The organism is Haladaptatus caseinilyticus (assembly GCF_026248685.1).
GTDB classification, from domain to species: domain Archaea; phylum Halobacteriota; class Halobacteria; order Halobacteriales; family Haladaptataceae; genus Haladaptatus; species Haladaptatus caseinilyticus.
This window is the reverse complement of the sequence record NZ_CP111036.1, coordinates 1,612,682-1,724,840: the sequence shown is the minus strand read 5'-3', so window position 1 is coordinate 1,724,840 and position 112,159 is coordinate 1,612,682. Positions and strand designations below refer to the sequence as shown.

Annotated in this window: 119 protein-coding genes and 1 pseudogene (2 of these 120 cut by a window edge); 52 read left to right on the top strand and 68 right to left on the bottom strand. The window is 59.6% G+C overall.

The window, feature by feature from the left end; genetic code table 11:
• Nucleotides 1–576: the beginning of an MFS transporter gene (locus tag OOF89_RS09385; protein ID WP_266075481.1), read on the bottom strand. 825 nt of this gene lie to the left of the window's left edge; only the first 576 of its 1,401 coding nucleotides appear in the window; its start codon is at nt 574–576; its stop codon lies off the left edge, out of view.
• A 482-nt stretch (nt 577–1,058) separates the two neighbouring features.
• Here OOF89_RS09385 and OOF89_RS09380 point away from each other — a divergent pair, with 482 nt between their 5' ends.
• A complete protein-coding gene (locus OOF89_RS09380) occupies nt 1,059–2,288 on the top strand; it encodes an HAD family hydrolase (protein ID WP_266075479.1) in 1,230 nt (409 codons plus the stop codon).
• 77 nt (nt 2,289–2,365) lie between these two features.
• The gene (locus OOF89_RS09375) at nt 2,366–2,509 is read left to right on the top strand and encodes a YHS domain-containing protein (RefSeq protein WP_266075477.1); all 144 of its coding nucleotides are present in this window, start codon (nt 2,366–2,368) and stop codon (nt 2,507–2,509) included.
• Between the two features lies 1 nt (nt 2,510).
• On the opposite strand, the gene OOF89_RS09370 is transcribed toward OOF89_RS09375, so the two are convergent.
• Entirely contained in the window at nt 2,511–3,146 is a 636-nt protein-coding gene (locus tag OOF89_RS09370) for a hypothetical protein (protein ID WP_266075475.1), read from the bottom strand.
• A 122-nt stretch (nt 3,147–3,268) separates the two neighbouring features.
• On the bottom strand, nt 3,269–3,535 hold the full coding sequence (locus OOF89_RS09365) for a MoaD/ThiS family protein (RefSeq protein WP_266075474.1): 267 nt from the start codon (nt 3,533–3,535) through the stop codon (nt 3,269–3,271).
• Nucleotides 3,536–3,635: 100 nt separating this feature from the next.
• On the opposite strand from OOF89_RS09365, the gene OOF89_RS09360 reads away from it, so the two are divergent.
• On the top strand, nt 3,636–4,550 hold the full coding sequence (locus tag OOF89_RS09360) for a dihydrodipicolinate synthase family protein (RefSeq protein ID WP_266075472.1): 915 nt from the start codon (nt 3,636–3,638) through the stop codon (nt 4,548–4,550).
• A gap of 67 nt (nt 4,551–4,617) precedes the next feature.
• On the top strand, nt 4,618–5,466 hold the full coding sequence (locus OOF89_RS09355) for a NosD domain-containing protein (protein WP_266075470.1): 849 nt from the start codon (nt 4,618–4,620) through the stop codon (nt 5,464–5,466).
• Between the two features lie 33 nt (nt 5,467–5,499).
• Here the strand turns inward: OOF89_RS09355 and OOF89_RS09350 are convergent, their stop codons facing one another.
• Nucleotides 5,500–6,603, bottom strand: coding sequence for a cellulase family glycosylhydrolase (locus OOF89_RS09350; protein WP_266075468.1), 1,104 nt, complete (start codon nt 6,601–6,603; stop codon nt 5,500–5,502).
• 223 nt (nt 6,604–6,826) lie between these two features.
• Here OOF89_RS09350 and OOF89_RS09345 point away from each other — a divergent pair, with 223 nt between their 5' ends.
• From OOF89_RS09345 to OOF89_RS09330, 4 genes are all read left to right on the top strand, one after another.
• Nucleotides 6,827–8,356: a DsbA family protein gene (locus tag OOF89_RS09345; RefSeq protein WP_266075466.1), complete on the top strand. Its 1,530-nt coding sequence runs from the start codon at nt 6,827–6,829 to the stop codon at nt 8,354–8,356.
• A 195-nt stretch (nt 8,357–8,551) separates the two neighbouring features.
• Nucleotides 8,552–8,677: a hypothetical protein gene (locus OOF89_RS09340; RefSeq protein ID WP_266075464.1), complete on the top strand. Its 126-nt coding sequence runs from the start codon at nt 8,552–8,554 to the stop codon at nt 8,675–8,677.
• 48 nt (nt 8,678–8,725) lie between these two features.
• On the top strand, nt 8,726–9,958 hold the full coding sequence (locus OOF89_RS09335) for a mandelate racemase/muconate lactonizing enzyme family protein (RefSeq protein ID WP_266075462.1): 1,233 nt from the start codon (nt 8,726–8,728) through the stop codon (nt 9,956–9,958).
• 429 nt (nt 9,959–10,387) lie between these two features.
• Nucleotides 10,388–12,004: a PQQ-binding-like beta-propeller repeat protein gene (locus OOF89_RS09330; RefSeq protein WP_266075460.1), complete on the top strand. Its 1,617-nt coding sequence runs from the start codon at nt 10,388–10,390 to the stop codon at nt 12,002–12,004.
• Nucleotides 12,005–12,203: 199 nt separating this feature from the next.
• Here OOF89_RS09330 and OOF89_RS09325 read toward each other — a convergent pair whose 3' ends face one another.
• Nucleotides 12,204–12,818 carry a ferritin family protein gene (locus OOF89_RS09325; protein WP_266075458.1) on the bottom strand — a complete coding sequence of 205 codons (615 nt, stop codon included), beginning with the start codon at nt 12,816–12,818 and terminating at the stop codon, nt 12,204–12,206.
• A 113-nt stretch (nt 12,819–12,931) separates the two neighbouring features.
• On the opposite strand from OOF89_RS09325, the gene OOF89_RS09320 reads away from it, so the two are divergent.
• Nucleotides 12,932–14,101, top strand: a complete 1,170-nt coding sequence (locus tag OOF89_RS09320) for an MBL fold metallo-hydrolase (protein WP_266075456.1) — start codon at nt 12,932–12,934, stop codon at nt 14,099–14,101.
• Between the two features lie 30 nt (nt 14,102–14,131).
• Here the strand turns inward: OOF89_RS09320 and OOF89_RS09315 are convergent, their stop codons facing one another.
• The 3 genes from OOF89_RS09315 to OOF89_RS09305 all read right to left on the bottom strand — a co-directional run bounded on the left by OOF89_RS09315 (nt 14,132) and on the right by OOF89_RS09305 (nt 15,849).
• Nucleotides 14,132–14,341 carry a hypothetical protein gene (locus tag OOF89_RS09315; protein WP_266075454.1) on the bottom strand — a complete coding sequence of 70 codons (210 nt, stop codon included), beginning with the start codon at nt 14,339–14,341 and terminating at the stop codon, nt 14,132–14,134.
• 47 nt (nt 14,342–14,388) lie between these two features.
• Nucleotides 14,389–15,180: a YihY/virulence factor BrkB family protein gene (locus tag OOF89_RS09310; RefSeq protein WP_266075452.1), complete on the bottom strand. Its 792-nt coding sequence runs from the start codon at nt 15,178–15,180 to the stop codon at nt 14,389–14,391.
• A gap of 105 nt (nt 15,181–15,285) precedes the next feature.
• Entirely contained in the window at nt 15,286–15,849 is a 564-nt protein-coding gene (locus tag OOF89_RS09305; protein ID WP_266075450.1) for a DUF7282 domain-containing protein, read from the bottom strand.
• A gap of 435 nt (nt 15,850–16,284) precedes the next feature.
• On the opposite strand from OOF89_RS09305, the gene OOF89_RS09300 reads away from it, so the two are divergent.
• Together OOF89_RS09300 and OOF89_RS09295 are read left to right on the top strand one after the other, a co-directional pair.
• Nucleotides 16,285–16,869 (top strand): flavin reductase family protein, encoded by a 585-nt coding sequence (locus tag OOF89_RS09300; protein ID WP_266075448.1) that lies wholly within the window; start codon nt 16,285–16,287, stop codon nt 16,867–16,869.
• Nucleotides 16,866–17,675 carry an aminoglycoside N(3)-acetyltransferase gene (locus OOF89_RS09295; RefSeq protein ID WP_303657558.1) on the top strand — a complete coding sequence of 270 codons (810 nt, stop codon included), beginning with the start codon at nt 16,866–16,868 and terminating at the stop codon, nt 17,673–17,675. The genes OOF89_RS09300 and OOF89_RS09295 overlap by 4 nt, the downstream gene beginning before the upstream one ends.
• Before the next feature lie 22 nt (nt 17,676–17,697).
• Here OOF89_RS09295 and OOF89_RS09290 read toward each other — a convergent pair whose 3' ends face one another.
• Nucleotides 17,698–18,033, bottom strand: coding sequence for a 2Fe-2S iron-sulfur cluster-binding protein (locus OOF89_RS09290; RefSeq protein ID WP_266075446.1), 336 nt, complete (start codon nt 18,031–18,033; stop codon nt 17,698–17,700).
• Between the two features lie 124 nt (nt 18,034–18,157).
• Here OOF89_RS09290 and OOF89_RS09285 point away from each other — a divergent pair, with 124 nt between their 5' ends.
• Nucleotides 18,158–19,525 (top strand): geranylgeranyl reductase family protein, encoded by a 1,368-nt coding sequence (locus OOF89_RS09285; protein ID WP_266075444.1) that lies wholly within the window; start codon nt 18,158–18,160, stop codon nt 19,523–19,525.
• A gap of 188 nt (nt 19,526–19,713) precedes the next feature.
• Here the strand turns inward: OOF89_RS09285 and OOF89_RS09280 are convergent, their stop codons facing one another.
• The 3 genes from OOF89_RS09280 to OOF89_RS09270 form a co-directional block, all read right to left on the bottom strand.
• Entirely contained in the window at nt 19,714–20,031 is a 318-nt protein-coding gene (locus tag OOF89_RS09280; protein ID WP_266075442.1) for a HalOD1 output domain-containing protein, read from the bottom strand.
• A gap of 128 nt (nt 20,032–20,159) precedes the next feature.
• Nucleotides 20,160–20,729, bottom strand: a complete 570-nt coding sequence (locus OOF89_RS09275) for a plastocyanin/azurin family copper-binding protein (RefSeq protein WP_266075440.1) — start codon at nt 20,727–20,729, stop codon at nt 20,160–20,162.
• Nucleotides 20,730–20,805: 76 nt separating this feature from the next.
• A complete protein-coding gene (locus OOF89_RS09270; RefSeq protein WP_266075438.1) occupies nt 20,806–22,089 on the bottom strand; it encodes an amidohydrolase in 1,284 nt (427 codons plus the stop codon).
• A gap of 242 nt (nt 22,090–22,331) precedes the next feature.
• On the opposite strand from OOF89_RS09270, the gene OOF89_RS09265 reads away from it, so the two are divergent.
• The 3 genes from OOF89_RS09265 (at nt 22,332) to OOF89_RS09255 (ending at nt 24,730) form a co-directional block, all read left to right on the top strand.
• Nucleotides 22,332–23,849: a Na+/H+ antiporter NhaC family protein gene (locus OOF89_RS09265; RefSeq protein WP_266079731.1), complete on the top strand. Its 1,518-nt coding sequence runs from the start codon at nt 22,332–22,334 to the stop codon at nt 23,847–23,849.
• Nucleotides 23,846–24,112: a DUF7513 family protein gene (locus OOF89_RS09260; protein ID WP_266075435.1), complete on the top strand. Its 267-nt coding sequence runs from the start codon at nt 23,846–23,848 to the stop codon at nt 24,110–24,112. The genes OOF89_RS09265 and OOF89_RS09260 overlap by 4 nt, the downstream gene beginning before the upstream one ends.
• 162 nt (nt 24,113–24,274) lie before the next feature.
• The gene (locus OOF89_RS09255) at nt 24,275–24,730 is read left to right on the top strand and encodes a twin-arginine translocation signal domain-containing protein (RefSeq protein ID WP_266075433.1); all 456 of its coding nucleotides are present in this window, start codon (nt 24,275–24,277) and stop codon (nt 24,728–24,730) included.
• A 120-nt stretch (nt 24,731–24,850) separates the two neighbouring features.
• Here the strand turns inward: OOF89_RS09255 and OOF89_RS09250 are convergent, their stop codons facing one another.
• Nucleotides 24,851–25,183 (bottom strand): uS10/mL48 family ribosomal protein, encoded by a 333-nt coding sequence (locus OOF89_RS09250; protein WP_266075431.1) that lies wholly within the window; start codon nt 25,181–25,183, stop codon nt 24,851–24,853.
• 188 nt (nt 25,184–25,371) lie between these two features.
• Between OOF89_RS09250 and OOF89_RS09245 the strand changes: the two genes are divergently transcribed.
• Nucleotides 25,372–25,800: a bis(5'-nucleosyl)-tetraphosphatase gene (locus OOF89_RS09245; RefSeq protein ID WP_266075429.1), complete on the top strand. Its 429-nt coding sequence runs from the start codon at nt 25,372–25,374 to the stop codon at nt 25,798–25,800.
• Nucleotides 25,801–25,821: 21 nt separating this feature from the next.
• Here the strand turns inward: OOF89_RS09245 and OOF89_RS09240 are convergent, their stop codons facing one another.
• Nucleotides 25,822–26,502, bottom strand: a complete 681-nt coding sequence (locus OOF89_RS09240; RefSeq protein ID WP_328517174.1) for a DUF7827 domain-containing protein — start codon at nt 26,500–26,502, stop codon at nt 25,822–25,824.
• Nucleotides 26,503–26,641: 139 nt separating this feature from the next.
• Between OOF89_RS09240 and OOF89_RS09235 the strand changes: the two genes are divergently transcribed.
• Nucleotides 26,642–27,682 carry a DUF5787 family protein gene (locus tag OOF89_RS09235; protein ID WP_266075427.1) on the top strand — a complete coding sequence of 347 codons (1,041 nt, stop codon included), beginning with the start codon at nt 26,642–26,644 and terminating at the stop codon, nt 27,680–27,682.
• Between the two features lie 35 nt (nt 27,683–27,717).
• Here OOF89_RS09235 and OOF89_RS09230 read toward each other — a convergent pair whose 3' ends face one another.
• Entirely contained in the window at nt 27,718–28,218 is a 501-nt protein-coding gene (locus OOF89_RS09230) for a DUF5797 family protein (protein ID WP_266075425.1), read from the bottom strand.
• A 212-nt stretch (nt 28,219–28,430) separates the two neighbouring features.
• Between OOF89_RS09230 and OOF89_RS09225 the strand changes: the two genes are divergently transcribed.
• Entirely contained in the window at nt 28,431–29,213 is a 783-nt protein-coding gene (locus OOF89_RS09225; protein WP_266075423.1) for an enoyl-CoA hydratase/isomerase family protein, read from the top strand.
• Between the two features lie 6 nt (nt 29,214–29,219).
• Here OOF89_RS09225 and OOF89_RS09220 read toward each other — a convergent pair whose 3' ends face one another.
• The gene (locus tag OOF89_RS09220) at nt 29,220–30,482 is read right to left on the bottom strand and encodes an MFS transporter (RefSeq protein WP_266079727.1); all 1,263 of its coding nucleotides are present in this window, start codon (nt 30,480–30,482) and stop codon (nt 29,220–29,222) included.
• A gap of 88 nt (nt 30,483–30,570) precedes the next feature.
• Here OOF89_RS09220 and OOF89_RS09215 point away from each other — a divergent pair, with 88 nt between their 5' ends.
• Nucleotides 30,571–30,828, top strand: coding sequence for a DUF5789 family protein (locus OOF89_RS09215; RefSeq protein WP_266075421.1), 258 nt, complete (start codon nt 30,571–30,573; stop codon nt 30,826–30,828).
• Between the two features lie 45 nt (nt 30,829–30,873).
• Entirely contained in the window at nt 30,874–31,185 is a 312-nt protein-coding gene (locus OOF89_RS09210) for a transcription factor S (RefSeq protein WP_227774008.1), read from the top strand.
• A 110-nt stretch (nt 31,186–31,295) separates the two neighbouring features.
• On the opposite strand, the pseudogene OOF89_RS09205 reads toward OOF89_RS09210, so the two are convergent.
• The 4 genes and pseudogenes from OOF89_RS09205 to OOF89_RS09190 form a co-directional block, all read right to left on the bottom strand.
• Nucleotides 31,296–31,888, bottom strand: a pseudogene (locus OOF89_RS09205) (class I SAM-dependent methyltransferase).
• A 93-nt stretch (nt 31,889–31,981) separates the two neighbouring features.
• Complete coding sequence (locus OOF89_RS09200) at nt 31,982–32,704, bottom strand: methyltransferase domain-containing protein (RefSeq protein WP_266075416.1); 723 nt, start codon at nt 32,702–32,704, stop codon at nt 31,982–31,984.
• Entirely contained in the window at nt 32,701–33,093 is a 393-nt protein-coding gene (locus OOF89_RS09195) for a nascent polypeptide-associated complex protein (protein WP_266079725.1), read from the bottom strand. Before OOF89_RS09195 ends, OOF89_RS09200 begins: the two co-directional genes overlap by 4 nt.
• A 307-nt stretch (nt 33,094–33,400) precedes the next feature.
• Nucleotides 33,401–33,892, bottom strand: a complete 492-nt coding sequence (locus OOF89_RS09190; protein WP_266075414.1) for a PUA domain-containing protein — start codon at nt 33,890–33,892, stop codon at nt 33,401–33,403.
• Nucleotides 33,893–34,033: 141 nt separating this feature from the next.
• On the opposite strand from OOF89_RS09190, the gene OOF89_RS09185 reads away from it, so the two are divergent.
• Nucleotides 34,034–34,210, top strand: a complete 177-nt coding sequence (locus OOF89_RS09185; RefSeq protein ID WP_266075412.1) for a hypothetical protein — start codon at nt 34,034–34,036, stop codon at nt 34,208–34,210.
• On the opposite strand, the gene OOF89_RS09180 is transcribed toward OOF89_RS09185, so the two are convergent.
• Genes OOF89_RS09180 through OOF89_RS09170 form a run of 3 tightly spaced genes read right to left on the bottom strand, consistent with a single transcriptional unit; the run spans nt 34,207 to nt 35,774 of the window.
• Nucleotides 34,207–34,704: a LabA-like NYN domain-containing protein gene (locus tag OOF89_RS09180; RefSeq protein WP_266075410.1), complete on the bottom strand. Its 498-nt coding sequence runs from the start codon at nt 34,702–34,704 to the stop codon at nt 34,207–34,209. The genes OOF89_RS09185 and OOF89_RS09180 overlap by 4 nt on opposite strands.
• A gap of 49 nt (nt 34,705–34,753) precedes the next feature.
• Nucleotides 34,754–35,395: a metallophosphoesterase family protein gene (locus OOF89_RS09175; protein ID WP_266075408.1), complete on the bottom strand. Its 642-nt coding sequence runs from the start codon at nt 35,393–35,395 to the stop codon at nt 34,754–34,756.
• A gap of 46 nt (nt 35,396–35,441) precedes the next feature.
• Nucleotides 35,442–35,774 carry a hypothetical protein gene (locus OOF89_RS09170; protein ID WP_266075407.1) on the bottom strand — a complete coding sequence of 111 codons (333 nt, stop codon included), beginning with the start codon at nt 35,772–35,774 and terminating at the stop codon, nt 35,442–35,444.
• Nucleotides 35,775–36,163: 389 nt separating this feature from the next.
• On the opposite strand from OOF89_RS09170, the gene dapA reads away from it, so the two are divergent.
• Genes dapA through OOF89_RS09140 form a run of 6 tightly spaced genes read left to right on the top strand, consistent with a single transcriptional unit; the run spans nt 36,164 to nt 41,807 of the window.
• On the top strand, nt 36,164–37,048 hold the full coding sequence (gene dapA, locus OOF89_RS09165) for a 4-hydroxy-tetrahydrodipicolinate synthase (protein ID WP_266075405.1): 885 nt from the start codon (nt 36,164–36,166) through the stop codon (nt 37,046–37,048).
• The gene (gene dapB, locus OOF89_RS09160) at nt 37,045–37,824 is read left to right on the top strand and encodes a 4-hydroxy-tetrahydrodipicolinate reductase (RefSeq protein ID WP_266075403.1); all 780 of its coding nucleotides are present in this window, start codon (nt 37,045–37,047) and stop codon (nt 37,822–37,824) included. Before dapA ends, dapB begins: the two co-directional genes overlap by 4 nt.
• The gene (locus tag OOF89_RS09155) at nt 37,821–38,645 is read left to right on the top strand and encodes a 2,3,4,5-tetrahydropyridine-2,6-dicarboxylate N-succinyltransferase (protein WP_266075401.1); all 825 of its coding nucleotides are present in this window, start codon (nt 37,821–37,823) and stop codon (nt 38,643–38,645) included. The genes dapB and OOF89_RS09155 overlap by 4 nt, the downstream gene beginning before the upstream one ends.
• A complete protein-coding gene (gene lysA / locus OOF89_RS09150) occupies nt 38,642–39,910 on the top strand; it encodes a diaminopimelate decarboxylase (RefSeq protein ID WP_266075399.1) in 1,269 nt (422 codons plus the stop codon). The genes OOF89_RS09155 and lysA overlap by 4 nt, the downstream gene beginning before the upstream one ends.
• Nucleotides 39,907–40,743 (top strand): diaminopimelate epimerase, encoded by an 837-nt coding sequence (dapF, locus tag OOF89_RS09145; protein ID WP_266075397.1) that lies wholly within the window; start codon nt 39,907–39,909, stop codon nt 40,741–40,743. Before lysA ends, dapF begins: the two co-directional genes overlap by 4 nt.
• The gene (locus OOF89_RS09140) at nt 40,740–41,807 is read left to right on the top strand and encodes a M20 family metallopeptidase (RefSeq protein ID WP_266075395.1); all 1,068 of its coding nucleotides are present in this window, start codon (nt 40,740–40,742) and stop codon (nt 41,805–41,807) included. The genes dapF and OOF89_RS09140 overlap by 4 nt, the downstream gene beginning before the upstream one ends.
• Here OOF89_RS09140 and OOF89_RS09135 read toward each other — a convergent pair.
• Nucleotides 41,776–42,141 (bottom strand): DUF5518 domain-containing protein, encoded by a 366-nt coding sequence (locus tag OOF89_RS09135; protein WP_266075393.1) that lies wholly within the window; start codon nt 42,139–42,141, stop codon nt 41,776–41,778. The genes OOF89_RS09140 and OOF89_RS09135 overlap by 32 nt on opposite strands.
• Before the next feature lie 90 nt (nt 42,142–42,231).
• A complete protein-coding gene (locus OOF89_RS09130; protein ID WP_266075391.1) occupies nt 42,232–42,444 on the bottom strand; it encodes a zinc ribbon domain-containing protein in 213 nt (70 codons plus the stop codon).
• Between the two features lie 76 nt (nt 42,445–42,520).
• Between OOF89_RS09130 and OOF89_RS09125 the strand changes: the two genes are divergently transcribed.
• Nucleotides 42,521–42,886 (top strand): hypothetical protein, encoded by a 366-nt coding sequence (locus OOF89_RS09125; protein WP_266075389.1) that lies wholly within the window; start codon nt 42,521–42,523, stop codon nt 42,884–42,886.
• Nucleotides 42,887–42,913: 27 nt separating this feature from the next.
• On the opposite strand, the gene purB is transcribed toward OOF89_RS09125, so the two are convergent.
• The gene (gene purB / locus OOF89_RS09120; protein ID WP_266075387.1) at nt 42,914–44,290 is read right to left on the bottom strand and encodes an adenylosuccinate lyase; all 1,377 of its coding nucleotides are present in this window, start codon (nt 44,288–44,290) and stop codon (nt 42,914–42,916) included.
• Nucleotides 44,291–44,457: 167 nt separating this feature from the next.
• On the opposite strand from purB, the gene purH reads away from it, so the two are divergent.
• Nucleotides 44,458–46,074: a bifunctional phosphoribosylaminoimidazolecarboxamide formyltransferase/IMP cyclohydrolase gene (purH, locus tag OOF89_RS09115; protein ID WP_266075385.1), complete on the top strand. Its 1,617-nt coding sequence runs from the start codon at nt 44,458–44,460 to the stop codon at nt 46,072–46,074.
• 49 nt (nt 46,075–46,123) lie between these two features.
• Here the strand turns inward: purH and OOF89_RS09110 are convergent, their stop codons facing one another.
• Nucleotides 46,124–46,456, bottom strand: a complete 333-nt coding sequence (locus tag OOF89_RS09110) for a hypothetical protein (RefSeq protein ID WP_266075383.1) — start codon at nt 46,454–46,456, stop codon at nt 46,124–46,126.
• A 100-nt stretch (nt 46,457–46,556) separates the two neighbouring features.
• Nucleotides 46,557–47,357, bottom strand: coding sequence for an alpha/beta fold hydrolase (locus OOF89_RS09105; protein ID WP_266075381.1), 801 nt, complete (start codon nt 47,355–47,357; stop codon nt 46,557–46,559).
• Between the two features lie 94 nt (nt 47,358–47,451).
• On the opposite strand from OOF89_RS09105, the gene OOF89_RS09100 reads away from it, so the two are divergent.
• Together OOF89_RS09100 and folP are read left to right on the top strand one after the other, a co-directional pair.
• Nucleotides 47,452–47,967 carry an SHOCT domain-containing protein gene (locus OOF89_RS09100; RefSeq protein WP_266075379.1) on the top strand — a complete coding sequence of 172 codons (516 nt, stop codon included), beginning with the start codon at nt 47,452–47,454 and terminating at the stop codon, nt 47,965–47,967.
• Nucleotides 47,968–48,047: 80 nt separating this feature from the next.
• The gene (folP, locus tag OOF89_RS09095; protein ID WP_266075377.1) at nt 48,048–50,492 is read left to right on the top strand and encodes a dihydropteroate synthase; all 2,445 of its coding nucleotides are present in this window, start codon (nt 48,048–48,050) and stop codon (nt 50,490–50,492) included.
• A 156-nt stretch (nt 50,493–50,648) separates the two neighbouring features.
• Here the strand turns inward: folP and OOF89_RS09090 are convergent, their stop codons facing one another.
• From OOF89_RS09090 to OOF89_RS09050, 9 genes are all read right to left on the bottom strand, one after another.
• Complete coding sequence (locus OOF89_RS09090; protein ID WP_266075375.1) at nt 50,649–51,596, bottom strand: peptidoglycan hydrolase; 948 nt, start codon at nt 51,594–51,596, stop codon at nt 50,649–50,651.
• 234 nt (nt 51,597–51,830) lie between these two features.
• Nucleotides 51,831–52,784 (bottom strand): peptidoglycan hydrolase, encoded by a 954-nt coding sequence (locus OOF89_RS09085; RefSeq protein WP_266075373.1) that lies wholly within the window; start codon nt 52,782–52,784, stop codon nt 51,831–51,833.
• A 108-nt stretch (nt 52,785–52,892) separates the two neighbouring features.
• Nucleotides 52,893–53,738, bottom strand: coding sequence for an ABC transporter permease (locus tag OOF89_RS09080; protein ID WP_266075371.1), 846 nt, complete (start codon nt 53,736–53,738; stop codon nt 52,893–52,895).
• On the bottom strand, nt 53,735–54,670 hold the full coding sequence (locus tag OOF89_RS09075) for an ABC transporter ATP-binding protein (RefSeq protein ID WP_266075369.1): 936 nt from the start codon (nt 54,668–54,670) through the stop codon (nt 53,735–53,737). Before OOF89_RS09075 ends, OOF89_RS09080 begins: the two co-directional genes overlap by 4 nt.
• An 85-nt stretch (nt 54,671–54,755) precedes the next feature.
• Complete coding sequence (locus tag OOF89_RS09070) at nt 54,756–55,832, bottom strand: glycosyltransferase family 4 protein (protein WP_266075367.1); 1,077 nt, start codon at nt 55,830–55,832, stop codon at nt 54,756–54,758.
• A 37-nt stretch (nt 55,833–55,869) separates the two neighbouring features.
• On the bottom strand, nt 55,870–56,469 hold the full coding sequence (locus OOF89_RS09065; protein ID WP_266075365.1) for a DUF7344 domain-containing protein: 600 nt from the start codon (nt 56,467–56,469) through the stop codon (nt 55,870–55,872).
• Nucleotides 56,470–56,733: 264 nt separating this feature from the next.
• Complete coding sequence (locus OOF89_RS09060) at nt 56,734–57,201, bottom strand: hypothetical protein (protein ID WP_266075363.1); 468 nt, start codon at nt 57,199–57,201, stop codon at nt 56,734–56,736.
• Nucleotides 57,202–57,293: 92 nt separating this feature from the next.
• Complete coding sequence (locus tag OOF89_RS09055; RefSeq protein ID WP_266075361.1) at nt 57,294–57,479, bottom strand: hypothetical protein; 186 nt, start codon at nt 57,477–57,479, stop codon at nt 57,294–57,296.
• A 2-nt stretch (nt 57,480–57,481) separates the two neighbouring features.
• On the bottom strand, nt 57,482–57,814 hold the full coding sequence (locus OOF89_RS09050) for a HalOD1 output domain-containing protein (protein WP_266075359.1): 333 nt from the start codon (nt 57,812–57,814) through the stop codon (nt 57,482–57,484).
• A 180-nt stretch (nt 57,815–57,994) separates the two neighbouring features.
• Here OOF89_RS09050 and OOF89_RS09045 point away from each other — a divergent pair, with 180 nt between their 5' ends.
• Complete coding sequence (locus tag OOF89_RS09045; RefSeq protein WP_266075357.1) at nt 57,995–59,800, top strand: S9 family peptidase; 1,806 nt, start codon at nt 57,995–57,997, stop codon at nt 59,798–59,800.
• Nucleotides 59,801–59,872: 72 nt separating this feature from the next.
• Here OOF89_RS09045 and OOF89_RS09040 read toward each other — a convergent pair whose 3' ends face one another.
• From OOF89_RS09040 to OOF89_RS09030, 3 genes are all read right to left on the bottom strand, one after another.
• On the bottom strand, nt 59,873–60,271 hold the full coding sequence (locus OOF89_RS09040) for a hypothetical protein (RefSeq protein WP_266075355.1): 399 nt from the start codon (nt 60,269–60,271) through the stop codon (nt 59,873–59,875).
• 158 nt (nt 60,272–60,429) lie between these two features.
• Nucleotides 60,430–60,876: an ester cyclase gene (locus OOF89_RS09035; protein WP_266075353.1), complete on the bottom strand. Its 447-nt coding sequence runs from the start codon at nt 60,874–60,876 to the stop codon at nt 60,430–60,432.
• Nucleotides 60,877–61,032: 156 nt separating this feature from the next.
• Nucleotides 61,033–61,524 (bottom strand): GNAT family N-acetyltransferase, encoded by a 492-nt coding sequence (locus tag OOF89_RS09030; protein WP_266075351.1) that lies wholly within the window; start codon nt 61,522–61,524, stop codon nt 61,033–61,035.
• A gap of 119 nt (nt 61,525–61,643) precedes the next feature.
• On the opposite strand from OOF89_RS09030, the gene OOF89_RS09025 reads away from it, so the two are divergent.
• The 5 genes from OOF89_RS09025 to OOF89_RS09005 all read left to right on the top strand — a co-directional run bounded on the left by OOF89_RS09025 (nt 61,644) and on the right by OOF89_RS09005 (nt 66,279).
• Nucleotides 61,644–62,591: an ABC transporter ATP-binding protein gene (locus OOF89_RS09025; RefSeq protein ID WP_266075350.1), complete on the top strand. Its 948-nt coding sequence runs from the start codon at nt 61,644–61,646 to the stop codon at nt 62,589–62,591.
• Nucleotides 62,588–63,427 carry an ABC transporter permease subunit gene (locus tag OOF89_RS09020; RefSeq protein WP_266075348.1) on the top strand — a complete coding sequence of 280 codons (840 nt, stop codon included), beginning with the start codon at nt 62,588–62,590 and terminating at the stop codon, nt 63,425–63,427. Before OOF89_RS09025 ends, OOF89_RS09020 begins: the two co-directional genes overlap by 4 nt.
• A 68-nt stretch (nt 63,428–63,495) precedes the next feature.
• Nucleotides 63,496–64,431 carry an ABC transporter ATP-binding protein gene (locus tag OOF89_RS09015; RefSeq protein ID WP_266075347.1) on the top strand — a complete coding sequence of 312 codons (936 nt, stop codon included), beginning with the start codon at nt 63,496–63,498 and terminating at the stop codon, nt 64,429–64,431.
• Nucleotides 64,428–65,261: an ABC transporter permease gene (locus tag OOF89_RS09010; protein WP_266075345.1), complete on the top strand. Its 834-nt coding sequence runs from the start codon at nt 64,428–64,430 to the stop codon at nt 65,259–65,261. Before OOF89_RS09015 ends, OOF89_RS09010 begins: the two co-directional genes overlap by 4 nt.
• 190 nt (nt 65,262–65,451) lie before the next feature.
• Entirely contained in the window at nt 65,452–66,279 is an 828-nt protein-coding gene (locus tag OOF89_RS09005) for an ABC transporter permease (RefSeq protein WP_266075343.1), read from the top strand.
• 15 nt (nt 66,280–66,294) lie between these two features.
• On the opposite strand, the gene OOF89_RS09000 is transcribed toward OOF89_RS09005, so the two are convergent.
• From OOF89_RS09000 to OOF89_RS08985, 4 genes are all read right to left on the bottom strand, one after another.
• On the bottom strand, nt 66,295–66,867 hold the full coding sequence (locus tag OOF89_RS09000; RefSeq protein ID WP_266075341.1) for a response regulator transcription factor: 573 nt from the start codon (nt 66,865–66,867) through the stop codon (nt 66,295–66,297).
• A 305-nt stretch (nt 66,868–67,172) separates the two neighbouring features.
• A complete protein-coding gene (locus tag OOF89_RS08995; protein ID WP_266075339.1) occupies nt 67,173–67,823 on the bottom strand; it encodes a helix-turn-helix domain-containing protein in 651 nt (216 codons plus the stop codon).
• A gap of 73 nt (nt 67,824–67,896) precedes the next feature.
• Complete coding sequence (locus tag OOF89_RS08990; protein ID WP_266075337.1) at nt 67,897–68,946, bottom strand: NAD(P)-dependent glycerol-1-phosphate dehydrogenase; 1,050 nt, start codon at nt 68,944–68,946, stop codon at nt 67,897–67,899.
• Nucleotides 68,947–69,141: 195 nt separating this feature from the next.
• Nucleotides 69,142–70,131, bottom strand: a complete 990-nt coding sequence (locus OOF89_RS08985; protein ID WP_266075335.1) for an NAD-dependent epimerase/dehydratase family protein — start codon at nt 70,129–70,131, stop codon at nt 69,142–69,144.
• A gap of 146 nt (nt 70,132–70,277) precedes the next feature.
• On the opposite strand from OOF89_RS08985, the gene OOF89_RS08980 reads away from it, so the two are divergent.
• Entirely contained in the window at nt 70,278–71,012 is a 735-nt protein-coding gene (locus tag OOF89_RS08980) for a GNAT family N-acetyltransferase (protein ID WP_266075333.1), read from the top strand.
• Between the two features lie 17 nt (nt 71,013–71,029).
• On the opposite strand, the gene gltB is transcribed toward OOF89_RS08980, so the two are convergent.
• The 5 genes from gltB to proS all read right to left on the bottom strand — a co-directional run bounded on the left by gltB (nt 71,030) and on the right by proS (nt 81,017).
• Nucleotides 71,030–75,538: a glutamate synthase large subunit gene (gltB, locus tag OOF89_RS08975; RefSeq protein WP_266075331.1), complete on the bottom strand. Its 4,509-nt coding sequence runs from the start codon at nt 75,536–75,538 to the stop codon at nt 71,030–71,032.
• 199 nt (nt 75,539–75,737) lie between these two features.
• A complete protein-coding gene (locus tag OOF89_RS08970; RefSeq protein ID WP_266075329.1) occupies nt 75,738–76,238 on the bottom strand; it encodes an Lrp/AsnC family transcriptional regulator in 501 nt (166 codons plus the stop codon).
• Nucleotides 76,239–76,448: 210 nt separating this feature from the next.
• Nucleotides 76,449–78,605 carry a polyphosphate kinase 1 gene (gene ppk1 / locus OOF89_RS08965; RefSeq protein WP_266075327.1) on the bottom strand — a complete coding sequence of 719 codons (2,157 nt, stop codon included), beginning with the start codon at nt 78,603–78,605 and terminating at the stop codon, nt 76,449–76,451.
• A 21-nt stretch (nt 78,606–78,626) separates the two neighbouring features.
• On the bottom strand, nt 78,627–79,316 hold the full coding sequence (locus OOF89_RS08960; protein ID WP_266075325.1) for a metallophosphoesterase: 690 nt from the start codon (nt 79,314–79,316) through the stop codon (nt 78,627–78,629).
• Between the two features lie 246 nt (nt 79,317–79,562).
• Entirely contained in the window at nt 79,563–81,017 is a 1,455-nt protein-coding gene (proS, locus tag OOF89_RS08955; protein WP_266075323.1) for a proline--tRNA ligase, read from the bottom strand.
• A 216-nt stretch (nt 81,018–81,233) separates the two neighbouring features.
• Here proS and OOF89_RS08950 point away from each other — a divergent pair, with 216 nt between their 5' ends.
• Nucleotides 81,234–81,377: a hypothetical protein gene (locus OOF89_RS08950; protein WP_266075321.1), complete on the top strand. Its 144-nt coding sequence runs from the start codon at nt 81,234–81,236 to the stop codon at nt 81,375–81,377.
• 19 nt (nt 81,378–81,396) lie between these two features.
• On the opposite strand, the gene OOF89_RS08945 is transcribed toward OOF89_RS08950, so the two are convergent.
• Nucleotides 81,397–81,873, bottom strand: a complete 477-nt coding sequence (locus OOF89_RS08945; RefSeq protein ID WP_266075319.1) for a hypothetical protein — start codon at nt 81,871–81,873, stop codon at nt 81,397–81,399.
• Nucleotides 81,874–82,177: 304 nt separating this feature from the next.
• Between OOF89_RS08945 and OOF89_RS08940 the strand changes: the two genes are divergently transcribed.
• Together OOF89_RS08940 and OOF89_RS08935 are read left to right on the top strand one after the other, a co-directional pair.
• Complete coding sequence (locus tag OOF89_RS08940) at nt 82,178–84,094, top strand: beta-CASP ribonuclease aCPSF1 (protein ID WP_266075317.1); 1,917 nt, start codon at nt 82,178–82,180, stop codon at nt 84,092–84,094.
• Nucleotides 84,095–84,171: 77 nt separating this feature from the next.
• Nucleotides 84,172–84,720 (top strand): NUDIX hydrolase, encoded by a 549-nt coding sequence (locus OOF89_RS08935; protein ID WP_266075315.1) that lies wholly within the window; start codon nt 84,172–84,174, stop codon nt 84,718–84,720.
• 32 nt (nt 84,721–84,752) lie between these two features.
• On the opposite strand, the gene mce is transcribed toward OOF89_RS08935, so the two are convergent.
• The 5 genes from mce to OOF89_RS08910 form a co-directional block, all read right to left on the bottom strand.
• Entirely contained in the window at nt 84,753–85,136 is a 384-nt protein-coding gene (gene mce, locus OOF89_RS08930) for a methylmalonyl-CoA epimerase (RefSeq protein WP_266075313.1), read from the bottom strand.
• A gap of 64 nt (nt 85,137–85,200) precedes the next feature.
• Nucleotides 85,201–86,472: a WD40/YVTN/BNR-like repeat-containing protein gene (locus OOF89_RS08925; protein WP_266075311.1), complete on the bottom strand. Its 1,272-nt coding sequence runs from the start codon at nt 86,470–86,472 to the stop codon at nt 85,201–85,203.
• A 75-nt stretch (nt 86,473–86,547) separates the two neighbouring features.
• On the bottom strand, nt 86,548–88,230 hold the full coding sequence (locus OOF89_RS08920; protein WP_266075310.1) for an acyl-CoA mutase large subunit family protein: 1,683 nt from the start codon (nt 88,228–88,230) through the stop codon (nt 86,548–86,550).
• Nucleotides 88,231–88,619: 389 nt separating this feature from the next.
• Nucleotides 88,620–89,219, bottom strand: a complete 600-nt coding sequence (locus OOF89_RS08915) for a GNAT family N-acetyltransferase (protein ID WP_266075308.1) — start codon at nt 89,217–89,219, stop codon at nt 88,620–88,622.
• Between the two features lie 89 nt (nt 89,220–89,308).
• Nucleotides 89,309–89,770 (bottom strand): MGMT family protein, encoded by a 462-nt coding sequence (locus OOF89_RS08910; protein WP_266075306.1) that lies wholly within the window; start codon nt 89,768–89,770, stop codon nt 89,309–89,311.
• Nucleotides 89,771–89,857: 87 nt separating this feature from the next.
• Between OOF89_RS08910 and trpC the strand changes: the two genes are divergently transcribed.
• The 6 genes from trpC (at nt 89,858) to OOF89_RS08880 (ending at nt 95,610) form a co-directional block, all read left to right on the top strand.
• Nucleotides 89,858–90,610, top strand: a complete 753-nt coding sequence (trpC, locus tag OOF89_RS08905; protein ID WP_266075304.1) for an indole-3-glycerol phosphate synthase — start codon at nt 89,858–89,860, stop codon at nt 90,608–90,610.
• The gene (gene trpB / locus OOF89_RS08900; protein WP_266075302.1) at nt 90,607–91,854 is read left to right on the top strand and encodes a tryptophan synthase subunit beta; all 1,248 of its coding nucleotides are present in this window, start codon (nt 90,607–90,609) and stop codon (nt 91,852–91,854) included. The genes trpC and trpB overlap by 4 nt, the downstream gene beginning before the upstream one ends.
• Nucleotides 91,851–92,669 (top strand): tryptophan synthase subunit alpha, encoded by an 819-nt coding sequence (trpA, locus tag OOF89_RS08895; protein WP_266075300.1) that lies wholly within the window; start codon nt 91,851–91,853, stop codon nt 92,667–92,669. Before trpB ends, trpA begins: the two co-directional genes overlap by 4 nt.
• A gap of 33 nt (nt 92,670–92,702) precedes the next feature.
• Nucleotides 92,703–93,497: a 2-amino-3,7-dideoxy-D-threo-hept-6-ulosonate synthase gene (locus OOF89_RS08890; protein WP_266075298.1), complete on the top strand. Its 795-nt coding sequence runs from the start codon at nt 92,703–92,705 to the stop codon at nt 93,495–93,497.
• A gap of 81 nt (nt 93,498–93,578) precedes the next feature.
• Entirely contained in the window at nt 93,579–94,367 is a 789-nt protein-coding gene (locus tag OOF89_RS08885; protein ID WP_266075296.1) for an SDR family NAD(P)-dependent oxidoreductase, read from the top strand.
• A 73-nt stretch (nt 94,368–94,440) separates the two neighbouring features.
• Nucleotides 94,441–95,610: a 3-dehydroquinate synthase II gene (locus tag OOF89_RS08880; protein ID WP_266075294.1), complete on the top strand. Its 1,170-nt coding sequence runs from the start codon at nt 94,441–94,443 to the stop codon at nt 95,608–95,610.
• Nucleotides 95,611–95,647: 37 nt separating this feature from the next.
• Here the strand turns inward: OOF89_RS08880 and OOF89_RS08875 are convergent, their stop codons facing one another.
• From OOF89_RS08875 to OOF89_RS08860, 4 genes are all read right to left on the bottom strand, one after another.
• Entirely contained in the window at nt 95,648–96,061 is a 414-nt protein-coding gene (locus OOF89_RS08875) for a DUF7575 domain-containing protein (protein ID WP_266075292.1), read from the bottom strand.
• Nucleotides 96,062–96,267: 206 nt separating this feature from the next.
• On the bottom strand, nt 96,268–96,939 hold the full coding sequence (locus OOF89_RS08870; RefSeq protein ID WP_266075290.1) for a type I 3-dehydroquinate dehydratase: 672 nt from the start codon (nt 96,937–96,939) through the stop codon (nt 96,268–96,270).
• 48 nt (nt 96,940–96,987) lie between these two features.
• Nucleotides 96,988–98,016: a DNA-methyltransferase gene (locus OOF89_RS08865; RefSeq protein WP_266075288.1), complete on the bottom strand. Its 1,029-nt coding sequence runs from the start codon at nt 98,014–98,016 to the stop codon at nt 96,988–96,990.
• A gap of 63 nt (nt 98,017–98,079) precedes the next feature.
• The gene (locus tag OOF89_RS08860) at nt 98,080–99,042 is read right to left on the bottom strand and encodes a transcription initiation factor IIB (RefSeq protein WP_266075287.1); all 963 of its coding nucleotides are present in this window, start codon (nt 99,040–99,042) and stop codon (nt 98,080–98,082) included.
• Between the two features lie 254 nt (nt 99,043–99,296).
• On the opposite strand from OOF89_RS08860, the gene OOF89_RS08855 reads away from it, so the two are divergent.
• Together OOF89_RS08855 and yjjX are read left to right on the top strand one after the other, a co-directional pair.
• Nucleotides 99,297–100,046, top strand: a complete 750-nt coding sequence (locus tag OOF89_RS08855) for a cobalamin-binding protein (RefSeq protein ID WP_266075286.1) — start codon at nt 99,297–99,299, stop codon at nt 100,044–100,046.
• Nucleotides 100,047–100,072: 26 nt separating this feature from the next.
• Complete coding sequence (gene yjjX, locus OOF89_RS08850) at nt 100,073–100,657, top strand: inosine/xanthosine triphosphatase (RefSeq protein WP_266075285.1); 585 nt, start codon at nt 100,073–100,075, stop codon at nt 100,655–100,657.
• Nucleotides 100,658–100,682: 25 nt separating this feature from the next.
• Here the strand turns inward: yjjX and OOF89_RS08845 are convergent, their stop codons facing one another.
• The gene (locus OOF89_RS08845; RefSeq protein WP_266075283.1) at nt 100,683–102,506 is read right to left on the bottom strand and encodes a flippase-like domain-containing protein; all 1,824 of its coding nucleotides are present in this window, start codon (nt 102,504–102,506) and stop codon (nt 100,683–100,685) included.
• 196 nt (nt 102,507–102,702) lie between these two features.
• Between OOF89_RS08845 and OOF89_RS08840 the strand changes: the two genes are divergently transcribed.
• Entirely contained in the window at nt 102,703–102,942 is a 240-nt protein-coding gene (locus tag OOF89_RS08840; RefSeq protein WP_266075281.1) for a DUF7123 family protein, read from the top strand.
• A gap of 182 nt (nt 102,943–103,124) precedes the next feature.
• Here the strand turns inward: OOF89_RS08840 and OOF89_RS08835 are convergent, their stop codons facing one another.
• From OOF89_RS08835 to pyk, 5 genes are all read right to left on the bottom strand, one after another.
• Nucleotides 103,125–103,739, bottom strand: coding sequence for a winged helix-turn-helix transcriptional regulator (locus tag OOF89_RS08835; protein ID WP_266075279.1), 615 nt, complete (start codon nt 103,737–103,739; stop codon nt 103,125–103,127).
• Nucleotides 103,740–103,816: 77 nt separating this feature from the next.
• Nucleotides 103,817–104,974, bottom strand: a complete 1,158-nt coding sequence (locus OOF89_RS08830) for an SPFH domain-containing protein (RefSeq protein WP_266075277.1) — start codon at nt 104,972–104,974, stop codon at nt 103,817–103,819.
• A 79-nt stretch (nt 104,975–105,053) separates the two neighbouring features.
• A complete protein-coding gene (locus tag OOF89_RS08825) occupies nt 105,054–105,587 on the bottom strand; it encodes an NfeD family protein (RefSeq protein WP_266075275.1) in 534 nt (177 codons plus the stop codon).
• A gap of 38 nt (nt 105,588–105,625) precedes the next feature.
• A complete protein-coding gene (locus OOF89_RS08820) occupies nt 105,626–105,802 on the bottom strand; it encodes a DUF7312 domain-containing protein (protein ID WP_266075273.1) in 177 nt (58 codons plus the stop codon).
• A gap of 35 nt (nt 105,803–105,837) precedes the next feature.
• Nucleotides 105,838–107,586, bottom strand: a complete 1,749-nt coding sequence (gene pyk, locus OOF89_RS08815) for a pyruvate kinase (RefSeq protein WP_266075271.1) — start codon at nt 107,584–107,586, stop codon at nt 105,838–105,840.
• Between the two features lie 115 nt (nt 107,587–107,701).
• On the opposite strand from pyk, the gene OOF89_RS08810 reads away from it, so the two are divergent.
• Nucleotides 107,702–107,986, top strand: a complete 285-nt coding sequence (locus OOF89_RS08810) for a GYD domain-containing protein (protein ID WP_266075269.1) — start codon at nt 107,702–107,704, stop codon at nt 107,984–107,986.
• Between the two features lie 18 nt (nt 107,987–108,004).
• Here OOF89_RS08810 and metG read toward each other — a convergent pair whose 3' ends face one another.
• Together metG and OOF89_RS08800 are read right to left on the bottom strand one after the other, a co-directional pair.
• Nucleotides 108,005–110,077, bottom strand: a complete 2,073-nt coding sequence (gene metG / locus OOF89_RS08805) for a methionine--tRNA ligase (RefSeq protein ID WP_266075267.1) — start codon at nt 110,075–110,077, stop codon at nt 108,005–108,007.
• A gap of 307 nt (nt 110,078–110,384) precedes the next feature.
• Nucleotides 110,385–110,930, bottom strand: a complete 546-nt coding sequence (locus OOF89_RS08800) for a YqaA family protein (RefSeq protein WP_266079723.1) — start codon at nt 110,928–110,930, stop codon at nt 110,385–110,387.
• 140 nt (nt 110,931–111,070) lie between these two features.
• Between OOF89_RS08800 and OOF89_RS08795 the strand changes: the two genes are divergently transcribed.
• Nucleotides 111,071–111,619, top strand: a complete 549-nt coding sequence (locus OOF89_RS08795) for an HVO_2922 family protein (protein ID WP_266075264.1) — start codon at nt 111,071–111,073, stop codon at nt 111,617–111,619.
• Here the strand turns inward: OOF89_RS08795 and mfnA are convergent, their stop codons facing one another.
• On the bottom strand, nt 111,620–112,159 hold the 3' portion of the coding sequence (gene mfnA / locus OOF89_RS08790) for a tyrosine decarboxylase MfnA (protein WP_266075262.1). Its footprint extends 513 nt past the window's final position; the window shows 540 of its 1,053 coding nt (coding positions 514–1,053); the start codon falls outside the window, past its right edge; its stop codon occupies nt 111,620–111,622.

The following is a 112,159-nucleotide window of genomic DNA, read 5'->3' as shown; positions in this document are numbered from 1 at the left end:
CAACTGCACGTCGGGTTTCGGAACAACCGTCCAGACGAGGACGAAGGTCACAGCCATCAGCACGGCGAAGAGGAGGAAGGGAACTCGAAACCCGAGTCGTTCCGCGAGAATCGCACCGAGAGGAATCCCGGCGATCTGTCCGGCGGCGAACCCGCTGAACACCCAACCGTTCGCCCAGCCACGCTGTTCGCGCGGGAAGTAGTCGCCGACGTAGGCGACCGCCGCGCCATTGAGGACGCCGCCAGCGATGCCAGCGAGTCCCCGCACCGCCAGCAAGGACACGAAATCCCACGCCAACCCGTGTGCTGCCAGTGAGACGGTTAGCAGGGCGGTTCCGACCAGCAAAATTCGATGGCGACCGACGTGGTCGGAAATCGGGCCGACGATAAGCGAGAATACCCCGACTGCGACGGCATAGGAGGTGATGAGCGTACCCAAGACGGCCTCGGGAGCCGAAAGTTGGTCGGCGATTCGCGGAAGGATGGGCGCGATGATGAGTGCTTGGCTGGCGACGACAAATACCAACAGCCAGAGAACGAAGATGACGAGATAGTCGGCTCTCCTTTCGTTAGTCATCGGTCTTCCCTCTGCTCGTCGGTGGTTGGGTTGCTAACACTCCGGGTCCCCCTCTGGTCGGGGGAAGAAACGGGCTGAAACGGCAAAAGGGCATCTGAAATGGAAGCGGGAAGTCACCGTAGCACTGACTCAACTCGTCGCAGGATCGCGGTGACGTACTGAATAAGATCGTTGTTCCGACGTAAGTACTCCCGACCTCGACGAAACCGCGACCGTTTCAGTCACGCCCTCCTCAGCCGATTTCCACGCCCTTCCCAGCCGATTCCTTCGTCGCATTGCTTCCCACCCATCCTCGCGCGATGGCGAAACCGCGGTTTCGCCATCGCGCACCATATCGTCCGTTCATATCCCGTGAACCCGTTCGTTGTCGGTTGGTTCCCGCGAAGTCGTGGCGGATGCGCCAGCAAGTCACCGAACGTGGTCCACACTCCCGAGCCGTTTCCGCCCCGAACTTTATCCCCCATCAAAAGCCATACTCCTGTATGGAACGCTACGACGCCCTCTATCGCCTCTACGACGAGTTCGACGCGAAAACTCTCAGAGCGTACCAAGATTTCGTGGACCTCTTTCCGCCGGTCGATTCCCGAGTCGCACTCGAACACTGGCAGTCCGCGAGCGAGGAGTTGGACGAGCGAAAGGACGAGATTCGCGGGGCGTTCGATGCGGGTGAAACCTACGCCACCATCGCCGCACACGCCACGCGCGACCAGTCGTTTACCGCGCTCGACCTCTACTCGAAATACGGACGCGCCGTGAACGCACTGGTACTGGACGTGGACGAAACCCTGCGCTCCGCCGGGGGAACGGACAATGAGATTCCACGGGAGACGCTCCACCTGCTGACGGAATTCCACGAAAAAGGGATGCCCATCGTCGTCTGTACCGGCCAAACGCTGGAAAACGTGAAGGGATTCGCCATTCAGGGCCTTGGAAATGAAATCGTCCATTCGGGCAATTTGAGTATCGTCTACGAGGCCGGAACCGGCGTATTCACACCGGGACACGGGGCGGAGACGAAACGCCTGCTGTACGAGGAGTTGGACGACGAGATTCGGGACACCTTCGATACGGTTCGCTCGCAAGTGCTCTCGTCGGCACCCGACGAACTCCGGCGGTGTACCCACCTGCAAGGAAACGAGTTCAACATCACGATGAAACCGAACTTCGAGACGGGCAGTTCGCGGGCGGTCGAAATCATCGACGACGCGTTAGTCTACCTGCTGGATTTGCTCGGTAAGACGGTAGTCGAAGCGGAGGACGGAAGCGATTGGGCGCGGGCGTACTACGCCGACAGCGACCCGGAAATCCGCGGCGTGCTCGAAGAGCAGGGCGGAACACCCGAAAGCGACGTAGCGGGGATTCCGGAGGACGTGCAGGACACCTTCGAACGAATCGACGTGGCCTACTACGAGGGTGATGCCGCCGAAATCGGGAGCCGGGAGTTGAACAAAGTAGTCGGCGTGAAGGGTGCGCTGGACGTGCTCGGCGTGGACGACCCCTTTACGCTCGTGATGGGCGACAGCAAGAGCGACCTCCGGGTGATGCAATGGGTAGACGAAACCGACTCGGGGATCGCCGCCGCGCCGGAACACTCCTCCCGCGACGTGTTGGACCACGTCGTCAAAACGGACGAGCTCATCTATGACCAAGGAAAGGCGGGTGACATCCTCCGAACCGTATACGCGCTGAATCGGCTAGCGCGATTAGGGTGATACTCCATCGAGAAATGGGAGGGTTGCTTGCCGATGCAGGCAGAGCGCGTTTTCAGTACGCCCGCGAATGGACTCACATGAACGAATGTCCAGTCTGCGGAACGGCGCTGTACGAGAACCGGGAGACCAAGTTCGTTACGCGTCACATCGGCGAGGAGTATCACTTCTGCTCCGCCGACCACCGCGAGCAGTTCGAAGAAGCGCCGGGCGAGTACGTCTAAATCAGCCGTACGAGTAGACGAAACTGGCGACCGAAAGCGGAATCGCCGCGAGCCAAAGTAAGCCACGCAGAACGACGAGTTTGAAGCCGTAATTCGGGTGGGATTCCCCGATCATATCGATACCGTAAACGGATTCGTTTCGCTGGACGAGATAGTTTTGTGGCAGTTCCTCACGCATAGTGACGTTGCCACCGTCGAAAACACGGGCGGTTTTATCGGAAACGTGGTCGTACGGTCTGGCGAGTTCGGCGGCTACGGTTCGGTTGCTAACCGATTTCGAGGAGAGAATCAGCGACCCGTTTTCGATGCTGTACGTCGGCTCTCGAAATCCGTCGGTGAACGCGACGAAACGGTAGTCGTTTTCGAGATAATCGAGCGAATCCGTCTCGCTACGGTTGAATCGCAACGGGTCGTCCCGCACTCGGTGTTCCAATCCGCAGGATCGGGAGAAAACGATGTAACATTCCTTGACTTGCGGATGGTTGCTCACATATCGATTTCGGTTATCGTCAGTTAGTTCGACGGCGCGATACTCGTAGCGGGGTTCATCGCCGTGCGGAAGCAACCACAGCGTGTTCGTGACGAACGCGATGGCGAGGAGGAAACAGACGAGACCGGTCGCTCGCCGCCCGTTCACGAAACCACCGTCCGCAACCCATACATGGCCGCGAATTGTCAATAGCGGGGATAAGTTTTCTGGTGAGAAACGGGATACGGAATAGAGAACGGAACCGAAGTAAGCGTGTCGAAACGGACGGCTCAGGCGTTCAATTGAACGCACACCGTGTCGCCCGATTCGACGGGACTGTGTGCCGAGAGGGGTTCGTGGTCGGATTCACGGAGGACGCGCGTGTCCGAGCGGAGGCCGAGTCCGTCCACGATACCGGCACTGACCTGTTGGCCGTACTGCTCGCCGAGGCGACTGACTACGTCCTCGACGGTTGCTTCTTCCGGCACCGCGACGCGGGCGTCGCGGGTTCCAGTTCGCGCGACCATCGGGCCGGTAAGCTTAACTGTGACGTTCATACTCACACTGATGTCCGCCTGCAACAAAAAGTTTACTCATACTCGAAAAAGTCCTGCCGGGACGAAACCGCTTATGGGGGCGGAGGATGAGCCTTCGAGTATGTCGCACGCACCGAAACCGGGGTCGGACGATCCGCTTTCCCTACACGGCGTCGTTCCACCCACGATTACGGCGTTTCACGACGACGAGACGGTCGATTACGAATCGACGGCTGCCCACGCCGAGTTCGTCGTTGAAGGGGGCGCACACGGCGTCTTCCCGCTCGGAACGAACGGCGAGTTTCCACTGCTGACGGGCGAAGAGCGTCGCGGCATCGTCGAGGCGGTCGTCGATGCCGTGGACGAGGTTCCCGTTATCGCTGGTGTCGGCGCTCCAAGCACGCACGAGACTGTAGCGCACGCGGAACACGCCGAGGCCGTCGGCGCGGACGGCCTCGTCGTCGTCACACCGTACTACTTCCCGCTCGACCACGACGCCGCAGTTTCGCACTATCGACGCGTCTGTGAGGCGGTAGATGTCCCGGTGTACGTCTATCACATTCCAAGCAAAACCGGCAACTCGTTGTCGCTCGACACGCTCTCCGATCTCGCCGAGATTCCGAACCTTGCAGGTCTCAAGGATTCGAGCAAGAACGTACCGTGGCTGGGACAGGCCATCGACGCACATCCGGAACTCACCTTCCTCGCAGGTTCCGATTCCCTGCTCTTCCCGGGGCTCGAAATCGGTTGTTCGGGGATGGTCAGTGCGGTCGCCAACGCCTTCCCCGAACTGGTCGTCGAACTCTACGACGCCTACGATTCGGGTGACGAGGACCGCGCACGCGAACTCCAAAGTCGGGTCTACGACGTTCGGGACGCGCTGAAAGGGGGGTCGTACATGGCCGGTGTGAAGACCGCCCTCGACGTTCGGGACCTCGACTTCTCGCCCGGACCGCTCCGTAGTCCGCTCCGGAAGATGAACGACTCGGACCGGGCGGAACTCGAGTCCGACCTTCGCGCGCTGGGTTTACTCTGACCCTACTCCCGAGTAAGACGCTCTTTCAGGAGATGCCTATAACAGGGAGGCGGTTGTGCAAGTGGCTATGGTTTCCTCGCGCGTCTTCGCGATTGGCCTGGTCGTCCTGTGTTTGGTAGGCGGTGTTGCCGACGCTCGACCACTTGCAGCATCTATCGGTAACTCGCCGACCGAATCAACGTTAGTGACACAATCAGCACCGACGGTCGGTTCGTGTACGAAAATTACGAAACCCGGTCACTACACGCTAGGGCGAGACATTCACAACGGCAAGACACGCATCTCGACTGGTTGTATCGAAATCCGGGCGAACGATGTCGTGTTCGATGGCAACGGGCACCTCCTCAGCGGGTTCGGCGTCAGCGATACCAGCGGCGTCCGCGTCGAAAATGCTTCGAACGTCACCGTCAGAAACGTCACGGTCAACGACTGGAATCGCGGCATATTTGTCACCAACTCGGAGGACGTAACGGTTCGTGGCGTGGATGCATCGAACAACGCGATCGGTATCGACGTGACCGACGCCGACGCTCGGCTGGTCGAAAATACGGTCAGGCGAGACCTCAAGGGCGTCGTTCTCGCCGACCCGTGGGACGACGAACTCGAACGAAACCGGATCGAAAACAACCTGGTCGTGAACGTCTATGCGCCACTCGCGGTCGTCGATGTGTTCGGCATCCAACTCACGCTCGGACCGCCACTCGACCGTGACCAAGATGGGAAGTACGAGGACGTGACCGGAGACGGTCACGCAGGGTTCCTGGACGCGGTGGCGTTTCCGATCGTCGTTGGAGCGGACACGGTTGGCATCGCGGACGTTCCGTCGGAACAGCGTACCGCCCTCGATTTCGACGGCGATGGAGGGTTGGACCACGGCGACGTGCTCGCGTACGCCGGACTCACGCCCGCCGCGTGAGTCCGACCGACCTCCTGAATTTCCGGTATCCGATTACGCCCGTCGTTTCGCCTTCTGCGCCCACTCCGGCCATTCCTTTCGCTGACGTCCGGAGAACGAACTATCACCTGACATCGATTTGATGGCACGGGCGTCTTCCATGCTCCATACCGACCCGTCCTCGTGGAAAACACCGTTTAAGATACCGCGCTTTCGTTGGCTAAGCATATAGGCCGGTTTGAGCATAAGCGACCAGAAGAAGTTGCCGACGCCGGACTCGCGGATTGGCGGGACGAGAGAAGCATACTGTGGGCCGCGCTTGGCCGGGGGGACGTTTTGCTGTCCCCATCCGAAGTCGGCGATTCGCTGCCATTCGGTGAGCCACACCGGCATCCCGGCGCTTCGTTGGAGTTTTTTGGCCTGTTCGAGCACGCCGCGGTAGATGTCCTGCGTGTTCGGATAGTTGTAGTGGAACTGCGCGATGTCGATCCCCCAATCGTAGTAGTCGGCCACGTTCGCCAAACTCGTCGCACCGACCGTCAATGGAACGCTTCCTCGAACGTCGCGGACGACGCGGAACATCTCGCGGGCGAATCGCTTCTTCCATGGCCGCCATCCCGGTTCGTTCATCACCTCGATGGCGAGCACTCGCTCGTCGTCGCCGTAACGATCCATCACCCACTTCGCGAACTGGGTGGGCCGCCCCCACCGGTCGGGATTTCGCATCACGCGTTTTCCGGGGGACCAGACGGACGTTCCCGTCCATGGGTCCGTATCGTAGAGGTTCTTCGGAACGGGCGGACGGCCGACGCCTTCGAAAATCCCGAGCATGACGCGAATGCCGTGTGATTCGGCCGTCCGCAGGAGATGGTCAACCGCTCGGCCGAACGAGTCTTGGTCCTTGTGCCAGGCTTCGTAGCTGAGCCACGTTCGGAGGGCGTTTAGATTCAGTCGAGCGGCAAAACCCATATCGCGTTGCGTGACACCACGTTCGTAGGTATGCCACATCTGAAACGAGTTCATCGCTCGGGATGGGAGATACATCGCACCTCGGATATCGACCGGCGGTTCTCGGGCATCGGCTACGCATCCTGCCAGCGAAACAGCGGATGCGACGCCGGTAGCGATGAACCCCCGTCTCGTACACCGACGAGTCATACAATCGCGGACAACGGCGATCCTCCTGAAAGTGATGGTTGTCCTACTGATATTTGGTTGAAACCGGACATGAGTTTTGTATTTGGCTGGAATTTTGTCCGAGTCGTAGAATCACCGAACTCAGGTCGGTAACTGTTTGAAACGGTATGCAACTGATTAGGAGGTGTTTAGCAACGTTCAACGATTCCTCGTTTTATATTATAAACTGCTTTCGAAGAGAATCGTGACGCGACAAAACCCTATCCGAAACGCGACGCAAAACACGACACGACGAACGTTTATGCGACTCATCGGCGGTACTGCACTTTTCGGACTTGCAAATACTGTAAATGCGAACCACACCACCGCAGACCCCGTCTCCGGTGCCCCAGTACCTGATACTCCGGGACAGTACACCTATGCCACGATGGGTCACGGTGGCAACCCGACCGCGACGCTGTACGGGAATTTCAAATGCCCGTATACGAAGGATTTCGTCCTCAACAACCTCGAAGATGTGATTCGGGAGTTCGTCGAACCGGGACGCCTCGACATTCGGTTTCGGGCGCTTGCCTACGAACCCCCGGGACACTCCTCCCATGGCTCCTCGTACTACTTTATTTCCGACAGCGACCCGCTCATCTCCGAATCCGCGATGGGTGCATGGACGGCCGAACCGAACGAGTACTGGGCCTTCTTCCGCAATATGTTCGAAAACCGGGTCTCCGGCAACGTCTCTTACAGCGACATGCGTGTCCGGATGAATCGATCCGACCTCGAAGAACGTGATACCGCCATCTCGTGGGCGAAAGAAGGCAGATACGAGGATCCAGTCTACCAGACGCGGTACGCTGCTGGCGACGACGGTGTGACGTACACGCCCACGTTCGAACTGAACGGCGATACGACACCCCCACATCACGACACCCACGACATTCTGAACTGGATAGAAAACCGTCTGCCGGACGACGGCGGCAGTGGTGGGTCCTCCGGATCGCTCGGCGAATTCGGGTCGATAACAGCGAAACAGGGCGACGAAAACGAATGGTTCGATGAGGGCTTAGCGGGGTCGTACGATTCGCCGACCGTCATCGCCAAATCGCTGACCTACGACGGCCATGACCCCGCCCACGTTCGATTACGAAACGTCGGCAGTAGCGGGTTCCAGTACCGAATCGAGGAGTGGGAGTACGAGGATGGACCACACACCAGCGAAACGTTCGGGTACGCCGTCTTCGAATCCGGGGCACATTCGCTCGGCGGCGCGACGGTCGAGGTAGGACACGTGACCACCGACGACTCCTTCCGGACCGTCTCGTTCGAGCAGGATTTCGCTTCGACGCCCGTCGTCTTCAGCCAGGCTCAATCGCGGAACGGACTCGACGCCGTGATAACGCGCCATCACGAGGTATCCCGGGATGGGATGGATATCTGTCTGAAAGAGCAGGACAGGTACGGGGCGCACACGGACGAATCGGTCGGCTATCTCGCAGTCGAGGAGGGATACGGAAGCGTCGGTGGAACGGACTTCGAGGCGGGACGGACGGGTGACGTCGTCACCCACCAGTGGCACGAAATTTCGTTCGACGGATCGCACGACAACCCGACGTTCATCGCGGACATCCAGACGTACAATGGCTACGACTCCTCGGAAATCCGGTATCGGAACCTCACGAGTTCGAGCGTCGAAGTTCGAATCGAAGAGGAGCGAAGCGCCGACGACGAAGTCGCCCATCGAGCCGAGTCGGTCGGATATTTGGTGTTTGACCGCTAAAATGTAAAAATTCGTGTGTGTTTTCGAAGGGGACGTCGATTAGACACCACTTAATCGACAGAAGCGGCGATCGAGCGGGCGACTCAGATTCTACGACGTTCGTCCGCCAACAGACAGGAACGGTCGCCCTATTTTCCCGTGTCAACAGTTAACTGGTCAATAGTAAGGACGACGGCGACCGAATCGATAGTCGAGATGCCAGAACAGCAGACCGCTCCACGGGTCGTCGGCTACTATCGTCGCGGTCGATACGAGCTCCGAACGGAAGATTCCGTCCACGCATGGATCAGTGCGGAGAAGCCAGTCGACGTACTGCAGTGACTAGCCGATACCATTCGAACTTTTACTCTGGGCTGAGTACCCGCTGGCATGGGACGCGATTACTCGACGCTCCACGACCCGAACGCGGAGTACACGATGCGGAATCTTTCCGCAGAAACGATGGGCACGACGGCGAATCGAAGTGGTACACGTGACGTCGAAATTACCGACGTACAGACGACGATGGTTGACGGGAACTTCCCGTGGACGCTCGTTCGCGTCTACACCGACGCTGGAATCGTCGGCACGGGTGAAGCCTACTGGGGCGCGGGAGTGCCCGAGCTCATCGAGCGGATGAAACCGTTCGTCGTCGGCGAAAACCCGCTCGACATCGACCGGCTGTTCGAACACCTCGTCCAGAAGATGTCCGGCGAGGGGTCCGTCGAAGGCGTCACGGTAACCGCAATTTCGGGCATCGAAATCGCCCTCCACGACCTCGCGGGAAAGATTCTCGACGTTCCAGCGTACCAACTGCTCGGCGGGAAGTACCGTGACGAGGTTCGCGTGTACTGTGACTGCCACACTGCTGACGAGGCAGACCCCGAGGCTTGCGCCGACGAGGCAGAGCGCGTTGTTGAGGAACTCGGCTACGACGCCCTGAAGTTCGACTTGGACGTTCCGTCCGGTCTCGAAAAGGACCGCGCGAACCGCCACCTCCGGCCCGGAGAGATCCGGCACAAAGCCGAGATCGTCGAGCGAGTTACCGAGCGCGTGAAAGACCGCGCCGACGTCGCCTTCGACTGCCACTGGACGTTTTCGGCCGGCAGCGCGAAACGCCTCGCAAAGTCCATCGAGGACTACGACGTGTGGTGGCTCGAAGATCCGGTTCCACCGGAGAATCTGAAAGTACAAGAAGAGGTCACGAAATCCACCAGCACGCCGATTACGGTGGGCGAAAACCGCTATCGCGTCACCGAGGAACGACGTCTCATCGAAAACCTCGCCGTGGACATCATCGCTCCCGACCTGCCGAAGGTGGGTGGCATGCGCGAAACCCGAAAAATCGCGGACGTCGCGAACCAGTATTACGTCCCGGTCGCGATGCACAACGTCTCCTCGCCCGTGGCGACGATGGCCAGTGCCCACGTCGGCACCGCGATTCCGAACTCGCTAGCGGTGGAGTACCACTCCTACCAACTCGGCTGGTGGGAAGACCTGGTGGAGGAGGACGTTATCGAGGACGGCTATATCGAAATTCCGGAGAAACCGGGACTCGGTATCACGCTCGACATGGACGTCGTGGAGGAAAAAATGGTCGAAGGCGAGACGTTGTTCGACTAAGCAAGGCGAAGTCGGACGAGCGAGGCGTTGCCTCACGCTGATTGACGAAGCTACGCTTGTCAGGCCAGCAAATCTTGGATTTGCGCTGTTCGATTCGGCACAGATGAATCGAGCTGGCGAATCCTTGGTTCGACTTATTTGACGAAGTGTAGTCGGGCCGGTGAATATCCGATTCGATCCATTTGTCGAGTGAGCAAACTGGCGAGGAACAAGACAGCCAACCGTTCGAGTATCTATATACGATCGGTGAATTACCGACGTGTGACAAACAGTAAGTGTGACCATATCCACGTTTCACATACCACTTGACAATCTTTCTATTTTCAGTGCTACTTGGTGAACACATTATTACGATACCAGTTTTCGAAAGAGGTTTTTAGGATTATTCTGGCATAAAACTTATCTAATGGCAATACATCCTGAATCTGCATGGATGGGACACATCGGCGAGAGTTCCTCAAAACAGTAGGTATCCTCGGCGCGGCGGCAACAGTCGGAACCGGATTCGCGCTTAGTGCGGCGGATACCAACGAGTCCGGCAGTAAGTGGCCAATGCGCCGCGGAAACGCCGGACGAACCGGGGCGACCACCGATAGTGGTCCCGGTTCGAATGTAACGACCGACTGGTCGTTCGACATGGGTGGTGGAATGTTCGGTAGCGAACCAGTGGTTGGCGAGGGGAGAGTTTATCTGGCCGTGACGACATCGCACACTCCCTCGACCAGTGAGGGGTACGTCGCCGCCTACGACCTGGCGGGCAACGAGCTCTGGAAACGGGATGGAATTTCTCGTCCGGGGACACCCACACTCGGTGATGGAACGCTCTACTTCGATACCTACGGTTCCGAAGACGCCGACTCGACCGGATTCTTCGCGCTCGACGGTGAGACCGGTGAGACGAAATGGCACAAGGCGGCGTCCGCGGGGTTCGGTGGGGCGTTGGTCGCCGACGGCGGATTGTACTGCAAGGTGATGGGAGACGCCTACAAAGTCGACTCGGAAACCGGTGACGTGATCTGGCAAACCGCAGATGTCGGCGGAGGCATTTGCTATACCGATGGAACCCTCTTCTACGGCGATCGCGTCGCACTTTCCGCCGATGACGGCTCCGTCCTGTGGGACGTGTCTGAAGATAAAGATGAGTTACAGACGGTTGCCGATGATCGAGTGTACAGCATCAAAACCGACAGAGATACGGGAACCGACATCCGGGCGCGGTCAACCGACGACGGGACGGTTATATGGACACATTCGCTCGAAATCGACGACTACTGGTGGGGCGCTCAGCTCACGGTCGCTGACGGACACGTTTTCTATCGACTCGACAATGCGGTACACGCACTTGACGCGAATACGGGCGAGAAAGTGTGGGCGTACGAAACGGACGCAGAACTCGCGAGTGATGTAACGGCCGCGGACGACGCGCTCTACGTCGGTGGGCGAACGGACCCCGACCCGGATACCGGTGATGCGCTCGTCATCGCCATCGATGCGGCGACAGGCGAATCCAAATGGAGTCACTCGTTCGGAGCGTGGGATTTCGATGATACCGGACCCGCTGCCGGGACGCCCGTCGTCGCCGACGGGAGAGTGTACACTGCCACGTTCCCAATGCGGTCGACCCTCGATTGGATGTACACTGAGTATGCCGACTTTCACGTGCTCGGATCGGACGAGTCGAGTGAGACGATGACGCAAACCACCCAGACGACGGATGAGGAGACGACTACGACGAACGAAGGAACGACCACGACAGATCACGAAACAACGGTAAAGACGACGACCGAAGAAGCAACGACGGCGAGCGGAACAACAGCGAGTGAAACGACCGAAAGTACCAGGACAACGACGGAAACGATGGCCACATCGACATCCATGACGGAGAGACCACAAACATCGGGGGCCACGACGGACTCGGCAGGCGGTGGGATACGAACTACCACGACCACCACGGACGGACAACCGGGATTCGGAATCGTTACCGCGGTCGGCGGACTCGCGGGTGTGGGGGCGTATCTCCGCAATCGCATCGAGAGAGACGACTGACGTTCACTCTCTCCCGTTTGCGGCCGCTCGACAACCGTCTTTTCGAACGTGACCAGCATCGACCGGAGCGAACGAAATATCTCCCCCGAACGAGCGACGAACCGATATTCCGCGAAGTACAGCGATTCCGAGAGGGGTGGCTCTGGCGGTTGACGGTTCTACGAGTGTGCGATTCGTTCGCACATCCCAAAACGAACCCTCAGCAGATCGGCTTCGGGTCGAGTCCCATTCCAGTTAACGTATCGGCGTAGTCCTCGTAGGCGATCTGAACTATTTCTTCAGCGGTCTCCCGCGCGTACTCCCAGTCCGCTTCACCGCCACAGCAGTCGGTAAGCAAGGAGACGCCGTCGCCGATGTTGTTCTGGGTATCCGAGCGCAAGTCACGAAAAACGTTTGCACGGCGCTCGTCGGCCTTGTTGACGAAGAAGTTCACGACCTGCAGCAAGGTCTTGTCGCCGACGAGCGAGCGTCCGACGAGGCCGCCCGCGCGAGAAACGTCGTCGTCCAGTTCGCGGAGACGTCCGTGCATCGGATCGATTTCGGCCGGTTCGAATGTGTCCAGTTCAGCGACCACGCGTTCGTAATGGTCCTCTTCCTGTTTTGCCAGTCGGTCGAACAGTTCCCGCTGCGACCTCCCGGCCCATTCGGAAAACGTTTCGGCCGCGGTGTGTTCGCTTCTCGCCACCGCGGTGAGCACAACCTCGGGTTCGAGATCAGCGCCGGTAAGCGCGACGAGGAGTTGTTGCGAGCCGAGGCGGTCGAGTTCGGTTGATTTGGCCGTTCGAACCGAATCGTCGAAATCGTCGGCGTTCATACGACCGGGACGACGACGGTGGGCATAACGTTTGGGCGAGATAACGGGGTAGTCAGAGGAGAGCGACGGAAAACGGGGCGATCGCTTTTGCCCACGAAACACGTAGTCAGCATATGGAAGATGCCCTCTCCGCTCGAAGCCTGTACGACCGACTGAACCGAGGTGAGTCGCTCACGATTCTCGACGTTCGTAACCGCGACGAGTTCGAGGCGTGGCATATCGACGCTCCCCGGACCGTCCAGACGCCCTACGCCGAATTCATGAGCGCGAAGGTAACGGACGAGATTCCGACGCTTGCCGACTCGCTTGCCCTCGAATCACCAGTCGTCGCGGTCTGTCCTCGCGGCGAAGCGAGCGAACGGGTCGCAGAGATGCTCCGAGACGCCGGCATCGACGCGAAGAATCTGGCCGACGGAATGAACGGGTGGGCGCGAGTGTACGTCGCACGCGAAATCGACGGCGGAAGTGGCCAGGATGACGCGACCATTCTCCAGTACGAGCGTCCGTCAAGCGGTTGTCTATCGTACCTCGTCATCTCCGATGGGGAGGCCGCCGTTATCGACCCGCTCCGGGAGTTTGCCGACCGATACGTCGAAGACACCCGAGCACAGGGAGCAGCGCTTCGATACGCCATCGACACACACGTCCACGCGGACCACGTGAGCGGCCTGCGTGAAGTCGCATCGGCGACTGACGCGGAAATGATCCTGCCCGATGGCGCGCGAGACAGAGGGCTCGCGTTAGAGGCAGCGTTCGTACAGGATGGCGACGAAATCGAGGTCGGAACGGCGGCGCTGACCGCGATTTACGCTCCAGGCCATACCAGCGAAATGATGCTGTTTCGGCTCGGAAATACGCTTTTCAGCGCCGATACGCTGTTTTTAGATAGCATCGGGCGGCCCGATCTGGAGGGAGGGACGAGCGACGAAGTCGCAAGCGACGGTTCGGACCGAGCGGTCGACCTGGCGAGTGATCTTTACGAAACACTTCACGAGCACGTTCTCTCGCTTCCGGATGGGACAGTCGTCGCACCGGGACACGTTCACGAGAAAACGCGGCGGAGGGGAGACGACACCTTCACCGCACGATTGCCGACAGTGCGTGATTCGATTCCGCTCCTCTCTGTCGGCCGTGACGAGTTCGTGGCACGAGTCGCCAGTGACCTCCCACCTCGGCCTGCCAACTACGAGGAGATCGTCATGGTGAATCTCGGACGGAAAACGGTCGAGGACGCCGCCGCGTTCGAACTCGAACTCGGGCCGAACAACTGTGCGGTGCAGTAACGGACGAAAAGGATGGTAGTGCCCGGGAAATCAGGCCCGGTCGGTCTCCTCGTTGACCTCGACGTGCCGGTCGTCCATTCGCTCGTCGCCCGCGTCCTCGTCTTCCGGAATCCCCTCCGCGTCCGACTGTTTCAGCTCCGTCGAATCCATCTCCTCGTCTACCCGGTCGAGTTCTTCATCGATCTCTTGCTTTCGTTCCCGTTGCATCTCCCGTTCTCTGTCGCGGTTATCTTCAGCCATCGTCTCAGCGGGGAATACATCGAAGCGCTACTTTTGTGTGGCGGCCATCAGTCCAGGAGTGCAGCATTTCGATCCGCGACGACGACGTTTACCACGGCCCCGACGAGCAGGAGGACGCCCGCGAAGTAGAGCCACGTAAGAAAGAGGATGACACCGGCGAGCGCCCCATAGACGGGGGCTTTGCTCGCAGCACCCGCATACGCCTGAAAGCCACCTTGCAGAATGATCCACCCGACGGCGGCGAAGACGGTACCGGGGAGTGCCTCGCGGAGCGTCATCGACACCGGCGGTAACACGTAGTACAGCGGGAGGAAAACGAGCATGAGGCCCAACAGGAGGGCAAGCGTCCCGGCGAAGTCGATGAGCGGAATCGACTCCAACGTCGCCGACCGAATCACGGCCCCGATAGCGATCATCAACGCGATACCGACGGCGACGGCGACCAGCGTGACGAGCCCCTTCTTTAGCTGTTCGACGATACCGGCCTCAGGGTCACGCTGATACACCTCCTCGAAGGCGAGCAACAGCCCCCGAAACAGTTTGAGCGCGCTCCAAAGTAGGACGACGACACTCAGGAGGGACGCGCTTGCCCGTGCCGACGAGTTCTGTAGCGCCTGTTCGAGGAAGGAAGCGCCCTGTTGCGATAGCAACCCCTGTGCCTGGTCGACGAGCGCGGTGGCGAACGCCTGTCCGCCGATGAGTGACCCGACGGTGATTGCGAGAAGCGCGAGCGGAAAGACCGACACGAAGGCGTAGTATGCGAAACTCGCCGCGAGAAACGTGATGTTGCGTTCGCGGACGACATCGATGACCGACCGGGCCGTCGTGGTGACGCTCATAGGGGAAAATTATCTTCACCCCTAATGTTTGATTCGGCTATCTGAATGACGAGTCGTACGTCGAATCGTATGAAGAAAAGGAACCGTCGGCCGAATGGTGTGATGTTATTCGATGATGATGCACGCCCACCCCGAGATGGCTTTGTCGCCGTTCAAGGCGGGGTGATCGCCATCGTCATCGCTGTCGTCGCCGTCACTGTCGGAGTCGCCGTCGCTCCAGTCAGCGTCGTCGTCGTTGCCGTTGCTATCGACGTAGAGGACAGCTTTCAGCTTCGTATCCTCACAGAACTCGTCGTTCAGCTTGATGGTGACATCCGCGTGGGTTCCGGCTTCGAGCTGCTCGGACTGCCCGACGACGTTGCCATTTTCGTCGTAGATAACGACGTATCCCTTCTCTTTCAGCGTGACTTTCTGTACGGTCACGGACTCGCCATCGGTAGATTGCTTGTCGAAGGCGATGCTCGCTTTTAGTATTTCATCCTTACAGTCGTCACCAGTCCTGCTATCGTTCGAGTCGTCGCTGGTTTTGTTGTCCGGGTTACCGCCACTGTCGGAATTACCGTCGCTCCAGTCGCTGTCGTCCGATGATTGCGCAACAGTGTCGCTCACTGCGGTTGCGTTAGCGCCATGATCCGTGGCCACCGCAACGCCGGCCACGGCAGAGGTCAACAACACAGCTACAAGCAGCACGCTTTTGATTTTGTGTTCTATTGTAGAGTTTCACTCCATGTGAGTGCGTACCCGGCCGTAGATAGATATCTGATATTCGTGCCGAAGTTACAGTCAAACATCGTGTCAGATTGTAGATGGCGTGGCGTCAGATTGCTACCCGCCTCGGATACAAGTCGATAAACTGTAGGAGGTAATTTACTATAACTCGTATAGCATTATAAATATATTTATAAATGCGAGGATAAATACGGCATTCACAAACATATTTTGAGAGATGTTTTCGTGACAATTTCCCGAGTGCCAGTAAAGATATGATTGATGGCGTCTCTCCCTCTGCGATAATCCGACAATTAATATCATATACGGAAGAGATACACCGGCAGATTCGTCTGCACCCGGAACGACCTTGCCGTCCCACACCCATCACTTCGCATGGAACTCGACCCGAACGAAGTACAGTCGCTCTATCGAACGCTGGCGGGTGCCGTCGTTCCACGCCCGATTGCCTGGGTAAGCACTCGAAGTCCCGATGGAGTGGACAACCTCGCGCCGTACAGTTTTTTCAACGTCGTGAGCGTTGCGCCGCCGGTCGTAATGTTCGCGCCGGTAGACGGCCAAGATGGATTGAAAGACACTCCCGCAAACATCCGCGAAACCGAGGCGTTCGTCGTAAACGTCGTTACCGAACCGCTGGCGGAGGCGATGAACCGGACGAGCGCGACGCTTCCTCACGGGGAAAGCGAGTTCGACCACGCCGGACTCGCCCGAGCGGAGTCGACGACGGTGGACGCACCGCGCGTCGCAGAGACGCCAGTCGCGTTCGAATGTTCCCTGTACGAGATGGTGGATATCGGCGCATCGACGATGGTACTCGGCGAGGTCGAGTGGGTTCACATCGACGATTCCGTGACGACCGACGGAAAACTCGACGTGAAGAAAATCGATGCTGTCGGTCGTCTTTCAGGAAATTTATATGCGAACACGAAGGAACGATTTTCCATGGAGCGCCCTCCGTGACGGAACGAGAAACCATCGAGCAGAGTGACGAACCGATTACGACGGAACGAATCGAAACGGATCTTCGGACCCTCGGGGTGTCGGTGGGTGGCACCGTACTGGTTCACTCGTCGCTTTCTGCCCTCGGATGGGTCAGTGGTGGTGCACCAGCGGTCGTGGACGCACTCCGATCAGTCATCAGCGAGGACGGAACCCTGGTGATGCCAACCCACACGGGGTTGTCCGACCCGGAGGGGTGGCAGAATCCGCCAGTCCCCGACGATTGGGAGGACGAAATCCGAGCGACGATGACACCCTATCGACCCGAAATAACGCCGACGCGCGGAATGGGCGCAATTCCGGAGACGTTCCGGAACTATCCCGACGTCGTTCGAAGCGAGCACCCACAGGTTTCGTTCGCAGCGTGGGGGAAGGACGCGGAACCCATCGTTGCCGACCACGAGTACGATTTCGGACTCGGCGAGAACTCCCCGCTTTCCGACGTGTACGACAGGAACGGGACGGTCCTCCTGTTGGGCGCAGGACACGACTCGAACACCTCACTTCATCTCGCCGAACACCGTGGCGACTACGAGAAAGAAACCGTCCCCGACGGTGCGCCAGTGATGAAGGACGGCGAGCGAAAATGGATTCAACTGACGGAACTCGGTCTCGAAGACGACGATTTCGAACGGGTCGGAGAGGCTTTCGAACGAGAACACCCCGAAGCAGTCGCTCGGGGACAGGTCGGCAACGCCGAGACGACGGCGATGAGCCAGCGGAAACTGGTCGATTTCGCTAGCGAGTGGTTCGGTAGCAATCGGTAGTCGTCTTCGTCGTCAGTCGTCGTCAGTCGTCGTCCGCAGTTGCCGTGTTCGAATCCATCGCGTCCGCATCAGCTTCGATGCTGGGTGGGTATTTGCCGCGGTCGAGTTTCAGGTCGCTCTGTGGACGGGCCATACAGGTAAGCGCGTACTTTTCGGCTTCCGCTTCGGTCAGTCCACGGGCTGCCGGTTGTGTGACTTCTCCCTCCACGATTTCCGCGGAACACGCGAGACACATGCCGACCCGGCAGGAGTATTCCTGTGCGATTCCCGCCTCGATACAGGCCTTGAGAATGGTCTCCTTGTCGGATACCTCGATAGTTTCGCCCGTCCCGACGAACTCGACGGTGTATTCGTTCATGTTCCGGGAATACGAACAAGCCTGACAAAACTCTTTATTCCCGCCCGTTCACATTTTACGTCGTTTTCGAAAGGACACAAAAGGGGATAAAGAGTTTTCTCGCTTCCCTCTCGTAGCGAAACGCATGACCGAGCAGTACGATATGGTCGTCGTCGGCGCAGGAACCTCGGGGTGTTACGCCGCGGCGACTGTTGCACGCGAGGGCTACGACGTCGTCGTCGTGGAGCGGAAGACGGAGAAAGAAGCGGGACACATCGCTTGCGGGGACGCGCTGAAAGGTGCGGACGCCTTCCCCGAGGCGATTCCGAAGGAGAAGATCCAACCCGCGTTCACGAACACGGATGTAGACCACGGTCGGTTCGAGATTCCGAAGGAAGACACCGTCCTCGAAATCCCGGTTCCCGGCGAACTCGCCGTCATCGACCGGTGGGAGTACGGACGGCGAATCATCAGCGGTGCGAAGGACGCCGGTGCGACGTTCCACTACGACACAGTCGTACAGGACGTGACACAGGACGACGATGGCCACGTCACAGGTGTTCGCGCAATACACGAGGGAGATGTCGTCGAGTACGAATCCGAACTGCTCATCGACGCCGCCGGAGCGCTTTCGCTTTTGCAGGACAAAACGGACTTCTCGGACGCGACGTTCGACACGAACGTCACCTACTCACAGTTCTGTTCCGCCTACCGTGAAGTGCTTCACGTCGAGGAACCGGTCGAATGGGACGACGCACTCGTGTTCAAACCGACAGACCGCGCCGCAGGCTATCTTTGGTATTTCCCCCGCACCAGTACGGAAATCAACGCCGGACTCGGCTTCCAGATGAACGAGGAGCCGATGAAACTGGTCGAAGACCTGAAGCGGGACCTTCGTAACCGACCCGAGTTCAAGGGTGCAACCGTCGAGGACAAACTCGGTGCTGCATTGCCGACCCGACGACCGTACGATTCCGCCGTCGCCCCGGGATTCATCGCGGTCGGTGACGCCGCAGGTCACGTCAATCCGACGACCGGCGGCGGCATCGCAGGTGCTGCCTACGCGGGGAAGTATGCGGGCGAGCAGGCCATCGAAGCCTTCGAATCCGGCGACGTGAGCGAGCAAAACCTGTGGCGGTACAACCAGCGTGTCATGGACCACTTCGGTGCACGATATGCCGGTCTCGATATCTACAACATCTTCACGACTGCCGTCGAAGTGGACGACCTGATGGGGATGCTCGGAGCATTGCCGACCGAGAAGCTCTCCGAGGCACTCTATTCCGGCAGTGCGAACATCGGGTGGAAGCTCAAGTTACAGACCGCTATCGACGCGAGGGACCACTGGCGGCTCATCTACGACTTGTACAAGACGAAGAAGTTGGCCGACGACATCATCGACCACTACGACCACTACCCGACCGACCCACGAGGTCTTCCATCGTGGCAGGAGGTTCGTGACGACTTGATGGACGACGTGTACGAAGCGACCGACGCGGCACCAAAATACTGATACGATCGTCGATTCGGCCGCAAATCCGACGTCACGATCGGTTTGTTACGGTGGAGAACTCGGTTTCTCGATGACCAGCGTCGTCTTACGAACGAAAGATAGTCATGCCATCCCATAGCACGCTGTTGCACACGAAAGGCAAGAATCGACGAAGTGTCTAGAAAAGAACAACTTGCTCGGATTTTCGCTCAGTCGAGTTCGCTGATAACGATTTGGCCGTAGCTGTGAACCGTTACTTGATAGTTGAGAATATCGAAGACGACTTTGCCACCCATTCGGGGTGTCCCGTCGTGTTTGTCGCTGAAAAGGGTATCTAACGCATCAGGGTCGATAGCATCGTATAGGGGCATTCCCATTTCCGCGGGGTCGTCCCCCGCTACTTCGGCGAGCGCCATTACTACTGCCGTGCTGAGTTTCTCGTCGTCCGCATAGCAGGAATGCTGGTTTGCTCGTGCTGTGCCCGTGATAATGCCGCCGTCATTACTGTCGTTGATGTTCCCGTTCATACTGTAGACCTCCAACACTGCAATACTGCTCGGTCTGTTCAGAGCCTTGCGACAGAGGGTAATAAAAATTGTCGTCTGCATTTGAAACGGTTGGAAATATACCATAATCGAGTCGACCATTACGTTATTCAGTCCAACCCGTAATCGCCACCGTACTTGAGGAAGAAGTACGTGACTGCCAACACAGCGAACAGGGCGGATACCGTCGCTACTGCCAGTGTTTTCGCCGCACCTGGTATCGACGGCAGGACACCGCCACTACCTCCGCCGCCACCGCTGCCAGCGCTCACTTCGATACTGCCGACCATCCCCGCGGACTCGTGTGGAATGCAGAAGTACTCGTAGACGCCCTCCACGTCGAGGGTCCGTTCGAACGACTCGCCGCCGCCGATTTCACCCTCCGGATAGGCGTCCCGTGCCGCCTGTTCGCTGTCGAACCCTCCGCTCGCGAAGTATGCGGCGTTCCCCGGGATTTCGTCCTCGTACGCCGTAACGGAATGTCCGACGGACCCCGTGTTTTCCCAGACGACGGTCGTCCCCGGCGCAACCGTGACGGCATCCGGGTCGAAGACGAGACTGTCGGTCATCTCGATGACTCGCTGTTCTTGCCCGGACCCGGTCCCTGCCGTGGACGCAACCGCAACTCCTCCGGCAAGACCCCGAATGAATCCCCGCCGTGTCGTTTCAGTTCCCCCCATAGATAGAGATTCGGCTGTTTCGAGGAAACCACTTTCGCCCGTACAGGGTTGGAAACCCACGAAGGGGAAAATCGACTTACGGACGCTTACTTGCGATCTCTCGGATCGAGGAGGACAATAGATCGACCGCGATCGGAAGACTGTCCTCGTCCACGTCGAACGTCGAGGTGTGGTGCCCACCGGGATGGTCGGTCCCGACGCCAACGTAGGCCGCGAGGCCGCCGTTTTGCTGTACCTCCTGCATGAGGAAGGTCGCGTCTTCGCTCCCGCCGAGCGTGTCCCGACGAATCGGGTTGTCCACGCCGCGGGTATCGGTCGAAACCTCATGGACGATTTCGACCAGATCCTCGTCGCTCTCGGCGCTCGGCGCTTCACCCTCCGAACTCAGTTCGACCGAACATCCATGCATCTCGGCGGCGTGTTCCAGTACGCGGTCCGCGCGCTCTTTCATGTAGTTCTTGAGGTGCGTCGTTTCGCCGCGCACTTCGCCCTCGATGTGGGCCTGTTCGGGGATGATGTTGGTTGCCGTGCCGCCGCCGACCTTCCCGGCGTTGATTCGGGTCGCACCGTCCTCGTGGCGAGGGATGGCGTAGAGGTTCTGAATAGCGGTTGCCATCGCCTGAACCGCGTTCTCACCGGCGTTCGGTTTCCCCCCCGCGTGGGCAGGTTCGCCGGTGAACTCGGCGAGGAAATGGTTGACGGCGAGGAATCCGTCGACACCGGCGACGACTTCGCCGGTCGGGTGGTCGAGACCGATATGAACCGCAAGCAAGTAATCCACGTCGTCCAAGTGACCGCTCTTGGCCATCGGCTTCCCACCGGCGACACGCTCCTCGCCGGGTTGGAAGAGTACCTTCAGCGTCCCCTCGAAGTCGCTATCCTTGATGGCTTCCAATACGCCGAGTCCGATGGTCGCGTGAGCGTCATGCCCGCACGCGTGCATCGCGCCCGCGTGCTCGGAGCGGAACCCTTCCGCCATGGGTACGTGATCCTCGTTCATGGATTCCTCGCGGAGGAGACCGTCGATGTCGACCCGGAGAGCGACGGTCGGCCCCTCACCCCGTTCGATGACGGCAACCGCACCGGTTTTCCCGCCCTGCAACCGTTCGAGGATGTCTTCACGGGCGCCGTCCTGTCTCGCCTGTTCGTACCATCGGCCGAGTTCGTCCCCGTCCGGAACGGCCATCCGTTCCTCTTCCGCGAGGACCTCGGGGCCGACGTAGAGTTCGTCTACGCCGATCGTTTCCAGTTCATCCACGATTCGACAGGTCGTGTAAAACTCACGCCACGCCGGTTCCGGATGGCGGTGGAGGTCCCGTCGGAGTTCGACAAGCCGATCACGATGGGTTTGCTGACTCATGGCAAGGGCGACGACCGGCGCAGGCTTAAACCCTCACGAGTGGGCAGGCGTTGCATCTTCCCTGCGGGTGTGGAAAAATCGGATATTTCGTGCGATATGCTTCAGCTTTCACGAACTGTCATCATGAAATAGCTATGATTTATAACACCGGACCCTCTTGGCTCACACTGATAGAGGTGAGTTAGATGGGTTCGTCAGAAGATAGACAGGATGAACCGGGTGAAGAAGTAGAAGAAGAGCTGATGGAAGCGGAACAAGCGCGGAGCGAACCGCGAATCGAATTCTACGGCGGAAAGTGGATGAGTACACTGCCTATCGCGTTGTTCATCGTCTGGGCGGTGTTTCAGAGCGGATTTCTCGGAATCGGAGACACGACGGGACTCGTTATCGGAATGCTCGTTTCACTCATCATCGGGATGCTGTTCGCTAAAGGGAACTGGAAAACCTACGCGAACACCATCTTCGAAGGGATGACCCAACGTGTGGCCGCCACGGCCATCGTCGCTTGGCTCTGGGCAGGCATGTTCGCACAGGTGCTCCAAGACGGTGGCTTCGTTCAGGGACTCGTTTGGGCCGCGGATACGCTAAGTATCGGCGCGACACTGTTTCCGGCGGCCACGTTCATACTCGCCGCACTGCTCGCGACTGGCATCGGAACCGGCTACGGGACGACCATCGCGTTTACCGGACTGTTCTTCCCGGCAGGCCTCCTGATCGGCGCGAACCCGGTGTTGATGTTCGGTGCGATTCTCTCGGGCGCAGTGTTCGGTGACAATCTCGCACCGGTGAGCGACACGACCATCGTGAGCGCGGTGACGCAGGATTCCGATATCGGCGGCGTCGTCGCATCACGCTTTAAATACGCCATCTTCGCGGCGATACTGGCACTCGCGGGCTACGTCGTTGCCGGATCGATGATGAGTGGGATCGACGTCTCCGGAGCGGCGGTTCTGGAGGGGAACCCGATCGGCCTCATCCACCTGGTTTCGATGCTCATCGTTATCGTAACGGCGATATCGGGCCGCCACATCGTCGAGGCGATCTCGTGGGGCCTCATCTTCGCGGTCTCCGCCAACTTGGTGTTCGGCCTCGCGAAGATACAGCAGATGCTGGTGTTCTACGCGCCGGAAAACGGCCCGTTCGCGCAGGAGTTGGCGTTTCTCCCGGTCGTAGAGGTCGTTTCGGCCAACGCGGAAAACGCCGGCACGGTAGACGGAAGCCTGTACGGCGGTGCATCGGGCTTTTTCCCGCTTATCGTACTGACCTTGCTCATCGTCGCGGGTGCGCAAATCATGATTCGCGGCGGTGGCTTCGAGGCGCTCCAAGACTGGTTGCTCGACAGTGTGGCGACCAACGTCAGACGTGCGGAGACGACGATGGTGATGGGAACGGCGAGCGTCAACGCGATGATCACCATCAACACCGCCGCCGAAATCGCCATCGCACCCTACGTCGCTCGTATCGGCCAGAAGTTCAACATCAACGGCTACCGCCGTGCGAACATTCTCGACGCGAACTCCTCCGCGATGGGCTACATCTTCCCGTGGGGAGGCGGCGTCCTCGTCGGCTATGCAACCATGGTCGGCTTGGTGGACCAGTTCGAGTGGTTCACACCGGCGATGCTGGTCAACCCCGCCGAAGTGTGGCCGTTCGTCTTCCACGGGTGGTTCCTGTTCGGCGTGTTCCTCCTCTCCGCACTGACCGGGTTCGGACTCGAATACGTTTCCGACCGCCGTGCTGAGGAGGTGGCACGAGTATGAGTCTCTTCGACAAATACACCGCAGGGTGGACGTTCCGTACGAACAAACCCGAGTTCGATACCGGGGAGAAGATCGAGGTCTACCTCACGGACTACAAAAACGGCACTGCCCTCGCGCGTGTCGGCGACACGCTCCTCCACGTCGAGGGCGCACCGCAGGACGCCCTCGACACTCGCGTCCGGCTCCGTGTCGAGGAGTTCGACGAGAGTGACCACGAAGGACGAGCCACGTTTCTCGAACCGATAGACGGCGAAACGGCCTGAGAACGCCCGGTTCGAAATTACCCCTATTTCGTTTTTCCCGGACCGACAGTTCCACTCGAAGAGCGTTACCGGTCGGTTACCCAGTAACAGTTAGCTCATATTACAGTTATTGCCGAAGGATGCGTCGTTTCTACCGTAGTACCCACACGGGGGGGACCACCGATGGAGACACGGACAACCGATACTTCGAATCGAACGGGTGGAAACGACATGCGTCGGGATTTCATGAAGAAAGGTGCGCTAACGGTCGGGGCAGTCGCACTCGGACTCTCGGCCGCGGGAACCAGCACCGCACAGAGCCGTGAAAACGTGCTCGTATACGCCGACGACTTCCGGCCAGGAGAGACCTTCCGCGTCATCGATCAACTTCCGGCATCGACCACCGTGAGATTGCTCACGCTGCCGGGCGGCGGGGATGCGGTGGAAACCACACAACTGGACGACTACATCGGATATACGGTTCGATACACTTCCGGGGGAAACGTCGTCGGTTCGACGACCGTTTTCACGCGAGACGGACTCAGCACCGGCGTCAGGTATCGGTTCACGAGGGACGCCTCGTTCTTCAGCCCACGGCTCAACCTCATCAGTACGACCGTCAGGCGCACCGATAGGTGAATGGGGGAGAAAACACGACCGATTACCGCACCGTATTTCGATCGCTACGCGTGAACACGAGCGAGAGAACCGTTCGGTATCGGCGGAGAAACGACGAAATTCGGGGATTTCGGGTCCGAGTTATGCTTTGCCCATTCCCTGAATCTGTTCGAGTTCTACCTCGACGCGGATTCCCGGCGGGAAATCCATCTCGGCGACTTGCCGTGAAACGCCGTTGTGACCCACGATTTCCACCTTTCGCGTGTACACGGTGTAATCCCAACTTCTGAACTGACGTCCCTCGTCACCGGAGAGCGTTTTGTACTGTGGGACACGGATGCGTTCCGGCGGTTCGGAGTGAGGGCCCCGCAGGTCCGCCCCTTTTCGTTCCGCCGTCGAGCGAATTTCCGACACGACTTTGTCCAGTACGGGACGGTTCCCGCTCTGGAGCAGTATTTTTGTGATGAAGGTCATGGCTGGCTCTGTAGAGTATAGAGAATCACAGTACGTAAAATTCCTGCTTCTCGTTCGAGCGGATGTTTCGGTTCGCTGTCTGGTTTTCCCCGACATGTCGTGATGGTCGAGACGGTGCGCAGAAGACACGCGAGAAGAACTGTACTGGTTCGACATTCCTTTAATGGCGAACCGCATAGATGAGCGCAATGGCAGTCAAAGCTACGAGCGCGGGTGCGATCCTCTTTCGGGATACCCGTGGTCGAAGGGAATACCTCCTCCTCAAAAGCCGTCCGGGCGATTGGGAGTTCCCCAAAGGCGGCGTGGAGGGCGACGAAGAGCTACAGCAAACGGCAATCAGGGAAGTAAAAGAGGAGGCCGGAATCGACGATTTTCGGCTCCTCGATGGCTTTCGCGACGACTACAGTTACGTCTTCGAAGCGAACGGAACGACGATCCACAAAACGGTGCATCTGTTCATCGCAAAATCGTACGAAGCCAGCGCGGAACTGTCGAACGAACACCGCGACCTGCAGTGGCGTGATTACGAACAGGCGATAAACACCATCACGCAGGACGGTCCACGGGACATCCTCCGTGATGCTCACGAGTTCCTCGACGAGAACGACGACCACTGAAAAACGTGGAGTTTTCGGACGTTATCGACGCCGCGCCAGCAGTGCGACTCCCGCGAGGGCGGTTACTGCGAGACCGATGCCGAAGCCGGGTTGGCCGTCGGACCCGGTCGTTTCGGTGGCCGTCGTTGTCGTCGTCCCGGACGATTCACCCTCGGTCGTTGTCGTCGTCCGATTCGACGAGCCGTCACCGTGGACGTTGATGCCGCCATAGGCGATTTCGGAGGCGTTCTCGCCGGTTCCCGAGTAAACCGTGAGGCCGTACATAAACGCTTTCAGCGAATCCGCGTTCGTCTCGTTCGTGACGGAGACGGTGTCGTCGTCGCCTCGTGCCGTCAGCGCCGATCCATCACCGCTTCCGGCTTTCGACGTGTCGAACTGCAAAACGACCTGCCCATCGCCGTCGCCGTCGGTGACGGATGCGTTTAGCGTGTAATCAGCCTGTCCACCGCCGATTCGGACGGTCATGGCGTCGAGACCATCGAGGCTGAAGTTCATCGTTGCTGTCTCGCCCTGTTGGACTTCGTAGATGGAGTGGTTGAACGAAACGGTTCCGTTACCATCGCCTTCCTGTTGGAAGAACAGAGGGGACTGTACAGCAGGGTTCTGGTCGGTGTTCGTCGCGGTTCCGGCGGTGCCTGCAACGGCAGTGCCTGCGAGGAGCGAGACGATCACCAAGGAGGTCAAAGCGTGTCGTATGTTCATAGCTGTTCGGTAATATTGCGGTAAAACCGCGTTCGCCCGTCTCGTGACGAGCGTGGCTGGAACTTTCATACCGGTAAACAAAAATTTTCTGCTATGAGTCAGTCGAATCGCTTACCAGCACGGGGGACGAGAAGTCGGTATGGCCGAGCCGGAGTTCACGTTCGAGTTGCGAACGTGTCGGTGGGTGGAACGAAACTGGCCACCAGCGGGCCGTGAATGTCCGGTGCTCGTCTCGCGACAGCTCGGGACGAAGCGTAGACGGTGGGATACAGTCGTCGTAGAGGTGGACAGTGACGCGTTCGCCCAACGTGCGAAGTTCGGTCGAACGCGACTCGAAAGCGACCATCTACACGTGATGCGGAACGCACCCGAAGAGTGGGCGTGGTATCAGGACGCCCTCCCCCACCCGGGCTATTCGTGGCGATACGTGCGTGAAACGATTCACGAGGCGGACGACCGGGGGATTTTGGACGTTCGAAAACGCGGACGACGGCTCGAAATCAGGCGCCGCTGGGACTATCCGGACTGGGTTCGTCGCATCGTCGCAATCGAAAACAAGCCCGATCTGGACGCCAGTGCCGCCCGCGATTTACGTCCTCAGATGGAACGAGACGTGGCGTTCGCGCTGGCCGACGAAGTGTGGGTTGCAACTCGTGCGACCGGTGACCGAGTCGAACCTGCACTGCTGGAATCCCTTCCCGTCGAGGCGGGCATTCTGACCTTCGACGAGGATGCGAGTTCGAAGGCGGAAACCGCCACAGTGGCGTGGTATCCCCGAACCCTGGACGTTGAGTCGCCGGGAACCAGAATCGTGGAGCGGCCGAGTGGCGGAGCATACGATCAATCGGCGGCCCGCTTCGATTACGTCGAGAGCGAAACGAAACAACAAAAGCGACTGGAAATCGCGGAGCGGGCGTACGAACGCGGCTGGCGGTCGTATACCCGAACCATGCGCCCCGACTGTCGGCACTTCGAACTGCGGCGCGAAAACGAGTTGCTGCTTCCCCACTGTTCGGCGAAGTCGTGTTCGCAAACCGCGAAACAGTGTTCCGGACGCTGTTCCGACTTCGAACCCGAACCACCCGCGTGGCGACGGAAAGGATGGCCAATCGAAGGCGGCCCTGGAAAGGCGATTCAGCGACTGCTCGACTCCCGCCGGGAGCGATTTCGACCGAAGTAATCCGACTGGGTGTCACTAGTCCGGGGTTCGACCGATTACCCGGACGCTTCGACGGTGATTTCCTCTCGTTTGACGGCGAGTTTGAACGTCGGGACGGTTCGGTAGACGACTTCGACGACGCCCTTTCGTTTCAAACTCTGGAGGGCGGAGCGCACGTCGTCCACGTCGGGATCGAGGTCGTACTCGTCGCGAAGTTTGTGGAGCACGGAGACGACGCTCTCGGATCGCTCGTCGTGATCGGCGAGAACGGTGAAAATACGCTGTTGAATTTCAGGCACGCGGACGACGCTGGGTGCATCCCCGTCCTCGTCAGCGACCATGCCTGGTTCCACGTCCACGAGGTCGTTCGCCTCGGTCGTCGCGCAGATGTAACTGTTTTCGTCGCGGTAGTAGTACTCCTTCAGTTCGCTCTCCAGATACTGGTGCACTTCGCTCCCGCTCTCCAATCCCCAGCGGTCCTGTAGTTCGCTGTTTTTCGTCGGTTGCAGTTCGACCAGGTCGGCGAGTCGCTCGCGGGCCTCCTCGGACAGCGTCATTATGGAAAGGGTATGGGGGCGTATTATTTCCCAGTTCCGGAGCAGTTTGGGCGACGACGATGATTGCGGGGTCGTGTGGAGGAATAACCGAACTCGTCTTTCCACACTCATCCGAACACTCGCGGGACCCACTATGGCGGACATCGATCCGTCTTTCGATCAAAATCCACATCTCCGCAATGATTAACCGAGTTCCGCGAGACGGTGAACGCATGCCCGAATGGGACACGGTACGACTCGAGTTCGACGACGACGACGACGTAGCGACGCTAACGGTTGACCGACCCGACCGACTCAACGCGTTGAACGTCGAGACGTTGCGCGCGCTCCGTGATGCGATTTCCGAGGCAGAATCCGAAGATGCCCGCGCGCTCGTACTGACCGGCGCTGGGGAGAAAGCGTTCATCGCGGGAGCCGACATCAGCCATATGCAGGACCTCTCGACGACGGAAGCACAGGAGTACGCGGAGCTCGGACATGACGTGGCAGACATGCTGGAGTCGTTCCCCGCGCCCGCCATCGCGGCGGTGAACGGCTACGCGTTCGGCGGCGGGTGTGAACTCGCGCTCGCCTGCGACCTCCGGGTGGCGAGCGAGAACGCCGTCATCGGCCAGACCGAAATCGACCTCGGCATTATTCCAGGATGGGGTGGGACCCAGCGACTCGCTCGCGTGGTGGGCGACGAACTGGCTCGCAGGCTCATCTTCTTCGGCGAGCGAATCGACGCACAGGATGCCCACGAAATGGGCTTGGTCGGCGAAGTCGTCGCGCACGACCAGATCGACGCCCACGTCGAAGAAATGGCGAGGGATTTGGCGAAACGACCGGCGTTCGCCCTTCAGGCTGCAAAGGAAGCACTGAACCAGACACACGAGGGAACCCAGTCGGCAGGCCTCCGCTACGAGCGCCGTCTCTGGAGTTCGCTGTTCGGTACGCACGACCAACGCGAAGGAATGGCCGCGTTCCTGGACGACCGGGAACCGGAATTCAAGTAGAAACCCTCAATCTTGCGGCGCCGGGCGCGATTCGGCGTCCGAATCCGCACCCACTGACATCGTTTCTTCGACCTGCGTGTAGACGAGGAGTGCGCCGAGCGCCGCCAGTATCGCCCCGAACTCGAACGGAATCGAGAAGCCATACCGAACGAGGAATCCGGACGCAAGCGGACCGATTGCGGTCCCCAGTCCGAACGCCATCGTCAGGATGGAGAGTTGAGTTCCGGACTGCCCCTCACGCGCGAGGTCACCGGCCAACGCGAGCGCAGGCGCGAACACCAGCGCGCCGGCGACACCCTGTACGAGACGGGCAACGAGCATCTGCGTCGAGGTACCGACGAACCCCTGTGCCAGCGTCGCTGGGACCAAAACGACCATTCCGACGATGATGAAGGGACGGCGGCCGAACCGGTCGCTCGCGCGGCCGACCGGAGCCTGAAGCGCGACCTGTGCGAGGACGAACGCGGCGAACTGAAGTCCGAACCACGTCTTCCCTTGGTCCAGCCGTTCGTTGATCGTCGGTTCGATCGTCGCCAGAAGTGCGATGCTTATCGCCAAAAACAGCGTCGTGAGTCCGAGCGTAAAGACGGGATCGAGACCACCACCTGAACTACGCAGCGAGAGGTCGAACTCCTCGCCGGCACTCGATTCGGTGCGCTTCGGGTCGCTCACCAGCAAGGTGACGAGCAAGTAGCTGACGAGCGCGCCGACTGCCGCGAAGTAGAACGCGGCGTCGAAGCCGGTCAGTTGGATACCTGCGATGGTGTACGGTCCACCATCCACGACCGACCCTGCCGCGATCGGTCCGAGGCCGAATCCCAACAGACGGAACGTGTTGAACACGCCCATATTCCCCCCACGGGTGTCACCCGTGGCGAGTTCGTTGACGAGCGCGATGGTACAGGGAATCGTAAAGGCGACGCCGACGCCCTGAAGTGCGCGAATGAGGACGAGCGACACATAGTTTCCGGCGAAGGCGTATGCGACGTTCGTCAGCGTCAGAATCGCCAGACCGAGCAGGATGAACAGCTTTCGTTTTCCGGTTCGGTCGGAGATCCTCCCGGCGAACGGCTGCGTGAAGCTGTTGAGAAAGCCGAACAACGAGAGCACGACTCCCGTGACCATCGCCTCCTCGAGACCGAACGTGTCGCCGGAAACCGCACCGCTCGCGATATACACCGGCAACACGACGATAAGGAACGAATTACCGACTGCGTCCGCCATTCGTGCCAGCGCCAGCGCTAATACCCGTCTGTCGGTACCGAACATTCGGTTCGAAATACCGTTCCCGCGGTGAAGACGATTGTGATGGAGGCCGTGATAACAGCTAAGACGATTCGCGTTGTTCTCTGTTGCCATGGCACATACTGTTAAGTTCAGCCATCTGGAGTCCGAACTCCAGCGGTTGTCCTATCCAGTGTCGCGCGACGAAGCCGCGGAAGCACTGGATGATGTAACCGTTCTGTTCGCGGAAGGACAAGAGAACCTCGGCGAACTCGTTGCACAGACGGAACAGGACGAGTACGAATCCGTCGAGGACATCGACGCGGAGATCAACAACGTCCTGCCGCGGGAGGCGGTGGGTGAGCCATACCAGTCCGAGGGCGAGGGCTAAGAAGCACGCCGTTTAAATGGGCGCGTCGGCTATCCCGGGACAACGATGGAGTTCTGTGACGAGTGCGGTTCCATGATGAAAGCCGACGATGGCCTTTGGGTCTGTGGTAGCTGTGGCTACGAGAAGCCGAAAGGCGACGCCAGCGATTACACGATCACCGAAGACCAGGAAGCCAGCGAGATAATAGAGAGCGGCGGCGGCACCAACGGGCTTCCGACGACGAGCGCGCAGTGTCCGAACTGCGACAACGACGAAGCCTACTGGTACATGCAACAGATTCGTTCGGCCGACGAGAGCGAAACCCGATTTTTCGTCTGCACCGAGTGCGAGCACAAGTGGCGCGAAGACGATCACTAAACACGACCTTTTACGACGGTCCGTTCTCGCCGCTACGAACTGTGGAGTCGCTGATTTCTGGTGACTGCGTCGGTTGCTGATTCGGAGGGGTTGGTTAGTTTACCCATCGCTCACTCCGCTCGCTCAGCGATGACGGCGTAGTGAAACGGCGGCAGTTCGACCGTTTCTTCGATCGAAAACCCGGCGTCTTCGAGCAGGGTCGTCGTTTCGTCGAGTGACATCCGAACGTCTGTCGGCGGGCCACGCGGCTCGCCGTCGAGCGTCGTTTCGGCTCGCGGTTGGTCGTGCCAGTTGATGACCGCAACTCGGCCGGTCGGTTCGAGAACCTGCCGAACGGTCGAAGGAACTGACGTTTTTCACCGACACCGTGTAGAACGTTCGCAACGAGCGCAAACGAGACGCTGGCAGGAAGCAGGAAGGGAAGGATCCGAGCGTCACCGCAAATCGTTTCGATTCGGCCGGTAAGGTCGCGATTTTCGGCGATCGCTTCGAGTTCTGCCAGTAGTTCGTCGTCCATATCGACCGCATATACCATCGCCGCACGTTCCGCAGCCGGGAGGACGAAATAGCCGTTGCCACAACCGACTTCCGCGACGGTTTCGCCCGACTCGACCCCGAGCGTTCGGAGCAGCTCGCTCGGAGCAGGCCAAAGCCGTTCCCACCAGTCCCAATCGGGCTGTCCTGTGTTCTGGAATCGGGTCATTGGGCTCCAATTCGGGTAGGAAATAGTTCAGCATTTCTGCTCGAAAAGGGAGTGCGAATCGAAACCTGAGACGGTCATCGAAATGAGGGACGATCACACGTTTCTTGCAAATAACAGATAGCCAGTGTGACCGACGCCGGTCGTCGTGGGCCGCGTCCCTCGGTCGTCGAAATCCATCTCACGTTGGATGGTTTCCATCGTCCGGATGTTGTCGAAGTTCGCTTCGCGAGCCGCCAGTTCGACATCGCGGGCGCTCTCGACGAACGGCGCGTACACGCCGAGCGAGCCACCATCGGCGAGTAGGTCGGGCGCATGCGCGACGACCTCCGCCGCGTCCGGTGTGTCGAGCGTGAGCACGTCGAACTCGCCGAGGTCGTCCATATTTTCGGTTATGTCGCCCGTTCGAACATCGACTCTGTCGGCGACATCCGCCATTTCGATGTTTTCGCGGGCGACCTCCGCAAAGTCGGTCTTGCGTTCGAACGTAACGACATCCGCGCCGATCCGGCCGAGATACCCGGCGAGAACGCCAGTTCCGGTTCCAGCGTCCAACACTCGGTCGCCAGCCGAAATGCCAGTCTCACCGACGATGAGTCCGATGTCTCTGGGGAGCATCGGCGCGCCCGTGCGCTCGAAATGGTGAAAGAGGTCCGGGCCGCGTAGTCGTCGAACCGTAAACTCCTCGTCCAAATGGGTCATCAAGGTGTCGCCCGGTTGCACGTCCTCGGGAACGGTGAGAACCCCGAGGTCGGTCTGGAGTTCCTCGCCGGGGTCACGGAGATACTCTCGGTCGCCGTGAACGAGCAGTATCGTCACTCCAGTCGCTCGACCGCCGCCGCGAGGTCGCCATCGACCGCTTCGAGTGCCTCGCGGGCTTTGTCTTCGCTTGCACCCGTTCGTTGGGCGACGATTTCCACGTCAGCATCCGGAATCTCGTCCGTGGACGATTCCGCATCGCCGGCCTCGACCGCACCGCTCGCGCTGCCCGACGCTTCGCGCGTTTCGGCGTCGCCGACGATCTGGTAGGTCTGCTGACCGCGGGCGTCCATCCGAGTTACTTCGGGGTCGCTGAAGACGAGTTCCTCGCCGTCGGCCGTCCGGATGACCACCTCTTCGGCATCGACGTCGTCCACGTCGATTCCCATTTGCTTCATCATCTGTTGCATCTTTCGGGGGTTGAGTCCGCCGCCGCCTCCTCCAAACATACCCGAATCGTCGGAACGGAGGGCAAAAAACGTGACGCAAACGCGGCGACTTATTTTCTCCCCCTCGTCGCGTTGGACAGTGGCCATAGCCTCCGAAACGACAGGTGAACGGCTCATCGAGGGAGTTCCGAGGCCGGGGCGAAAATGGCTGTAAAAGCGAACAGTATGCCGGGGGAAGGTTTCGGTCGGGTTCGAAGGCCGAAATCGGGGCTCGATTTGTGGCTCGCTATCGACGGAACGGTCCAATCGCAGTCACGGTCATTCCGCCGAGCGCGACGAAAACAGCGGGACTACGGGATGGAACGACCTATTCATCCGCACCGTCGCGCACTTTAACGGCCATTCCAGTGGTGAAATCGAGGATGGCGTCGGCGTCGAGTTCGGCGCGACCGACCGCGAGCAGATCACCGTTTTCGTGCGTAACGAGTACCTCGTCGCCGGCGCGAACGTCCTCGTCTACCGAGTCGACGAATTTGGCGAAGACGTTCTTGCCGTCGCGAACGAACGGTTCGCTCTCGTCACCGACGATGACGCGGCCTGCTGGTGCGTCGAGAGCCGCTGCGAGTCGGGAACCGCCTGCGAGTCCGAGCGTAAATCGCCCGTCAGTCGCGTAGGTGACGAGTCTGGTACCGTCGGCGTGAACCTGCTGCGGGCGGCCGGACGACGAGCGACGGATTTCCAACTCCTCGTTCTTCGGGAACAGTGCGGTTCCGGCGCCCGCTCCGAACTGATAATCGGCAGTGATTCGAAGCGCGGGAAGGTCGTCGGACTCCGCCGTTTCAGCTCCTGCGTCGGTCATTGGGCCGGATTCGTAGTGGGAGGGTGAAAGCCCTTCGACATCCTTCGAATGCCATATCAAAGCATACCAATGTCATTGGTTACCATGCTGCAGTCTATCGGTTTGAGAGTGATTTATTAGGAATGAGTCCGAAAGGCGCGTATGAACACCAAAGAACTACTCGGAATCGCGCTTCTGTTAGCCGGAAGCGTCCTGATCTTCGCCATCACGTCCATGGCGGGATCGCTCGTCGGGAACGCACTGGCTGGGCTCGCCACGGTTGCACTCGCGGCGGGTGCGCTCATGTACGGAACTGCCGAGGACGGCCGACCGGTTTAAAGCAGAAACGTATCAGCCCGTTCGCTCATATCGACGAACGTGTCGGCAGCGTCGATGAGTTCTTCCGCGGACGATTCTTGGAACCCCATCACTTCCACGCGCACACCCTCGTGGCGAAGATGCGTCGCGAGTTGTGCGAAGTCACCGTCGCCCGTACAGAGAACGACGGTGTCCACCTTCGGTGCGAGCGTAATCGCGTCGAGGCAGATGCCGACGTCCCAATCGGCTTTTTTCGATCCGTCGCCGAACGTTTTGATCGCCTTTATTTTCGTCTCGAACCCGATTTCCGTGAGCGCATCGAAAAACCGGTCCTCGTCGGGACTGTCCGCTTGAATGACGTACGCGATAGCACGTGTTAGCTCTCGATCTTGGGTTGCTTTAGAAAGGAGGGACGAGTAGTCGATATTACGGCTGTAAACACTTTGAGCCGTATGATAGAGGTTTTGCGCGTCGGCCAGCACCGTGACGCGCTGAGCGGGGTGAATCTCGGTCATACCTTGGTGTGATAACTACTCGCATAAAGAGGTTCCTGCTTAGCCGTCTTCAGTTTTCTTTCATCTCCGCCCACGTGAGAGAGAGGGAGTCGGGATCAAGTATGTAATATCGTTCCCACGTCGGTGCTAAACTGATGACGCGAGTATTACCGATGGTCGTTTCCGAGTGTTGGTGGTGGTGTCCGATAAGACAGAGGTCAGGGTCGAGCGCGGAGAGTAGGTCGTCTACATACTGGCATCCGACTTCGTACTCTTCGGAAACGGGCAACCCGTGCGGTGCTTCGTGGGTCATCAGTACATCGACGGATTCCAACGACATCGCGCGTTCGACGTCTTCGTGGGTGAAGTGACGGCGACGTTCGCCGACGAGATTCGCACGTGGACGGTCGTATTGAGTGGGCGCGTAGTTTCCCGACAACCCGGCGATGCGTAACCCGTCGAGCTCGACGGCGGTACTTGCCAGCAGGTTGGCGTTTCGCACCTCGGAGTTCGACACCAGACCGTTTCGAAGTGCCGAAATCGTATCGAAGTCCTCGTTGTTGCCCGCGATGAACCACGTCGGTTTCGGTAGATCGTAGTACTCCAAGTCACCGAGTTGCAGAGTTACGTCTTGGTCTGCTTCGCGGTAGGCCGCAAAGAGGGCGCGCCGGTTTTCGGGGTCGGCGGCGTGGGCATCTCCAAGGACGAGCATCGACCGTGGCTATTTCCGGAGACGTGATAAGACCGCCGGATTGTACTCACCCGTGAAGGAGGAGTGCGAGCGCGGCGAACAGCAGTAATCCGACGCCGTAAAAGATGAATTTGATGTCGCTGTCCATCCGTTTCGCCGATAAATCATTCGGATCGACGATAGTGCTCCGGGTACCTATCGAATCCGCATTGGTCATCCCCGTCCCCATTCGCACGGTCCCAGTCCCACCGAGCGCGAAGAGCAGGACGACCAATCCGAACCCGAACGTGGAGAGCAGAACCAGCCCCGACCGCGTCACGGCGTAGACGATAGCAACGGTGAGACCGGCGTAAGCGAACGTGTATCGCACGCCACACCGACCGATGAGGTTCCAATTCATACTTTGACATAAATTCCCATCGTATTTAAATGTGTACTCGAGCTGGAACGTAGCGTCACGGTTGGAGCGAACGAGAGCGTGACGAACCGAACGACTGCTGACAGATCGTTTCAGCCTTCGTTTAGACTCCCCCCGTCCGAGGAAACGATGGGAACCCGAGAGCCGCCGCAGACTCTGCCTGCGGCGTAAGGCATAAGTCCCCACGGAACAGCCATGTCGTATATGCCATGTGTAGTCGCTCACCCCCTGCTTTCGTTTGGGACGAGCGACCGCACAGTCGGAAAACGCACAAAACGCGCGGCATAAACGGTTCTCGGCGGGATTGGCACACCCGTCGTGGATCATCCTCGTTTTGCACCGCGCGATCACCGATTTCCGACTCAAAACCAATGACAAACACACCGTTCCGCGGGGTCTACCCCGCGATGACGACGCCCTTCACGGGAGACAGCATCGATTACGACCAACTTCGCAGCGACGCCCAACGTCTGGAACGGGCCGGCGTACACGGCCTCGTTCCCGTCGGTTCGACCGGCGAAAGCGCGACCCTGACCCACGACGAACACGCGGAAGTCGTGGAGGCAGTGGTCGAGGCCGTAGACGTCCCGGTCATCGCCGGAACCGGAAGCAACGCCACGCACGAAGCACTCGAACTCTCCCGACGCGCCGAAGACGCCGGGGCGGACGGACTCCTTCTCATTTCGCCGTACTACAACAATCCCGAACCGGCCGGGATGGAACGACATTACCGGACCATCGCCGACGAAGTTGACCTGCCACAAATCGTCTACAACGTCCCGTCCCGAACGGGACGAAACATCGACGTGGAGACGACGGTCTCGTTGGCAGAGCACGAAAACATCGCGGGCTACAAAGCTGCGAGCGGCGACCTCGGGCAGATAAGCGAAATCATCGAGCGAACCCGAGACGAGGCGTTTTCGGTGCTGTCGGGCGACGATGCGCTGACGCTTCCGATGCTGTCGCTCGGTGCGACGGGGACCATCAGCGTATCGGCGAACGTCGAACCCGAGCGGACCTGTGAGTTGGTCGAATCGGCACTCGACGGTAACTACGACAGAGCACGGGAACTCCAATACGACCTCGGGCCGCTGTTCCGCGCACTGTTCTCGGAGACGAACCCGATTCCGGTGAAGACGGCGATGGAACTTCGTGGCTATGGGCCGAGCGGACTGCGTCCGCCGCTGTCACCGCTCTCTGCGGAAAATCGCGACGAACTGGCCGGAGTCCTCGATCGTCTGGAGGAATCCGTATGATGCGGGAATCGTCCGAGACGCGCGTTCTCGTTTCCGGTGCAACCGGACGAATGGGACGACGGGTCATCGAGGAGGCAGACGCCCGCGACGACGCGGGCGTCGTCGCGGGCGTCAGCCGTGAACTGTCGGGAGAAATCGACGGACGCCCCATCGAACCCGCGAGCGAGTTCGAAAGTGCCCTCGCGGAGTACGACCCCGACGTACTCGTCGATTTTTCAGTTCCCGAAGCGAGTCAGGAATTCGTCGGCGACTGCGCGGAGGCGGACGTCGCCTGCGTCGTCGGGACGACGGGGTTCACGGAGGGCGGCGAGGCTGCCCTCCGCGAAGCGAGCGAGCGAGTGCCAGTCCTTCACGCGAGCAATTTCTCACGGGGGATTCAGGCGCTACTCCGAGCAGTCGGGAATGCGGTCCACGATTTGCCCGGATACGACGTCGAAGTCACGGAATCCCACCATCGACACAAGCGCGACGCCCCGAGCGGCACGGCGAACACGATCATCGACCGAATCGAATCCGCCGGGGAGTTCGACGGGCGAGTGCACGGGCGCGAGGGAGACGCGCTGCGCGAATCCGACGAAATCGGTGTCCATGCACGACGAGCAGGCGGAATCAGGGGCGAGCACGAAATCCTGCTGGCGAACGACCACGAGGAACTGCGACTGACCCATCGCGCGGGAAGCAGGGCGGTGTTCGCCGACGGCGCACTCGATGCGGCGGTCTGGTTGACCGGACGAACTCCGGGTCGGTACGATTTTAGCGAGGTAGTAGCAGAATGAGAAACGACATACGAGAGCTGTGGCAGCGATACGAATCGGGCGAACTGGATGCAGAAAGCGCTGAGGAGAGGGTGTACGAAACCCTCGATGGATTCCTCGACGCGCTGGAGGCGGGCGAAATTCGCGCCGCCGAAAAGCACGACGGTGCGTGGGAAGCGAACGAGTGGGTGAAGCGAGGGATCCTACTGAACTTCGGCATCCGGGATACGGCGGGACACGAGTACGGTGGTGTCACATACTACGACGTGCTTCCACTCAGGGAAACTACCGACCTTCCGGAGCGAGGAACCCGAAATACACCCGACGGAACCGTCCTCCGACGTGGAGCACATATCGGTTCGAGCTGTATTATGATGAGTCCGAGCTTCGTCAACATCGGCGCGTCGGTCGGTGACGGAACGCTCGTCGATTCCTGCAACACTGTCGGCTCCTGCGCGCAAATCGGCGCGAACGTCAAACTCGGTGCGAACACGCTCATCGGTGGTGTCCTCGAACCCGTCGAAAGCACCCCCGTCATCGTGGAGGACGATGTGACCCTCGGCGCTGGCTGTCGCGTTACCTCCGGGTTCGTCGTTGGCGAGGGAAGCATCGTCGGCGAGAACACGCTTCTCACGCCGCGGATTCCGGTCTACGACCTCGTTGACGAGGAAATATTGTACGGCCATCTGCCGTCGAACCGACGTGCGTTTACCCGATTCGTGGAATCCGGGCTTGGCGACCACGACCTCTTCGACGGCGGAGCGTTCAAGCCCGCCGTCGTCGCCCTCGATGTAGAAGACGACACGCTTGCGCAGGTCGAGCGTGAGGAGGCCCTCCGATGAGCGCGACGAGCGAATCGAGTGACGAGGGGAACGACCCCGACAACCCCGACGTACGGCGACTGGCGGATTGGCCGCCCGAGCGACTCGAATCACTCGCCGAGGAACACGGAACGCCCCTGTACGTCATCGACCTCGGTCGGGTACGTGAGAACTACCAGCGATTTGCATCGGCGTTCCCGAACGCCGACGTTCACTTCGCGGCAAAGGCGAACACTTCGCGGGCGGTTCTTCGAACGTTGGAAGCCGAAGGGTCGAGCGTCGAGTGTGCGTCGGCAGGCGAAACTGAGCGCGCGTTCGCCGCTGGGTTCGAAGGCGAGCACGTCCACTACACCGCCGTCAACCCGCCAGCCGAAGACCTCGACAGGGCGGTGGAACTCGCCGACGAGCACCCAGGACTGACGATTACGGTCGGGGCGGAGGACACCATCGACCGACTCGCGGAGCGCGGCTACGACGGACGACTCTGCCTTCGGGTCAATCCCGGCGTCGGTGCCGGACATCACGAGAAGGTACGAACCGGCGCGGATGCGAAGTTCGGTGTCCCGTACGACAGCGCCGCGGAACTGCTCGAAACCGCTGCGGACGAATTCGCTGTCGTGGGGATTCACGCCCACGCTGGAAGCGGAATTTCCGGCGACGATTTGAGCAACCATCGAGAACTCGTCTCACGGATGTGCAAGTTGGCACGCGACATCGATCTGTCGCTCGAATTCGTCGATGTCGGGGGTGGTTTCGGCGTTCCGTACCATCCCGATGAATCGCCGCTCGACCTCGATTCGGTCGCGGAGGCGACCCGGGAAGCGCTCGGTGACCTCGATGCAACGCTCGTGGTCGAGCCGGGTCGCTATCTCGTCGCGGATGCTGGCGTCCTCCTGACGCGAGTGAACACGGTCAAGGAAACCGCGGAGATCACCGTTCTCGGCGTCGATGCCGGAATGACGACGCTCGCCCGACCCGCACTCTACGACGCCTACCACCACGTCCGAAATCTCGCCGGGGATGCCCCCGAAATCGAGACGACCATCGCAGGACCCATCTGCGAGAGTTCGGACACCTTCGGCGAACACACGATTGCCAACCCCGATCGCGACGATGTGCTGGCAATCGGCAACGCAGGTGCCTACGGCTACGAGATGGCGAGCCAGTACAATTCCCGTCCGCGACCCGCGGTCGTCGTCGTGGACGGCGACCGCAGCGCGGTCGTCAACCGACGCGAAACGCTCGGCGACGTGACTGCGACCGAAGCGGAGGTGGTGTGGCAATGAACGTCTCGTTCGAGAAGTACCACGGCACCGGCAACGATTTCGTCATCGTGGATGCGAGCGTCTGCGTCCCGAATCGCGCAGGCTTCGCACGCGAAGCCTGCGACCGCGCCGACGGAATCGGCGCGGACGGCGTCCTCTTCCTCGCACTCGAACCGAACTACCGGCCACCGCGAGTCGTTATGACGCTCGTGCAACCCGACGGAAGCACGGCGGAGATGTGTGGTAACGGCGCACGCTGTGCCGCAGTGTGGGCCGCAGAACAGGCGGACACCGACGAGGTCATGATCGATACTCTCGCCGGAACGCGCTACGCGAGCATCGACGACGACGGCGCGACCATCGAGATGGGTGCGCCCGACTTTTCGCCGAATGGGGTTCCCCTCGCGCAGGATGAACCGCTCATACGGGAGGAAATCGGTGGCTACGAAGTGACGGCAGTCAACACTGGCGTCCCCCACGCTGTCGCCTTCGTGGACGACGTGGATTCGATCGATATCGAACAGGACGCCCCGGCGATTCGACACGCCGAGATGTTTCCCGAGGGCGCAAACGTCACCTTCGCGTCACCGCGCAACGGTGGGTTCGACCAACGGACATTCGAGCGCGGCGTCGAAGGCGAAACCCAATCCTGTGGAACCGGAGCGGTCGCAATCGCGGTGGTTGCCCGACGGCTCGGGATAACCGAGGAACGGGAGATATCCGTGTCACCACCGGGGGGCAACCTCGAAGTCGCGCTCGGCGAGCGGTACGCCACGCTCTCCGGCCCGGTCGAACCCGAGTTCGAGGGACGAGTTCGAATCTCCACGGCGGGGCGACTCGACTTGGAAGCATGAATGGATTCGACACGATCGAATTTTTGGAGCGAGCGGTACAGACCCCATCACACGAGTCGGTCACGGAGATGCGCGATTTTCTCACGGAAACGCTCGAATCGGCGGGTATTGATGCCGACGTGGACGATGCTGGCAACGTCATTGCGAAGCGAACAGCGACGAAAGACGGTCCACGCATCGTCTTGAACACGCACATCGACACGGTTCCGCCACACGTTCCGTTTTCGCGTGATGGCGACCGAGTCCGAGGCCGAGGGTCCTGTGACGCGAAGGGGCCGCTCGCCGCATGTCTTGCTGCTTTCCTCGCCGTCGAACCTGAGCGAGGACAGGTGACGCTCGCAATCACGCCGGACGAAGAAACCGATTCGACGGGGGCGGCGGCACTTTCCATCGATGCGGATGCCGTCATCGTCGGCGAGCCAACCGGACTCGACGTCTGTAACGCGGGAAGAGGGCGATTTCAGGGGACGGTGACACTACGGGGAGAGAACGCCCACGCCGCACAACCCGAGGCAGGCGTCAACGCCATCGCTGGCCTCGCACCCGTACTGGCCGCGCTGGAGACGTTCGACACCCGTAACCCACATCCCGAACTCGGGTTACCGACGCTCACCCCGACGACCGTCGAGGGCGGAACCGCGACGAATCAAATCCCCGCCGACTGCTCGTTCGTCATCGATCGACGGAGCGTTCCGCCGGAAGGCGCGGCGGAGTTTCGAGGGTCGCTCGAAACCCATCTTCGGGAGTCCGCGCCCGAAAGAGTTGGAGTGGACGTTTCGCTCGCTGAACGGGACACGCCGTTTTTGGAAGCGTTCGAGACGCCTGCTGATTCGGAACTCGTCCGAACGCTCCGAGACGCCTCCGGCGGCGAGGTACGACCGTTCGGCGCGGCGACGGAGGCGTCCTATTTTGCACAGATCGCACCGACCGTCGTGTTCGGACCGGGCGTACTCGCCGACGACGACGGAGCAGTTGCACACGGACCGCAGGAGTACGTGAACGAAAACGAAGTGACTGCGGCGGAAGATGCAGTCACTGAGACGTTACGTCGATTCCTCGGTTAGAATTCGTCATATACGCGCCGATGTAGCCACCGAGCGCGCTCAGTCCGGCAGTGTAGAGGATTGCGATCATGCCGATCACGAGGAGGAAAACGGTGAATCCACCCGGCGCGCTCCCAAAGAGGAAGATGCTCGCGAACAGGAACCCGATGAGAATCATCGGAATGGTCGCGATCGCACCCGAGATGGCACCGATTTTGACGCCGTCGCCGGTGTCGGCGTCGCTGAGATAGGCCGCGACGGCACCGCCGAGTACGGGTGAAAACGGAACGAAGGAGGTCACGAGCGTTACGGCCGCGCCGATGAGCGCGTGAACGAGCGTATCGTTGTTTCCCATACATCATCTATTGGACAGTAGAGAATATAACTATCGTTGGAGATGTCGTCGGGGATGCAAATCGAACAATCCCCGACGGAAGGGTGGTCATCAGCCGAAAAACACGTCTACAACGTCGCTTCCGCGATTACGAACGTCTTTGTACAGTTCGGAGTAGCCACAGTTGTCGCACGAGACGACGGTGAACTTCTTCGTCTGGATATCGAACATCTTGCTCAATCCGCCACCGGTCGTCGATATAGAGTCCGTGGAGGCTTGCGTGTGGCCGCATTTCGGACATCCGGAGGAGTCATCGGCGTTCATGTAGTCGAAGGTGTATCGCGTACCCGTAAATACTTCGTGGATGGCATTTATGATAACTCGCCTCACAGGAGCGAGTATGGCACCCTCCAGCACGTACGGACGCCGTCGTTCGCCTCCGCTCGGCATCAAAATACTCGGGATCCTCGCGGCAATTTCGGCGATTTTCGGCATCCTCGGCGGTCTCGGGACGATGGCCAGTTCGCCGCTCGGAATCGTCTTCGGCCCGCTCGGTATCATCCTTTCGATCGTGCAACTCGTGGTTGCGTGGGGGCTATTGACGCTGAAACCGTGGGCATGGACGCTAACGATGGTCGTGTTCGGTATCGACCTACTGGTTGGCTGCTTCAACCTGCTTCTCGGGAACATCGGAGCCATCTTCGGAATTGTGGTCGCCAGCCTCCTGCTGGTCTACGTCTACAACAAGCGCGACTACTACCGATAGAAGCGGTCGAATCGACGTTCGCGGTTCTCAGCAGTCCTCTGTGAGGTCGCTCGCGAGTCCCGTGTAGCCTGCCGGCGTGAGTTCGTGGAGTTCCTCGCGCACCTCCTCGTCCACGTCCAACTCGTCGAAGAGGTCACGGAAATCAGCAAGCGTGACGCGTTTTCCGCGGGTCAAGTCCTTCACACGCTCGTAGGCGTCTTCGTGGCCTTCCCGTCGGAGAATCGTTTGGACTGCCTCGCCGATGATTTCCGGCGTCGAGTCCAGTTCCTCGCGCATGACGTCCTCGTTGGGAACGACTTTCCCGAGGCCGTCCTGTGCTTTCGTGTAGCCGAGCAGGCAGTACGAAAAGGCGGCGCCGATGTTTCGCTTGACGGTCGAATCCGAGAGGTCACGCTGGAGGCGCGACGTGGTGATATAGTCTCCTAAAAACGTGAGGTCCGAGTTGGCTTTCGAGAGATTGCCCTCGCTGTTCTCGAAGTCGATCGGGTTGACCTTGTGGGGCATGGTCGAACTGCCGGTTTCACCCTCGGTTGCGACCTGCCCCAGGTAGCGGTCGCTGACGTAGAGCCACGCATCGCGGTTCAAATCGAGCAGGACGTTGTTCGCCCCGCGGAGCGCGTCGAACAGTTCCGCGAGGTCGTCACAGGGGTTGACCTGTGTAGCGAGCGCGGTGTGTTCGAGACCGAGATTCGTGACGAACTCCCGCGAGAACGCGCGCCACTCCACGTCGGGGTAGGCAGCGACGTGGGCGGCATACGTACCGCTCGCACCCGCGAGTTTGCCCGAAATAGATTCGATCGCGTCGTCGATGCGCCCCGTCGCGCGGCCGAGTCGGGCGGCGTAGACGGCCATTTCCTTGCCGAACGTGGTCGGCGTCGCCGGTTGCCCGTGGGTTCGGGCGAGCATCGGTACGTTGCGGTACTCGTGGGCCATTTCCGCGAGTTCGTCGCGGACCGCGGCGAGCTCCGGAAGCAAAACGTTCTCCACGGCGGGTTTGACCAGCAGACGGTGGGCGAGGTTGTTCACATCCTCGCTCGTCAACGCGAAGTGAACCCACGATGCGAGATTCTCCAGATCGTCCGGAAGTGAATGGCGGACGAAATACTCGACCGCCTTCACATCGTGATTCGTGGCGGAGTATCCGGCGTAACCTGCAGTTTCGAACGCTTTGATGATTTCCGCATCTCCCTCGTCGAACTCCTCGTACAGATCGCGGAGGAAATCGCGGTCGTCGGCCGCGATTCCGAACGGTGTCGCGTCGAGATCGGCCAGCGCGATGAGATACTCTACTTCGACTTGCACGCGGGCACGCATGAGCGCGGCCTCGCTCGCATACTCGCGGAGCGGCGCGGTGCGACCGGCATATCGGCCGTCGAGCGGCGAAACGGCGTAAAGGGAATCCATACCTGTGCCTGCCGGGGCGTTCGGCAAAAGCGTGTCGGTACGGTGGCGCACGGATATGCATATTGAACGGTCTATCACCAGCTGACTCGATGAATATATCCACGTACATGCATATATTTTGGCGAAAGACCGCAACTACTTTGCCCACGCCGGTCGGTCTTCCGACCATGACACAGATTGCGGGTATGGCCGGGAACCGTGGTCGAAACCTGATGCACATCGCCGACCTCACGCCGGGCGGCGCGGAGTTGGCTGTCGTCCTGACGAACAGCGCGGACGCACCTGTTTTGGAAGAAGCCGAGAAGCGCGACATCCCGACCGAAGTCGTCGAGTTGGACGACGACGAAGCCCGCGAGGCGCACGAACGACGGGTTCTCGATGCGTTATCCGAGTACGAGTTCGACCTCGTCTGTCTCGACGGCTACATGCGAATCCTGACCGGGGAGTTTCTGGAGGAGGCGCCGACGACGCTGAACGTCCATCCATCCTTGCTCCCTTCGTTCCCCGGCATGGATGCGTGGGGTGACGCCCTCGACGAAGGTGTACGCCTCACCGGATGTACGGTTCACGTCGTCACGGAGGCAGCGGACGAGGAGGGGAAAGTGGACCCGAAACGTGTCGACAGCGGTCCGATCGTCACACAGGAGCCGATTCCGGTCTACGAGGGGGATACGAAGGACGCGCTCTCAGAGCGCGTCCTGTATCAGGGCGAATTCAAGGCCTATCCGCGCGCAGTTCGCTGGTTTTCGGACGGGAAGGTCGAGGTCGATTACGATGCGAACGCGGTTCACGTCGCGGACGACACCGACGACGCGCTGCCGACTCGCCGAGTCGAAACTGCGGACCGAGCCGCTGACCTCCGATACGGCGAAAATCCGCATCAGGACGCCGCTCTGTACTCCGATGCGACCTGCGAGGAAGCTAGCGTCGTCCACGCGGACCAGTTGAACGAGGGCGCAAAGGCGCTGTCGTACAACAACTACAACGACGCCGACGGTGCGTTGAACCTCATCAAGGAGTTCGACCGACCCGCCTGCGCGGTCATCAAACACACCAATCCCGCCGGCTGTGCCACCGCCGATTCGCTGGCGGAAGCCTACGACCGTGCGCTTCGAACGGACGCGAAAAGCGCGTTCGGTGGCATCGTCGCCCTCAATCGGGAGTGCGACGACGCGACTGCGGAGCAAATCGTGGACTCGTTCAAGGAAGTCGTCGTCGCACCGGGATACACCGACGAGGCACTGGCGACCCTTTGCGAGAAGAAAAACCTGCGCGTGCTCGATGTCGGCGACCTCGGCGAGATCACGGAAACGCACACCGAAAAGGACCTCGTCGGGGGGCGACTCGTCCAGGAGCGAGATATGCAGGCCCCGACTCGCGACGACCTCGAAATCGTCACGGAGCGCGAACCGACCGGCGAGCAACTCGACGCCATGTCGTTCGCATGGCAGACCATCAAGCACGTCAAATCAAACGCTATCCTCTTCGCCAAAGGAACCGAGACGGTCGGCGTCGGCGCAGGGCAGGTCAGCCGCGTGGACGCAGTCGAAATCGCGAAAATGAAGACCGACCGCGATGCAGAGGGGAAGGACGCCGAGGGTGCGGTGATGGCGAGTGACGCCTTCTTCCCGTTCCCGGACGCCATCGAGGCAGCCGCAGAAGCGGGTATCGAGGCAGTTATTCAACCCGGCGGGTCGGTCAACGACGACGACGTTATCGAGGCCGCGAACGAGCACGACATGGCGATGGTGTTCACGGGGAGCCGGTGCTTCCGTCACGATTGAATGTACTAAAGGAGTGGTGGAAGCTCGAAATTAGCCGAAGCGGTCCGTTTCAGTCGTTGAGACCTTCGTTCGGGAAACACTCGGCGAGGTCGTGAATCATGTCGATGGTCTCGGTTTTCGTCTCGTCGTCCAATCCTTCCAGCGTCTCGATTTCGTCCAGCGCTTCCTTGAGCAGTGGGAGGCTGAGTCGCTGGTCCAAATGAGCGACGGGAAGGAAGAGGTCGTCGAACGACTCCGGTGGGATGTCTGACGTTGAGAGGAGGAAATAGTCGTCGATGTCCGCCATGTCGTCCATCGGGAAATCGCCCTCGCTATACGGCGTGTTAGGGGATTCCTTCGTCGCGCCACGAATCGAGGGGACGTGCAGTGTGTAGTCCGGCATTACGTCCCAATCGTCGGCCAAAGCATGGTTAATCTTTGTTGCCGATTGAAAGGAATGAGCAGTTCGACACGTACGGTTCAAAGATCCCTCGGCGTCGAACTCACAGCGACACCACGAATTCCGCGATTGTTCGGTTGAACTCGTCCGGTTCCTCCAACGTGGGGACGTGCCCACTCTCCTCGAACAGTTCGAACTCCGTATTTGGGAGACGGTCCGCCACGTCCTTGACGGCGGCGACAGTTCGCCACGTCTCGTCCGCGCCAGCGCAGACCAGCGTCGGAACGTCGATGCCGGGAAGAATATCACGATAATCGCGCATCGTATAATCGAAGATGATGGCAGTTTTGACCGGTGGCGGCGTACGAGAAACTTCGTCGAAAACCAATCGTCGAACATCCTCGGAGGGAGGTCGGTTGAACGTCTGCTGGATAAGACCTTCGACGAGGGCCAGATGGTCGGTTTGTACCAGTTCTAGCGTGTCGGTGAGCCGGTCGAGGTCGGCGTTGCCATGTTCGAAGCCGTCCCACTGAAACGGTGACGCCGACATGTCCACGACGACGAGTCCACGAATTCCGCCCTCCCCGAACTGATCGAGATACTCCCACGCGATGAGCGCACCCATCGACCATCCGACGAGAACGACACCGTCGAGGTTCCGTCGGTCGAGAAACGCCCGAAGGTCGCGGGCGTATTGCGGTACGGTGTGTCCGGCTTCCGTCTTCTCCGACCGCCCGTGGCCTCGGTAATCGAGCGCAATCGTTCGGAAGTCGTCCGAGAGGGCCGCTAACTGCGGCGCGAAAAATCGAACGCCGGTCGTTACCCCCGGCAAAAAGACGATCGGTGTTCCCTCTCCACGTTCCTCAAAATAGAGCGTGACTCCGTTGCACGGTTCGTAAGGCATCACGTGTGGTAAAGCCACTCAGCGTCAAAATCATCGCGGCCGCGTCTCTCGTCCGAAGACGGGTTAAAGTGCGACCACCACCAACACCCCCACGATGGGACTGCTCGGTGATTCCAAGGTCAAAGCCCTGCTCACGGGATTCCTCCTCTCGTTGGTCCTCCTCGTCGGCATCGGCGCGCTCGGACTGCTGGCCGCGCTCTCCGCGCTTGGTAATCCGGCGTACGCCAATACGCCCCTGCTTTGGGCTTTCCTCCACTCCGCTGCCCCCTACATCGTCGCGTTCCTACTGGACGGACTGGTCGCCGGATTGCTATTCGTGGGGTTGGTCGTGGCCGCCGCACGGAACGTCTCGATGCCGCGGAACGACCGCCTCGCTGGCATCGTTCGGCGGGCGGAGCGACTGCACCCACAGGCCAGTTCGCTTGGCCTGTCCGAACGCGTCGAACCGACGACCGAGGACCGGATGGACGAATTGAAAGAACGATACGTCGCGGGCGAAATCGACGAATCGGAGTTCGAGCGCAGGATGAAACGCCTCGTGGACGAGGACGTGAGCGACGAACAGGTCAGACAGGAGCGTCGACGAACCGAACACGAATACGAATACTGACCGGTGGAAAATGGGACGATGCGAACCGACGGTCTTCCGACTCCGACAATCTAAAGCGGACTGCTTCTGTCGTCACCACTATGGACTACCACGAGGCGGCGAACTTTCTTTTCGACCTGCGGCGGTTCCGCCCGAAACCGGGCACGGACTCCACCGCGGACCTCCTCGCACACCTCGGTGACCCCCACGACGGCGTGCAGTTCGTACAGGTAGCGGGGTCGAACGGAAAGGGAAGTACAGCCCGAATGTCGGAGCAAGTGCTCCGCGAGGCGGGATTGACGGTCGGCCTCTACACGTCACCGCATTTCGACGACGTGCGAGAACGAATCACGGTCGATGGCCGAAAAATCACGAAATCCGCGATGGTCGAATTCGTGGAGGACGCCCACGATTACGTCACCGACCGGGCGGTAGACGGCACCTCCCCGACGTTTTTCGAAACGATGACCGCGATGGCGGTGTGGTATTTCGGCCGCGAGGAAGTCGATGTCGCCATCCTCGAAGTCGGCATCGGCGGGCGCTACGACGCAACGAGCGTCGTCGACCCGATCGCCGCGGCGGTAACGAGCGTGACCCTCGAACACACAGGCATCATCGGGGAGACGGTCGAGGAAATCGCTCGTGACAAGGCACACGTCGCGCCTGTCGATGTACCGTTGGTTACTGGAGCGACCGGGGACGCGCTGGATGCGATCAGGGAGCAAGCGAACGACGTCGTTTTGGTTGGGAAAGAGGCCGACGCTGACGTGCAGGCGACATACGAAGGCCGGACGAATCACACCGAGGCCGCGATTTCGCTATCCGGGTCGGATTGGGGGGTCGAAACGACGATTCCACTGCTCGGCGAGTATCAGGCACAAAACGCCGGTATCGCGGCAGTACTGGCCCGACAAGTTGCCGACGTAAGCGAGAATGATCTCGCCAGCGGGCTTCGGAAGGGGTTCTGGCCCGGCCGATTCGAAGTGATGAGGACCGACCCGCTCGTCGTCCTCGACGGGGCGCACAACCCCGGTGCGTGTGAGGCGCTCGCCGAAACCGTCGCCGAGTTCGACTACGACGAGCTCCATCTCGTGTTCGGCGCGATGCACGACAAGGACGTTCAGTCGATGGCCGATGCGCTCCCGAAACCGGACCGCGTCGTCGCTACGCATCCGAACCTCGACCGTTCGGAGGACGAGGAAGTCGTTGCACGCGCGTTCGAAGAACGCGGTTCGAACGACGTAGTCCGGGTGAGTTCAGTCGAAAGTGCGCTCGAAAGCGCGCTCGAGGAAGCAGAGGCCGACGATTTGATTCTCGTCACGGGGTCGTTGTTCGCGGTGGCGGAGGCTCGATCGCGCTGGACGCGAGCCGAGATTCCGAAGCAGATCGGAAATCTGGAGGAAGCACGCGACGCCTTGGAGGGGACGCACGTCACGGAACCCGGTGTGTGGAGAATGCGGGAGAAAGCCGTTCACCGCGTGCTGAAAACGCGGGTACAGGTTCAGCAAGCCCAGCATATCAAAGAGGAGATGCTGAGCATCGGTGGTGAATGTGCACGGTCGGGGCTGAACGACCGCGATGACGGAAACATCGACGTGCTACTCATGGGAACGCTGGCACAGTACAAACAGCTCGCCGAGACGATAGAAGCGAAACCCTACGGCCTGTCGGTGTTCGCCGACGAGCTTCGGAAGACCCTCGGAATTCAACAGGCGGAGAACGAACGCGGCTACCCGTGGGAAGACCGGACGGCGGTAATGGGTATTCTCAACGTTACCCCGGACAGTTTCCACGACGGTGGTGAGTACGAAGCTCACGAGGATGCAATCGAACGGGCAAACGGGATGGTCGAATCAGGTGCGGATATCATCGATATCGGCGGCGAGAGCACCCGACCCGGAGCTGACGAAATCTCGAACGAGGAAGAAATCGAGCGTATCGTCCCGGTCATCGAGGCGATCCGGGATTTGGACGCGATGATTTCGGTCGATACGAGGAAAGCCGAGGTCGCTCGTGCCGCCCTCGATGCCGGTGCGGACATCATAAACGACGTGTCCGGCCTCGCGGACCCGGAAATGCGCTTCGTAGCGGCCGAGTACGACGCACCACTCGTGGTGATGCACAGCCTCGATGCACCCGTCGTTCCGGAGCACGAAGTGGAGTACGACGACGTGGTTGAGGACGTTATCGCGGAGCTCGAAGAGCGCGTTCTCCTCGCCGAGAAAGCCGGGTTAGACAGGGATCAAATCATCGTGGACCCCGGACTCGGCTTTGGCAAACACGCCACTGAGAACTTCGAACTGCTCGGTCGAACGGGCGAACTCCACGGGCTCGACTGTCCCGTTCTCATCGGACACTCCCACAAATCCATGTTCGACCTCATCGGCCGAAAGGCGGGCGAACGAGGCCCTGCGACGGTCGCCGGAACCACCATCGCCGCGGAACGTGGGGCCGACATCGTCCGAGTTCACGACGTGAAAGCGAACGTCGCCGCCGTCCGCGCCGTCGAAGCCATCGAAGCCCCCACAACTATCGACGAACCATAAAATCATAGCCAGGGGATCCGAAACATCCGGCATGAACGTTTACACCCTCGAATCGAGGGATCAGTACGGTTTTCGGACCGTCCCTGCGTGTTCGCTTTCTCCGGACGGGCTGTAAAAAACGAAGGAAGACGGTTATTTACGAAGCGCCGTTTTCGCTCAGTTGCCGATATCGACGAGCGCTTGCCACGTGTCGTGGCCGACGATACCGTCCACTGCGATGCCTGCACTGGACTGGAAGCTCTCGATGGCACTTTCGGTCTCCGGACCGTAGTAACCGTCCACGGAGATACTGTATCCTTCGTCGTAGCGCAGGTGGTGTTGTGCACCGTAGGTCGCCCAGTACGGATCGTTGCTCGAGCTTACGACCGGCACGTACAGTTCCTCCCACGTGTTCGGGCCGACGACACCATCGACGGAGAGACCGTTCGCACTCTGGAAGCTCTCGACCGTACTTTCGACTTCGGAGCCGTAGATACCGTCGTGGTAGTTCAGCGAGTAACCGTGTTCTTCGAGTAGGTATTGGATGGAGTAGACTGCTTCTGCTTGGTCGCCTCGGGAGTAAATCGGCCAACTGTAGCTACCGCCACCGCCGCCACCGATGCCAGAGTAGTCTTTCGGAATCGCGGTACCGGCAGTGACGTTCTCCCCGTCGGAACCGGGAATCGAGAGGTGACTTCCGTTCTGCTCGATAGTGAAGTGGAGGTGGGGACCGGATGAGTTCCCGGTGTTGCCCATGCCGCCGATCTTCTGGCCGCGGGAGACGCTCTCGCCCTGTACCACGTCGAAGCTGTTGAGGTGGCAGTACATCGTCTGGTAGCCGTTTTCGTGACCGAGCTTCAGATAGTTGCCACAGCCGCCGGATTCGTAGCTTCGAACGTCGACGACGCCGCCACGGGCCGCGTAAATCGGCTCGCCGATATTGCCGTTGGCGCCGATGTCAACCGCGTAATGTCCGGGGCGGGCACCGTACGGTGACGTGATGTAGCCCGTAATCGGCCAGTCGAAGTCGCTCGCCGCGCTGACGGTCGATGAGATGACTGGAAGCGAGACCGCAGACGCTCCAACGGTACGGAGCAAGTTTCGTCGCGTAAGTTTTTTCGTCATATTTTATCTGCAAATTATATCATAAATCAATAGATAAAAAAGTTTTCTAAGAGTTGTGGGAAATAATTATATTTAGTAAATAACAAATAAGAATTATAAATTGAGGAGCAAAATCGTACATTGGAGTTCAGTCTGCTCCGGGTGTCCGAAAGGACCGGCTTACTTTTGGACAAATCCCACTCCTCGATCGATACAACGTGTTCTACGAATCGATTTCATAGAACGACTGTTCTCTCAGTTGCCGATATCGACGAGCGCTTGCCACGTGTTCGGTCCAGCCATCCCGTCGACTGTGAGCCCTGCACTCGATTGGAAGCTCTCGATGGCGCTCTCGGTTTCAGGGCCGTAGTAGCCGTCCACGGAGATGTCGTACCCCTCGTCGTAGTACAGCTGATGCTGAACGGCATACGTCGGCCAGTAGGGATCGTCACTGGAACTCGTGACGTAGACGATGAGCTCACTCCACGTGTTCGGCCCGGTCATCCCATCGACGGTGAGACCGTTCGCGGACTGGAAGCTCTCGACCGTGCTCTCGGTTTCCGGACCGTAGCTTCCGTCGTGTGCGAGGTCATAGCCGTGGTGTTCGAGCAGGAACTGGATCGAGTATACCGACTCGCCGGTGTCTCCGCGGACGCGGGCGGGCCAGCTGTACGAACTGCCGTTACCGCCGCCGAGGCCGGGGTAGTCCTCCGGAATCGGGTTGTCCTTGTCCACCCAGTCACCGGGACTACCGGGAACGTAGACGTAGTCCCCGTACCGCTTGATGTCGAAGTGAAGGTGCGGTTCGTACCCGCCACTGCCACCGAGGTCGGCGATGTGCTGACCGCGGCTAACGTACTCCCCTTCGGACACTCTGAGGTCCGATTGGCAATGCGCGTAGCGCGTCTGGTAGCCACCTTCGTGGTCGATTTTCACGTGATAGCCGTACCCGCTGGCGTAGTCCGCGTACGCCACCGTTCCGGATTGTGCCGCGTAAACCGGCTGTCCGGTTTCCCAGTCGATATCGACGGCACGGTGGGTTCGCGTGCCACCGTCTCGGTCGTCGTAGTAGCCGGAGGTGACCTCACCGGTCGTTGGCCAGTAGAACTGGTCGGACGCCGCACTGGCGGTTGCGGCAATGGTCGGAACGGTGAGCGCAGTCGCGCCAACGGCTCGCAGGAAAGTTCGTCGTGTATTTTTCTCGTTCATTAATTTTCGCAAATTATAATGTATTCTGGTTAATAAAATACTTTTCTAATGCGGATAAATGGGAATATATGAAAGAAATAGTATATTTTTTGCCGATGGATGGTCGGGTCAGAGGTCAGCAGTACGGAATCTGAGGTATCCCAGACTGACCGGAACGACAGTCCACGCGACCAACAGCACGAGGCCGAACCAGTCGGCGAGGTAGAACGGAACGTCACCGGCAGGCCCGATACCGAGAACCGCATTAGGTGACTCAGGGAGCACCGCACCCATAGCGGTCGTGTAGGCGGCACTCGGGGTCAGTCCCGACAGGAACAACGCCCAGTTGGGGTACTCCTGAATCGGGACGAGACGGCCCTCAAGTAGGTACAGCGCGCCGAGCGGCACGACGTCCCAGAGGAGTTCGAGGACGACGAACAGTCCGACCGCCATCGCGGTTGCACGGGTTCCCGAGTCGGTCGTGGCCGAGAGTCCGACAACGAGGCTGATGTAGGCGACGGCGTACAGTACCGTCAGCAGGACGAACACCACGTAATCGACCGGCGTGAAGGTGGCATACTTGGCAAGCACCACTATTGCCGCCACGGCGAACCCGATGACGATGGGGAGCGCAAGGACGACGGCACGGCCGGCGACCTTCCCGAGAACCACGTCTCGACGAGTGTGTGGGTACGAGAGCAGGAGTTTCATGCTCCCGCTTTCGCGTTCGCCAGCGAGGGATTTCGCCGCGACGACGACCGCCGTGATGGAAACGAACAGGGTCGCGGGGGCGGCGAGGAAGAAGATCAATCCGAGTGCGGAGAGTTCTCCGGCTTCGCCCCCGAGTGCGGGGAGTTCGGCGTAGATGTACGCCATCCCTGCCGCGAAGAGGACGAACAGCGCCGAGAGCGCCCAGAGTGACTTCGATAGACGCGCGTCCTGGAAATCCTTGCGCGCGACGACGGCCCAGCTCATGCTGACACCGCCGTTTTGCCGGTCGTGTTATCGGCCGTGTAGGCCATGAACAGTTCCTCCAGCGAGGCTTCTTCGGTGCTGAAGTCTTCGACTGTTACGCCCCGTGCTTCGAGAGCGTTCAACACCGCCGATTTCGAGCGGGATTCGAGCGTCACGGCGACCGCCGTGTCCGCCGCAGTTGCCCGCGAAACGCCCTCGACTGCACGAACCGCATCGAGCGTTCGCTCGTCGATCGGCCGGTCGGTGGTGATCGAGAGCGTCTGCTCGGTGCTGACCGCGCTTCGCAGTCCCTCGATGGTGTCCACGGCGACGAGTTCGCCGCCCATCAGGATACCGACGCGGTCACAGACCGCTTCGACTTGCTCCAAGATGTGACTGGAGAAGAACACGGTCGCACCGCGGTCGCGTTCTTCCATGATTATCTCGCGCATCTCGCGGGCACCCTTCGGATCGAGTCCGGTCGATGGCTCGTCGAGGATGAGCAGATCCGGTTTCCCGACGAGTGCCATCCCGAGGACGAGCCGTTGTTTCATCCCTTTCGAGTAGCCGCCGGTTTTCCTGTCGGCGGCATCCGCGATGCCGACGCGCTCAAGGATCGCCTCCGGGTCGTCGTCCGCGCCCTTCGATCGAATCGCGAACTCGACGTGTTGTCGGCCCGTCAATCGGTCGTAGAGGTGGTAGCCGTCAGGCAGGACGCCGACGCGCTCGTGAACGTCGAGGCTCTCGCTCTGGGCGTCGAAGCCGAGAACGCTTGCGGTCCCCGACGTCGGGCGGACGAAATCGAGCAGGATATCGATAGTCGTGGATTTCCCCGCGCCGTTGGGACCGAGGAAGCCGAAGATTTCCCCATCCTTCACCACGAGGGTGACGTCCCGGAGTGCAGTTACATCTCCGAACCGTTTGGTTACACTGTTTAACTCAATAGCGACCATACAATTTATACGCACGATTACTATATAAACATGCACTGAGTGCTACTCTCAGCCGCTGTAACGTCTAAAAACGGGACGAACGAGGTTAGAAAAATCCGAACGAATCCCGAACGTCCCGGTAGCAATCGAGATACTGCTCCAACACGGGTCGATGACCGTATTTTTCGAACGCATCGTTCTCCGTGAGTTCCGGCAGGTCGGCGGCCGACCGAAGCGCGTCGGTGAGTTCCTGCTCGCTGGTCGTTCGGAACGTTCGTTCCTCGCGTTCGACCAGTTCGTGTGCACTCGATTCGACGTGGTACTCCATGACACCAGCACAACCGCATGCCAGCGCGCGAAGGAGATCGGTCGGGAACGCTTCCTTTCGGGCCGTTTGAACGTAGACGTTCGCCCCACGGAACACGGGAACTCGCTTTTCGGGGGGTTGTGCACCGGTGAATTCGACGCGGTCCTCGATGCGGAGGTCGGCGACCTGTCGTTCGTACTGCTTGCGCGTGGGACCATCCCCGATGACGACCGCATGCCATCCTCTGTCGCGTAGTTCGGCCAGCGCGAGCAGGAGACTCTCCAAGTTCGCATCTTCGTCGAGACGCCGGGAGTAGACGATATCCGCGCCATCGACCACCTGTGCGTTGTGGATTGCGTCCACGTCGATACTGTTCGGAATGACGCGCACGTCGTCGCTACTCGCACCGAGTTCCCGGATACGGGTTTTGACCGTCTCCGACGGCGTGATGACCTCGTCCGGTGCGCGAGCGGCCATTCGGAGCGATTTCGAGGCAGTGCCAGCACCGGCAGGCGGTACCTCGTACCAGTCCACGACGAGCGGAGCGCGTGCGAACTTGCTCGCCGTTTTCGCCGCCAGAACGTGCTTTGGAACCGCTGTGGCGTGAATCACGTCTGGCCTCATTCGTCGGAGTTCGCCGGGGAGCGAGAGCGCGAAGCGTCGCGATGGTGTCTTTCGGGGGGGATCAGTCGTCACTGCACGGTACGTCACGTCCGTCTGCTCGAACGACTCATGCTCACCGTCCCACCACTGGGCACAGAAAATAGTCACCTCGTAGCCACGGGTAGCGAGGAGTTCTGCAGTACGACGAAGTCGGCGAGTTGCCCCCGTTTCCTCGTGTTGAGCCGTCACCTCGGCGACGAACGCGACGCGCATACCTGCCGCCACGAAACGAGTTAGTAAAAGTCTTCTTTCATTGGAACCGACGACTATCGCCGAACTCTAACGCGAGGTCGGGTGTCGCACCCTGAAATCGTCTCTGCCAACTGTGTCGGTCGTAGAAATGCGCGAACGCCGTAATCCCGAACAGCATCAGCACGAACACCGCGATCTGAAAGCCGGAAAGCGGGATGATTCCGGCCCATCCGAGGACGACGAGTGCTGCACTGACTCCCGAGAGGGCGACGTACAGTTTGTGCCACGGGACCGTCGTCTGTGAATCCGTCGCAAGGTACAGCTCGAAGTTCTGTGCCCCATCAGTGAAGGACACCTGTTTCGACTCGCGATTGTAGGTGACGATACCGATGTTCTCCAGCTTCGGGAGATGCGTCTGGTACAGCGCGCTGTACACCGACTTTCGCTGCTCCGGGGATACCTGATCGACGTCGATGTTGTTCTCCCACGCCGCGATTCGCTCGGCGAGTTCCCCCAATTCGATGGGTCGCTCTTCCCGATTGAGATAGTACAGAACGTATCTGCGACGAAGATTTTTTACCGCATCGTACACCTCCTGCTTTGAGAACGCGCGTGATCGTGTCTGGTCGGGGCGCTCTCTGGTTCGTGTCGTGTTCATTCCTCTCCCCCCTGATACTATCCGCACGCCAACTATCCGCATAAATCAGCAACTCCGTTCAGTCCGTAGCCAATGATATCCATTCCGTATGAACGATCCCCCGACGGACAAACCGAGAATTACGCCGTCGATGGAAGGACACGACGATTACGCTGCGTACTGTACTGCGCCGTCGATTCAACCGAGCGTTACCATGATGTCCGGGATCAAAAATGTCGGCATTACATCTTCGTTACCGTCCGTTCGGAGCGCGTCGATGCGGGACTATCGGTCGCTCGAGTTACCCGAGTCGATACGTCGGTGACAGGCGGTTGCGTTCGGGTGGCGACGACTGAGAACCGGCGTCGCTTGGTGGTCGTCGTACACTCTGACGTAGGTGACGAGCGTTCCGGCTTTGCCCTGATTCGGCGGTGTCACGTCCGTCGTGCCGTTCACTGGGCCGTACTCGAAGTACGACGTTGCCACGCCGTCCGAAGCGAACCACGTCGTACCGACGGCGACACGCTCCGCCGATCCGTACACGGATACGGCAGAGCAGTTGTCGAATTCGACTCGAAGGTCCTCACCCGCGGTCCGATCAGGGGCGCTAGAGTGCTCGATTGTATCTGTCGGTGCGTTGGTTTCGGGCGTAGCGTGGCCGCCTTTCACGTCAGTAACGACTCCGCTTCCGGCGACGAGCAAGCAGACGACGACGACCGCTGCCGCTCGCCGTGCGTTGTTGACAACGTGCATAGCGACTGCCGGTCACACGCAGGGGATTTTGTTATGTGCCAGATACAGGGCAGTAACGGCAACTACGAAAGGCGAACGGTCGCGTTACCGACTCAGGAGTCGTCGGGACTGTCCCGTAAACGTGTGATTTCCACCATCACGTCCGGGGTGTCGCCGTTGGGACGACGGAACGTCCACGAACGGTCGAACCGGATTCCGTTCCGGGCACTTACTTCGATCAGTTCGCCGAGCTGTTTTTCGAACTCGTCCAACGAAAGGAGGTCTATTTCACTCGTCACAACTAACACCCGGAACCATCGGGAGTGAATCGACGTTGGTTGTCGTATACCTGGACAGTTCCCGTCGTATCGACGCGCACCGTACAGTCGTAAAACGGGAACTGTACCTGCCCGACACCGGGGTCGTCGTCGATACGAAACGAATCGATGAGCGCTTGGAGTGCGTCGCAGTCAACGGTTTCTTGCAGCGGTGGCATCTCTTCTATGGGCGTATCGGTAACGCTAGAAACGGCCTCGCTCACGGTAACGACGATACTATCCGTCTCCCCCTCGGCAAACGAGAATTGATGTATCAGATCCGAATTAGTGTTCGAGTTCCGAGATGTCACATCCATATTATATCACGTATCGTATATCAAATCAAGATATCGATTCTACAAAGTCTGTGGCTTTGTATCTCCGTTCTTTAAGTACAATGAAATATAATTTTTGTTACCAATGCGGCAGTTGATATCGGGTGCCGATAGCTACCGCTTACCAAAATGCTTTCACACCTGCATGGGAAGGAAATGGCAATGAGTACGTATGATTTCGAGCGGTATCTGAACGTTCGGAGTGCACACAGTGCCTCCTTCGGCCCGGACGGTGACAAACTGAGTTTCCTGCTGAATACGACCGGTGTCCCACAAGTGTGGCAGATGGACGAACCACGAACCTGGCCCACGCAACTCACGTTCGACGACGAACGCATCACGTTCGCCACGTGGTCACCGGAACGGGACGAACTCGCGTTCGGCATGGACGAAGGGGGGAACGAGCGTGAACAGTTCTTCCGCCTCGACGGGGACGGCGAAACCATCACCGCACTCACGGAAATGCCCGATGCGAAACATCGTTGGGGCGGCTGGAACTCGGACGGATCGCAGTTCGCGTTCACGTCGAACCGACGCGAGGACGCGGTTTTCGACGTGTACGTCCAAGATCGGGACGCAACTGGAGATGAAGCCGAGATGGTGTACGAGGGCGACGGCTGGCTGTCACTCGCTGGATGGAGCCCCGATGACAATCAACTCGTCGTAGTCGAAGCACAATCCTCGTTCGACCAGGACCTATATACTCTCGATATCGAATCTGGCGAACTCGAACACGTGACGCCCCACGAGGGGAACGTCCGTTATCAAGGCGTCAACTGGGGGCCGGACGGTGACGCACTCTATCTCGTCACGGACGAGGGAAGCGATACGATGTACCTCGCACGACTCGACCTCGACAGGGGCGACATCGAAACCGTAGCGGAGGGCGGTAACTGGAACGTCGATGGCGTCGCGTTGGACGAAGAGTCGGGGAGACTCGTCTACTCGCGCAACGAAGACGGATACACGGAACTCACGGTCGGGGAGTTGACCGGCGAAACGACCATCCGCGAGTTTCCGACGCCGAACCTACCTCGGGGGGTTGCTGGCGGCGTCAGCTTCGACCCTAACGCGGACCGATTCGCCATCACGGTCACCGGGAGCACGAACAACACCAACGTCTACGTCGTCGAAACCGAGACGGGTGAAGCGGAACGCTGGACCGCGGCATCGACCGCCGGAATCCCGCCGAAAACCTTCGTTTCCCCGAAACTCGTCCATTTCGAGAGTTTCGATGGGCGGAAAATTCCGGCGTTCTTCTCGATACCGGACGGGGCGAACGCCGGTGAAACGCCGGTCATCGTGGACATCCACGGCGGGCCCGAATCACAGCGCCGTCCCTCGTTTAGCCCGACCAAACAGTATTTTCTGAACCGTGGCTACGCCTACTTCGAGCCGAACGTCCGCGGATCGTCCGGCTACGGCAAGGAGTACACACATCTAGACGACGTGGAAAACCGGATGGATTCAGTCGCCGACATCGAAGCGGGCGTCGAGTGGTTGCACGACCAGCGTGTCGTGGATCCCGACCGAATCGTCGCCATGGGCGGCTCGTACGGAGGGTTCATGGTTCTCGCAGCGCTGACGGAGTATCCCGATCGATGGGCCGCCGGGGTGGACATCGTCGGTATCGCCAACTTCGTCACGTTCCTCGAAAACACGGGTGATTGGCGGCGAAAGCTCCGCGAAGCCGAATACGGGTCGCTGTCCGACGACCGCGAGTTTTTGGAATCGATCAGTCCGATCAACAACATTCGGAACATCGAAGCTCCACTGCTCGTCCTCCACGGTGCGAACGACCCTCGTGTGCCGGTTGGCGAAGCCGAACAAATCGTGGAGGAAGCGAAAACACAGGACGTCCCCGTCGAAAAACTGGTCTTCCCGGACGAGGGGCACGGTTTTTCGAAACTCGAAAACAGAATCGAGGCATACACCAAAACGGCGGAATTCTTGGAGAAGTACGTCTAAAACGAGGACGCACCCGTTCTATACAGCCGTCGAAGCGGGGTTGATGGGGGGAGCCGTCCTTCGAAGCATTCGTCAGAGGAGGTAGCCCGTCACCCCGAAAATACCGCCGTACAGGATGACCATTTCGAGGGGGAACGTGGACGCGTACGGGGGTGTGATAGGGCTCGCTCGGTGGATGATCGCCCAACCGAACACCGGTCCCCCGGTGAGATGTATCGCGGGAATCATACCAGCTCCGAAGTACGTGCTCAGCGCGGCGAGCGTGACGAGGACGGCGGCCATGACCGCAAACGGTCCGGAAATAGTACCGTCGTACGTCGGAAGTGACCGTTCGATGGACAGGTACGAATTCGTCGTGGCGACCTGTCGTGAAACGAAAAACGCCAGCATGACGCCGACGACAATGGCAGTCACCGACGCGTCCCTTCGTCCGAAGAGTTTCAGTTCCAGTGAAGCGGGGGAGTTCGACATGTATAACGATAGTTGTAGTGAAATGACAAAACTACTGAACAGGATTCATATTTACTGCTTGGACAGTAGTGTATGAACCATTTCGGGGTACATCCGGCGGAGTCACTACGGTCCCACCACTAGCTGTTCGGCTGTTTCGTTTCAAAAAACCGGTCGGGCTATGCCGACCGTTCGTCGGGCATGGCGTCCAGCTGTCGGAGCATGCCGAGTGCATCCCAGACGACGCGCATTTCGACGATCTTTCCATCACGAAGGTAGTTGAACTCCATTCCCTCGTTTTCGACCCGCTTTCCGGTCGGCTCGATTCCCATCAGTTCACCGTCGTGAGTTCCGCTCGCGGTCCAGTGGACCGCAACCCGGTCCCCCTCGGAGACCAAGTCGTGGATGGTGAACGAGATGTCCGGGAACGCGGACCGGTAGAGTTCCACCGTCCGTCTGTATCCATCGCGACCGCGAATCGGCTCGGGTTGTTCCGGTTCGTATGCGACGAAGTCGTCAGCGAGGAGTTCGTCGATGAGGTGGGATTTTTCCTCGTCGAAGCTCTCCTCGATGAACCGACGGACGATCTCTTCGTTTGCCTGTGGGCGACGCTCTGCTTCGGCCATCACTATCACCCATACCAATGTACGTCATGTGGTAGCATATATCTGTCTCGGCGTACTCCACCATCCTGAACGAAATTCACACCTTACCGAAATGAGTTTCGCTCGCCACTTCAATCGTGTAGCGAGGTTCGGGGGAGACGTGAATCGACGGACAGCTTACAGCACCTTCTCGTACACGTACTCCCCGGCATCGAATCCCGTAGCTTCGCGTTCTTCGACGCGCTCGAAACCGCGTGACTCGTAGAATCCCACCCCGACGTCGTTGTCCGCGAAGACGCTCAGTCGAACCCTCTCGACAGTACGAGCGCGCAACCGTTCTTCAACGCGGTCGAGGAGACGACCGCCCAACCCCGAACCCCACGCGTCGGGGACGACGTAGAGTCGAATCAGTTGGAAGATATCGTCCCCGTCACCGGGACCAGCGTGGGCGAATCCGACGATGTCGTCCCGTTCCGAGACGTAAAATTCGTGTTCGGAACGAGTCGCATCCTCACGGAGACCCTCCATATCGTACCACTGATCGATGGTTTCGTCCACGGTGCCGGCACCGATGATGTCGTCGTACACGGCATGCCACGACTCGCGAGCGACGCGTTGGATTGCCGTCGAGTCGGTCGGTTCGGCGGTTCGAATGGTGGATTCAGTCATGAAACTATTCCTCCGTCAACTGTCAAAAACATTTCTCGGAACGGGTGGCCGATATCTCCCATTGTCATAACTTGTCAATGAGCAGAAAACACATGTAGTCGGGCTTCGAACGCTCCGTCATGGCCGCCATCAGAACGAAGTCCCTCACCAAGCGGTTCGGCGATGTCGTCGCAGTTCGGGACGTGAGCTTAACAGTCGAGGAGGGCGAAATCTTCGGCTTTCTCGGTCCCAACGGCGCGGGGAAATCCACGACGATCAACATGTTGTTGGATTTCATGCGCCCGAGCGAAGGAACCGCGGAGGTCCTCGGACACGACGCACAGCAGGAACCGCGAACCATCCGGAATCGAATCGGGATCCTTCCGGAAGGATACGAGCTTTATGACCGCCTCACGGCGCGTGAACACCTCGAATTTGCGATCGGCGCGAAAAACGCGGACGAACGGCCGATGGACCTCATCTCCCGCGTCGGCCTCATGCAGGAGGACGCCGACCGAAAAGTCGGCGGCTATTCGAAGGGAATGAAACAACGGCTCGCGCTGGCGTCCGCGCTGGTCGGCGACCCAGACCTACTCATCTTGGACGAACCCTCCTCCGGCCTCGACCCGCACGGAATCGCGGAGATGCGCGAGCTCATCCGGACCGAAGCCGACCAGGGTACGGCCGTCTTCTTTTCGAGCCATATCCTCTCGGAGGTCGAGGCGGTCTGTGACCGCGTCGGCATCATGAACGACGGTCGATTGGTCGCCGAAAACACCGTCGAAGGGCTCCGCAACCTGTCCGGCACGAGTTCGCAGTTGCTACTGGCGGTCGAACGCGTACCCTCCGAACTGAACCTAACGAGCATCGGCGGCGTGTCCGATGTTTCCATCGAGGATACCACGCTCCGCGTGTCGTTCTCCGACCCCGGCAAGAAAGCGCGAGTGGTCAAGCGCGTGGATGCCGCGACGAACATTACCGATATCGAGTCCGAGGAGGCGTCGCTCGAAGAACTGTTCACCTCCTACACGAGGGGTGACGAATCCGCCGACGAGGCATCCGAAGCGCCCGCGGAGGTGTCGGCATGAGTTGGCTCTCGGTGGCGAAAAAGGACTTCATTGACTCCCGACGGTCCAAGGGTTTGTTGGGACTCGTATCGCTGTACGCCCTTCTGCTGGTGCTTATCGTCTACTTCGCGGGCGAGAGCCCACGAAGTGCGATGACGGACGTACTCCGGCTGGTTTCGGTGGTCGGTATTTTTATCATACCACTCAGCGCGCTCATCGTCGCGTATCTCTCCATCGCCGGTGAACGCGAATCAGGGAGCATCAAATACCTGCTCGGACTGCCGAACACGCGTCTCGATCTCGTCCTTGGAAAGTTCGTCGGTCGCTCCGTCGTCGTGAGCGTCGGTCTCCTGTTTGCGTTCGGCGTCGCTGGCGCACTGGGGATTGTCCTGCTCGACACGATCGATTTCGTCGTGTTCGCACAGTTCTTCCTGCTGATGCTGTTCTTCACGCTGACGTACATCGGTATCGCGGTGGGACTGTCGGCGACCTGTGCCTCGCGCTCCCGTGCGATGGCGAGTTCGGTCGGCGTGTTCTTCGTGTTTAACGTCCTCTGGCTGATTCCACAGATATCTCCGTCCGGCATCCTCCAGTACGTCGCCGAAGACAAACTCGGGATGAGCCTTGGCCCGGAAATCTACGAGTTCGTGTTCCTCGTCAGTCCCCCCTACGCGTTCCAACGCGCCGCTGGACTCATCTTCACTGAGCGACCGATATACTCGCCGCGATACATCCCGTGGGAGGCGAACGTTCCGTTCTACTTGGAGGAGTCGTTCATGTTCGTCATTCTCGCCATGTGGCTCGTCGTGCCGCTGGCTATCGGCTATCTATCGTTCGAACGTGCAGATCTGGGATAAATCAACCAGACTGGCGTGATTTATCATGCCAGTGAAGATTTAAATGGGCTGTAACACAATGGGTAGTTATGGCCGCCATCCAGACGAACGGTCTCACGAAACAGTTCGGCGAGGTGGTTGCGGTTTCCAACCTCGATTTGACCGTTAAAAAAGGCGAGATTTTCGGCTTCCTCGGCCCGAACGGGTCGGGTAAGTCCACCACCATCAACATGTTGATGGACTACATTCGCCCGACCACGGGGTCGGTAACAGTCCTCGGATACGATGCACAGGAAGAGACGCAAACGATTCACGAACGCATCGGCATCCTCCCCGACGCGTTCGACCTCTACGGACGACTGTCGGGCCGAAAGCACATCCAGTTCGCTATCGACTCCAAGAAAACAGGTGAGGACGCGGACGACATCTTGGAACGAGTCGGTCTCTCCGCTGAGGATGCAGACCGTCCCGCGGGCGACTACTCCAAAGGGATGCGTCAGCGAGTCACCCTCGGGATGGCACTCGTGGGCGATCCCGACCTGCTCATCCTCGACGAACCCTCCTCCGGCCTCGACCCGCACGGTGTCCGCGAGATGCGCGACATCATCCGTGCGGAGGCGGATCGAGGAACTGCCGTCTTCTTCTCTAGCCACATCTTAGACCAGGTCGAAGCCATCTGTGACCGCGTCGCCATCATGAACCAGGGCGAACTCGTCACGGTGGATACCATCGATGGGTTGCGAGAGACGAGCGGCACGAACGAGACGTTGGAACTAACTGTTAGCACCGTTCCAGAAGTGGACCTAACGACGATACCGGGCGTCACGGACGTTGTCGTCGACGGTAACCGAATTACGGTAACGTACTCCAAATCGAGCGCGAAAGCGAAAGTCATCAACTGTGTCGAGAAGGCCGGTGCGACCGTCACCGACATCGCAACGAAGGAGTCCTCCCTCGAAGACCTGTTCACTGCTTACACGACCGGTTCAGACGACCAGCGTATCGAATCGGAGGTGCGAGCATGAGTTTCGCCGTCGTCGCACGCAAGGATTTCGAAGACGCCGCACGGTCGAAAATGCTGTGGGCCATCACGACCCTGTTCGTGTTAGCAACTGCGGGTGGAATGTACGCTATAAGTTCGCTCAACGACGATTTTACCGCGAAACAGACGGTCGGATTCCTCAGTTCCCCCGCGACCCTCATCGTTCCGCTTGCGGCGCTCGTCATCGCATATCTCTCTATCGCGGGTGAGCGAGAATCGGGAAGCATCAAGCTGCTGCTCGGCCTGCCACACACTCGCCGAGACGTGGTTCTCGGTAAACTCATCGGTCGTGCAGGCGTCGTCGCGGTTGCAACCGTTATCGCGTTCATCGCGGGTGCAATCGTCCTCATCGTCCAATACGGTTCGTTCCCGGTAACGGACTTCCTCGTGCAAGGAGTCGTGACGCTCCTCTTCGGACTGGTGTTCGTGGGTATCGCCGTCGGATTCTCGTCCATGACTGCCACCCGTTCGCGGGCGATGGCGGGTGCAATTGGCCTGTACTTCCTCTTTCAACTCGTTTGGAACGTGGTTCCGATGGGTGCCTACTATCTGCTCGAAGGCGGTTTTCCGAGCCCGATGGGGAAACTTCCTGCATGGTACTTCCTGCTCAACCTGCTCAACCCAGTGAATGCTTATGCGATCGTGGCTCAGTTCTTGACGAACCCGAGCAGCCAGAACATGTACCAAACGCTCGTCGCGGGAGATGCACCGTTCTATCTCGACGGCTGGTTTGCACTGGTTATCCTCGGTGCGTGGCTCGTCGTGCCGCTGGCTATCGGCTACCAGTCATTCAAGCGCGCGGACCTCGGCTAACTGCGCGACTGCGTTTCGATACACGGCATAATTATTTTGCGCCAGTAGTAACAGATTCTAAGTACCAGAATCTTCAACTAGCGTGTATGAACGAATTTCGGATAGCTACCGCCGCGGCGGAGTCCGATACGCAGGGTCGGGACGGCCGAAAACCCGGACAAACGAGGGGACCCGATCGGGGAGCAAGAGCGTGAGTTGGGTCGTCGTTGCACGCAAGGATTTCGAGGATGCGATCCGCTCGAGGATGCTCTGGGCAGTTACAGCACTGTTCGTGTTCGTCACCGCTGGCTTCATTTTCCTCCACAAGTGGATCGATGGGGGGTACACACCCCAGAAGGCGATGGATATCATCAATTGGTCTTCGACGAGCGTCATCCCCCTCACCGCACTCGTCGTCACCTATCTCGCCATCGTCGGCGAACGTGATTCGGGAAGCATCAAACTGCTGCTCGGCCTACCACACAGTCGTCGAGACGTGGTGATTGGGAAATTCGTCGGTCGCTCGGGTGTCGTTGCCGTCGCGACCACCGCCGCATTCGGCGCATCCGCACTCGTATTGCTCATCGAATATGGGTCGTTCTCCGTGGTCGGATTTCTGGCACAGTCGGCGCTGGCACTCCTCTTTGCACTGGTATTCGTGAGTATTGCCCTCGGATTCTCGGCGGTGACCACCAGTCGTCCGCGGGCCGTTTCCGGTGCGTTCGGCCTCTTTTTCTTCTTCCAACTCGGGTGGAAACTGCCCTCGCTGGCCGTTTACTATCTACTGGAAGGGAGTATGCCGGCGGAGCCGTTTCCGAAATGGTACTTTCTCACGTGGATGCTGAACCCTGTCGAAGCGTACAAAATCGGGTCCCGATATCTGTCGATGCCCGACCAGCAAACCATCTATGCGTCCCTCGTCGCAGGTGACACGCCGTTCTATCTCGACGGTTGGTTCGCACTGGTCGTGCTCGCCGTTTGGCCCATCGTTCCAGTCTCGCTGGGTTACCTCCGATTCCGGACGGTGGACCTCTACTGATCGATCGCTGTGTCTTCATTCCGACGGGACGTAACTTTCCGTCAGTTCACCCTGCAAGTCGGTATTATCCAATTCGTCCAACGTGGTCGAGAGAGACGTTTTTAACGACTGAATTTTGGAGACGAGTTCTCGATACTCATCACGACTTTCGAGTTCCTCGCGTTCCATCCGTGTTTCGAGCGTGGCTCGCTTCGAGGAAAGGGTGAGCAACCTCTGAACGTCGGTTGAATACGTCGCTCGCTGTATCAGCGTCGAAACGATGCCGTGCAACTGGTCGGGGGAGTTTATCGGTTTCACGACGTAATCGTCGTAGCCCAGTTCGAGGACGTCGAAGTTGGGTTCGACGGCCGTAATCATGCCGACCCGGCAGTCGAGTTTCCGGTCACGGATGGTATTGAGAACGTCGTCACCGCTCGCACGCGGCATATCCCTATCGAGAAGTGCGATATCGAGCGTGTCGTCGAGGTACTCCATCGCTTCGACGCCATCGTATGCGGTGTAGACGTCGTACTCCTCGCCGAGCCATCGGGTGTAGAGGTCAGCTATCGGTCGCTCGTCGTCGGCAACCAGAATCGTATGATTGGTCACGAAATTACACTCCACTCGACGGACGGTCGTCCGTCGGTCGTCGATTCAAATCCGTTCGGGGGAATTCTTGGTTCGTGCTTGGCGTGTCCATCGGTATTGGTGGGGGTTCGGTAGTCAGCAGTTCGTCAGAGTATTCCGGAGAGAGACGAGGTCGTCGGACGCGCCGAGACCGCGGTTCTCAGCAGTGGCGGAAATACGTTCCCGTCCAACTGTTCACGCCAAGGTGTACTGACTGAAAATAGTTGAGGTCACATGTTTCCTACGAAACACGCTTAAATACTACACTTCGATTCGTCACCGTTCAACTATCCATCTAGTGAACGAAACGATCCAGCGATGAGATTCGCGAAGCCACGCCGAAGCCGACCACCGACCGCTTGCGGAGATATTTTCAGTTCGTCGGCCAGTTCTTCCAGCGTAATATCCCGTGGCCGTTCGAAATATCCTTCTTCGTAGGCCGTGATGAGGGTTTCTTGCTGTGCAGGCGTGAGGTCGCCCAACTGCTGAACCGCCATCTCCTGTAAGGAATAGACACGGTGAATTTCAATGGGAACGTCTTCCCGGCGGCAGAAGGACTGAAACACGGACATCTGTTCCTGTCCCGGGAATCGAAGATGGAACGTCCACCCATCCACCGTTCCGTTTGCCTCCATCACCGTTGCATCGGCTTCTTCGATCCCTTGTACGAATCCGGAAATTTCGTCGTTCCAAACGGCGCGAAACAGCGTCCCATCGGAGAAGGAATCGAGTTTCGTGAGGTCTTGTATCACCGGTTCGGCACGGACGGCGGCCTCGAACTGACGAACGTTGTCGCCCCATGCCCAGAAGAAGGGAAACACGGCAGTTCCGGTGGGGATAATCCGCTCAAGTTCGATCTGCAGCTGCGAACCGTCACGCAGTGCACGACCGAGCGCGAACTCGTCTGCGGGTATGGAGATCTCCACGATAGTACTCATATAATCAGTGCCACACCCGCACCCTTTCACGGGAGAACCTTGAAAGTTACTGCTGGCGTGATCTTTTACTCATTCAGACGATTCCGGTCGCAGTTACGGCCTCGATTGCCGCAGCTTCGTTCATACCGCTTCCCAAAATCGTGTAGCGATCGCGAATTTCGTGGGCCGTGGTGAGCGCTTCGACGACGGTTTCGGCGTCGATCCCGAGCTCGTCCGCAGTTGTCGGTGCACCGATAGTTTCCAGCGCGTCTCGGATTCCCCGCCAGTTTCCCCCGTGAAGATATTCGGTAATAATGGAACCGACGCCGACTTGGTGACCGTGAAGGGCGGCGTCGGGCGCGATTCGGTCGAGTTGGTGCGAAAAGAGGTGTTCTGCCCCACTGGCCGGGCGCGACGAATCGGCGATACTCATGGCGACCCCGGAGGAGACGAGCGCCTTGGTGACGACCCAGGCCGACTCTTCCAGCCCGGGTTTGATCGAATCGGCGTTATCGACCAGCATTTCGGCAGTCATCTCCGCGAGCGCGGCGGAGTAGCCGGAGTATTCGACGTTCTGCAGTCGATTCGCGAGTCGCCAATCCTTGACCGCAGTGTAGTTACTGATGATGTCGGCACACCCCGCCGTCGTAAGTCGCCATGGGGCGTCCGCGAGGATTTCCGTGTCCGCGACGACGGCGAGTGGTGGTTCCGCGGCGACGCTGTGTCGGGTGTCCTTCTCGGGAATCGACCCGCGACCGCTGACGATACCGTCGTGACTCGCCGCAGTTGGAATAGAGACGAAGCCCCGCTTGATTTCGTCGCTCGCCATCTTCGCGATATCGATCGCTTTTCCACCGCCCACGCCGACGAGATAGCCTGCGTTCACTTCGCGAGCGGTTTCGATGACGCGCTGGACGGAGTCGAAACTCGCTTCCTCGATGACGGTCGTTTCGACATCGATACCTGCCTCCTCGAACTGTGCTTCGACGCGTTTTCCCGCCACGTCGTTCGGTGTCGGACTGGTGACGATGAGGGGAACGCCATGGAGATGCAGTTCGGAGATAGCGTCCACCGTCTCCGAAAGAACACCGTGGCCCACAACCACGTTCCGCGGGAGACGGATCCACGTAGATTTCTCGAACATACCACCAATTCGTTATGCGGCCGTGAAACAGTTTACTCTCCATCGGAGAGGGACGCGGTGTGATTTTACAAGAACCGTGATTGCAGGAGGGTACGGTTATCGCGGTGGTAGTCACGTGTCGGCGGCAACCGCAACATCGGCAAAGAACGAATCCATCGGAACACAACATCATCCTTCGAACCGACGTTCAAGAGATCATATCGTGTCGAGAACACCCAGCACTCGCTCCTCCGACTCCCGACCGGGGTCGTGGTCGCTGCCATCGCGGTCGCTTTCCAGATGCTCTTCGGCGGTTCGGGCCATCGCTTCGTTTACCGGGGTCGATTCCCAACCAAGCGAAGCAAGCTTGTTCGTGTCGAGAACGTGTGGGTAGTCCCGATAGAGGATGTAATCGTCCACCGAGAGGCCGCCGGTCGATAGTTCGCGGTCGCTGGCGTGGACGAGTTCCACGTCGGTCTCGAACGCGTCCGCGATGAGGGAAATCATCTCATCCATCGTGACGAGCTGCTCGTCGCCGACGTTGTACGACTCGCCAGGGTCACCCTCCTCGGCTACGACCCGTAGTGCGCTCGCAACGTCCTCGACGTAGGCACGGTGCCAGAGGTTCTGTCCGTCGCCGGGAACGAGCAGGCGGTCGTAGCGATTCACCCGGTCAAGCCAGAAGTCGAGACGCTCGGTATAGTCGTACGGACCGTAAACGATGCAGGGGCGGACGCTCATCGCGTTCACGCCACGTTCTGCAGCTTCGAAGATCGCGCGGTCGCCCTCCGCTTTCCGTGCTCCGTACGAGTCGTGGGAGTCGTCCATCGCCTGTTCGGGCGTGCAGTCACGGAGTTCGGTTTCGTTTTCGCGCTTGGGAATCACTTCGGCTTCGTAGGCGCTCCCGCTCGAGATGTAGACGTAACCGTCCACGTCGGCAAATATTTCGGTAGCGGCGCGAACCTCGCGGGGTTCGTACGCCACACAGTCGATGACGATGTCGGGAACCACTTCCGCTCGCGCCGCTTCGAGGGCGGAGTCGTTCGTTCGGTCCCCCTCGAAGTGGGAGACACCGTCAGTGTCCGCGAAGGGGTTGTCGTGGTTGCCGCGATTGAAGATGGTCACGTCGTAACCGTTGTCGAGCAGGTCGGTGACGAGGTGCCGACCGATGAATCGGGTGCCACCGATGACGAGTGCGCTGTCCATGCCTGGGTGGTTTCGAGTCGTGGCGCAAAATGCTACCGAAGGCGGAAGGATGGAGACACGGAACGAGGTCGTTCTCGTCGGTTTGTCGGACAAGAAATTGCGATGGCCGGTAGAATGTTTATCCCTCATGCCACAGTAGTCCAAGTATGCAGGTACGCGAAGCGAGAACGGAAGACATCGCCGGAATGCAAGACGTGGCAGAGCGGTCGCTTTCGGCAACCTACTCGAAGTTTTTGGACGAAGAGGTCATCGAACACGCGATATCGGAGTGGTACTCGGACGAGAACCTGGAATCGGAGTTCCAAAGCCGTGGGATGTTGTTCCTCGTCGCACTCGAGGACGGCGACGTGGTCGGGTTTACGCAGAGTGACATGCTTCCCGACGTTCCGGAGGGCAACATCCTCTGGTTGCACGTCGATCCGGACCACCGTGGAAAGGGGGTCGGAACGGCACTCCTCGGGCGCACGCAGGAGGAACTCAGGGAGAAGGAGGTCGAGACCTTGATGGGACTGGTCCTCGCCGACAACGAGGAAGGGAACGAGTTCTACCGGGACCACGGGTTCACCAAGGTCAGCGAACGAACCGCCGAAATCGGCGACCGAACGTACACCGAAAACGTCTATGCGGAAACCGACGAGACGGTGTTGGAACCCCGCGAGTACGAGGACAGAACGCTGTACATCAACCGTGCGGAGAGCAGTCGTGGGTCGAAAGCACCCTTCTTCGCCGTCTTCAGCGACGAGGACGCGGAGGAACGCTACGGCTACTTCTGTTCGAACTGCGAATCCTTCGACAACTCGATGGACAGCATGGAGCGGATCCAGTGCAACAACTGCGATAACAAGCGAAAAGCGGCGCGGTGGGACGCGGCGTACCTCTGAGACCGCGCACCCTTGGTTCAGTCGTCCGAAACGATTTCGATCCGCGAGGGTTCTCCGGACGTCGGAACCGCACTGGGTGGCGTCGTCCGAACGTCTTCCTGCCCGGCCTCGATGGCCTGCCGATAGGCGTCGGGCATGACTTTCACGAAGGTTTCTTTCGCCGACTTCCAGCGTTCCAGCAGTGACCGCGCAACCTCGCTGTCGGTCGCCGTGGCGTGATTTTCCACCAAGCGGCGAAGCACCGCTTCGTCGCGGTCCTCCAGTTCGGACGAAAGCGATACCGTTTCGCCGTTGATACGCTCCCGGATCCCACTGTTATCGCGGACGTAGGCAACGCCGCCGGTCATGCCTGCGGCGAAGTTCTCGCCGATCTCACCGAGCACCGCCACCACACCGCCGGTCATGTACTCGCAACCGTGATCGCCGACGCCCTCGACGACCGCTTTGGCGCCGCTGTTTCGAACCGCGAATCGCTCGCCAGCGACGCCGTTAACGTAGGCTTCACCCTCGGTTGCACCGTAGAGCGCGACGTTTCCGACGACGACGTTTCCGGCGTCGTACCCGGCATCATCAGGGGTTTGTAAGACGATACGACCGCCCGAGAGGCCCTTTCCGACGTAGTCGTTCGCCGTTCCGGTCAGAAACAGATCGACGCCCGATTGAGCGAACGCGCCGAAACTCTGTCCGGCGGTACCGTCGAACCGGCACGTGATCGTTCCGTCCGGGAGGCCGGATTCCCCGTGAACTGCCGAAACCCGACCGGAGAGCATGGAACCAACTGCCCGGTCCCGGTTCGAAATCGATCCCTCGATTTCGACCGTATCGTCGCCCTCGATTGCCGACCGAGCGGCGGTCAACAGGATGTGGTCGATATGGTCATCCAGCGCGTGGTCCTGGTCTCGGGTCTTGGTTCGATTGTCGTCAGCACCCTCACCATCGGCCGGGTCGGCCAACACCGCGGAGAGGTCGAGGCGGCGCGCTTTCGGGTGGTCCGTCTCGCGTTGACGGAGCAACTCGACGCGGCCGACCATCTCCTCGACGGTTCGGACGCCGAGTTCGGCCATGATTTCCCGCAGTTCAGTCGCGATGAACGTCATGTAGTTGATGACGTGGTCGGGTTCGCCGGGGAACCGTGCGCGGAGGTCTTCGTCCTGCGTGGCGATGCCGACCGGACAGGTGTTCTTGTGACACTGCCGGGCCATCACACACCCGCTGGTGACGAGGCTGGCGGTCCCGAACGAGAACTCCTCCGCGCCCAACAGGGCCGCGACGGCGACGTCGCGACCCGTTTTCAGCCCACCATCGACGCTGACTCGGATACGGGAGCGAAGCCCCGTCCGTCTAAGCATCTGGTTCGCCTCCGCCAGGCCGAGTTCCCACGGCAGTCCGGCGTTTTTGATGGACGTTCGCGGACTCGCACCGGTTCCACCGGAGTGACCTGAAATGTGAACCACGTCCGCGTTCGCCTTGGCGACGCCCGCGGCAATCGTCCCGATACCGGCCTCCGAGACGAGTTTGACGTTGATGTCGGACCCGTCACTGGCCGTCTTCAGGTCGTAGATGAGTTGTTTCAGGTCTTCGATGCTGTAGATGTCGTGCTGTGGCGGCGGCGAGATGAGCCCTACACCGGGCGTGGCGTGACGAACGTGTGCTATCGCTTCGTTCACCTTCCCACCGGGAAGATGACCACCTTCGCCGGGTTTCGACCCTTGCGCCATCTTGATTTGTAGTTCGTCGGCGGACTGGAGATACCTGCTCGTGACGCCGAACCGACCGCTCGCGACCTGCTTTACCGAACATTCACGCTCGGTATCGAATCGCTCCGGCGGTTCGCCACCTTCACCCGTATTCGATTTGCCGCCGATTCGATTCATCGCGATGGCGTTGTTCTCGTGGGCTTCCGGCGACAGCGACCCGAGGCTCATCGCGGCAGTCGAAAATCGCTCCACGATTTTCTCCACCGGTTCGACCGTCTCGATCGGGATCGACTCGCGCACGGTGGTGTCGAAATCTATCAGTCCACGCAGCGTCTGGAGTCGCTCGTTCTGGTCGTTGATTTCGGCCGCGAACGATCGGTATTCCTCCTCGCTCCCTTGTCTGACGGCGCGCTGAAGCGCGCCGACCGTCTTCGGGTTCCACTGATGGTGAATCCCGTTCGAGCGGTGTTCGTACTCACCCTGCCGGGCGAGTTTCGGTTCGTCGTTTCCGTCGAACGCTGCCTCGTGACGGGCGAGCAGGTCGGACTCGATCTCCTCGATGCCGATGCCCTCGGTACGATTTTCGGTGCCCGTGAAGTATTCGTCTACGACATCACCGTTCAGCCCAACCGCCTCGAAAATCTGGGCACCGCGGTAACTCTCGACGGTCGAGATTCCCATCTTCGCCATCGTTTTCAGCAGTCCCGTCTCCAGCGCGGTACCGTAGGCGTCGAGGGCTGCAGCCTCGTCCGCACCCTCCGGTCCGGCCACCAAATCAGCGATGGTCTCGTACGCGAGATACGGATTGACGGCACCCGCGCCGTACCCGACGAGCGTCGCCAAGTGATGGACGGTTCTGGGATCGCCGGACTCGACCACCAGTCCGGTTTTGGTTCGCAGACCCTCACGGACGAGATGGTGGTGAACCGCACCCGTCGCCAGCAAGGAGGGGATCGGAACCCGGTTTTCGTCGGTGTTGCGGTCGGAGAGAACGACGATTTCGGCACCCGTCTCGACCGCATTTCGGACCTCGGAACGGACGTGTTCGATGGCGTTCCGCAGACCGATCCCCGGATCGAAGGTGATGTCCACCACCTCGACCGCGAGGTCGGTCTCGTGCATTGCGGACAGTTCCCCATCGGACACCACCGGCGAATCGAGGACGAGTTGTCGGGCGTGGTCCGCAGATTCGCCGAGGAGATTTCGCTGGCGGCCGAGTCGAGTTTCGAGGCTCGTCACCAGTTCCTCGCGGATGTAATCTATCGGCGGGTTCGTCACCTGTGCGAACAGCTGTTTGAAATACGAGAACAGCGGACGGTCGAAGTCGGAAAGCACCGAAAGGGGCGTATCGTCGCCCATCGAACCGACCGGGTCTTTCCCCTGCCGAGCCATCGGTTCGATGAGTTCGGTCAGTTCGTCGTCCGTGTAACCCCACACCGCTTGTTGAGCGCGGAGTGGCACGCTGGTGCCCGCGGTTTTTTGCGAACTGCTCGAAGTCGCGAGTTCAGTTTCGGGCAGTCGTAGTTGCTCATTTTCCACCCACTCGGCGTACTTCTCGTCGGTCAGGTCCGCGAAGACTTCTTCGTCGGAGACGACACCGCCAGCCGCTGGATCCGCGAGAAACAGTTGTCCCGGTTGGAGTCGGCCGCGCTCCACGATTTCGTCCTCGGGAACGTCGAGTGCACCCGCTTCGCTCGCCATGACGAGACGGTCGTCGGCGGTCACGTCGTAGCGACAGGGACGCAGTCCGTTTCGGTCGAGCACTGCGCCGATTCGCTCCCCGTCGGTTGCGGCGACGAGCGCGGGGCCGTCCCACGGTTCGACGAGCGAGGCGTGAAAATCGTACCATGCTTGTCGGTCCCCGTCGGTTCGTGAGCGCCACGCCTCAGGAACGAGCATCCTGAGTGCGTGTGGAAGGCTTCGTCCGTCCTGCAAAAGCAGTTCGAGGACGTTGTCGAGGCTGGCCGTATCGCTCTGGTCATCCCGCGTCACGGGCGTGATTCGGGAGACATCCGATCCCAGTCGGTCGCTTTCGAGGTCGCTTTCGCGAGCGGTCATCCAGTTGACGTTCCCACGAATAGTGTTGATTTCCCCGTTGTGGATGGTTCTGCGATAGGGGTGTGCGAGATGCCATGCGCCGAGCGTATTGGTCGAAAATCGGGCGTGAACCATGGCGAGGGTGGATTTGAATCGAGCGTCGGTCAGGTCCGGATAGTAGTCCGAAAGTTGTTCGCAGGTCAGTAGTCCTTTGTAAACGAGCGTTTTGCGATCGAGCGAGCAAACGTAGAATCGCTCACCGTCGTCCGTTTCCGGACTTCCGATTTCCCGTTCGAGGACGCGTCGGGCAACGTAGAGCGTTCGGTCGAAATCATCCGTCGACAGGTCGGTCTCAGGTTCGACGAAACATTGGACGACAGCGGGTTCGGAGTCGAGGGCCGTCTCGCCGAGTTCGGCATTCTCGGTCGGGACCGTGCGCCAGTGGAAGACCGACAGGCCTTCCGATTCGAGAACGTCCTCGACGGTTCGTTGCAAGGACTGGCGCGTAGCGTTCTCGCGAGGGAGAAACAACTGCCCGACTGCGTAGGTTTCGGGTAGTTCGGAGTCGAGAATCGCCGCAAAAAACTCGTCCGGCCGTCGGACGAGGATACCAGCACCGTCTCCGGTGTTCGGTTCTGCACCCGTCGTTCCACGATGTTCGAGATTTGCGAGAAGTGAAAGGCCGTCGGAGACGGTTTCGTGGTCGGCGGTGGCGTCAGCGTCGAGGTTAAGTACGACGCCGACGCCGCAGTTCGACCGGTGGTCGGTCGGGTCGGCGAGGTTCATCGTCATGTGCGATCGCATGACAAAGATGCATAAGAGGTTTCTCCTGAAGGACTAAGGGAACATCATTGTCAATATGTGTTCCTTATATATTTGTCGAACAGAACATTTTTGGGCAAGAATCGAAATAATTTGGAAATAGATGAGGTAGTAGCCAACATACACCATGTTTTTCCAATAAAACGAGTACGAACGGTCACCCCGATCGTTATTCGCTGTCGATGAGCTGCTGTAAGTCGTCGTCGTCGTAGTTGACCAGCAATCTCGATTCGTCTTTGAACGTCTGTAGCACGACCTGTGTCGAGGAGTGTTCGACGCCTTCGGTGTGGATGATGTCGTCGATGTACTCCTGTAGATGGTCGTGATCTCGCAGGTGAGCAACGACGGTAAACGATTTATCCCCGAGCATGAAGTAAACGGTCTGTACCCCCGAAATTTCGCAGAGATCGTCTCCAATTCCCTCGTATCCCGGTCCGTAGTCGCTCCGAATTTCCGTGATAGCGGTGAGTTCGAGGCCCAGTTCACGAGCGTCGAGTTTCGAGACCGTTCCTGAAAGAATCCCTTGTTTTCGATATTTATCGAGTCGGTAGTAGACGGTCGAGGTACTGATACCCAGTTCCTCACTCACTTCGTCCACATCGATATCACCCTCCCGGTCGAGCCAGCGCAGGATTTTGAAGTCCTTTCCATCGAGATTGACTTCGGCCATACCTAACCGATCGTAGTCAGGTTTCTAAAACTTTGCTAAGATTTCGTGGCTTGGATAAATTTATATGCGACAAATTTCAATACGTGTCGAAATCGTGATTGTTCCACCACATCGTATAAAAGTGCTTGAAATTTATGAATAATGAGGCAAATATTTTCCTTTTTCAAATCTACTCGAAGCCAGACAGGAACGATCCGAGACGCATATCATCTACTCATCTACATGTTGTACACGTTTTATGAGGGTTCGATGCGTGTCCCGGGATCGTTCGTCCCCCGGTTGGCGCTGCCGATAGGTACCATCCGAATTCATCTCCCAGCATTTTCGATTGTCGTTACGCATCACGTCGAGAATCGTTTGGAGTTCCGAGCGGAGGTCCGGGTCGGTAACGGGGGCGATGGTCTCGACCCGGTCGTCCAAGTTCCGCGTCATCCAGTCGGCAGAGCCGATGAAATAGCGTGGGTCGCCATCGTTTCCGAAGTAATAGATTCGGGAATGCTCGAGGAAACGGCCGACGATGCTGTACACGTTCACCGTCTCGCTGACCGCTTTCACTCCGGGTCGGAGGCGACAGATATCTCGAACGATGAGGTCGATATCCACACCTGCCATTCCTGCCCGATAGAGCTCTTCGACCATTTTCGGATCCTCGAGCGCGTTCATTTTCACGATGATTCTCGCGTCCTTCCCCTCACGGGCGAGTTCGGCCTCATTGCGAATTAGCCACGTAAATTGCTCGCGCATGTTGCCAGGTGCAATGAGGAGCGATCTATAATCCTCGTGATGGGTGTGTCCGGTGAAGAAGTTAAACAGGTCAGTCAGATCCTGACCGATTTCCCGGTCGGCCGTAAACAATCCGAGGTCGGTGTACGTCTTCGCGGTTTCGGAGTGATAGTTTCCGGTCGCAATATGTGAATATAACCGCACTCCATCCGCCTCCTCACGGACGACGAGTGCAGTCTTGCTATGGGTTTTGTAACCGAGGGTTCCGTATGCAACGTGAATCCCCTCCTCTTCGAGACGCTTGCCCCAATCCAAGTTGTTCTGCTCGTCGAATCGCGCTTTCAGTTCGACCATCACGGCGACCTGTTTGCCGTTTCGTGCCGCTTCGATGAGGCTCTGGACGACCTTCGAATCGCTGGCAGTACGATAGAGTGAGAGTTTGATAGCCAGCACATTCGGGTCCGTGGCGGCCTGTTCTAAGAACTTCTGGACGGTTTCATCGAACGAGTGATAGGGAAGATGGACGAGCACATCGTCCGACCGAATCTCCTCGAAGATGTCGAGTTCGTCATCCGTCGGCGACAGCCGGGGATGTGGTTGTGGCGTCCACGTGTCGAGTTTCAACCCCGGTTCGTCCAGCTCGACGAGCGGCATGAAATCGTCGAATCCGAGTGGAGTCGGTCGCTCGAACACTTCACGTTCGTCGACGCCGAGCTGTTCCACCAGCAGTTCGCGAACTCGATCCGGCATGTCCGCCTCGATTTCGAGCCGGACGACCGTCGCGAATCGGCGTTCGCGCAACACCGATTCGATCATGTCGATGAGATCTTCCGCGACCTCCTCGTTTTTCGCGACTTCCGCGTTTCGCGTCACTCGAAACGTGGAGTGGTGGATTATCTCGGTGTTCGGAAAGAGCAAATCGAGGTTCGCGGCGACGACTTCCTCCAGAGGAACGAGCGTCGTGTCGGTCCCGATTTGCACCAAGCGTGGTCGGTTGCCCGGAATTTTCACCCGCGAAAAAACCGGTTCGTCGTCGTTCGACTCCCGAGTCAACACCGCGAGCGATAGACTGAGGTTGGAAATGAACGGGAACGGATGTGCTGGGTCGAACGTGAGCGGCGTCAGCGTCGGGAGAACCGAACTCTGGAAATACTCCCGAAGTTCCTGCCGCTCGCCGGGAGCAAGGTCGTCGTGCGGAACGATATCGATTCCTTCGTCTGCGAGTGCGTCGTGAATCTCGTCAGCGTAAACCGCCGACTGTGTGGTGAACATTTCGCGTGCAATGCCGAGGACTTCCTCCCACTGTTCTACTGGCGTTCGGCCGACTGGTGTCGTTTCGGTTACGTTTGCGGCCATCTGCTGTTTCAGTCCGCCGACACGCTTGCGGAAGAACTCGTCCATGTTCGTCGTGAAGATAGCGAGAAACTTCACGCGCTCGAGCAGTGGGTTTCGCTCGTCGAGTGCCTCGTGGAGCACACGTTTTTGAAATTCCAGTTGGCTCAGTTCGCGATTTAAATAATATTCCGAGTCGGAGAGGTCGATATCCTTCGGTAGTTGCTCGTTTTTCCCTCGATTCTCGCTCTCGTCGCGGTTCTGTCGATTCTCGCTGTACCCGTCATCTGCTGGAAGCTCGTGTTCTGACATACTACGTCACGGAGGGCGGACTCACGAGGACTGGGGTGTGACGATGGAATCGTCGCTTCGTTCCTTCCCGGTGCCGACTGAGGGTTGGACGACGAATTCGTCGTGCCGGTAATCGTAGGCAGTAAGCGACCCACCGTAGACGCATCCGGTGTCGAGGCCGACTGTCAGCGTGCGCTCGATTGGCTGTTCGAGCACCGTGTGCCCGAAGAAAACCCGTCGAGGCCCGTCGTACCGTTCGAACCAGAACGGACGGTCGTAACTGCCATCGGGTCGCAGGGAGCGCGTCGTCTGGAGGTCGTCGATAGAATGGTCTGAAAGTGATTTTCGCGGATCGACACCGCCGTGAACGACGAGCGAATCGTCCCACGAAATCGCCACGGGGAGCGACGCCACGTACTCGCGTTCGGCCGGGCCGAATTCGGAAAGGACGGTGTCACCTCGAAGGAGCTTTTCCTCGTTGTTTCCCCGAACCGAGAGCAGGTTGTCGTTCGACCGAACCAGTTCGAGAACCCCGAGACTGTCCGGGCCTTTTCGAATCAGGTCGCCGACGAACACCACGAGGTCGTCGTCACCGACCGAGAGCGTATCGAGAAGCGCTTCCAGTTCGGTCCGACAGCCGTGAACGTCACCGACGACGTAGATGTCTTTCCATTCCTCCGCGTCGATTCGGCGGTGCGGCACTTCGTCGGCGAATATCGGATTCGAGGCCATTGTATGTACGGAAGCCGTGGTTAGCAAGGTGAACGACTTCGTCGGTGACAGAAACCCGCTCGGCGACATAAACTATTTATAATATTCGTCAGTAACGGTCTGATCGATATATACCGGTACATAGCCGTAATCTGGAAGAAAATCCGACCAAGAAATCGTCGCTACAACGAACATCGGTACGCTCGATACCGTTGGTCACACACCGGTCTCAAAAATCGATGTCGAACGGCAGTTATTCCGTAATCGCTAGTACGATTTGGCGAAGTACGCCGTCTCCTCGGCCACATCGCCACAAATCGCACACTCGTCGCCGATCGGTTTCTCGTCACGGTCGAGGGGAACCATCACGATTTCCGCCGAAATCGGCTCTTTGATAGCTTCCTCACACTCCTCGTCGCCACACCACGGCGCTTTCACGTAACCGCCATGTTGGCCGATGGTCCCGAGAATGTCCTCACGGGAGTCGGCTTCACGAATGTTGTCTTCGAGGTTCTCCTCGGCCGCCTCGTACATCTTGTCGTACACGACGGTGAAGTGGTCCGCCATCGCGTCTGCGATCCCGACGCGATCCTCCACGACCGATTCGCCGTCGGGGCGATGAACGACGGTCACTTCGTCGTCTTCGACCTCGTGGGGGCCGATTTCGAAGCGGACCGGGACACCTTTCAGTTCCCACTCGTTGAACTTGAAGCCGGGGTTGCGCTCGTCGCGGTCGTCCAATTCGACGCGGACGCCAGCGGCTTCGAGGTCGTTCGCGATGCCTTCGGCGTAGGAGAGAACCTCCTCGCGGTTCTCTTCCTGCCAGATCGGGACGATAACGACCTGTTCGGGGGCAAGCGCGGGTGGGCAGACGAACCCTTGCTCGTCGCTGTGGGTCATGATGAGCGCGCCGAGTGCACGCCACGACAGTCCCCACGAGGTGGTGTGTGCAGGGCTTTCGTCCTCGTTCTCGTCGGTAAACGTGAGGTCGTATGCCTCCGCGAATCCCTGTCCGAGATAGTGGCTCGTACCACCCTGCACCGATTTTCCGTCGGGCATCAGCGCCTCCACCGTCGTCGTGGTATGTGCACCGGGGAACTTGTCGTGTTCCGGTTTTCGGCCGCGAATGACCGGGATTCCCAGCACGTCCTCGTAGAGCCGTTCGTACTGAGAGAGGCGAGTCATCGTCTCGTCCCATGCTTCGTCTTCAGTTTCGTGGGCGGTGTGTCCCTCCTGCCAGAGGAACTCCTTGGTGCGGAAGAACGGCTTCGTGTCGGTCGCCTCCCATCGAATCACGCTACACCATTGGTTGAGTCGCAGTGGCAGATCGCGATGGCTACGCACCCACTGGCTCATGAACGGCGTGATGATGCTCTCGCTCGTCGGCCGGAAGGCGAGTCGCTCTTCGAGTTCGTCGTGCCCACCGTGTGTTACCCACGCCACCTCGGGGTCGAACCCTTCCACGATGTCGCTCTCGCGTTCGAGGTAGCTCTCGGGGATGAGTGCGGGGAAGTAGGCGTTCTGTGCACCCGTGTCTTTGAACCACGCGTCGAGGTGGTTCTGGACTCCCTCCCAGAGGGCGTACCCGCGGGGGCGAGTGACGATGAACCCACCCATGGGGGCGTAATCCGCGAGCCCTGCCTTCTGTACCACTTCGGCGTACCAGTCGCCGGGACTGTGTGACTTCGACTCGGTGATGCCGAGTTCCTGGTCGTTGCTCATACTCGGAGGTCAGCCACGAGAATAATAAACCCGCGGTGTTCGTCGCGGGTAAACTCCGGGGAGAACCGATTACGGCGACAGCGTGAACGTTTCGCTACCGGTCGTGCCGTTACCGTCGTCCAAGTAGTAGTCGATGGTTACGTCGGTGTCGGAACGAAAGACCAGTGGACCATTGAGTGGTATCGACTGGCCGGAATCGGCGTCATCTGTTATACGGTGTCGTATCTCCTCTCCAATCTGTTCGCCGGAGACGCCCCCTGGTGGGTTGTCGTAACGACCATCGGTGCACTCTCCCTGGGATACATGGGATTCGACATCACACGCGGCGGGCGTCGTTTCGATGTCAGCACGGACAGCTGACTCGACTCCTGTAACTCGACTACTCGACCGAAAACGGGCTTTCCGTCTCCGTCCACTTCCATCCGGGGAGTCGAGTCTGAAATCCGGCGGCGAGGGCGGCGTCCAAGTCATCGACACCGGCAACCTCATCCGCCGCGTGGTGGTGTACGTCGGCGAAATGAAACGTTGCCTCCCCGAGCAAGCGAAGCGGTTGGTTACCCGCGATCATGCCTGCGAGTTCCCTGCCGAGGAGTTCATCCACGACGAATCCGGGATAGTCGTTTTCAACGTCCAGCTCACGGAGGATGGCGACCAATCCGGCGACGTTCACCGCGAGGTCACCAGTAGCGAACAATACATCCACTTCGTCGCGGTACTCGGCTTCACCGACTTCGGCGACGGTCGTATCGAACGCTTTGCCAAGTTCCTCACGGACGAGGTTGATGAGCGTCACGACCTCCGCTCGGCTACGCACCCACTCGCGCTCGTCGGCAACGCGGGACGGGGAGAGGTTCATACGACACACATCGGGAAGAACGGATTTAGCAGTTTTGAGAAGGCTTTTATAATCGCACCGTTTACTGAGTGATAAGCGGGTTTTCCTGAGTCCCCTATGAGCAGTTGGCTTTCGGAGACCGGGACCATACTATGCGCATCAGTGCGCGCGACATCAAAATCCCGCAAAAATAAGCGAGACAATCTATGCTGTGCTGTATAAGTCGTAGTGATTACGGTGTTCGAACGCACCGTTTACGACAACATCCGAGATATCGGACAAACAGCATTCGCTCTCACGACGGACGAAGCGGACTGTTTTCACCATGAGTAAAGTAGAGCAACAACTCGAAGACCTCAAAGCAACGATTACGAGCGAACTGCCGAGCGACATTTCGGTGTCGGACGTAAAATACGAAGGACCCGAACTCGTCGTCTACACGCGCGATCCGAAAAAGTTCGCGCAGAACGGAGACCTGATTCGGAAACTAGCGAGCCAACTTCGAAAGCGAATTACGGTTCGCCCCGACCCGGACGTACTTTCACGACCCAACACTGCCCGACAGGATATCCTCGAAGTGATCCCGGACGAAGCGGGCGTCACTGACCTCGATTTCCACGTCGATACCGGCGAAGTCGTTATCGAAGCCGAAAAGCCGGGAATGGTCATCGGCAAACACGGCAGTACGCTCCGGCAAATCACGCAGGAAGTCGGCTGGACGCCCGAAGTCGTTCGGACGCCGCCGATCGAATCCTCGACGGTGTCGAACGTTCGAAACTTCCTGAAACAGGAACGCGAAGACCGGCGCGACATTTTGGAGAAGGTCGGTCGGCAGATTCACCGCGAGGAGATGAGCAACGAGGAGTGGGTTCGTATCACCACACTCGGCTGCTGTCGTGAAGTCGGTCGCGCGAGTTTCATTCTCTCGACACCGGAGACGCGAATTCTCATCGACTGTGGAGACAAACCCGGTTCCGACGACGTGCCGTACCTCCAAGTCGAGGAAGCGCTCGGCGCGGGTGCGAGCACCATCGACGCGGTGGTGCTCACCCACGCTCACTTGGACCACAGCGCCCTCCTTCCCCTCCTGTTCAAATACGGCTACGACGGCCCGATTTACACGACCGAACCGAGCAGAGACCTGATGGGGCTGCTCCAACTCGATTACCTCGACGTGGCCGCAAAGGAAGGCCGCGTTCCCCCGTACGAAAGCGAGATGGTTCGGGAAGCGATCAAACACACCATCCCGCTCGAATATGGCGACGTGACGGACATCGCACCAGACGTGAAACTCACGTTCCATAACGCTGGCCACATTCTGGGGTCGTCGGTCACGCATTTCCACATCGGAGATGGGCTGTACAACGTCGCGTTCTCGGGTGACATTCACTACGAGGACACTCGCCTGTTTAACGGCGCGGTCAATGACTTCCCACGCGTGGAAACCCTCGTCCTCGAATCGACCTACGGTGGACGAAACGACTACCAGACCGACCAAGCGGACTCCGAGGAGCGACTCAAGGAGGTCATCAACGAGACGTACGAGAAAGGCGGCAAAGTCGTCATCCCCGCGTTCGCGGTGGGGCGCTCACAGGAGATGATGCTCGTCATCGAAGAAGCGATGCGAAACGGCGACATTCCGACCATGCCGGTACATCTGGACGGAATGATTTGGGAGGCGACTGCCATTCACACGACGTACCCCGAGTATCTCCGTGACGACCTTCGCGACCGGATCTTCCACGACGACGAGAACCCGTTCCTCGCGCCACAGTTCAACCACATCGACGGCGGCGAGGACGAGCGACAGGACGTCGCCGACGGCGACCCGGCGATCATCCTCTCCACCTCCGGGATGGTCACCGGCGGCCCCATCATGTCGTGGCTCGAACATCTCGGCGGCGACCCGGACAACACGATGGTCTTCGTCGGCTACCAGGCACAGGGGACGCTCGGTCGGCGCATCCAGACAGGATGGGACGAGATTCCACTCAACGGACGTGGCGGGCGCAACAAGACGCTCAGCCTCGAAATGGACGTCGAGACGGTCGATGGCTTCTCCGGTCACGCCGACCGCGCCGGTCTGATGAACTTCGTGAAGACGATGAACCCGCGCCCCGAGAAGGTGCTCTGTGTCCACGGTGACGAGAGTTCGACCCAAGACCTCTCCTCATCGCTCTACCACGAGTTCAACATCCGAACCTTCGCGCCGAAGAACCTGGAAACGTTCCGGTTCAAGTAGTATCGCCGTCGCTTCACTGGAATTCATTCCGCTTCGAGCGATACCCTGATGTGAGTACGGCTTTTTGATTCGGTGCCATGTCGCTGGCCGAGCGGATGCGAGTTGAGATAGACGACCGAGCCGAACGGTTGCGAAACCGATACGGCGACGTTTCGGTTTGCGAGACGACCGTCGAAAACGATCCCGAATTTTTCGCCCACGGCCGCGAGCTCGCCGAAGACGGTTGGCTCGGCGATGCAGGTGCATTCGTAACCGATGGCGACGGACGGGCATTGTTCATTCGCCATCCGAACGCCCCCGAAACGTGGGGCGTTCCGGGCGGCGGCCACGAACCGGGTGAGAGCCACACGGAAACGGCACTCCGGGAAGTTCGAGAGGAGACGGGTATCGAATGCGAGATAACCGGCGTCTGGTGCGCCCGACGTAAAACGATCGTGTTGGAGACAGATCGGGAACAGCGACTGCACGCGCTAACTGTTCACTTCGACGCACGGGCGATGGAAACGGCGGGAACATCGACCGACGACGAAGAGGTTCTGGAGGCGAAGTGGTTCACGAATCCACCCGAACCCGTATTCGACTTCCTCGAACCGAAAGTCGAAGCTTGGGCTCACAGCGAGGAGTGACCTTCCGCATTCCCCTTCCCTTTCGTCGGCCTTCAATGCTCGACGAACTCGATGAGCACGCCACCCGTCGATTTCGGATGCAAAAAGGCAACGTCGTGCCCCCACGCGCCGAGGCGAGGTTCGTCATCGATGAGTTCGACGCCGTGTTCGCGGGCCGTTTCGAGCGCGTCCTCGATGTCGTCGGTTCGAAGCGCGACGTGGTGAATTCCGGCTCCGCGGCTGTCCAGATAGCGGGAGATGGTTCCCTTCTCCATCGGCTCCAGCAGTTCGAAGTAGCTCTCGCCGAATTCGAGGAAGACGACGCGCAGGCCGTCGAACTCCTCCTCGTGGGCGACTGGTGCGTCGAAAAGATCGGCGTAGAGGGTCGCCAGTTCGCTCGCGTCGTCTGTTGCGATACCGAGATGGTCGATGTGCATGATCGGAACTCATCGGGAGGGGGTATAGTTTCGGTGAATCGTGACGAGCGGCGCTGGCGACGATCTACCGGTCGCTGGGGTTTCCCCGCGACTCAGGCAGGACCCGCTCGACTATCGTCCCTCCGGCCCCGACGGCTATCCCGCGATTGGCGCCGACGGTGACCCCTCGAAACTCGTTCGCTGTCGTCACGATTCGCTCCCACTCCGCCGTCGAATCGGCCCTTGCGCGTTCGTAGACGACTCCGTTCGCTCCACAGACGACTACCCGATCATCATTCCGTGCGAGCCCCCGGAGGGGGTCGTCTCCGAGTCGGGTCGGCGTCCAGTTTCCATCGGCGTACCTGTGGAGAACGCCGTCGTCGTCGGTAACGGCGCAGTCACCACGGGCGATCGCCGCGATATCCGTGAGGGTTCCGTTTACACCACCGACGCCGATTTCCCGGAACGTCTCTCCGCCGTCGGTCGTTTCGAACACTGAATCGTTCGTATCACAGCAGTAGCCGACGGACCGGTCCACGAACGTCACGGCACAGAGGCTCGACCCGCTTCCGGGTTTCGTGGGCCCGACCCATGCGAGGTCGCTATCCCGATAGCGACCTCGTAGCACGTGACCGGAACCGTTGACGAGCAGTATCGTCGCGTCGTCATCCGTTCCGGAGACGGCGATATCCGCCCAGTTGTCGGTGATTCCCGAGGGGGCCGAGTAATCCGTGTGTCGGGCGGTTTCCGAATCGAGACGACCGAGGGAACCGCTGTTACCGGCGAACCAGACGCTCCCTCCGTCCGCCGTCGTGTCCGCGCCGCGGAGGGTATTTCCGTCCGCGCCCGGACCGTCCGAAAGGAGGACCTGCCACTCGGAGTCCGACGTTGTATCGTCGGCGAGCACGACCCCGTCTTCACCGACCGCATAGGCACCCTCAGCCGTGGCGACGGCGTCGAACAGCGTTCTGTCGGTCGGTGTCTCGGCTGTCGCCCAATGCGGTTTTTTCGCTGGCGTCGTTTCGGTCGGTTCGTCGGAATCCTTCGCGGCGACTGCCTCATCGGACGTATCCACACCTGCAGTGGCCTCCGGATTCGGCTTCGAATTCGAAGTGACGTCCGATGTCCCAGTTCCGTCGGCGCTCGATTCGACACCGGAAACGTCCGCACCGCGGAAATAGAGGATGAGTGGCGGGAGAACGTAGACGGCGACGGCGACGACCGCGAACCCTCGATGCGCGAACGTGAGCATCCCGAACGCGGTCAATCCCGCCGTCGCAAGCGCGTGTATCCACGTCTTCGTGTAGCGCCGATAGAACGGAACGAATCCGCGACGAGAAGAGGTGAGGGAGGTCATTGCCTAGTCGTTGTACTGGAGACGGGTGAGGCTTTTCGCCACGACGAAAGTGAATTCGGTGCGGTAATCGAATCCCTAAACCGCAGTTCCGGGGCGGTATTCGCCGAATACGTCCCGGAGGACGTTGCAGATTTCGCCGACCGTGGCGTAGGCCTTCACGGCGTCGATGATGTACGGCATCAGGTTGTCGTCGCCTTCCGCAGCAGTGCGGAGTGCGGAAAGTACCTCCTCGACGCGTTCGTCGTCACGTTCCGCTCGAACCTCGTTCAGGCTCTCGATTTGGCGGCGTTCGTCCTCTTCGGTGACCTCCTGGATGTCCATCTCGGGTTCTTCGTCCACCTCGAACTCGTTGACGCCGACGATGATCCGCTCGCCAGCCTCGACTTCCTGCTGGCGGTCGTAGGCAACGTCCTGAATCTGGCGCTGCACCCACTGGCTTTCGATTGCCGAAGGCATTCCGCCCTTCTCGTCGATGGTATCGAGGAGGTCGAAGGCTTCCGCTTCCAGGTCGTCCGTGAGTGCCTCGACGTAGTAGCTTCCGGCGAGCGGATCGATCGTGTCCGCGGCCCCGCTTTCGTGGGCGAGGATTTGCTGGGTTCGGAGCGCGGTTCGCACGCTCTTTTCGGTCGGGAGCGCGAGCGCTTCGTCCTTCCCGTTCGTATGAAGGCTCTGCGTGCCGCCGAGAACGGCGGCCAACGCTTGATACGCGACGCGAACCACGTTGTTGTCGATCTGCTGGGCGGTCAGGGTAGAACCTGCCGTCTGCGTGTGGAACTTGAGCTGTTTCGATTTCGGGTTCTCCGCGCCGAATCGCTCCTCCATGATGGTGGCCCACATTCGTCGGGCCGCACGGAACTTCGCGACTTCCTCCAGTATGTCGTTGTGGGCGTTGAAGAAGAAGGAGAGTTGGGGCGCGAACTCGTCCACGTCCAGTCCGGCGTCGAGTGCGGCCTCGACGTACGCGATACCATCGCCGAGTGTGAACGCCAGTTCTTGCGCCGCCGTCGCACCGGCCTCACGGACGTGATACCCCGAAATCGAGATGGTGTTGAACTTCGGCGTCTCCTCGGCGCAGAACTCGAAGATATCCGTGATGACCCGCATCGATGGTTCCGGCGGGTAGATGTACGTGTTTCGCGCGATGTACTCCTTCAGCAGGTCGTTCTGAATCGTGCCGCGAAGTCGTTCGCGGGGGACGCCCTGCTCGTCGCCAACCGCGATGTACATCGCCAGCAGGACGGATGCGGGTGCGTTGATCGTCATCGACGTGCTCACCTCGTCCAATGGAATCCCGTCGAAGACGGTTTCCATGTCGGCCAGCGTGTCGATGGCCACGCCCGACTTTCCGACTTCGCCCGCCGACATCTCGTCGTCGGAGGTGTAGCCCATCTGGGTCGGGAGGTCGAACGCCATCGAGAGACCGCTCTGGCCGTTGTCGAGCAGGTAGTGATAGCGTTCGTTCGTCTCGTCCGCCGTTCCGAAGCCGGCGTACTGGCGCATGGTCCACAGTCGCCCGCGGTACATCGTCGGGTAGACGCCGCGCGTGTAGGGATCCTCGCCCGGGAAGCCGAGGTCCTCCTCGTACTCCAGATCGGCCACGTCGTTTGGCGTGTAGAGACGGTCTACCGACTGCCCGTCCGTATCGGTCGTGAACTCGTCCTTTCGTTCACCGAATCGGTCGATTGTCGGGGAGAGCGTCTCGTCCTCCCAGTCGTCTTTCCCCCGGCGGATTTCTTCGAGGTCGTCCGCGTCGAACATTGTCTGGATTGTTGCGGGGCTGAGCCTTAAGAGTTGACGGACGACTTCGGCCAGCACGGGAATTTTCCGCGGTATTGCCAGCTACCGTCGACTCCGAACCCCACGCGCCGGGGTAGCTCATATCGATTCGCGCACTCTGGATGTTCCATGTGGCGCGCGCTGGCATCGGCCCGAGGAGGGCAGTCGTCCGAGGGTCGGTGCTGACAGCGCGCGAGGGACGACCGAAGGGAAGTCGGTTGGGGAGGGGGTGGTCTACGCGGTAGCGGCCGTGGGGAAAACGAAAGGGACCACCGTCCTCCATTCAGACGGCAGGAGTTTCCAAAGCTGCGTCACCGTAGCAGCGGGACCAGTGGAAAAGAACTCCAAACCCACACCATAGTCACGTCGAACTACTGTCGCCCGGTGTCGTATTTGTATGTCGCCTCGTCAGGGTCGATACCGAACTCCTCTGCCATGTCGTCGGCATCGTCCGTGTCCGACGGTGTAGTCTCCTGCGGTCTGGCGCTTTTGAACCGCTCGCGCAGGCGGTCGGGCATCTCGAACTCACCGACTGAGAGCATCATCGGGATAGCGTCCGGTTCGGTCCGCTCGCGCTTCGCGCCGAGTCGCTCCCGAAGTTTTCCGGGCAAATCGTCGACCTCGATGGCTTCGAATCCGAACTGCGCGAGGAAATCGGGGACACCGACGAGGGCGTACACCGCCTCGAAACCGTCGTCCCCAGCTTTGTCGATGAGGCGTTCGATGACGTGCGCGCCGACCCCCTGTTCGCGCCACGCTTTTACGACACCGATGCTGGTCAGCTCACAGATTTCCGGTGCATCGTCGGGTTTGTGGATTCGAATCCGACCGAACCCGGCTTTTTCGCCTGACTCTTCGTCGATGGCGATGACGTAGTCGCGGGACCGAAAGGCGGTTTCGTCTAACCCCATCGCCTCGATGTTGTCGAGCAGCCAGACTTCCTCCCTGTTTTTGGCATCCCGGACGTACATGCGGGAAGATACGTTGGCAGTCGTCAAAAAGTCATCCACCGCGATAGCAAGGAACGTTCGAGGTGAAACGGGACGGTGGGGCGAATCGATTACAGTCCTTCCAACGACCGCAGTTTCTGCTCTACGTCCGGTGGTGCCGCACTTGGACCGTCACGAACCCGGTGGTCGGGAACGAGGAGGGGCGCTGGGTTGCTGTCCAAGGCAGTCCGAACGAGATCCAAATCCGCGTCCTCGGTGTGGTCGAGGTCGGAGGTCATTCGGGTCAGCGTTTCGACGTTTACCTGCTCGCCGTAGGGGATTTTTCGCACCGCTTCGAGGACGTTTCGTTGGTCGGTCGGGAGCGTCAGAGCGACCTGCACGTCGTCGAAATTATCCTCCACGCCTTCCAAATACGCGATGATTCGGTCTAGGACCGCGTGGTCTTCCTCGGTATCGTCGTCGGCCTCGCGAGGGAACGTGACCCGCAAAATGCGACCGCTTGCGACCCCCATCTGCACGAACCGCTCCAGATAGGGCGACTCCTGCGCGTAGATACCGGCATTCTCGTCCATATCGGGGAGAACGCACCTCGGAAACATCAACATTCGTGTCCAACGGACGCAAGCCTTATGTACAAACTAGTCCGTTGATGTACGATAATGAACGCAGGAGACGAACTCGCACCCGCGGTGCAGTCCATACTTCGGGATGCGAGAAACCGAGACACACCCGACGAGCACGTGTCCGTAGATGCTCGCTCGCTTCCGGAGGCGATCGCACACGCGGAGGCGGACGGGCGGGTGCCAGTCATCGCGGAAATAAAGCCGACAAGTCCGACGACGGACGGGAACCGATCAGATGATCCGGTAGAACTAGCCGAAGGAATGGTTGAGGGGGGTGCAACTGCTCTCTCAGTGCTGACCGAACCGACGCATTTCGGCGGTTCGGCGGAGACCCTCCGCCGGGTTCGCGAGGCGGTGGACGTTCCCGTACTCCGCAAGGATTTCATCGTGGAGGAGGCACAATTCGACACGGTGGCTGCCGACCTCGTTTTGCTCATTGCCCGATTCGTGGACGACCTCGAACGACTGGTCACGTCGGCCCGTGACCGCGGTTTTCAGGTGCTCGTGGAAGTCCACACGAGTGACGAACTGAAAATCGCGGTGGACGCCGGCGCGGACATCGTCGGCGTGAACAATCGTGACCTCACCGAACTGACGGTGGATCTGGACACCTTCGAAACGGTCGCACCCGACGTGCCGAACGACGTGACCCTCGTCGCCGAAAGTGGGATCACGACGCCCGACGATGCACGGCGGATGCGCGAGGCAGGCGCAGACGCTCTCCTCGTCGGGAGTGCGATCATGGACGGGGATGTAGCCGAAAATACACGGAGGCTGGTTTCCGCATGAGCGCGAACGGGAGCGATACCGAAAACGACGCAAAATTCGGCGAATATGGCGGCCAGTACGTACCGGAAGTGCTCATGCCCGCTATCGAAGAACTCCAGTCGGCGTACGAGCGATACGTCTTGGAAAACGAGGACGACTTCATGGACGAATTCCGTCGCCATCTCCGTGATTTCGGTGGCCGACCGACCCCCTTGCAGTACGCGGATGCACTCAGCGAACGATACGATCGCGACATCTACCTGAAGCGCGAGGATCTGGTTCACGGTGGAGCACACAAGTTGAACAACGCGCTCGGGCAGGTCTTGCTGGCGAAGTACATGGGCAAGGACCGAATCGTCGCGGAAACTGGCGCGGGCCAGCACGGCACCGCGACCGCGATGGCCGCGACGTACCTCGGCATCGACTGCGAGGTGTACATGGGGCGAACCGACATCAACCGTCAGCGCCCGAACGTCTTCCGGATGCGAACCCACGACGCGGACGTGAATCCCGTGGATGTCGGCTCCGGAACGCTGAAAGAAGCCATCAACGAGACGATGCGCGACTGGGCGACCAACGTGGAGGACACCCACTACGTCATCGGGAGCGTCGTCGGGCCCCATCCCTTCCCACGAATGGTGAGGGATTTTCAGGCGGTCATCAGTGAGGAAGCGAGGGAGCAGATTCAGGAGCAAGCGGGAAGACTGCCCGACAGCGTCGTCGCCTGCGCGGGTGGCGGGTCGAACACGATGGGCGCGTTTCACGAATTCGTCGGAGATGAGGACGTCTCGCTGTTCGCAGTCGAAGCGGGCGGGTCCGGCCTGACGATCGACGAAGACGAAGGCCTCGCCCCGCATTCAGCCTCGCTTTCGACGGGCGAGAACGGCGTACTTCACGGTGCGCGGACGAAACTGCTTCAGAGCGAGGACGGACAAATCCTCGAATCCCACAGCGTGAGCGCGGGACTCGATTACTCCGGCGTCGGGCCGGAGCTCGCACATCTCGCCGAAACGGGTCGCGTAACACCAGTCAGCGTCGGAGACGATGCCGCACTCGAGGCGTTCCACCGTCTTTCGAAACTGGAAGGGATCATCCCTGCACTGGAGTCGAGCCACGCGATCGCATATCTGGAAGCGGCGGAGGAATTGGGCGACCTCGTCGTCGTCAACGTCTCCGGACGGGGGGACAAGGATCTCGATACGGTCATCGAGGAGAGCGAGAAACGCGGCATCGATGCCGCGCCGAGTATGGAGGTATTCGAATGAGCGACCGACGATCAGCCCTCGGACCCGCGTTCCGCGACGAACCGGCACTGGTTCCCTACGTCGTCGCTGGTGACCCGAACCAGGAGGCGACGAAGGAGTACGTCAACGCACTCGCACGAGGCGGGGCCGACGTCATCGAACTCGGATTGCCGTTCTCGGAACCGATTGCGGACGGGCCGACGATCCAGAACGCCATTCAGCGCGCGCTTTCCGGCGGAATGACGCCCGAGCGCTACCTCGACCTCGTCGCCGAGCTGGACGTGGACGTACCGATCGTCTGTATGACTTACTACAACCTCATCTATCAGTACGGTGATTCGGAGGGCGTCGAGGCGTTCGTTGCCGCCGCGGGAGATGCTGGCATATCCGGTCTTATCGTCCCCGACCTCCCGGTCGAGGAAAGCGACCCGCTCAGAGAGGCCTGCGACGAACACGGCCTCGACCTCGTGTTCATCGTCGCACCGACGACCACGGACGAGCGTGAAGCGAAAATCCTTGCGCAAGCGTCCGGATTCGTCTACGTACAGGCCCGAATGGGAACGACTGGTGCTCAGGCGAACGTGAGCAGCGCAACCCACGACAGTCTCGGGCGCCTCGCCGAAACCGACCTGCCGAAGGCGGTCGGTTTCGGCGTGAGCGAGGGAGATCACGCGAAGGAGATCGTTGCGGGAGGCGCTGACGGCGTCGTCGTCGGGAGTGCCCTCGTGGATATCATCGCCTCCGGGGAGAACGTCGCGGAGCGACTCGAATCGAAAGCCACGGAACTTAAATCTGGGGCACTCAGCGGCGAAGAGGAAGTGCCGCAACCGGAATGAATTTCAAACTAGCTTGCCACATATTCACATACAATGAACACGGGAATTTCAGCACGACTCGACCGCATCGGACGTGACGGGCGGTTCGTCATCGTTCCGATGGACCATGGGATTACATTGGGTGCAGTACGCGGCCTGAAAAACATCGAAGCCACGATCGACGCGGTAACACGTGGGGGGGCGGACGCCGTTCTCACACAGAAAGGGATCGCACCACGCGTCCATCCGGACAAAAACGGCGCGGGGTACATCGTCCATCTGAACGCTTCGACGACCATCGGCCCGGACGCGAACGACAAACGAATGACCGGTACCGTCGAGGAAGCCATTCGCGTCGGGGCCGACGCCGTTTCGTTCCATATCAACGTCGGGAGCGACCACGAACCCGACCAGATCACCGACCTCGCGGAGGTGTGCAGCAAGGCGGACAAGTTCGGTATGCCCGTTCTCGCCATGTCCTACGCCCGCGGACCGGGCGTAGACGAACACGATGCAGAGAGCCTCGGCCACGCAGTTCGGCTTGCGGAAGAGGTCGGTGCGGACGTGGTGAAAACGGCCTACAGCGGGGACAGCGAAAGTTTCGAACACGTCGTCGAATCGACGCGCCTCCCGGTGGTTATCGCAGGGGGCGCTCCCGGAGGCGACGAAGCAACCCTCGACGCGGTTCGCGGTGCGATGGATGCGGGCGCGGCGGGCGTCTCGATCGGCCGCTCCGTCTTCCAACACGAGAATCCGGAAGCGATTGCACGCGCGGTTTCCAGCGTCGTTCACGATGATCTGTCCGCCGAAGACGCGCTCGATGAAGTCGGGCTACTGGCCAACGCGTAACTGTTGACGTTCGTCTCGGCGACTCGTTCTCGAACTCCGTTGGCCAAATCAATTACCTACCACTCCGCCCGACCCTTTTCTATGGGTTCGCCGACATACGACTACAGTGACGAGACGGTCATCGTAACGGGCGGCAGTTCCGGTATCGGGAGGGCAATTGCCACACGGTACGGCGCCGCGGGCGCGACGGTTATCGTCGCCGATGTGCGCGAAAACCCGAAGGACGTGGGTGAGACGATTCCGACACACGAGCGAATCATCGAGCAGGGTGGCGAGGCAGAATTCGTCGAAACGGACGTCTCAGACCCAGACGAAATAGAATCGGTCGTGGCGGCAGCCCACGAGTTCGGGGGCGTGGATGTGATGGTCAACAACGCTGGACTGTTCGTCGAGGGTGACTTCGTCGATGTTTCGCCCGAGGACTTCGACCGAATATTCGCCGTCAACACGAAGGGTGTTTTCTTCGGGACACAGGCCGCCGCAAGCGACATGTTGGAACGGGGCGAGCCCGGAAACATCCTCAATACGGCGTCCATCTCCTCGAACGTCGCCCAACATGGACAGGTGCAGTACGATGCGACGAAGGGTGCAGTGCGAATGATTACACGCGGTACCGCGCTCGAGCTTGCCGAACACGGGATTCGGGTAAACGCCGTTGCCCCCGGCCAAATCGCGACCGAGTTCGTTGACGGGCTCGCCGAGCAAATGAAAGAAGACGCCCGAACCGGCGGGTTTTTGAAACCGATACCCCTCGGTAGGCCGGGATATCCCGAAGATATCGCAGGTGCGGCACTGTTCCTCACGAGCGAGGCCGCTGGATACGTGACCGGCGAACTCCTCCATGTGGATGGTGGATGGCAGATCTGTTGAGAAATAAACAATCGAGGGCGGAGACATCGCCGTATCCGCCACGTTCAAGCCACCACGATTCGACCGTGAAAATATGACACGCTCCGTGTGGCTCAAAGCCGATTCCGAGGTCGGCGACTGGGACGACCGTCGTAAACGAATCACCGCCGGACTGGAAGCCGGTGTAGACTGGGTTCTCGTCGACGAACGCGACGTAGAGCGCGTACGAAAGCTCGGCGAAGTCGACGTCGCGGCGTTTCGTACCGACGGCGACGTCCACGTCATCGACGTCGAAGAGGAGTTCGCGCCCGAACCGGACGCCAGAATCGTGGGCAAGGATGGCGAAGGTGACGGCACGGTTGACCTCCCATCGGATTTCTCGGGGTCGGCCGACCTTTCAACGCTCCGCCGTGAAGACGAAGCCGAGGGAGCGTTCGTCCGTATCCTGAGCGAGGAGTACGAGGCGTTCGCCGAAGCCGCGGCAGAAGCAGCCGACTACACCATCGTCGTCGGCGAGGACTGGACCATCATCCCGCTCGAAAACCTCATCGCCCGAATCGGCGAGGAGACGGAACTCGTGGCCGGAGTCACGAGCGCGGACGAAGCCCGAACCGCGTTCGAGACGCTGGAACTGGGAGCCGACGCCGTCCTGCTCGACAGCGATAATCCGGACGAGATTCGCGCAACCGTTGACGTTCGGGACGCCGCGGAGCGCGAAACGCTCGATTTGGAGTGGGGCGAAGTACTGACCATCGAACAGACGGGAAGCGCGGACCGCGTCTGTGTCGATACAGGGTCGTTGATGGAACACGACGAGGGGATGCTCATCGGTTCGATGTCGCGGGGTCTCTTTTTCGTCCACGCGGAAACCGCGGAGTCACCCTACGTCGCTTCGCGGCCCTTCCGGGTGAACGCGGGAGCGGTCCACGCCTACGTTCGTGTTCCCGACGGCGGGACGAAGTACCTCTCGGAACTCACGAGCGGTGACGAGGTCCAACTCGTCGATACCGATGGCAACACCCGCGAAGCAGTGGTCGGGCGGGTGAAAATCGAAAAGCGTCCGATGTTCCGCGTCGAGGTCGAAACGGCGGAGGGCGACCGGGTAGAGACCCTGCTCCAGAATGCGGAGACGATCAAAGTCCCCACGCGAGACGGCCGAAAAGCGGTCACCGACCTCGAAGTTGGCGACGAACTGAAACTCTATTTGGAGGGCGGTGCGCGCCACTTCGGCGAGAGCATCGAAGAGAGCATCATCGAACAGTAGTCCGAACAGCCAAACGCAACCGGCCGACGGTTGGTTGCTATGCGGACGTCTCTTTGTCTATCGGGTTCGTACACCAGTGACAGAACTCAAGGTCGTCGTCTACGCTTCGATTGCAGTGTGGACAGCGAAGTTCTCCGTCGCCGGAGGATCCGGTCGTCGGTGCGCGGTTACCACGCAAAGCCGTCCAGTAGGCATCCAAGATGTTACACAATTGGACGACGAGAATCGGAAGGACGACGCTCGTTTTGAGTCCCTGTACTGCCTGCGAATAGGCCGTAAAACCACCGGTTTCGACCGCCTGAAACGTCTCGGGAGGGATGAACACCATCGCGGTGACGAGGGCGAATCCGAACCAGAGAAGCGCGCGAAGCCACTGGCGGAGGTAGGCGTGCCCCAAACCGGGATAGATGAACGCCAGTCCGGCCGCAAGCCACGGACGCCGTTGTGTCATTTTCCGAGGGTTGTTGGCGAGCGGTGTTAAATCCTTGCAATACGGCTTTCTTGCAAGGTAGCTATTCCGTGGTGCTTTTCTGACATTTTCGAAGAACGATTCGCTGCTGGATTTTTCCGGCGAACGTGACCCCCGGCGTTTGCCAAGTCCGGGCCGACTACATTCCAATCGCAACAAACGACGGTACGAAGCCCCACGCAAACTCATCACGACAGCTCTTGCACGAGGTGGGACAAGGTTGCCAAATCGTATTGCCCGGGTGCAGTGGCATCAGCCGAATCCAGTGGAGCGTAGCCGATTTTTGACCCATAAACCGGCGCGACAGCCCGCGAATGGCGACCGATTTCACCCATTGCTATGGTCGCGACCCGACGTCCGTCTTCCGTGAGTCGGTCCGTCACCGAGAACAGATCGAGCACATCGGAGCGGGAGTTGGCGGTCACCGCCAGTTTTCCCACATCGGCGTGGTCGGTCGCCCGTTCGAGCAGTTCGTACATTCGCTTTTTGGGGGGTGTCGTTTCGAAGTCGTGAATCGAGGCCACGACTGCCGCGTCGTGTTGGCGGGCCTGCTCAATCACTCGCTTTCCGTCGCCCGAAAGGAGCGTCTCCAGTTCGAGGTCGATTGCGGCCACGGCGTCGTTTTGTACGGCGGTTTCGAGCGCGTCCAGTCTGGTCTCGCCACCGGTCGCCTTGCCTCCTTCCCACGAAGCGCGGTTCGTGGCGAGAATCGGTAGTTCGCCGTCGTAGGCCGCGAGTTGGTCGAGCGGGTCGGTCGCCAAGTCCATCCGAAACTCCACCATATCGGCGTGATCACGGACCCGGGGTTCATCCCCGAGGGTTGCCGTGCTCGCCATAAGGGCGAACGAATCGAACTCCATGGCGGATGGTCACCCCGACAGCACAAAAGGCTACTCGGATCGGATCGACTACTCGCGATACGGTTCGTGCGTGGCGAAAAATCTGGTTCCGTCACGGGTTACGTCTATCACTTCGTAGAACTGGATGTCCCGTTCTTGCGCCGTTTTGACCGGAAAGTCGTAGTTTTCGGAGTCGTACGCAAGCGATCCATCGTGCTCGCCGACGAACTCGCGGTGGTCGTCGAGTCGCGTGCGGAGTATCTCGGTGGACAGTTCGTCCACCGTCTCGACCCGCTCCTCGAACAGGTCCATGAAGTCGGGTTCGAGTTCGTAGCCGACGGAGTTTCGCCCTGCAACCATCGCGGCGAGCGAGGTCGTACCGGTGCCCCAAAATGGGTCGAGGACGGTGTCACCGTAGACGGAGAACATCGAGATGAGTCGATACGGCAGTTCGAAGGGAAACGCCGCCGACCGTTCGCGCAGGTCGCCGTGATCCAACTCTTGTCCCTCGCCGCGAACCTCGGTCCAAAGGTCCGAAAACCACTCGTTTCTTTCCTCCCAGAAGTACGCGGCCTCGTATCGTCGATTGGCACCGGGTTCGAACTGCCGCGAATCGCCGTTTCGAAAGACGAGGAGATACTCGTGTTCGAGAGCGGTGTAGGCGTTCGGCGGCAGCATCCCCGACCCCATGAACTTCGTCAGACGGTTCGAGGGTTTGCGCCAGAGGATGTCCGGAAGCGGTCGGAACCCCCGATTTCGCATTTTGTGGAGCACCTGCGAGTGATTCGGAAAGAGCTGAAACGTCCCATCGACCTTCCGAGTCGCATCGCCGACGTTTATCACCGCAATCCCACCGGGTTTCAACACGCGGGTGACTTCGGCCCAGACGGCGTCGAGTTCGTCGTGCATCAACTCGAACGCGGTGTCGCCGTCCTCGCGCGCCAGCGCATCCCCGATGTCCGAATTCAGCCGCGAAAACAAGTCGTCCCACATCTCGATCATCGGGTACGGCGGCGAGGTAACGACGAGGTCGATCGAATCGTCGGGAAGATGACTCTCACTGGCGTTCCCGACGTGAATCTCGTGCTCTGTTTCCATAGCAGTCGCTATGTGGACATATCGGCGCACCGCAAAACATCTTTTCAAATCGTTCGGGAGAAATTACAGCGCGACGGTGCCTTCTTCAGCTTCGAGTAGTTCGTGGTAGCGGTTACGAATCGTAACTTCGCTGATGTCGGCGACGTCGCTGACTTCCGCCTGCGTCGTTTTTTCGTTGGTCAGGAGGGCGGCGGCGTACACCGCGGCGGCCGCGAGGCCGACCGGCGACTTGCCGCTGTGGACGCCCTGTTCTTTCGCGTTCTTCAGGAGTTCGCGGGCGCGGTGTTCCGCTTCGTCCGAGAGGTCGAGACCGGACGCGAATCGCGGGACGTAGCTCTCGGGGTCGGCAGGCCGAACTTCCAGTTTGAGTTCGCGCACCACGTATCGGTAGGTCCGCGCCACTTCGCTTTTTTCCACGCGGCTCACGTCCGTGATTTCGTCCAAACTGCGCGGAACACCGGCCTGTCGCGCCGCGGCGTAGACACAGGCCGTCGAGACGCCCTCGATGGAACGTCCCGGCAGGAGGTCCTCGTTCAGCGCGCGCCGATAGATGACGCTCGCCATCTCGCGCACGTTGTTTGGCAGACCGAGTGCGGAGGCCATCCGGTCGATTTCGCCGAGCGCCTGCTTGAGGTTGCGCTCCTTGCTGTCGCGGGTGCGGAACCGCTCGTTCCACTTGCGAAGTCGCTGCATCTTCTCGCGCTGGCGAGAGCCGAGTGAATTCCCGTAGGCGTCCTTGTTCCGCCAGTCGATGTTGGTCGACAGTCCCTTGTCGTGCATCGTGTTCGTCGTCGGCGCACCGACGCGGGACTTCTCGTTTTTCTCCTTGGCGTCGAAGGCACGCCACTCCGGTCCACGGTCGACATTGTCTTCATCGACGACCAGTCCACAGTCCTCACAAAGGGTTTCGCCGTGACCCGAATCGGCGACGAGTTTGCCACCGCATTCCGGACAGCTTTGACCCTCGTTTCGTTGCTCTTCTACTTCGGATTCGTCGGTTCTCGTTCTGATTGACGTTTTTGGCATGTGAAACACTCCTCCCTGGGGAGGGCGCGTCGGCTACCGGGCAGGGAAAAACCTGAAAAACCCGGGGCCGCTACTCTTAACCTGCCGTTAGGACGAAACATACTTAAAGAATTCGTTTTTGGACGACGGGGAGTTCGTGAAACAGTCACACGGGGCGTGAAATAGCCATCCAGCGTCAGGCGAGCGAAATATTTAAGCCCCCATTTCCGCACGGTAAGACAACATTTACTCCAGTTCGAAACAAGGGGATACCGATGACAGCAGACCGCATCGTCTCACTCGCGCCGAGTGCGAGCGAAACGCTTCGTGAACTCGATGCAACGGAGCGAGTCGTCGGCGTCACGCATCATTGCCCGGTCGATGCTCCGGTAGTCGGCGGTTGGTTGAATCCGGATTTCGAAGCGATCGAAGCGCACGACCCCACCCTCGTACTCACTGCTGACCCGCTACAGGTGGACGTTCGTGACGAGTTGCAGAAACGAGGCCATCGAGTCGTCCACGTGGAACCACGAACATTGGGTGACGTGATAGAGTCGTTCGCCACGCTCGGACACGCGATCGGTCGTCCACAGGAGGGAGCCAACCTCGCCCGGCGTGCGCGAAGTCGCATCGAGCATGTTCGACGACTGGTCGCGGACTGTCCGCGACCAGTCGTCTACTGCGAGGAGTGGTCGGACCCGCCGACGGCCGCTGGAAATTGGGTTCCGGACGCGGTTCGTGCCGCAGGGGGTCGGTATCCGTTTTTGTCACCCGGTGAGCGGTCGTCCGAAGTCGAGCGCTTCCTGCTCGAAGAAAGCCAACCAGAACACGTTTTTCTCCACGTCTGTGGCCACGGTGAGCGAAGCGACCCCGAAATCGTGCTGAACCGCGATTGGTCGATTCCCGCGATAAATCGCGGTGCGGTTCACGTACTCGATGACTCCCTCCTGAACCAGCCGAGTCCGCGACTCATCGAAGGAATCGAGACGATGGCCGCGACGCTCCATCCATCGGCGATGAAGTAGAAAACACCAAATCCGGCGGACGACAGATGGGAACCATGCGAGTCGGTGTCGGTAGTCGGAACCCAGTGAAAATCGCCGCAGTCGAGGCCGTGTTCGACAACCTCGGTGAAACGTCCGAACGAGTCATGTCCGAACGAGTCATGTCCGAACGAGTCATGTCCGAACGAGTCATCGTCGAGTCGGTGGCCGTCGAGTCCGGTGTCGCGGAACAACCGTTCGGTGAAGCGGAGACGGTCGAAGGGGCGGAAACCCGTGCACGTCGCGCTCGTCGTAGTGCGTCCGAGTTCGATCTCGGAATCGGACTGGAAGGTGGCGTTGCAGACGTACCCGGTTCGAACGGCCTCTTCCTTATAATGTGGGCCGCGGTGACGGACGGCGAGACGGTCGGACGAGGAGCAGGCTCACGCCTCCAACTCCCGGATTCCGTCGCCCGTCGGATTCGAGACGGTGAGGAGCTCGGACCGATCATGGACGACGTTCTCGGCGAGTCCGAGGTAGCGAAAAAGAAGGGTGCAGCAGGCGCACTCACGAGTGGAATCATCGACCGACAGGAAGCGTTAGAGCACGCAGTCGCTGGGGCGCTCGCCCCGTTCGTCACGGAATTTTACTGACACTAAAAGCGCAAACCGGAATATTTCAGTCGTCGAGCGATGGGGTTTCGGATTCGACCGACACGTCACGTCCCTCCTCGACTGCCTGCGTGAGCGAGACGTTGAGCGAGAACATCGACCCGACACCGCCGACGAGCGTCACGATGTTCTTTACCGCGTGGTCGAGAATCGCCGCACCGAGCGCGACTGGCCACGCGATAGGCGTCAGACCAGCAACGAAGACGGTGAACGCAGCTTCGTATAGGCCGACACCGCCGGGCGAGAGCGGGAGCACCTTCGCGAGGTTGCCCACACTCACCGCGAAGAAGCCGACGGCGATCAACGTCACGGGATCGAGCGAGACGCTGGGGAAGGCAACCAACACGAGGATCGCGGTCAACACGTCGAGCGTCCAGATGGCAAGGCTACTCGCGCCGACACGAGCGAAGGCCGCTCGGTCGCTTGCGACGGTCTGTACGTCGCCAGTAAACTGCTCGATGAGACCAGCGATGTAAGTAGCGTAGGAGTCGGAACTGACCTTGGTGACGGCTTCACGGACGAGATTTCGGTCGGATCGCGCGCTGGCGATGATGACCGCGACGGCCGCGATTGCGGCCCCACCGACACCCGCCGCAACGAACACGGCCGTTCGAGCGGCCTCCCGTTGCTCCGCACCCGTGATCGCCTGCACGATGTCCGCAGCCTGTCCGGTGACCGTCAAGCCGAGCAGTACGGTTCCGGCCATCACGGTAATCGTGAGCAGGTCGAACACGCGCTCGATCGCTAACGACGCAAAGCCGGAGGGATACGGAATGCCCCTGCGAGCTTTCACGACGTAGGCGCGGACGGCGTCACCGGCACGCGCTGGAAACACGAGGTTTCCGGTTTGGCTGATGAATATCGCGCCGGTGAGGAACTGCGTCGATTCGGTAAAGCCGAGTTCTTCGAGGATGTCCTTGTAGCGTACGCCACGGAGTGGCCACGAGACGACGTAGATGAGCGCCGCAATACCGATCAGTGCGGGGTTCGCCTCGCTCATCTGTTTCAAGACGCTCTGCATCGGTAGATACTGGCTCATCAGCGCGACAGCGATGATGGTCAGTAAAACCCCGACTGCCATCGACACCCGACGAGTGATTCGCGGTTCGACGGAGAACTCCCACCAACAGCGGCTGATTTGGCTCCCCATTCCGAATATGTCGCGGACGAGGTCGACTTTCGTATCCCCTTTGGGCGTCCAATCAACTGAGAACTCCTTGATCCGGTAGCCCTTGCGCTGGGCCCGCACGAGCACCTCGGTGTCCCAGAACCAGTGTTTGTCCTCCACGTTCGACAGCACGTCGAACAGCGCCGTCCGGTCGAACGCCTTGAACCCACACTGATGATCGCGCAGGTCGGAACGAAGGAATAAACGTGTCAGCCCGTTGAATCCGCGGCTCGCAACGTCACGTTTCGCCGGGCGGTCAGCCACGTTCTCCGGCATCCACCGCGAACCGGTTGCGAAGTCGTACTCGCCGGAGCGGACGCTTTCGACCAGTTCTTCCAGATGCCGCATATCCGTCGCCAAATCCGTATCGAAGTAGACTAGCGTCTCTCCGTCGGCGGCTTCGAATGCGTGATTTAATGCTCCTCCCCGCCCCAGTCGTTCGTCGCTGTGGAAGTGGCGAACTCGGCTGTCCTGTTCTGCCATTCTGTCTGCGATTTCCGGCGTTCGGTCGTCACAGCCATCTTCTGCGACGATGACCTCGAAGCTATCGGAGGGTAAAAACGATTCTAACGTGTCGAGGGTCGTCTCGACGGTGTTCTCGATGGTCGCCTCCTCGTTGTACGCTGGAAGGACGACACTCACCTCTACGGAACCACCGCTCATTATGCAGTCATCTCATCCTCTCGCCGTAAGTAGCTTCTGGGCCACGGCCGTCACGAAACGGGACGTTAACCAACCGTACCAACCCTCCCCACGGGGGCGGTTATATTCATCCGGATTGAGTGAGAAATCACAAGCAAGCGTTGCGTTAACCACTCGTACCAAACCCACTAAGGTCGATACCTTCCTCTATGTGGATATGAGCACCACCACTGCTGGCACGACCACCCTCACCGACAAGCAACAGCGAATTCTGCGGTACCTTCGTGAGAACGGCGAGACGAAGACGTATTTCAAATCTCGTCTCATCGGAAGCGAACTCGGCCTGACCGCGAAGGAAGTCGGAACGAACATGACCGCCATCGCCGACGGGGATTTCGATGTGGACGTCGAGAAATGGGGCTACTCCTCGTCTACGACGTGGAAAGTCAGCGCCTGAGCGGGCGACTCGTCGTATGTGCGTCGTTCCAGTTGGTTGCTGAGAATTTTTGTTGCGGGGAGTTTCGGAGTTGCGATTTCACACCGCGGTACCACACCTGCAGTGAAAAGGCTGTACACGGCGTTCCACTGTCGGCGAGCGAACGTCAGAACGAAAACGGGAACAGGACCGTCCGGTGCAGTTTATGGATCGAACGAGATCAGGTTCGCGGCCTCGCTTGCGAACCGTTCGGCGTTCGCGTCGAACGAATCGGCGTAGCGAACGAGCAAGGTGATGAGCGTCTCGGGGTGGCGTGCAGTGTAGCCGTTCTCGCGTGAAAGCAGTCCTTTCTCGTCCAAATCCGCGGCGTATTTGCTCACGGTCGGGCGTGAAACGTCGAGCGTGGACGCGAGGTCGCTTCCGGTCGCGTCCGGGGTACGAAGCAGTTCGATGAGCATCCCGCGTGGCGTTTCCCGGCGGAGATAGCTGAGTGCAACCTGCTCGAACGCGGAGAACTTCCCTGCGGGGAAAAATCGACGGTAATCACCGTCACGGTGGCTTTCGACGACGCCGAGTTCCACGAGGTTCCGGAGGTGATGCTGTGTCTCGCCAGTCCCGAGTTGGAGGTCGTCGCGTACCTTCGAAAAGTGGGCGCCCGGAGTGGTGGTGACGTACCCGGCAATCGCATCCCGGGCCTCGCTTCGCTCGCCCGTACGATCCGCATCTGCGAGTTTCGTCAGTGGCGTGGCTGCACCCAAAACCGCGAACCGACGGAGGGTAGCACGCTTATTTTCATCCACGTTACCGGGCTGAACCATCTACACCAACGTAAGCGAGGGGAACGTAAAATAGCTTCGCTTGGTAGACAGTTACAAACGAAATACCGGAGGAGGCGTTACTCGACTTCGGTTTCCATCTCGGTTTCGGCGCCTTCTTCCATCTCGGAGTCCATCTCCTCGATGACTTCGTCTGCGCTTTTGATCTGCGCTTTGTCCTCGCCCTCTTTGATGGCTTGTGCCTCCTTTTCCATCGCTTCCACATCCATCTCCGCCTCCTCGTCGATTTGGCCGAGGATTTCGTCGATATCGTCGAGTCCGAGCAGTTCCCGGGTTTCCGAGTCGAAATCGAGACTATCCAACTGCTGGTTGTCCGCTTTCACGTCGCTTCCGGTCAGATGTTTGCCGTACCGACCGACGAGCGACGAGAGTTCCTGCGGGAGGACGAACGTCGTGGACTCGCCCTGTCCGATGCTTTCGAGCGTCTCCATTCCCTTCTCGATGACGGCGCGTTCGCCCATCGATTCGGCGGATTTCGCTCGAAGGACGGTCGAAACTGCGTCACCCTGCGCTTCGAGGATCTGACTCTGTTTTTCACCCTGTGCGCGAATGATGTTGGATTGCTTGTCACCTTCCGCCGTCTCGATCGCACTGCGGCGTTCACCCTGTGCTTCGAGAATCATGGCACGGCGTTTACGTTCCGCGGAAGTCTGCTGTTCCATCGCTTGCTGCACGTCTTTGGATGGGTTGACCTCACGGACTTCGACGCTCTCGACGCGAATCCCCCACTCGTCCGTGGGTTCGTCGAGTTCGCGGCGGATTTTCGCGTTGATTTCCTGGCGCTTGTTGAGCGTGTCGTCGAGTTCCATGTCACCGAGCACTGCACGGAGCGTCGTCTGGGCGAGGTTCGAGACGGCGCGTTTGTAATCCTCGACTTCGAGGAACGCCTTCTTCGCGTTCATCACTTTGATGTAGACGACGGCGTCCGCGGTCACGGGCGAGTTGTCGCGCGTGATCGCTTCCTGCCGGGGCACATCGAGCGTCTGTGTCCGCATATCGAAGCGGTACGTCTTGCTGACGAACGGTGGCACGAAGTTGATACCCGGTTCGAGTAGTTTTCGGTACTCACCGAACACCGTCAGTGCGCGCTTCTCGGTCGCTTGAACGATTTCGACTGCGGACCAGACGGTGACGACCGCGAGGACCAGAAACAGCAATGCAACTATCGTGATTATCCCACCAGCGGCGGCGGATTGGAGAGGTATTAGGGGCAGCATACATCCGAATGTTGGGATAGCTACCTGTTAAGTATTCTGCTACTTTGTACGCGGATTTTCTGTGAGAAAATATCTGATTTCAGAGTTCTTCCGTCTCTTGCTCCCGTTTCGCCCGTTCACGAGCGAGTTCCCGGTCGATGCTGTCCTCGATGTGTCCGAGCGGTTCGACGGTGACGACGTTACCCCCACCGGGGTCGATGACCATCACTTCGGTTCCCTCCGGGATTTCACCGTCCATGGAGCGGGCCGCGTAATGCGGATTGAATCCACCACTGGACAGTTTTACCTGTCCTTCGGACGGAGTCACGCGCTCGGTGACTCGCCCGGTCGTCCCCTTGAGCGAGTCGGAATCCTTGGTTCGACCGGTTCCTTTCCCCCCGTACAAGTCGAGTTCACGGTAGGCGTACAACGAGAGACCACCGAACGCGAGAACGAGGAAGGCGAGGACGAACGGCGCGGCCAGCGGCGGGAAGGCGAGCGCAACTAATCCGGCGAGCAAGAGCGCAACGCCGAGAACGATGAAATGTGCACCGGGAATGAGGGCTTCTGCGAGCGCCAACCCCGCACCCGCGAGAACGAGCAAGAGCGGGAGCGAATCGAGGGGCGATGCCATGATTGGGACTTGGTGTCGAGCGATTAAGGGTTTGTGGGTTAGGCCAACCCAGTCAATCGGAGCAAAACGAACAACATCGTGAGCGCGCCGAGGACGACGAACAGCACGTTCTCCGCCGAGGGGGACCCCGGTTCGAGCGGTTCGTCCATGGGATGGTCACGCGGAGCATCATCGTCGTCACCGACTTCCTCGACATCGAACTTCCAATCGGACATACGCCACGGTAGGAGATGGGTGGACAAAAGGCTGGCTACGAGCGGTCGTATGACCGAATGTCGCCGTGATAGACGACGCCGCGCTCCGCATCGATCGTCACTTCGTCCCCGTTTTCGACTTCCGGTCCGAGCGGTGCTCCGCTTATCATTGGGATGTCGAGTTCACGAGCGATCAGTGCCGGATAACCGGTCATTCCGGGGCGAGCATCGACGATACCGGCGAGGTTCGACGTATCGCCCGTAAACTCGCCGTCGAACTCCGGTTCGAGGACGAGTATCGTCCCCGCCGAGAGGTCGGAGAGGTCACCCGTCGAACTGCGAACGACCGGTCCGGCGACCTGACCACGAACGACACCGCGGCCGGTCGCGATGGTTTCGGAGGCGACGTGGACTTTCAGCATGTTTGCCGTGTCCGAACCATCCAGTTCGCTCATCATACCGGAGAGAACGACCACGGTATCGCCGCTTTCCGCGACTTCGGCATCCAGGGCTGCCTGAACGCCGTCCTCGATGATGGTTTCGACGTTGTGCCCGAGGTCGGTGTACTGGGCGTTGACACCCCACGAGAGCGCGAGCTTTCGACGAACGTGGTCGTTCGGCGTCGTCGCCACGACGGGGACGCCGGGACGGAACTTGGCCACCTTCAACGCGGTATAGCCGGATTCGCTGGCCGCCACGACGGCGCTCGCGCCGATATCGCGGGCGAGGTAGCGTGCGGAGCGAGCGATGGCGTCGGTTCGAGTGTTGTCACCGGTCGGAACGCGCTGTTCGAGCGTCTCCGCGTATTCGCCGCTCTCCTCGACTTCGCGGACGATGCTGTCCATCGTCTCGACCACCCGAACTGGGTCGTCGCCGATCGCCGTTTCACCCGAGAGCATCACGGCGTCAGTCCCGTCGAGGACCGCGTTCGCAACGTCGGAGGCTTCCGCACGCGTCGGCCGCCGCGAGTGGACCATCGAATCGAGCATCTCCGTCGCCGTGATGACGGGAACACCCGCCTGTTGACACGTTCGGATGATGCGCTTTTGAATCATCGGCACGTCCTCCATCGGACATTCGACGCCGAGGTCGCCTCGGGCGACCATCACGCCGTATGCCGCGTCCACGATCTCCTCTAGGTTCTCGACCGCACCGCGACGCTCGATCTTCGCGATAATGGGGATGTCTGCCCCGTTCTCCTCGAGTACTTTGTTGACTTCGAACACGTCGTCCGCATCGCGGACGAAGCTCGCCGCGACGAAATCGACGTCCGATTCGGCGGCCAGACGGAGGTCACCGCGATCCTTCTCGGTAACGACGTCCAAATCGAGTTCGACGCCGGGAACGTTTACTCCCTTCCGACTGCTGAGTTCGCCGCCGCTTTCGACGTGAGCGACGACGGCGTCATCCTCGACTCGTTCGACCGTCGTCTCGATTCGACCGTCGTCCAGAAGCACCGAGTCGCCGGGTTCGGCGTTCATGATAGCGACCGATAGACCGACTTCCTCCGGCGTCGCATCGTCCCCCTTTACGAATCGAACCGTCGAACCGGTCTCCAGCGTGATCGGTTCCTCGATTTCAGCGGTCCGGATTTCTGGTCCTTGGAGGTCCAACATCGCGGCAAGGGGATTCTCGGTCGCGTCGTCTACCCGTCGAACCGTCTCGATGAGGTCTGCCCGGTCGTCGCGCGAGCCGTGGCTCGCGTTGACCCGAGCGACCGTCATCCCTGTGTCGGCCAGTTCTCGGACCATACTCCGCGAGTTCGATGCGGGTCCGAGAGTGCAGACGATTTTCGCATTTCTCATATGCCAAGGTTGGTGGGTGCCCGCCAAAAAACCACGCAGTTACCTCGGGGACGAGTCGTGGACGGTACGGGGGTGGCCACAACCGCTATTTATTTTGCATTCAAAATGGGAAAATATGTCCACATACGCGTCCCTCGTCACCATCGAACAGAACTATCAGAACGTCCAGGAGCTTGCTTCCATTTGGGGCGACATTCGAAACGAACTGGAATCCCACGAAGCCACGCTCGAAGAAACGTACGCCATCCTGGGCGAGTACGATTTCCTCCTCATCATCGACGCCGAGGACAGGGACTCGGCGTATCAGGCTTCGCTCTGCATCGAACGATACGGCCTCGATATGCAGACGATGGAAATCATTCCGATGGAAGAGTTCGCGACGCTCGTCAACGATTTATAAAAAGGGGACCGATTCGGGTTACTTGATCTTCGTACCGGGTTCCGCGTTTTCGTGGGTCGTCAGCAGGTCGGCCTGTTCGCCCGCCGCGAGCACCATACCATTACTCTCGACGCCGAACAGTTCGGCCTTTTCCAAGTTGGCGACGACCACGATGTTTTTCCCTTCCAGATCGTCCACGTCGTGAAGCTGTTTCAATCCTGCAACGATCTGTCGTGTCTCGCTGCCGATATCGACTTCGAGCCGAAGGAGGTCGTCCGCACCCTCGATCGGCGCTGCCGATTCGATGCGCCCGACGCGTAGGTCGAGGTTCTGGAACTCGTCGAAGCCGATGCGTTCGTCCGAAGCCGATTCGTCGTCCGTCGTTGATTCGTCGTCGCTCACGGTTTCGCTTCCATCTTCCTCGTCGTCTGACGTAGCCGCTTCGATGCTCGCTTGCAGCTTCTCGTTCAGCTCTTCGACCCGTTCGTCCTCGATTTTGCCGAACAGTTCGTCGGGTTCGCCGAAGTCGCCGCGCGGCGCGGCGAGGGCGTCCTCGATGGTCGCGTCGTGAACCGAGCCGTCTTCGTCCAACTGCGACCAGAGGGCTTCGGCTTTGCCGGGCAGGAGCGGCGCGTAAAGCACCGCGAGCGCCTTCGACAGCTGAACACAGTCGTAGATGACCTGTTCCGCACGTTCGGGGTCGTCGTCGGTCAGTTTCCATGGTTCGTTGCGTTGAATGTACTCGTTGCCGAAGGAGGCGAGCGAGGTCGCGGCGTCGCCGATATCCTTGAGCGAGTAGTCGTTGACGGCCGCTGCGAAGTCGTCGATGGCGGATTCGATGCGGTGGCGTACTTCCTCGCTGACTTCGGCGTCCGGCGCACCGTCGTAGTTTCGCGCGGCGAAGAGCAGGCTTCGATAGACGAAGTTACCGACCGTGCCGACGAGTTCGCCGTTGACGCGCTCCTGGAACTGGTCCCACGAGAAGTTCACGTCGCGCTCGAACCCGCCGGTCGTACTGAGATAGTAGCGCAGGAGGTCGGGATCGAACCCTTCGTCCAGATAGTCGTCGGCCCAGACCGCTCGATTACGACTGGTCGAGAAACCTTTGTCGTTCAGGTTGACGAAGCCGCTGGCCATGACGGCACGTGGTTCGTTGTAGCCGACGGCGTGGAGCATCGCGGGCCAGAAGACGGTGTGATGTTGGATGATGTCTCGGCCGATGATGTGGATGATTTCGCCGCTCTCCTTCCAGACGTCCTCCCAGTCGTAGGCGTCGGAACCGACGCGCTCGGTGTACTGCTTGGTCGAAGAGACGTATTCGATGGGTGCGTCCACCCAGACATACAGAACGAGGTCCTCGGCACCTTCGCCCGGATAGTCGATTCCCCAGTCCATGTCGCGGGAGATACACCAATCTTGGAGTTCGCCCTCGATCCATTCGCGGGGCTGGTTCTGCGCGTTGCTCGTCCCTTCGAGGCGGTCGATGAATCCCTGGAGGTACTCCTGAAGTTCCGAGACGCGGAAGAACTTGTGCGTCCGCTCACGGTACTCCGCGGGGTTGCCGGTGACGGTGGAGACAGGGTTCTCGATTTCCCCCGGTTCGAGGTGCCGACCACAGCCCTCGTCACATTCGTCGCCGCGGGCGTGCTCGTCACAGTAGGGACACGTTCCCTCCACGTACCGGTCGGGAAGCGGCGTTTCCTCGGTCGGGTCCCATGCGACCTTGATCTCTTTTTCGTAGATGTAGCCGCCGTCTTCCAGTTCACGGACGATTTCGCGGGTGAGTTCCGTGTTGGTCTCGTCGTCGGTGTGGCCGTAGTTGTCGAACTCGATGTTGAACTTCGGGAACGTCGCTTCGTACTGTTCGTGGTGGCGAAGCGCGAACTCGCGGGGCGAGACGCCTTCCTTCTCGGCGTTGACCGCCACCGGCGTCCCGTGCATATCCGACCCGGAGACGAAGGCCGTCTGCTGGCCGAGTTGTTTCAATGCGCGGGACAGCACGTCACCGCTAACGTAGGTTCGCAAGTGGCCGATATGCAGGTCCCCGTTCGCGTAGGGAAGCCCGCAGGTCACCACCGCAGGTTCCTCGGTTGGATAGTCGTCGTGGCTCATACTCTCATCTCCTTTGCTGCGGGTGTAAAACCCGCCGGTTTCGGTATTTCGTCATGGTATTGTGTGATGAATACGGGGAGCGCAGTGGCTCCCGAACGATACTCGAACTGTCGGGTTTCACCCCCGAAAAGTCGACCCAGAAGGATTCTCCCGACGCTATGGCTGGCGTCGCATAGCAAGAACGTCGGCGTGGGTCGTCCGTCGCATAACCAACAGTTGGTTCGTGACCGTATATAAATCTACGGCCAGTGGAGCGGGTATGAAGGTGAGTAACCATCGTATCAACGGGAAATGTACCGTCGATTTCCTAAAACGGGAGTTCGAGCGCAATGACGCCAGCGCCCAGGGCGATGGTCACCAGCAGTCGCCCGACACTTCCGGCGAACGTCGCCGCAGCGAACTTCGCGTAATCCTCCTCCAAAATCGAGAATGCGTAGATGGAAATCGTGTCCGGAAAAAACGGCACACACAGTGCCATCGCAAGGCCGAGATAGCCCCATTTTCGTGCGAGTTCGACCGTCTTTCTCTCCGACCATTCGACGATGTTGATTTTCGAACGGCGGAGCGCCTTGATTACGGGCCCGGACTGCTTTGCCTCCTGCCCGATGTGAAAAGCGAACACGCTTCCACCGGCTTTGCCGAGGCCACTCACGAGGATGATGAGCGCATACTGTCCGAACTCACCAAGTCCCAGATTGAGTGGTGCGAAAAGCACGACTTCGCTCGGTAATGGAAGGAGAAAGGAGATGAGAAACGAATAGATGGCGATGAGTGCCAATCCGGCCCAACCGGTGGCATGTTGGACGGCATCCTCCAACCATCCGAACGACCCGAGGACGACAGCATTCGCGATTGGGTCGGCGAACGAAACGAGACTCCCTAGCACACGAAACACTCGGTAATCGACCGATGTAAACTTTAACATCGCGAATCTGTCTACGGAAATTACTATTGGCAAATAGACTCATACCGAATCGACTCGAAAAAGAAGGTGTGCAATCGGACAGAGAATATCGCGTGGGAATCCATCCGAACCTGCAGATGGAAGTCGCATACACGGCCGACCATGCGGCCGTGACTTTCACCGTGAAGTATCGACGCGACGGGGAGTGGGAAGAATCGGAACACGATAGCGAACGCTCGGGGCAACGCCTGACGATAACCCGCGACGGGACACCACTGCTGGAACAGGAGATTTCGATCGAACTGCTCGAACGGTACGGAACGACCCTCACGAAGTTCGCACGTCGTTTCACCGACCTGCCAAGCGGTTCGACCGAACCCGCGGAACCCGAGTCGTGGCCAATCGCGGTCACGCAGGATGATGGGTCCGTCGTCGAAGCGCTCAGACCCCCCACACAAGCATCGTTCGAACTGTATGAAGACCACGCGGGAGAATGGCGCTGGCGACTCGTCCATCGAAACGGGAACATCATCGCCGATAGTGGCGAGGGCTACTCCTCGAAACAGGCCGCGAAGAAAGGAATCGAAAGCGTCAAGCGAAACGCGCTGGGCGCACCCGTCGAAGAGACGGAAGAATAATCAAATCGATTCGAGGTCGTCAGCGAACGACTCCAGCATCGAACGAGTAACGTGTGGCATGCAGACGATTCTAAGTTCGCCCGACCCGGTCGGTGAGACGCGCCACCCTCGGGACTGGAGGGCTTCGACCGTTTCCCGAGGAACGTCGGCCGCGACCAACGGCAAAACGGGGTCGACCACATCGTAGCCGCAGGATTCGAAAGCATCGGCAATCCATTCGGCGTTGGCCTGCGAACGTTCGTACTGCTTGCGGTAGCCCGCAGGCCAGAGTTCGTCCATCGCGGCCCATGCACTCGCAACACCTGCGCCGCTGCGGGTGCCCGTCAACGTCGCCTGCGAGGTCGATTCGAGATACGGTGTTTCGACCGCCAGCGCGTCCAGGACGCGCTTTTCGCGGGCCAAAAAACCACCTGCCGGAACCGCCGCCTGTCCCATTTTGTGCGGATCGATGCCCATCGTATCCACCTCCGCGTGGCCGAAGTTCCACTCGTAGTCGGTGAACGGAAGCACGAACCCACCCCACGCTGCGTCTACGTGAAG

Coding starts and splice junctions, on each gene's coding strand:
- OOF89_RS09380 (WP_266075479.1), top strand. CDS start 1,059: ATGGAACGCTACGACGCCCTCTATCGCCTCTACGACGAGTTCGACGCG.
- OOF89_RS09375 (WP_266075477.1), top strand. CDS start 2,366: ATGAACGAATGTCCAGTCTGCGGAACGGCGCTGTACGAGAACCGGGAG.
- OOF89_RS09365 (WP_266075474.1), bottom strand. CDS start 3,535: ATGAACGTCACAGTTAAGCTTACCGGCCCGATGGTCGCGCGAACTGGA.
- OOF89_RS09360 (WP_266075472.1), top strand. CDS start 3,636: ATGTCGCACGCACCGAAACCGGGGTCGGACGATCCGCTTTCCCTACAC.
- OOF89_RS09355 (WP_266075470.1), top strand. CDS start 4,618: ATGGTTTCCTCGCGCGTCTTCGCGATTGGCCTGGTCGTCCTGTGTTTG.
- OOF89_RS09350 (WP_266075468.1), bottom strand. CDS start 6,603: ATGACTCGTCGGTGTACGAGACGGGGGTTCATCGCTACCGGCGTCGCA.
- OOF89_RS09340 (WP_266075464.1), top strand. CDS start 8,552: ATGCCAGAACAGCAGACCGCTCCACGGGTCGTCGGCTACTATCGTCGC.
- OOF89_RS09335 (WP_266075462.1), top strand. CDS start 8,726: ATGGGACGCGATTACTCGACGCTCCACGACCCGAACGCGGAGTACACG.
- OOF89_RS09330 (WP_266075460.1), top strand. CDS start 10,388: ATGGATGGGACACATCGGCGAGAGTTCCTCAAAACAGTAGGTATCCTC.
- OOF89_RS09325 (WP_266075458.1), bottom strand. CDS start 12,818: ATGAACGCCGACGATTTCGACGATTCGGTTCGAACGGCCAAATCAACC.
- OOF89_RS09320 (WP_266075456.1), top strand. CDS start 12,932: ATGGAAGATGCCCTCTCCGCTCGAAGCCTGTACGACCGACTGAACCGA.
- OOF89_RS09315 (WP_266075454.1), bottom strand. CDS start 14,341: ATGGCTGAAGATAACCGCGACAGAGAACGGGAGATGCAACGGGAACGA.
- OOF89_RS09310 (WP_266075452.1), bottom strand. CDS start 15,180: ATGAGCGTCACCACGACGGCCCGGTCGGTCATCGATGTCGTCCGCGAA.
- OOF89_RS09300 (WP_266075448.1), top strand. CDS start 16,285: ATGGAACTCGACCCGAACGAAGTACAGTCGCTCTATCGAACGCTGGCG.
- OOF89_RS09290 (WP_266075446.1), bottom strand. CDS start 18,033: ATGAACGAATACACCGTCGAGTTCGTCGGGACGGGCGAAACTATCGAG.
- OOF89_RS09285 (WP_266075444.1), top strand. CDS start 18,158: ATGACCGAGCAGTACGATATGGTCGTCGTCGGCGCAGGAACCTCGGGG.
- OOF89_RS09280 (WP_266075442.1), bottom strand. CDS start 20,031: ATGAACGGGAACATCAACGACAGTAATGACGGCGGCATTATCACGGGC.
- OOF89_RS09275 (WP_266075440.1), bottom strand. CDS start 20,729: ATGGGGGGAACTGAAACGACACGGCGGGGATTCATTCGGGGTCTTGCC.
- OOF89_RS09270 (WP_266075438.1), bottom strand. CDS start 22,089: ATGAGTCAGCAAACCCATCGTGATCGGCTTGTCGAACTCCGACGGGAC.
- OOF89_RS09265 (WP_266079731.1), top strand. CDS start 22,332: ATGGAAGCGGAACAAGCGCGGAGCGAACCGCGAATCGAATTCTACGGC.
- OOF89_RS09260 (WP_266075435.1), top strand. CDS start 23,846: ATGAGTCTCTTCGACAAATACACCGCAGGGTGGACGTTCCGTACGAAC.
- OOF89_RS09255 (WP_266075433.1), top strand. CDS start 24,275: ATGGAGACACGGACAACCGATACTTCGAATCGAACGGGTGGAAACGAC.
- OOF89_RS09250 (WP_266075431.1), bottom strand. CDS start 25,183: ATGACCTTCATCACAAAAATACTGCTCCAGAGCGGGAACCGTCCCGTA.
- OOF89_RS09245 (WP_266075429.1), top strand. CDS start 25,372: ATGGCAGTCAAAGCTACGAGCGCGGGTGCGATCCTCTTTCGGGATACC.
- OOF89_RS09240 (WP_328517174.1), bottom strand. CDS start 26,502: ATGAACATACGACACGCTTTGACCTCCTTGGTGATCGTCTCGCTCCTC.
- OOF89_RS09235 (WP_266075427.1), top strand. CDS start 26,642: ATGGCCGAGCCGGAGTTCACGTTCGAGTTGCGAACGTGTCGGTGGGTG.
- OOF89_RS09230 (WP_266075425.1), bottom strand. CDS start 28,218: ATGACGCTGTCCGAGGAGGCCCGCGAGCGACTCGCCGACCTGGTCGAA.
- OOF89_RS09225 (WP_266075423.1), top strand. CDS start 28,431: ATGCCCGAATGGGACACGGTACGACTCGAGTTCGACGACGACGACGAC.
- OOF89_RS09220 (WP_266079727.1), bottom strand. CDS start 30,482: ATGTTCGGTACCGACAGACGGGTATTAGCGCTGGCGCTGGCACGAATG.
- OOF89_RS09215 (WP_266075421.1), top strand. CDS start 30,571: ATGGCACATACTGTTAAGTTCAGCCATCTGGAGTCCGAACTCCAGCGG.
- OOF89_RS09210 (WP_227774008.1), top strand. CDS start 30,874: ATGGAGTTCTGTGACGAGTGCGGTTCCATGATGAAAGCCGACGATGGC.
- OOF89_RS09195 (WP_266079725.1), bottom strand. CDS start 33,093: ATGTTTGGAGGAGGCGGCGGCGGACTCAACCCCCGAAAGATGCAACAG.
- OOF89_RS09190 (WP_266075414.1), bottom strand. CDS start 33,892: ATGACCGACGCAGGAGCTGAAACGGCGGAGTCCGACGACCTTCCCGCG.
- OOF89_RS09185 (WP_266075412.1), top strand. CDS start 34,034: ATGAACACCAAAGAACTACTCGGAATCGCGCTTCTGTTAGCCGGAAGC.
- OOF89_RS09180 (WP_266075410.1), bottom strand. CDS start 34,704: ATGACCGAGATTCACCCCGCTCAGCGCGTCACGGTGCTGGCCGACGCG.
- OOF89_RS09175 (WP_266075408.1), bottom strand. CDS start 35,395: ATGCTCGTCCTTGGAGATGCCCACGCCGCCGACCCCGAAAACCGGCGC.
- OOF89_RS09170 (WP_266075407.1), bottom strand. CDS start 35,774: ATGAATTGGAACCTCATCGGTCGGTGTGGCGTGCGATACACGTTCGCT.
- dapA (WP_266075405.1), top strand. CDS start 36,164: ATGACAAACACACCGTTCCGCGGGGTCTACCCCGCGATGACGACGCCC.
- dapB (WP_266075403.1), top strand. CDS start 37,045: ATGATGCGGGAATCGTCCGAGACGCGCGTTCTCGTTTCCGGTGCAACC.
- OOF89_RS09155 (WP_266075401.1), top strand. CDS start 37,821: ATGAGAAACGACATACGAGAGCTGTGGCAGCGATACGAATCGGGCGAA.
- lysA (WP_266075399.1), top strand. CDS start 38,642: ATGAGCGCGACGAGCGAATCGAGTGACGAGGGGAACGACCCCGACAAC.
- dapF (WP_266075397.1), top strand. CDS start 39,907: ATGAACGTCTCGTTCGAGAAGTACCACGGCACCGGCAACGATTTCGTC.
- OOF89_RS09140 (WP_266075395.1), top strand. CDS start 40,740: ATGAATGGATTCGACACGATCGAATTTTTGGAGCGAGCGGTACAGACC.
- OOF89_RS09135 (WP_266075393.1), bottom strand. CDS start 42,141: ATGGGAAACAACGATACGCTCGTTCACGCGCTCATCGGCGCGGCCGTA.
- OOF89_RS09130 (WP_266075391.1), bottom strand. CDS start 42,444: ATGAACGCCGATGACTCCTCCGGATGTCCGAAATGCGGCCACACGCAA.
- OOF89_RS09125 (WP_266075389.1), top strand. CDS start 42,521: ATGGCACCCTCCAGCACGTACGGACGCCGTCGTTCGCCTCCGCTCGGC.
- purB (WP_266075387.1), bottom strand. CDS start 44,290: ATGGATTCCCTTTACGCCGTTTCGCCGCTCGACGGCCGATATGCCGGT.
- purH (WP_266075385.1), top strand. CDS start 44,458: ATGACACAGATTGCGGGTATGGCCGGGAACCGTGGTCGAAACCTGATG.
- OOF89_RS09110 (WP_266075383.1), bottom strand. CDS start 46,456: ATGCCGGACTACACACTGCACGTCCCCTCGATTCGTGGCGCGACGAAG.
- OOF89_RS09105 (WP_266075381.1), bottom strand. CDS start 47,357: ATGCCTTACGAACCGTGCAACGGAGTCACGCTCTATTTTGAGGAACGT.
- OOF89_RS09100 (WP_266075379.1), top strand. CDS start 47,452: ATGGGACTGCTCGGTGATTCCAAGGTCAAAGCCCTGCTCACGGGATTC.
- folP (WP_266075377.1), top strand. CDS start 48,048: ATGGACTACCACGAGGCGGCGAACTTTCTTTTCGACCTGCGGCGGTTC.
- OOF89_RS09090 (WP_266075375.1), bottom strand. CDS start 51,596: ATGACGAAAAAACTTACGCGACGAAACTTGCTCCGTACCGTTGGAGCG.
- OOF89_RS09085 (WP_266075373.1), bottom strand. CDS start 52,784: ATGAACGAGAAAAATACACGACGAACTTTCCTGCGAGCCGTTGGCGCG.
- OOF89_RS09080 (WP_266075371.1), bottom strand. CDS start 53,738: ATGAGCTGGGCCGTCGTCGCGCGCAAGGATTTCCAGGACGCGCGTCTA.
- OOF89_RS09075 (WP_266075369.1), bottom strand. CDS start 54,670: ATGGTCGCTATTGAGTTAAACAGTGTAACCAAACGGTTCGGAGATGTA.
- OOF89_RS09070 (WP_266075367.1), bottom strand. CDS start 55,832: ATGCGCGTCGCGTTCGTCGCCGAGGTGACGGCTCAACACGAGGAAACG.
- OOF89_RS09065 (WP_266075365.1), bottom strand. CDS start 56,469: ATGAACACGACACGAACCAGAGAGCGCCCCGACCAGACACGATCACGC.
- OOF89_RS09060 (WP_266075363.1), bottom strand. CDS start 57,201: ATGCACGTTGTCAACAACGCACGGCGAGCGGCAGCGGTCGTCGTCGTC.
- OOF89_RS09050 (WP_266075359.1), bottom strand. CDS start 57,814: ATGGATGTGACATCTCGGAACTCGAACACTAATTCGGATCTGATACAT.
- OOF89_RS09045 (WP_266075357.1), top strand. CDS start 57,995: ATGAGTACGTATGATTTCGAGCGGTATCTGAACGTTCGGAGTGCACAC.
- OOF89_RS09040 (WP_266075355.1), bottom strand. CDS start 60,271: ATGTCGAACTCCCCCGCTTCACTGGAACTGAAACTCTTCGGACGAAGG.
- OOF89_RS09035 (WP_266075353.1), bottom strand. CDS start 60,876: ATGGCCGAAGCAGAGCGTCGCCCACAGGCAAACGAAGAGATCGTCCGT.
- OOF89_RS09030 (WP_266075351.1), bottom strand. CDS start 61,524: ATGACTGAATCCACCATTCGAACCGCCGAACCGACCGACTCGACGGCA.
- OOF89_RS09025 (WP_266075350.1), top strand. CDS start 61,644: ATGGCCGCCATCAGAACGAAGTCCCTCACCAAGCGGTTCGGCGATGTC.
- OOF89_RS09020 (WP_266075348.1), top strand. CDS start 62,588: ATGAGTTGGCTCTCGGTGGCGAAAAAGGACTTCATTGACTCCCGACGG.
- OOF89_RS09015 (WP_266075347.1), top strand. CDS start 63,496: ATGGCCGCCATCCAGACGAACGGTCTCACGAAACAGTTCGGCGAGGTG.
- OOF89_RS09010 (WP_266075345.1), top strand. CDS start 64,428: ATGAGTTTCGCCGTCGTCGCACGCAAGGATTTCGAAGACGCCGCACGG.
- OOF89_RS08995 (WP_266075339.1), bottom strand. CDS start 67,823: ATGAGTACTATCGTGGAGATCTCCATACCCGCAGACGAGTTCGCGCTC.
- OOF89_RS08990 (WP_266075337.1), bottom strand. CDS start 68,946: ATGTTCGAGAAATCTACGTGGATCCGTCTCCCGCGGAACGTGGTTGTG.
- OOF89_RS08985 (WP_266075335.1), bottom strand. CDS start 70,131: ATGGACAGCGCACTCGTCATCGGTGGCACCCGATTCATCGGTCGGCAC.
- OOF89_RS08980 (WP_266075333.1), top strand. CDS start 70,278: ATGCAGGTACGCGAAGCGAGAACGGAAGACATCGCCGGAATGCAAGAC.
- gltB (WP_266075331.1), bottom strand. CDS start 75,538: ATGACGATGAACCTCGCCGACCCGACCGACCACCGGTCGAACTGCGGC.
- OOF89_RS08970 (WP_266075329.1), bottom strand. CDS start 76,238: ATGGCCGAAGTCAATCTCGATGGAAAGGACTTCAAAATCCTGCGCTGG.
- ppk1 (WP_266075327.1), bottom strand. CDS start 78,605: ATGTCAGAACACGAGCTTCCAGCAGATGACGGGTACAGCGAGAATCGA.
- OOF89_RS08960 (WP_266075325.1), bottom strand. CDS start 79,316: ATGGCCTCGAATCCGATATTCGCCGACGAAGTGCCGCACCGCCGAATC.
- proS (WP_266075323.1), bottom strand. CDS start 81,017: ATGAGCAACGACCAGGAACTCGGCATCACCGAGTCGAAGTCACACAGT.
- OOF89_RS08945 (WP_266075319.1), bottom strand. CDS start 81,873: ATGAACCTCTCCCCGTCCCGCGTTGCCGACGAGCGCGAGTGGGTGCGT.
- OOF89_RS08940 (WP_266075317.1), top strand. CDS start 82,178: ATGAGTAAAGTAGAGCAACAACTCGAAGACCTCAAAGCAACGATTACG.
- OOF89_RS08935 (WP_266075315.1), top strand. CDS start 84,172: ATGTCGCTGGCCGAGCGGATGCGAGTTGAGATAGACGACCGAGCCGAA.
- mce (WP_266075313.1), bottom strand. CDS start 85,136: ATGCACATCGACCATCTCGGTATCGCAACAGACGACGCGAGCGAACTG.
- OOF89_RS08925 (WP_266075311.1), bottom strand. CDS start 86,472: ATGACCTCCCTCACCTCTTCTCGTCGCGGATTCGTTCCGTTCTATCGG.
- OOF89_RS08920 (WP_266075310.1), bottom strand. CDS start 88,230: ATGTTCGACGCGGACGACCTCGAAGAAATCCGCCGGGGGAAAGACGAC.
- OOF89_RS08915 (WP_266075308.1), bottom strand. CDS start 89,219: ATGTACGTCCGGGATGCCAAAAACAGGGAGGAAGTCTGGCTGCTCGAC.
- OOF89_RS08910 (WP_266075306.1), bottom strand. CDS start 89,770: ATGGACGAGAATGCCGGTATCTACGCGCAGGAGTCGCCCTATCTGGAG.
- trpC (WP_266075304.1), top strand. CDS start 89,858: ATGAACGCAGGAGACGAACTCGCACCCGCGGTGCAGTCCATACTTCGG.
- trpB (WP_266075302.1), top strand. CDS start 90,607: ATGAGCGCGAACGGGAGCGATACCGAAAACGACGCAAAATTCGGCGAA.
- trpA (WP_266075300.1), top strand. CDS start 91,851: ATGAGCGACCGACGATCAGCCCTCGGACCCGCGTTCCGCGACGAACCG.
- OOF89_RS08890 (WP_266075298.1), top strand. CDS start 92,703: ATGAACACGGGAATTTCAGCACGACTCGACCGCATCGGACGTGACGGG.
- OOF89_RS08885 (WP_266075296.1), top strand. CDS start 93,579: ATGGGTTCGCCGACATACGACTACAGTGACGAGACGGTCATCGTAACG.
- OOF89_RS08880 (WP_266075294.1), top strand. CDS start 94,441: ATGACACGCTCCGTGTGGCTCAAAGCCGATTCCGAGGTCGGCGACTGG.
- OOF89_RS08875 (WP_266075292.1), bottom strand. CDS start 96,061: ATGACACAACGGCGTCCGTGGCTTGCGGCCGGACTGGCGTTCATCTAT.
- OOF89_RS08870 (WP_266075290.1), bottom strand. CDS start 96,939: ATGGAGTTCGATTCGTTCGCCCTTATGGCGAGCACGGCAACCCTCGGG.
- OOF89_RS08865 (WP_266075288.1), bottom strand. CDS start 98,016: ATGGAAACAGAGCACGAGATTCACGTCGGGAACGCCAGTGAGAGTCAT.
- OOF89_RS08860 (WP_266075287.1), bottom strand. CDS start 99,042: ATGCCAAAAACGTCAATCAGAACGAGAACCGACGAATCCGAAGTAGAA.
- OOF89_RS08855 (WP_266075286.1), top strand. CDS start 99,297: ATGACAGCAGACCGCATCGTCTCACTCGCGCCGAGTGCGAGCGAAACG.
- yjjX (WP_266075285.1), top strand. CDS start 100,073: ATGGGAACCATGCGAGTCGGTGTCGGTAGTCGGAACCCAGTGAAAATC.
- OOF89_RS08845 (WP_266075283.1), bottom strand. CDS start 102,506: ATGAGCGGTGGTTCCGTAGAGGTGAGTGTCGTCCTTCCAGCGTACAAC.
- OOF89_RS08840 (WP_266075281.1), top strand. CDS start 102,703: ATGAGCACCACCACTGCTGGCACGACCACCCTCACCGACAAGCAACAG.
- OOF89_RS08835 (WP_266075279.1), bottom strand. CDS start 103,739: ATGGTTCAGCCCGGTAACGTGGATGAAAATAAGCGTGCTACCCTCCGT.
- OOF89_RS08830 (WP_266075277.1), bottom strand. CDS start 104,974: ATGCTGCCCCTAATACCTCTCCAATCCGCCGCCGCTGGTGGGATAATC.
- OOF89_RS08825 (WP_266075275.1), bottom strand. CDS start 105,587: ATGGCATCGCCCCTCGATTCGCTCCCGCTCTTGCTCGTTCTCGCGGGT.
- OOF89_RS08820 (WP_266075273.1), bottom strand. CDS start 105,802: ATGTCCGATTGGAAGTTCGATGTCGAGGAAGTCGGTGACGACGATGAT.
- pyk (WP_266075271.1), bottom strand. CDS start 107,586: ATGAGAAATGCGAAAATCGTCTGCACTCTCGGACCCGCATCGAACTCG.
- OOF89_RS08810 (WP_266075269.1), top strand. CDS start 107,702: ATGTCCACATACGCGTCCCTCGTCACCATCGAACAGAACTATCAGAAC.
- metG (WP_266075267.1), bottom strand. CDS start 110,077: ATGAGCCACGACGACTATCCAACCGAGGAACCTGCGGTGGTGACCTGC.